The organism is Sinorhizobium terangae, assembly GCF_009601505.1.
In the GTDB taxonomy this organism is placed as follows: Bacteria; Pseudomonadota; Alphaproteobacteria; order Rhizobiales; family Rhizobiaceae; genus Sinorhizobium; species Sinorhizobium terangae.
On sequence record NZ_WITC01000028.1, the window covers coordinates 1 to 85,678 of the forward strand.

Annotated in this window: 80 protein-coding genes; 35 read left to right on the forward strand and 45 right to left on the reverse strand. The window is 62.5% G+C overall.

All coding sequences use genetic code 11. The features are described from left to right. Positions 1–503: formyltetrahydrofolate deformylase (locus GHK62_RS05895; protein ID WP_153437393.1), on the forward strand; the 503-nt coding region annotated here is incomplete at its 5' end. A gap of 266 nt (positions 504–769) precedes the next feature. Further along, positions 770–958 carry a hypothetical protein gene (locus GHK62_RS34095; protein WP_167528163.1) on the forward strand — a complete coding sequence of 63 codons (189 nt, stop codon included), beginning with the start codon at positions 770–772 and terminating at the stop codon, positions 956–958. 259 nt (positions 959–1,217) lie between these two features. On the opposite strand, the gene GHK62_RS05900 is transcribed toward GHK62_RS34095, so the two are convergent. Both GHK62_RS05900 and GHK62_RS05905 read right to left on the reverse strand, forming a co-directional pair. Then, complete coding sequence (locus GHK62_RS05900; protein WP_153437394.1) at positions 1,218–2,693, reverse strand: M81 family metallopeptidase; 1,476 nt, start codon at positions 2,691–2,693, stop codon at positions 1,218–1,220. Positions 2,694–2,712: 19 nt separating this feature from the next. After that, a complete protein-coding gene (locus tag GHK62_RS05905) occupies positions 2,713–3,204 on the reverse strand; it encodes a hypothetical protein (protein ID WP_153437464.1) in 492 nt (163 codons plus the stop codon). A 113-nt stretch (positions 3,205–3,317) separates the two neighbouring features. Here GHK62_RS05905 and GHK62_RS05910 point away from each other — a divergent pair, with 113 nt between their 5' ends. From GHK62_RS05910 to GHK62_RS05935, 6 genes are all read left to right on the forward strand, one after another. Further along, positions 3,318–3,707 carry a RidA family protein gene (locus GHK62_RS05910; protein ID WP_153437395.1) on the forward strand — a complete coding sequence of 130 codons (390 nt, stop codon included), beginning with the start codon at positions 3,318–3,320 and terminating at the stop codon, positions 3,705–3,707. 22 nt (positions 3,708–3,729) lie between these two features. Beyond that, the gene (locus GHK62_RS05915) at positions 3,730–4,593 is read left to right on the forward strand and encodes a MurR/RpiR family transcriptional regulator (RefSeq protein ID WP_153437396.1); all 864 of its coding nucleotides are present in this window, start codon (positions 3,730–3,732) and stop codon (positions 4,591–4,593) included. A 19-nt stretch (positions 4,594–4,612) separates the two neighbouring features. Then, the gene (locus GHK62_RS05920; RefSeq protein WP_153437397.1) at positions 4,613–5,389 is read left to right on the forward strand and encodes an SDR family oxidoreductase; all 777 of its coding nucleotides are present in this window, start codon (positions 4,613–4,615) and stop codon (positions 5,387–5,389) included. Positions 5,390–5,412: 23 nt separating this feature from the next. Further along, positions 5,413–7,332 carry a beta-N-acetylhexosaminidase gene (locus tag GHK62_RS05925; protein WP_153437398.1) on the forward strand — a complete coding sequence of 640 codons (1,920 nt, stop codon included), beginning with the start codon at positions 5,413–5,415 and terminating at the stop codon, positions 7,330–7,332. Between the two features lie 10 nt (positions 7,333–7,342). Then, on the forward strand, positions 7,343–8,776 hold the full coding sequence (locus tag GHK62_RS05930) for a M81 family metallopeptidase (protein ID WP_153437399.1): 1,434 nt from the start codon (positions 7,343–7,345) through the stop codon (positions 8,774–8,776). An 81-nt stretch (positions 8,777–8,857) separates the two neighbouring features. After that, the gene (locus tag GHK62_RS05935) at positions 8,858–10,072 is read left to right on the forward strand and encodes an MFS transporter (protein ID WP_153437400.1); all 1,215 of its coding nucleotides are present in this window, start codon (positions 8,858–8,860) and stop codon (positions 10,070–10,072) included. Between the two features lie 52 nt (positions 10,073–10,124). Here GHK62_RS05935 and hutU read toward each other — a convergent pair whose 3' ends face one another. From hutU to GHK62_RS05960, 5 genes are all read right to left on the reverse strand, one after another. Beyond that, on the reverse strand, positions 10,125–11,798 hold the full coding sequence (gene hutU / locus GHK62_RS05940) for a urocanate hydratase (RefSeq protein ID WP_184108720.1): 1,674 nt from the start codon (positions 11,796–11,798) through the stop codon (positions 10,125–10,127). Positions 11,799–11,800: 2 nt separating this feature from the next. Beyond that, positions 11,801–12,616 carry an N-formylglutamate deformylase gene (gene hutG / locus GHK62_RS05945; RefSeq protein WP_153437402.1) on the reverse strand — a complete coding sequence of 272 codons (816 nt, stop codon included), beginning with the start codon at positions 12,614–12,616 and terminating at the stop codon, positions 11,801–11,803. A gap of 1 nt (position 12,617) precedes the next feature. After that, a complete protein-coding gene (hutH, locus tag GHK62_RS05950) occupies positions 12,618–14,153 on the reverse strand; it encodes a histidine ammonia-lyase (RefSeq protein ID WP_153437403.1) in 1,536 nt (511 codons plus the stop codon). Next, positions 14,150–15,397: an imidazolonepropionase gene (hutI, locus tag GHK62_RS05955; RefSeq protein ID WP_153437404.1), complete on the reverse strand. Its 1,248-nt coding sequence runs from the start codon at positions 15,395–15,397 to the stop codon at positions 14,150–14,152. Before hutI ends, hutH begins: the two co-directional genes overlap by 4 nt. A 672-nt stretch (positions 15,398–16,069) precedes the next feature. Next, positions 16,070–17,254: an MFS transporter gene (locus GHK62_RS05960; RefSeq protein ID WP_153437405.1), complete on the reverse strand. Its 1,185-nt coding sequence runs from the start codon at positions 17,252–17,254 to the stop codon at positions 16,070–16,072. A 135-nt stretch (positions 17,255–17,389) separates the two neighbouring features. On the opposite strand from GHK62_RS05960, the gene GHK62_RS05965 reads away from it, so the two are divergent. Continuing rightward, entirely contained in the window at positions 17,390–17,758 is a 369-nt protein-coding gene (locus tag GHK62_RS05965; protein ID WP_153437406.1) for an ArsR/SmtB family transcription factor, read from the forward strand. A gap of 150 nt (positions 17,759–17,908) precedes the next feature. Here the strand turns inward: GHK62_RS05965 and phnN are convergent, their stop codons facing one another. From phnN to phnC, 7 genes are all read right to left on the reverse strand, one after another. Continuing rightward, positions 17,909–18,496, reverse strand: a complete 588-nt coding sequence (gene phnN, locus GHK62_RS05970) for a phosphonate metabolism protein/1,5-bisphosphokinase (PRPP-forming) PhnN (protein WP_153437407.1) — start codon at positions 18,494–18,496, stop codon at positions 17,909–17,911. Further along, positions 18,493–19,632 carry an alpha-D-ribose 1-methylphosphonate 5-triphosphate diphosphatase gene (locus GHK62_RS05975; protein WP_153437408.1) on the reverse strand — a complete coding sequence of 380 codons (1,140 nt, stop codon included), beginning with the start codon at positions 19,630–19,632 and terminating at the stop codon, positions 18,493–18,495. The genes phnN and GHK62_RS05975 overlap by 4 nt, the downstream gene beginning before the upstream one ends. A 1-nt stretch (position 19,633) precedes the next feature. Continuing rightward, a complete protein-coding gene (locus tag GHK62_RS05980; RefSeq protein ID WP_184108672.1) occupies positions 19,634–20,341 on the reverse strand; it encodes a DUF1045 domain-containing protein in 708 nt (235 codons plus the stop codon). Between the two features lie 175 nt (positions 20,342–20,516). Then, positions 20,517–22,031 (reverse strand): phosphonate ABC transporter, permease protein PhnE, encoded by a 1,515-nt coding sequence (gene phnE / locus GHK62_RS05985; protein ID WP_153437410.1) that lies wholly within the window; start codon positions 22,029–22,031, stop codon positions 20,517–20,519. A gap of 9 nt (positions 22,032–22,040) precedes the next feature. Next, positions 22,041–23,003 carry a phosphonate ABC transporter, permease protein PhnE gene (gene phnE / locus GHK62_RS05990; RefSeq protein WP_153437411.1) on the reverse strand — a complete coding sequence of 321 codons (963 nt, stop codon included), beginning with the start codon at positions 23,001–23,003 and terminating at the stop codon, positions 22,041–22,043. Positions 23,004–23,109: 106 nt separating this feature from the next. Continuing rightward, positions 23,110–24,015, reverse strand: a complete 906-nt coding sequence (gene phnD / locus GHK62_RS05995; RefSeq protein WP_153437412.1) for a phosphonate ABC transporter substrate-binding protein — start codon at positions 24,013–24,015, stop codon at positions 23,110–23,112. Positions 24,016–24,104: 89 nt separating this feature from the next. Beyond that, positions 24,105–24,947: a phosphonate ABC transporter ATP-binding protein gene (gene phnC, locus GHK62_RS06000; RefSeq protein ID WP_153437413.1), complete on the reverse strand. Its 843-nt coding sequence runs from the start codon at positions 24,945–24,947 to the stop codon at positions 24,105–24,107. 472 nt (positions 24,948–25,419) lie between these two features. Here phnC and GHK62_RS06005 point away from each other — a divergent pair, with 472 nt between their 5' ends. The 9 genes from GHK62_RS06005 to GHK62_RS06045 all read left to right on the forward strand — a co-directional run bounded on the left by GHK62_RS06005 (position 25,420) and on the right by GHK62_RS06045 (position 32,925). After that, complete coding sequence (locus GHK62_RS06005; RefSeq protein ID WP_167528164.1) at positions 25,420–25,917, forward strand: DUF305 domain-containing protein; 498 nt, start codon at positions 25,420–25,422, stop codon at positions 25,915–25,917. Positions 25,918–26,126: 209 nt separating this feature from the next. Next, entirely contained in the window at positions 26,127–26,510 is a 384-nt protein-coding gene (locus GHK62_RS06010; RefSeq protein WP_153437414.1) for a hypothetical protein, read from the forward strand. 95 nt (positions 26,511–26,605) lie between these two features. Next, complete coding sequence (locus GHK62_RS06015; RefSeq protein WP_153437415.1) at positions 26,606–26,833, forward strand: hypothetical protein; 228 nt, start codon at positions 26,606–26,608, stop codon at positions 26,831–26,833. Next, a complete protein-coding gene (locus tag GHK62_RS06020; RefSeq protein WP_153437416.1) occupies positions 26,830–28,293 on the forward strand; it encodes a TolC family protein in 1,464 nt (487 codons plus the stop codon). The genes GHK62_RS06015 and GHK62_RS06020 overlap by 4 nt, the downstream gene beginning before the upstream one ends. Positions 28,294–28,307: 14 nt before the next feature. Next, positions 28,308–29,657 carry a multicopper oxidase family protein gene (locus tag GHK62_RS06025; protein WP_153437417.1) on the forward strand — a complete coding sequence of 450 codons (1,350 nt, stop codon included), beginning with the start codon at positions 28,308–28,310 and terminating at the stop codon, positions 29,655–29,657. A 39-nt stretch (positions 29,658–29,696) separates the two neighbouring features. After that, positions 29,697–30,176 (forward strand): cupredoxin domain-containing protein, encoded by a 480-nt coding sequence (locus GHK62_RS06030; protein WP_153437418.1) that lies wholly within the window; start codon positions 29,697–29,699, stop codon positions 30,174–30,176. 20 nt (positions 30,177–30,196) lie between these two features. Beyond that, the gene (locus GHK62_RS06035; RefSeq protein WP_153437419.1) at positions 30,197–30,481 is read left to right on the forward strand and encodes a copper-binding protein; all 285 of its coding nucleotides are present in this window, start codon (positions 30,197–30,199) and stop codon (positions 30,479–30,481) included. 82 nt (positions 30,482–30,563) lie between these two features. After that, positions 30,564–31,868, forward strand: coding sequence for an adenylate/guanylate cyclase domain-containing protein (locus GHK62_RS06040; protein ID WP_153437420.1), 1,305 nt, complete (start codon positions 30,564–30,566; stop codon positions 31,866–31,868). A gap of 127 nt (positions 31,869–31,995) precedes the next feature. Then, entirely contained in the window at positions 31,996–32,925 is a 930-nt protein-coding gene (locus tag GHK62_RS06045; RefSeq protein WP_380787039.1) for a c-type cytochrome, read from the forward strand. A 2-nt stretch (positions 32,926–32,927) separates the two neighbouring features. Here GHK62_RS06045 and GHK62_RS06050 read toward each other — a convergent pair whose 3' ends face one another. From GHK62_RS06050 to GHK62_RS06085, 8 genes are all read right to left on the reverse strand, one after another. Continuing rightward, complete coding sequence (locus GHK62_RS06050; protein ID WP_153437421.1) at positions 32,928–33,341, reverse strand: c-type cytochrome; 414 nt, start codon at positions 33,339–33,341, stop codon at positions 32,928–32,930. Further along, positions 33,316–34,209, reverse strand: coding sequence for a cytochrome c oxidase assembly protein (locus GHK62_RS06055; RefSeq protein WP_153437422.1), 894 nt, complete (start codon positions 34,207–34,209; stop codon positions 33,316–33,318). Before GHK62_RS06055 ends, GHK62_RS06050 begins: the two co-directional genes overlap by 26 nt. Next, on the reverse strand, positions 34,197–34,508 hold the full coding sequence (locus tag GHK62_RS06060; RefSeq protein ID WP_153437423.1) for a hypothetical protein: 312 nt from the start codon (positions 34,506–34,508) through the stop codon (positions 34,197–34,199). Before GHK62_RS06060 ends, GHK62_RS06055 begins: the two co-directional genes overlap by 13 nt. Continuing rightward, positions 34,505–35,107, reverse strand: coding sequence for a cytochrome c oxidase subunit 3 (locus tag GHK62_RS06065; RefSeq protein WP_153437424.1), 603 nt, complete (start codon positions 35,105–35,107; stop codon positions 34,505–34,507). Before GHK62_RS06065 ends, GHK62_RS06060 begins: the two co-directional genes overlap by 4 nt. Beyond that, positions 35,104–36,987: a cytochrome c oxidase subunit I gene (ctaD, locus tag GHK62_RS06070; protein ID WP_234886789.1), complete on the reverse strand. Its 1,884-nt coding sequence runs from the start codon at positions 36,985–36,987 to the stop codon at positions 35,104–35,106. Before ctaD ends, GHK62_RS06065 begins: the two co-directional genes overlap by 4 nt. A 26-nt stretch (positions 36,988–37,013) precedes the next feature. Further along, positions 37,014–38,000, reverse strand: coding sequence for a cytochrome c oxidase subunit II (gene coxB / locus GHK62_RS06075; RefSeq protein ID WP_153437426.1), 987 nt, complete (start codon positions 37,998–38,000; stop codon positions 37,014–37,016). Continuing rightward, on the reverse strand, positions 37,997–38,608 hold the full coding sequence (locus GHK62_RS06080) for a c-type cytochrome (RefSeq protein WP_153437427.1): 612 nt from the start codon (positions 38,606–38,608) through the stop codon (positions 37,997–37,999). The genes coxB and GHK62_RS06080 overlap by 4 nt, the downstream gene beginning before the upstream one ends. A 192-nt stretch (positions 38,609–38,800) precedes the next feature. Beyond that, positions 38,801–38,974 carry a DUF1328 domain-containing protein gene (locus tag GHK62_RS06085; RefSeq protein ID WP_153437428.1) on the reverse strand — a complete coding sequence of 58 codons (174 nt, stop codon included), beginning with the start codon at positions 38,972–38,974 and terminating at the stop codon, positions 38,801–38,803. A 598-nt stretch (positions 38,975–39,572) separates the two neighbouring features. Between GHK62_RS06085 and GHK62_RS06095 the strand changes: the two genes are divergently transcribed. Further along, complete coding sequence (locus GHK62_RS06095) at positions 39,573–41,858, forward strand: acyl-CoA dehydrogenase (protein ID WP_153437430.1); 2,286 nt, start codon at positions 39,573–39,575, stop codon at positions 41,856–41,858. Positions 41,859–41,894: 36 nt separating this feature from the next. Here the strand turns inward: GHK62_RS06095 and GHK62_RS34970 are convergent, their stop codons facing one another. Genes GHK62_RS34970 through GHK62_RS06110 form a run of 3 tightly spaced genes read right to left on the reverse strand, consistent with a single transcriptional unit; the run spans position 41,895 to position 47,268 of the window. Then, positions 41,895–43,769 (reverse strand): acetyl-CoA hydrolase/transferase C-terminal domain-containing protein, encoded by a 1,875-nt coding sequence (locus tag GHK62_RS34970; RefSeq protein WP_184108670.1) that lies wholly within the window; start codon positions 43,767–43,769, stop codon positions 41,895–41,897. Beyond that, positions 43,766–45,886: a 3-hydroxyacyl-CoA dehydrogenase NAD-binding domain-containing protein gene (locus GHK62_RS06105; protein WP_153437431.1), complete on the reverse strand. Its 2,121-nt coding sequence runs from the start codon at positions 45,884–45,886 to the stop codon at positions 43,766–43,768. Before GHK62_RS06105 ends, GHK62_RS34970 begins: the two co-directional genes overlap by 4 nt. Next, positions 45,886–47,268 (reverse strand): acetyl-CoA C-acetyltransferase, encoded by a 1,383-nt coding sequence (locus GHK62_RS06110; RefSeq protein WP_153437432.1) that lies wholly within the window; start codon positions 47,266–47,268, stop codon positions 45,886–45,888. The genes GHK62_RS06105 and GHK62_RS06110 overlap by 1 nt, the downstream gene beginning before the upstream one ends. A gap of 466 nt (positions 47,269–47,734) precedes the next feature. Here GHK62_RS06110 and minC point away from each other — a divergent pair, with 466 nt between their 5' ends. The 3 genes from minC to minE are packed head-to-tail and all read left to right on the forward strand — an operon-like array spanning position 47,735 to position 49,595. Then, the gene (minC, locus tag GHK62_RS06115; protein ID WP_153437433.1) at positions 47,735–48,487 is read left to right on the forward strand and encodes a septum site-determining protein MinC; all 753 of its coding nucleotides are present in this window, start codon (positions 47,735–47,737) and stop codon (positions 48,485–48,487) included. A 32-nt stretch (positions 48,488–48,519) separates the two neighbouring features. Then, complete coding sequence (gene minD, locus GHK62_RS06120) at positions 48,520–49,335, forward strand: septum site-determining protein MinD (protein WP_153437434.1); 816 nt, start codon at positions 48,520–48,522, stop codon at positions 49,333–49,335. Then, entirely contained in the window at positions 49,332–49,595 is a 264-nt protein-coding gene (gene minE, locus GHK62_RS06125; protein WP_136505140.1) for a cell division topological specificity factor MinE, read from the forward strand. The genes minD and minE overlap by 4 nt, the downstream gene beginning before the upstream one ends. 114 nt (positions 49,596–49,709) lie before the next feature. On the opposite strand, the gene GHK62_RS06130 is transcribed toward minE, so the two are convergent. From GHK62_RS06130 to GHK62_RS06150, 5 genes are all read right to left on the reverse strand, one after another. Further along, positions 49,710–50,120, reverse strand: coding sequence for a DUF1622 domain-containing protein (locus GHK62_RS06130; protein ID WP_153437435.1), 411 nt, complete (start codon positions 50,118–50,120; stop codon positions 49,710–49,712). Then, positions 50,117–50,827 (reverse strand): YoaK family protein, encoded by a 711-nt coding sequence (locus tag GHK62_RS06135; protein ID WP_153437436.1) that lies wholly within the window; start codon positions 50,825–50,827, stop codon positions 50,117–50,119. The genes GHK62_RS06130 and GHK62_RS06135 overlap by 4 nt, the downstream gene beginning before the upstream one ends. 137 nt (positions 50,828–50,964) lie before the next feature. Beyond that, entirely contained in the window at positions 50,965–51,465 is a 501-nt protein-coding gene (locus GHK62_RS06140; RefSeq protein WP_184108668.1) for a DUF4405 domain-containing protein, read from the reverse strand. Between the two features lie 170 nt (positions 51,466–51,635). After that, positions 51,636–52,055 (reverse strand): DUF3775 domain-containing protein, encoded by a 420-nt coding sequence (locus tag GHK62_RS06145; protein ID WP_153437438.1) that lies wholly within the window; start codon positions 52,053–52,055, stop codon positions 51,636–51,638. 182 nt (positions 52,056–52,237) lie between these two features. Beyond that, positions 52,238–53,071 (reverse strand): universal stress protein, encoded by an 834-nt coding sequence (locus GHK62_RS06150; RefSeq protein WP_153437439.1) that lies wholly within the window; start codon positions 53,069–53,071, stop codon positions 52,238–52,240. A 249-nt stretch (positions 53,072–53,320) separates the two neighbouring features. On the opposite strand from GHK62_RS06150, the gene GHK62_RS06155 reads away from it, so the two are divergent. Continuing rightward, positions 53,321–54,874 carry a bifunctional aminoglycoside phosphotransferase/ATP-binding protein gene (locus GHK62_RS06155; protein WP_283065195.1) on the forward strand — a complete coding sequence of 518 codons (1,554 nt, stop codon included), beginning with the start codon at positions 53,321–53,323 and terminating at the stop codon, positions 54,872–54,874. A 63-nt stretch (positions 54,875–54,937) separates the two neighbouring features. Here the strand turns inward: GHK62_RS06155 and GHK62_RS06160 are convergent, their stop codons facing one another. The 4 genes from GHK62_RS06160 to gntR form a co-directional block, all read right to left on the reverse strand. After that, complete coding sequence (locus tag GHK62_RS06160; protein ID WP_153437440.1) at positions 54,938–55,435, reverse strand: SRPBCC family protein; 498 nt, start codon at positions 55,433–55,435, stop codon at positions 54,938–54,940. After that, on the reverse strand, positions 55,432–55,641 hold the full coding sequence (locus GHK62_RS06165; RefSeq protein WP_153437441.1) for a DUF2933 domain-containing protein: 210 nt from the start codon (positions 55,639–55,641) through the stop codon (positions 55,432–55,434). Before GHK62_RS06165 ends, GHK62_RS06160 begins: the two co-directional genes overlap by 4 nt. Then, positions 55,638–57,791 (reverse strand): copper-transporting P-type ATPase, encoded by a 2,154-nt coding sequence (locus GHK62_RS06170; RefSeq protein WP_234886792.1) that lies wholly within the window; start codon positions 57,789–57,791, stop codon positions 55,638–55,640. Before GHK62_RS06170 ends, GHK62_RS06165 begins: the two co-directional genes overlap by 4 nt. Positions 57,792–58,114: 323 nt before the next feature. After that, complete coding sequence (gene gntR, locus GHK62_RS06175) at positions 58,115–59,128, reverse strand: HTH-type transcriptional regulator GntR (RefSeq protein ID WP_153437443.1); 1,014 nt, start codon at positions 59,126–59,128, stop codon at positions 58,115–58,117. Positions 59,129–59,318: 190 nt separating this feature from the next. On the opposite strand from gntR, the gene GHK62_RS06180 reads away from it, so the two are divergent. From GHK62_RS06180 to GHK62_RS06200, 5 genes are all read left to right on the forward strand, one after another. Further along, positions 59,319–59,849, forward strand: coding sequence for a gluconokinase (locus GHK62_RS06180; RefSeq protein WP_234886785.1), 531 nt, complete (start codon positions 59,319–59,321; stop codon positions 59,847–59,849). A gap of 353 nt (positions 59,850–60,202) precedes the next feature. Further along, positions 60,203–62,866: an ATP-binding protein gene (locus tag GHK62_RS06185; RefSeq protein WP_153437444.1), complete on the forward strand. Its 2,664-nt coding sequence runs from the start codon at positions 60,203–60,205 to the stop codon at positions 62,864–62,866. A 243-nt stretch (positions 62,867–63,109) separates the two neighbouring features. Further along, on the forward strand, positions 63,110–63,472 hold the full coding sequence (locus GHK62_RS06190; RefSeq protein WP_153437445.1) for a hypothetical protein: 363 nt from the start codon (positions 63,110–63,112) through the stop codon (positions 63,470–63,472). A gap of 93 nt (positions 63,473–63,565) precedes the next feature. Further along, the gene (locus GHK62_RS06195; protein WP_153437446.1) at positions 63,566–63,766 is read left to right on the forward strand and encodes a hypothetical protein; all 201 of its coding nucleotides are present in this window, start codon (positions 63,566–63,568) and stop codon (positions 63,764–63,766) included. A 70-nt stretch (positions 63,767–63,836) separates the two neighbouring features. Continuing rightward, positions 63,837–64,247: a c-type cytochrome gene (locus GHK62_RS06200; protein ID WP_153437447.1), complete on the forward strand. Its 411-nt coding sequence runs from the start codon at positions 63,837–63,839 to the stop codon at positions 64,245–64,247. A 129-nt stretch (positions 64,248–64,376) separates the two neighbouring features. On the opposite strand, the gene GHK62_RS06205 is transcribed toward GHK62_RS06200, so the two are convergent. The 7 genes from GHK62_RS06205 to GHK62_RS06235 form a co-directional block, all read right to left on the reverse strand. Continuing rightward, positions 64,377–65,984, reverse strand: coding sequence for an MFS transporter (locus GHK62_RS06205; RefSeq protein ID WP_153437448.1), 1,608 nt, complete (start codon positions 65,982–65,984; stop codon positions 64,377–64,379). Beyond that, positions 65,981–66,430, reverse strand: a complete 450-nt coding sequence (locus GHK62_RS06210) for a DoxX family protein (protein WP_153437449.1) — start codon at positions 66,428–66,430, stop codon at positions 65,981–65,983. The genes GHK62_RS06205 and GHK62_RS06210 overlap by 4 nt, the downstream gene beginning before the upstream one ends. Before the next feature lie 14 nt (positions 66,431–66,444). Further along, positions 66,445–68,430, reverse strand: a complete 1,986-nt coding sequence (locus GHK62_RS06215; RefSeq protein WP_153437450.1) for an amidohydrolase — start codon at positions 68,428–68,430, stop codon at positions 66,445–66,447. Further along, positions 68,430–68,714 (reverse strand): XapX domain-containing protein, encoded by a 285-nt coding sequence (locus GHK62_RS06220; RefSeq protein ID WP_153437451.1) that lies wholly within the window; start codon positions 68,712–68,714, stop codon positions 68,430–68,432. The genes GHK62_RS06215 and GHK62_RS06220 overlap by 1 nt, the downstream gene beginning before the upstream one ends. Before the next feature lie 72 nt (positions 68,715–68,786). After that, the gene (locus tag GHK62_RS06225) at positions 68,787–69,440 is read right to left on the reverse strand and encodes a hydrolase (protein ID WP_153437452.1); all 654 of its coding nucleotides are present in this window, start codon (positions 69,438–69,440) and stop codon (positions 68,787–68,789) included. Between the two features lie 210 nt (positions 69,441–69,650). Further along, on the reverse strand, positions 69,651–70,049 hold the full coding sequence (locus GHK62_RS06230) for a DoxX family protein (protein ID WP_153437453.1): 399 nt from the start codon (positions 70,047–70,049) through the stop codon (positions 69,651–69,653). 113 nt (positions 70,050–70,162) lie between these two features. Further along, positions 70,163–71,086 (reverse strand): AraC family transcriptional regulator, encoded by a 924-nt coding sequence (locus tag GHK62_RS06235; RefSeq protein WP_153437454.1) that lies wholly within the window; start codon positions 71,084–71,086, stop codon positions 70,163–70,165. A gap of 291 nt (positions 71,087–71,377) precedes the next feature. On the opposite strand from GHK62_RS06235, the gene GHK62_RS06240 reads away from it, so the two are divergent. Beyond that, positions 71,378–72,307, forward strand: coding sequence for a LysR family transcriptional regulator (locus GHK62_RS06240; RefSeq protein WP_153437455.1), 930 nt, complete (start codon positions 71,378–71,380; stop codon positions 72,305–72,307). Positions 72,308–72,319: 12 nt separating this feature from the next. Here GHK62_RS06240 and GHK62_RS06245 read toward each other — a convergent pair whose 3' ends face one another. Further along, on the reverse strand, positions 72,320–73,447 hold the full coding sequence (locus tag GHK62_RS06245) for an NAD(P)/FAD-dependent oxidoreductase (protein ID WP_153437456.1): 1,128 nt from the start codon (positions 73,445–73,447) through the stop codon (positions 72,320–72,322). A gap of 79 nt (positions 73,448–73,526) precedes the next feature. Next, the gene (locus GHK62_RS06250; RefSeq protein WP_153437470.1) at positions 73,527–74,483 is read right to left on the reverse strand and encodes a LysR family transcriptional regulator; all 957 of its coding nucleotides are present in this window, start codon (positions 74,481–74,483) and stop codon (positions 73,527–73,529) included. Between the two features lie 166 nt (positions 74,484–74,649). Between GHK62_RS06250 and GHK62_RS06255 the strand changes: the two genes are divergently transcribed. Then, the gene (locus GHK62_RS06255) at positions 74,650–75,837 is read left to right on the forward strand and encodes an acyl-CoA dehydrogenase (protein ID WP_153437457.1); all 1,188 of its coding nucleotides are present in this window, start codon (positions 74,650–74,652) and stop codon (positions 75,835–75,837) included. 8 nt (positions 75,838–75,845) lie between these two features. Continuing rightward, positions 75,846–77,030 (forward strand): CaiB/BaiF CoA transferase family protein, encoded by a 1,185-nt coding sequence (locus GHK62_RS06260; RefSeq protein WP_153437458.1) that lies wholly within the window; start codon positions 75,846–75,848, stop codon positions 77,028–77,030. Between the two features lie 192 nt (positions 77,031–77,222). On the opposite strand, the gene htpG is transcribed toward GHK62_RS06260, so the two are convergent. Then, on the reverse strand, positions 77,223–79,112 hold the full coding sequence (gene htpG / locus GHK62_RS06265; RefSeq protein WP_153437459.1) for a molecular chaperone HtpG: 1,890 nt from the start codon (positions 79,110–79,112) through the stop codon (positions 77,223–77,225). 373 nt (positions 79,113–79,485) lie between these two features. Between htpG and GHK62_RS06270 the strand changes: the two genes are divergently transcribed. Genes GHK62_RS06270 through fabI form a run of 4 tightly spaced genes read left to right on the forward strand, consistent with a single transcriptional unit; the run spans position 79,486 to position 84,660 of the window. Next, positions 79,486–81,702, forward strand: a complete 2,217-nt coding sequence (locus GHK62_RS06270; RefSeq protein ID WP_153437460.1) for a DUF3141 domain-containing protein — start codon at positions 79,486–79,488, stop codon at positions 81,700–81,702. An 18-nt stretch (positions 81,703–81,720) separates the two neighbouring features. Further along, positions 81,721–82,677: a phosphate acetyltransferase gene (locus GHK62_RS06275; RefSeq protein WP_184108666.1), complete on the forward strand. Its 957-nt coding sequence runs from the start codon at positions 81,721–81,723 to the stop codon at positions 82,675–82,677. A gap of 4 nt (positions 82,678–82,681) precedes the next feature. Continuing rightward, positions 82,682–83,860, forward strand: a complete 1,179-nt coding sequence (locus tag GHK62_RS06280) for an acetate/propionate family kinase (protein WP_153437462.1) — start codon at positions 82,682–82,684, stop codon at positions 83,858–83,860. A 14-nt stretch (positions 83,861–83,874) separates the two neighbouring features. Continuing rightward, complete coding sequence (gene fabI / locus GHK62_RS06285; RefSeq protein ID WP_153437463.1) at positions 83,875–84,660, forward strand: enoyl-ACP reductase FabI; 786 nt, start codon at positions 83,875–83,877, stop codon at positions 84,658–84,660. A 12-nt stretch (positions 84,661–84,672) separates the two neighbouring features. Here fabI and GHK62_RS06290 read toward each other — a convergent pair. Then, positions 84,673–85,618, reverse strand: a protein-coding gene (locus GHK62_RS06290; RefSeq protein WP_167528167.1) for an IS630 family transposase whose coding sequence is annotated in 2 segments (ribosomal slippage) — positions 84,673–85,278 and positions 85,280–85,618 — 945 coding nt in all. Because the reading frame shifts where the segments join, the coding sequence is not laid out codon by codon here. Positions 85,619–85,678: the final 60 nt, after the last annotated feature.

The following is an 85,678-nucleotide window of genomic DNA, read 5'->3' on the forward strand; positions in this document are numbered from 1 at the left end:
TGGTCGTCAACCACGACATCCCCTTCCACTGCATCAAGGTGACGAAGGAGAACAAGCCGAAGGCCGAAGCCCAGCTGCTGGAACTCGTCGAGCAGACCGGGGCGGAACTGATCGTGCTCGCCCGCTACATGCAGGTCTTGTCCGATGCGCTCTGCAAGAAGATGTCGGGGCGGATCATCAACATCCACCACTCGTTCCTGCCGAGCTTCAAGGGCGCCAACCCCTACAAGCAGGCCTATGAGCGCGGCGTCAAGCTGATTGGCGCGACGGCGCATTATGTCACCGCCGATCTCGACGAGGGTCCGATCATTGAGCAGGACATTGCCCGCATCACCCACGCGCAGTCGTCCGAGGACTATGTCTCGATCGGCCGCGACGTCGAAAGCCAGGTGCTGGCCCGCGCCGTCCACGCCCACATCCACCACCGCTGCTTCATCAACGGCAACCGCGTCGTCGTCTTCCCGCCGAGCCCGGGGAGCTATGCGTCGGAGCGGATGGGGTAATCAGCAGGCGAAAATGGTGGCTGAGAAAGGCGTCGGATGCGGGCAGAGAGCACTGCGGCGACACGGGCAAAGACACGGCAACGGGCGCCGCCAAAGGATGTCGGAACAAGAAGCGGCGAGCTCATCCGCCGAGGGGAGCCGGCCCCGCATGATCGCCCCATCGCCAGCGGAGGGGTGCCAGGCAAATGCCGTATGTCATAGTTTATCGCTTGCTTCATTAGACTTTAGTAGCATACCCTGGTGTTCAACGCTTTGGGAGGAGCAAGATGACGGAACGAGTAGAAGCCGAGAAGCTTTCGAACCACACCGCCACCAAGGTTTGGTCTGTCCACGAGTTTTGCCGACGGCATCGCCTATGCGATGAAGAAGAACGGCGGCTAACCCTCCTCTTTGGCGCGTTCGCCACATCCCGGGAACTGCTGCATAATGCCAAGCGGGCGCCCAAGTGGCGGTGACGGTGCGGAACGCCCGCCGGAATGGATCCCGCACCCGTCCCTGACGCAGGCTTGGTTGCAAATGACGCTGCGCCCTGAAAGGAAAACCCGGCTCTACGGCCGGGTCGGATTTCAGAGCTTGAATACAAATATAGCCCGGATCGAAGTGGCCAGAGGACCGAGGTGCGGAAGATACCCGAACCTGCGCACACTGTGGTGCCGCAAGGCGAAATCGGGCTTCGTGATATCGAACTGACGCCGAAAAACACTCCGGCGATGCTCAGGCGGCACCTCTTTCCGCCGCAAACGGGTCGGTGACCATCGGCCAGATGTCGCGCCGCACGCGCCTGTAGGGCGTCTTCGCCGGATTGTTGGGGTAGGGCGTTCCGGCCGAGCAATAGAGGATCTTCGACGCAATCTTCGAGAAGGACGCGAAGAAATGGTTCGTCGATTTGACGACCAGGATCTTCTTCGACCGCGGGTCAATTCCCATCACGGAGAACAGGCTCGGGTCGAAGCTCTGTGCGCGGGTGGAATTCAGGATGATGTCGATGCCGCGATGCCAGATGTGCGCGGCGTCGCCAAAGGGCGCGAAGCTTTCTCCGAACCGCATTTCGGCGTTTCGCACCAGACTTATGACCGTGACCGTTCCGTCGATCGGATTGCCGGTACCTGGCGCGGATTTCGCGCCGAAACGCAACGGGATCTCGGCGCCTTCGCCTGCGGCCATGCAGATCTGCACGGCCATAGGGTCCCAGATGGTGCCGACGGCAGCATCGGTGACGCCATTGGCGAGCAGTTCTTCGAGCACCACGGTCGCATCACCCGCCGTACCGCCGCCGGGATTGTCCCACATGTCCGCGATCACCACCGGACCGGCGGTCGCAGCGATCGCCTCGGCGACCGCTTGGCGTTCGTCGAGTTCCGGCATCCGGAACGTGCCGCGTTTGGCGAAGAGTTCAAGCCCAAGGTCGCGGGCAAGCGCCTGGCCTTTCTCCCGGTTGCCATCGGTCACTGCTATCATCTTCGTGCCCATTTCCGGCACGTCGCCAGCCATGAAGCCATGCACGACCGAGAGCGAGAGCACGTCGGTGTCGTCTCTCTCGATCTCCATGAGCTTGTCGACGAAGCTGCGCATGGGTTCGCGCGACGTCGGAAACACGTCGATCATCCGGCAGTCGAAGACCGACATGACCGGCTTGACGCGGCCTTCGAGCGTATCGACGGCGATCCGCCACAGATCCTTGGCGCGATCGACGAAATCCGTATGCGGAAACTCCTTGAAGAAAACAAAGAAATCGGCCGCCGCGATCCGTTTCCCGGTCAGATGGCTGTGCGGGTCGAGTTCAGCGCAGAGGAGCACTTCGGGCCCGATGAGTTCGCGAATGCGCGTCAGCAGATCACCTTCAGTGTCCTCGTAGCCGTCGGCGACCATGGCGCCATGCAAACCGAGAACGACAGCATTGACGGGAAGGGCGGCCCGCAACTGATCGAGGATCTCGTCGCGCAGGCTTTCATAGGTGTGGCGGTTCACGAGACCGGCGGGGTCCGCCCAGGCAGCGGTCCCCTCGATCAGTTCCCAGCCCTTTTCGGCCGTGACCTGCCGGCCGACGGTGATCGGTGCGGTGCAAAGCGTCGGTGTCTCCGGATGGCTGCCTGGCGGCGCATAGAGCGAAGCCTCGAAGGCTCGCTTGTCGATGCAGATCGGCGAGAAGGTGTTGGTTTCGGTCGCCAAGGCCGCCGTAAAAATTCGCAATGCTGTCGCCTTTTTTCGCCTAGTTCGATCCCATCGGGTTGGGCAGGTAGCCGGTAAAGCCGCAGATCTTCCAGCGGCCTTGATGCAGCCGGCAATAATAGACCGTCTGCCACTTCATGACATCAAAGCTGCCATCGGACTTCTTCAGGCCGCCGTCGAACTTCTTGCGCGCCAGCGCCAGCTCGCCGTTGATCTCTATGTATTCCAAAGTGGTTGTCGCGAAGATCGCCGCGCGCGGGTCCTCGGCGAAGGATTGGCTGGCGAAGTCCTTCGCCTGGCGCAGCCATTCGTCGCGATAGGCTGCTAGCGAGGGAAAGGAGAGACGCCAATTGTCGGGGTTTTCGTCCCGCCTTCCGTCGATCCCGATGAAGCCGTCCTCGACGAAATCCTGCGCGACCAACGACCAGTCTGCAGCAAGGAAAGCGTCTATATCTCGCGTCACCAACATGTCCCAGATCGCATGTCGGGCAACATCGGAGGTGGGGAACGGATTCTGGAAGGGATCCCGCATCACTTCGCCTTGGATTGAAATTCTTTTCATAAACCAGGATTTTCTCTGGTCAAATTCCGTATTCTGTGGTGACTTGTCAACGGATAAAGAAAATAATTTGCACGAAGGTCACTATGTCCATCAAACGTTATGGCGCGGAGCAGGCCGGAGCGGGTGGCAAGTCGCTGCCGTTTGCGCGGGCCGTCGAGGCAGACGGCTGGCTGCACGTTTCCGGTCAGGTCGCCATGGAAAACGGTGAGATCATCGACGGCAATATCGTCGCGCAGACACACAAGGCGATCGGCAATCTCCTGGCCATTTTGAAAGAGGCCGGTTACGGTGTCGAACACGTGGTGAGGATCGGCGTGTGGCTGGATGACCCGCGTGATTTCTGGAGCTTCAATAAGATCTATCAGGAATATTTCGGCGCTCATCCTCCTGCGCGCGCCTGCGTCCAGTCTTCGATGATGGTCGACTGCAAGGTTGAAATCGACTGCGTCGCCTACAAGCCGAAGGACGCCTGATTGTAAGGGGGGTGGGCGTTCGATGGATATTTTCGCGACACTGCAGGAGGAAAAGGGGCGGCTATCCCAGTCGGAGAACCGCATTGCCGATATCCTGCTCAATGATTTCGAATTTGCCGTGAACGCCTCGATCATCGAGCTTGCGGGCAAGGCCGATGTGTCGCCGCCGACGGTGACCCGTTTTTGCCGGCGTCTCGGCTGCGAAAGTTTTTCCGACTTCAAGGTGCAACTCGCCCGCACCGCCTATATAGGCATGCGCTACCTGAAGCCCGAGCCGAAGAGCCAGGAACCGGCCGACGTCGCGCAGGACATCATTACCAAGGCGCAGAATGCACTCTTCCTGCTGCACCGCTCGCTTGATCTCGCCGCGATCGAAGAGACTGCGGAGCGGCTGGCCAAAGCGGAAATGATTTACGCCTTCGGTTCGGGCGGCAATTCCTCGATGATTGCCAGCGAATTGCAGAACCGCCTCTTCCGGCTCGGACTGCGCATTACTTCGAGCTCCGATCACAGCATGCAACTGATGATGGCGGCCGCGGCCAAGCCGAAGGACGTGCTGATAGGTTCTTCCCTGTCGGGGCGCAACGCGGAACTCGTGCGTGCCTTCACGCTCGCTCGCGAAGCCAGAGTTCCGACGATCGCGCTGACCCAGAGCGGCAGCCCCGTCGCGCTTGCCGCCGACATCACCGTTCCGGTCGATCTGCCGGAAGGCAACAACATCTATCGTCCGACATCCACGCGCATCGCCTATGTGGCCTTGCTTGATATCATCGCCAGCCTCGTCGCCTACCGTGTCCAGCCGCAGGCGACGGCGACGCTGAGGCGCATCAAGCAGCAACTGGTGGTGCACAGGGATGGCGACGATCGCCAGCTTCTCGGAGACTGATGTGCCACAGGAGTGCCGCATGAAGAAATCCGTAGCGATCGTCACCGGAGCGGCCGGTGATATCGGTCGCGCAATCGCCGGTCGCCTGGCCGATGATCATGAGGTGGTCGTGCTTGCGGACATCGACGGCGATGCGGCGGAAAAGGTCGCACGCGACCTCGGCACGCAAGAGCGCTTCGCAGCCATTACCTGCGATGTCACGGATGCCGCGAGCGTCGCGTCGATGGCGGCGGCGGCCGGGTCGCTCGGAGCGGTGCGCACGCTCGTCAACAATGCAGGTGCGGCACGCGCCGTCAGCCTGCATGATACGACGCCGGAAATCTGGCGCATGGACAATGCACTCAATCTCGAAGCGGCATTCCTTTGTTTCCGGGCCGTTGAGGACATGCTGAAGGAAAGCCGGGGATCGGTCGTCAACATCGCATCCGTCAACGGCATGAATGTTTTCGGGCATCCGGCCTATAGCGCCGCCAAGGCCGGCCTGCTTCACCTGACCCGGCTGATCGCGGTGGAATACGGTAAATTCGGCATCCGCGCCAATGCGGTGGCGCCCGGCACCGTGCGCACCCAGGCCTGGGAAGCGCGCGCGGCCGCCAACCCGCAGGTCTTCGAGGAGGCGAAGCGCTGGTATCCGCTGCAGCGCATCGTCAATCCGGAAGACGTCGCCAATGCCGTCCAGTTCCTGGCAGGCCCTCAGGCCAGCGCCATATCCGGCGTTTGCCTGCCGGTCGATTGCGGGCTTACCGCAGGCCAGGCGGAACTCGCACGCACCTTTTCGCAATCCATCCATTACTGACAAGCCATATCGGGAGGACGCTCATGCAGCCGGTTTGTTATCGCCTCGAATCTGCCTGGCAACCGGATGGCGGCCCGTTCGGACGCTTCACCTTCACCCTCGTCAATCTCTCTGATTCTCCACTCCGCGATTTTCGCCTCGTCTACACATCGCTGACCCGCATCATCGATGGGGCCGCCTGCGAGAACGCCGTCTTTCTGCGCCGCAATGCCAATTTCCACGAATTCGCACCGCCAAAGGGATTTATCCTTGGCGCGGGCGAGAGCTGGACCTTTACGGTCAGCGGGCTGCACCGGCAGGCAAAACACTGCACGGACGGCGCAAAGTCCGCCTATCTGACGCTCTCAGACGAGCGGCATGTGCCAGTAGCGGTTTCCGATCTGCTGCTGGAAGGGGCTACGAGCGAGCCTCCACCGCAGCGCTTGCCGCAAGGCAAGATCGACCTGCCCTACGCCTTGCAGCCCTGGCCGGCGAAGATCGACGTGGTCCCGGGTGATGGATTCCCGGTCGTTCTTTATCCGGAATCCGGGAGCAGCAAGGACGAGATCAGCGCGGCCGATACGGTGCTCGCGCTCTTTCATCGTCTCTTCCCGGGCGGCCACGCTCCGTTCACGCTCGCTTCGTCCCCACAGGGTCGCCCGATCGTCTTCGCGGAGAAGCCCGAACTTGGTCCTGAGGCCTATGCGCTGGCCTTTTCCGAGCGCGAGATCCGGCTCGAATATGGCGCCGCTGCCGGCCGGCAGTACGGGTTGACGACGCTCGCGCAGCTCCTTGACGGGGCGCGCAGGGAGGGGGGCAAGTTCCGCTTTCCCGTCTCGGGCACGATTTCGGACCAGCCCCGTTATGGCTGGCGCGGCTGCCATCTCGACGTTTCCCGTCAGTTCTATCCGACCGCCGATGTCATGCGGCTCATCGATATTCTCGCCTGGTTCAAGCTCAACATCTTCCACTGGCATCTGACCGATGACGAAGCCTGGCGGCTGGAGATCAAGGCCTATCCCACGCTGACGACGCTCGGTGTGCTTCGCGGGCCGGACGAGCCGATGCTGCCGCAGCTTGGCAACGGCGCCGAACCGGTGGGCGGCTTCTACAGCCAGGACGAGGTGAGGGCGATCGTCGCCCATGCCGGCGCGCTCAGTATCGAGGTCGTTCCGGAGATCGACATTCCGGGCCATAGTACGGCCGCGCTCGTCGCCCTGCCGGAGCTCGCCGATGGGCAGGAGGCTCCCGAAAGCTATCATTCGGTCCAGGGTTACCCCAACAATGCGCTGAACCCGGCCATTCCGCTGACATACGAATTCCTCGAAAAGGTCTTCGACGAAATGGTCGAGCTCTTCCCCAGCCAATACATTCATGTCGGCGGCGACGAGGTGGCCAATGGTTCGTGGCTGGCCTCGCCATTGGCGCGCAAGCTCATGGAACAGGAGGGCATATCCGGGACCTTTGCGCTGCAGTCCTACTTCCTCAAAAAAGTGAAGCAGATGCTGACGGCGCGCGGCCGCAAGCTCGTTGGCTGGAACGAGGTCGCCCATGGCGGCGGCGTCGGCACCGAGGGCACGCTGTTGATGGCCTGGGAGAACCCGAAGGTCGGGATCGAGCTGGCGCGCGAAGGCTACGATGTCGTGATGACGCCGGGGCAGGCCTACTACCTCGACATGGCGCAGGCCGAAGCCTTCCAGGAGCCGGGCGCAAGCTGGGCCGGAACGGCAACGCCTGCGCACACCTATGCCTATGAAGCGGAAGGCGAATTTCCGGAAGAGCTGAAGCATCGCATGAAGGGCGTGCAGGCCTGCATCTGGTCGGAGCATTTCCTCTCGCGCGGTTATTTCAATCGTCTCGTCTTCCCGCGTCTCCCCGCCATCGCTGAGGCGGCCTGGACGCCAAAGGCGCAAAAGGACTGGCTGCGTTTCGCTGCGATCGCCCCTCTGAGCCCGATTTTGTGAGTCTGAAGCCATGCGGATCGCCGTCGGTGGAATCCATACGGAGTGCAGCACCTATTCGCCGGTTTTGATGACGGGCGAGGACTTCCGGGTGCTGAGGGGAGCGGAGCTCCTGAAAGCGGACTATTTCAGCTTTCTCGAGGCTGACGGCTTTGAGCATGTCCCGCTCCTTCATGCACGGGCCGTGCCCGGCGGTCCCGTTTCGCGCGCGGCTTACGACGCCTTCAAGACGGAATTCCTCGAGCGGCTGGGTGCTGCTTTGCCGCTCGACGGGCTCTATCTCGCGATGCACGGGGCGATCAAGGTCGACGGTATGGACGACGCCGAAGGTGACTGGATTTCCGCCGCGCGCGCCGTTGTCGGGCCGGATTGCCCGATCGCAACCAGCTATGATCTCCACGGCAATGTCAGCCAGAAGATCATCGATGAGATCGACATCTTTGCCGGCTACCGCACCGCGCCGCACATCGATACGCGCGAGACAATGGTCCGGGCCTGGTCAATGCTGGTGGAGGCCCTGCGCACGGGGACGCGGCCAGGCGTCGCCTGGGCGCCCGTGCCGCTGCTGCTGCCCGGAGAATGCACGTCGACGGAGGATGAACCTGCGAGCAGCCTTTACCGGCGGCTGCCGGACTTCGATCAGCGTCCCGGTATTCTCGACGCCAACCTGATGGTCGGCTATGTCTGGGCGGACGAGCCGCGGGCGACCGCTTGCGCGGTGGTGACGGGATCGGACAAGGCGGCCGCCTCGAAGGCAACGGAAGAAATCGCTGCAAGCTATTGGAACGAACGGGAGAATTTCCGTTTCGGTCCGGTCACCGGTCCGCTCGAAGCGATGCTCGACATCGCCGAGGAGGCAGTGACGAGGCCCGTCATCCTCGCCGATTCCGGGGACAATCCCACCGGAGGCGGCGTCGGCGACCGGGCGGACGTGCTGAAGGCGCTTCTTGCACGAGGCTGGCAGGACGCGCTGGTCGCCGGCATTGCCGACTGGCCGGCCGTCGTAGCCTGTTTCGAGGCCGGCGAAGGCGCGACGCTGGCTTTGAGGCTCGGCGGCAGCCTCGACCCGTCGAGCCCTGTGGCGGACGTGACGGCCACTGTCGTGCGGTTGGACGATCCGGGTCCGATTGCCGAGCGCCAGGCGGTCGTGAAAATCGGCGGGATCCAGGTGGTGCTGTCAGCGCGCCGGCGTCCCTACCACAACATAGAGGACTTCCGTCGCCTTGGCCTCGATCCGAGCACCGTAGACCTGCTCGTCGTCAAATCCGGTTATCTTTCGCCGGAGCTTGCGCCGATTGCCAATCCCAATCTGATGGCGCTCACCGACGGTGTCGTCAATCAGGACATCAAAAATCTCGCGAGCGAACGCCGCCAGCGGCCGGTGTTCCCGTTCGACCGCGATTTCGATTTCGAGCCAAAGGCGCGCTTCTCGGCTCGCTGGACCTGAGACAAACCCAAGCCTTCCTGCAACGACCGCCCCATCTTGGGGCGGTCTCCTCATAAGACTTCGCACTTCGCGGATCCACCCATGTCTTCCTCGCTTCTCTTCGCCATGCGCGACCCGGTTATCCGGGCGAGTGTGCTTGCCATCTTTCTCTTCGGCTTCTCGGGCGCTGCGACCTCGCCCTATCAGTCGGTGGTCGGGATTGCCGAGCTTGGCTTGAGCGACGGGTTCTATTCCGCGCTGATCTTCATTGCGGCGCTAGTCAATGTCACCGTCAGCGTCACCGTCGGCATCGTTGCCGACCGCGTCGGCAATTACCGGACGCTGATGTTGGCGGTCATCCTCTCTGGCGCTGTCGGCTACGGCCTGGTCTACGCGCTGCCGACAAAAACGAGCTTCGTCATTGCCATGTTGTTGCTGCTGCCCGTCCACGGCGCACTCAACTCGCTCCTGTTCGCCAATGTCCGCACCGCGGCGAACGGCATGGTTGGCAAGGATGCGGCAGCGGTCAATTCCGGCGTGAGGGCGGCTATATCGCTCTCGTGGGTTCTTGTTCCGGGGTTGGTCGGCTTCGTGCTGTCGGCGCGCGGCAGCATGCTGCCTGCCTACCTGCTGGCGAGTCTCGGCTGTATTGGTAATCTGTTGCTGATCTTTTTCCTGCTGCCCGCTCGCAGCGGGGTCGATCCGATCCTGAGCAAGCGGCTTTCCTATCTCGCATCCTTGGCGGAGATTCTCTCGCCGCGTGTTCTTGCCCGGCTTGTCGCTGTGGCGCTCATCTGCTCGACGCTGCATGTCAATGCGGCCGTGTTGCCGTTGATCGTCACCGGTGCTGCGGGAGGTTCGGCCACGGATATCGGCATCGTCGTCGGTGTCGTGGCGCTGCTGGAGGTGGTCTTCATTCTGGTCTGGGGACGGATCCAGTATCGCCTTAGCCATATCGACGCGCTTGCGCTCGGAACGGCTATCTACGTGGTCTATATGGCGCTGCTCGGCTTTTCGTCCCGCCCCTGGCACATTTATGCGCTGACACTCATCAGCGGCTTCGGTGCGGCAGCGCTGATCAGCATCCCGATCACCTATCTGCAAGACCTGATTGCCGACCGGCCGGGGCTTGGGAGCTCGTTGATCGCAGTGAACATCTTTTTGGGCGGTGCACTCAGCGCGGCGCTTTTCGCGCTCGGTACGCGCATCAGCGATTATTCCGGAACAGCGCTGCTTGGTGCGGCTGCGGGGATTGTAGGCTGTGCCTTGCTGCTTTTCCTAGACGGAGCCCGTCGCCGGGCAGTTTCCATGCCGTAACCGTCGCCTGTAAAGGCGAGCGGGAGGCCGCGGCGACCTCCCGCGTTCTTCGTCAGTTCCCGAGAATGCCGGGCAGGCGCAGGCCCTTTTCCTTGGCGCAGTCGAGCGCGATGTCGTAGCCGGCGTCGGCATGGCGCATGACGCCGGTCGCCGGATCGTTCCACAGTACACGTTCGATCCGCCGGTCGGCGTCCTCGCTGCCGTCGCAGCAGATGACGACGCCCGAATGCTGCGAGAAGCCCATGCCGACGCCGCCACCGTGGTGGAGCGAGACCCAGGTCGCGCCGGACGCCGTGTTCAAGAGTGCATTGAGGAGCGGCCAGTCGGAAACGGCATCGGAACCATCCTTCATCGCTTCCGTCTCGCGGTTCGGCGAAGCGACGGAGCCGGAATCGAGGTGGTCGCGACCGATGACGATTGGAGCGCTGAGTTCGCCTTTGCGAACCATTTCGTTGAAGGCAAGGCCGAGGCGGTGACGGTCTCCGAGACCGACCCAGCAGATGCGCGCCGGCAAGCCCTGGTAGGCAATGCGCTCCTTGGCCATGTCCAGCCAGTTGTGCAGGTGCTTGTTGTCCGGCAGCAATTCCTTCACCTTCGCGTCGGTCTTGCGGATGTCCTCCGGGTCGCCCGACAGTGCTGCCCAGCGGAACGGGCCAATGCCGCGGCAGAAGAGCGGGCGGATATAGGCCGGCACGAAGCCCGGAAAGGCAAAGGCGTTTTCAAGACCCTCGTCCTTGGCCATCTGGCGGATGTTGTTGCCGTAGTCGAAGGTGGGGACGCCCATGTTCTGGAAAGCGATCATCGCCTCGACGTGCTCGCGCATCGATGCGCGTGCGGCCCTTTCCACGGCCTTCGGGTCGCTGACGCGCTTGTCCTTCCACTGGCCCATCGTCCAGCCCTTCGGCAGATAGCCGTTGACCGGATCGTGGGCGGAGGTCTGGTCGGTGACCATGTCGGGCCGAATGCCGCGGCGAACCATTTCGGGGAGGATTTCCGCGGTGTTGCCGAGCAGGCCGACGGATTTTGCTTCGCCCGCCCTGGTCCAGCGATCGATCATCTCCATCGCCTCGTCCAGCGTCTCGGCCTTGGCGTCGAGGTAGCGGGTGCGCAGGCGGAAATCGATCGAGTCCGGATTGCATTCGACGGCAAGGCAGCAGGCGCCGGCCATGACCGCGGCGAGCGGCTGTGCGCCGCCCATGCCGCCGAGGCCGCCGGTCAGCACCCACTTGCCCTTGAGGTTGCCGCCGTAGTGCTGGCGGCCGGCCTCGACGAAGGTCTCGTAGGTTCCCTGGACGATGCCCTGCGAGCCGATATAGATCCACGAGCCGGCGGTCATCTGGCCGTACATGGCGAGACCCTTCTTATCCAGCTCGTTGAAATGGTCCCAGGTCGCCCAGTGCGGCACGAGGTTGGAGTTGGCGATCAGCACGCGCGGTGCGTCCTTGTGGGTGCGGAAGACGCCAACCGGCTTGCCGGACTGGACGAGCAGCGTTTCGTCCTCGTTGAGATCCTTGAGCGTCGCGACGATCCGGTCGAAATCCGCCCACGTACGGGCGGCGCGACCGATGCCGCCATAGACGACGAGTTCGTGCGGGTTCTCGGCAACATCCGGGTCGAGATTGTTCATCAGCATGCGCATTGGTGCCTCGGTCAGCCAGCTCTTGGCGCTGAGCTCGGTGCCACGCGGGCTGCGCACCTCGCGGATATTGTGGCGCGGGTTATTCACGTTCATGCCTCACTCCCTGTCAGTTTGAGGGCGAATGCCATTGTTTCGATGCGTTTCAGGATGGCCTTGAGATGGGTGCGAAGGCGTTCGGCCTTGGCGGGATCCAGCGCGAAGGGCGGCGCTTCCGTTGCCAAATGCGTGGACTGGGCAAGCTCCATCTGGATCGCGTGGACACCCGTTTCGGGTCGGCCATAGTGGCGGGTGGTCCAGCCGCCCTTGAAGCGCCCGTTCAGGATGCTGGTGTAACCCTCTGCCGAAGCGGCGATTTTTGCCGTTGCCTTCTCTATTTCGGCGGCACAGGTCTTACCCATGTCCGTGCCGATATTGAAGTCGGGAAGCTTGCCTTCGAAGAGGAACGGAATATGCGAGCGGATTGAGTGGCAGTCGTAGAGAACCGCCACGCCATGGATCGCCTTGACGCGCTCGATCTCGGCGGCGAGCGCCGCGTGATAGGGAGCATGGAAATCGCGAAGGCGCGTCGCAATATCAGCCCCCGTCGGTGCCTCACCATCCTTCCAGATAGACACACCGTCGAAGTCGGTTTCCGGCACGAGACCGGTGGTGTTCTGACCGGGATAGAGGCTCACGCCTTCCGGGTCGCGGTTGGCGTCGATGACGTATCGGTGGAAGGTCGCGCGCACGGTCGTGGCTCCCGGCAGAAGCCCTTCGTAGAGCTCGTGGATGTGCCAGTCCGTGTCGGCGAGGATGCGGCCGTTGTCGTTGAGCCGTTCCCAGATCGGCGCGGGCACGTCGGTGCCCGTGTGGGGAAAGCCAAGGATGACGGGGGAGGTGCCCCGATGGACTTCGAAAACGGCCATGTCAGAGATCCAGCTTCGGAAGAATGCCAGCGGAGACGGCGGCGTTGAGCGCGCCAGATGCGACCAGTTCGCCGGCCGCCTTGAGATCGTCGGCCATGTAGCGGTCCTCTTCGATCGTCAGCGACACGCTGCGTACGGCAGCCACTGCCTTCGACAGTTCCGCGCTCGTCGTCAGCGGCGCCCGGAACTCGACCCCCTGGACGGCCGTCAGGGCCTCGATGCCGATGATAGAGAACAGGTTGTCGGTCATCTGCAGCAGGCGGCGCGCACCGTGGCAGGCCATCGACACGTGGTCTTCCTGGTTGGCGGATGTCGGCGTCGAGTCGACCGAAGCCGGATGCGCGAGTTGCTTGTTTTCCGACATCAGCGCGGCGGAGGTGACCTCCGCGATCATCAGGCCCGAATTGAGCCCGGGCTTTTTGGCCAGGAACGCCGGCAGGCCGTAGCTCAGCGCCGGATCGACGAGAAGCGCGATGCGGCGCTGCGCGATCGCGCCGATTTCGCAAACCGCAAGCGCGATCTGGTCGGCGGCGAAGGCCACCGGTTCGGCGTGGAAATTGCCGCCCGAGACGACAGAGTTGTCCGAAAGCACCAGCGGATTGTCGGTGACGGCGTTGGCCTCGATCGTGAGCGATGCGGCGACAGAGCGCAAGAGGTCGAGGCAGGCGCCGTCGACCTGTGGCTGGCAGCGGATGCAGTAGGGATCCTGCACCCGTTCGTCGCCCTCGATGTGGCTCTGCCGGATCACGGATCCTTCGAGCAACTGGCGAAGGGCGGCGGCCGTGTCGATCTGGCCCCGATGGCCGCGCAGCGTATGGATATCGGGATGGAAGGGCGCGGACGACCCCATTGCGGCATCGGTCGAAAGCGCACCGGTAATGAGCGCCGCCTGCGCGGCGCGATGGGCACGGAAGAGACCGGCGAGCGCCAGAGCGGTGGACGCCTGCGTGCCATTGATCAGGGCGAGGCCTTCCTTGGCGGCGAGCCTCACGGGCGTAAGACCGGCCTTTTCAAGCGCGGCTGCGCCCGGCATGCGCTCACCATCGAAGAACGCTTCTCCGTGGCCCATCATCACGGCCGCCATGTGCGCAAGCGGCGCAAGGTCGCCGGAGGCGCCGACCGACCCCTTTTCCGGGATCAGCGGGATTACGCTCCGTTCCTGCATCGCCTCGATCAGGCGGACGAGCTCGAGCCGGACGCCCGAAGCGCCGCGGCCGAGCGAGACCAGCTTCAGCGCCATGATCAGCCGGACGATGTTTTCCGGCAGCGGCGCCCCGACGCCGCAGCAATGCGACAGGATGAGGTTGCGCTGCAGCGTCGTGACGTCGGCGCTGTCGATCTTGATCGAGGCAAGCTTACCGAAGCCGGTGTTGATGCCGTAAACCGGCGCATTGCCGGCCGCGATTTCGGCGATGCGGGCAGCGCCCTTGGCAATGGCGGCGTCGAAGGCGGGATCGAGGCGGGCCGGTTCCCGGGTCCAGTAGATCGTCTCCAGATCCTTGAGCGGAACGGAGCCTGGCTTAAGTACGATGGTCATTGGCCGATTCTTTCGCCTCCAAAGATGCGCTGATGCAGCGGATTGAAGCCTATCCGATAGATAAGTTCGGCAGGCTCATCGATGTTCCAGATCGCAAGGTCCGCGGATTTGCCGACCTCGATCGTGCCGGTCTTGTCGAGAATTGCGAGCGCGCGTGCGGCTTCGCGCGTGACACCCGCGAGGCATTCGTCGACAGTCAGCCGGAAGAGCGTCGCCGACATGTTCATGGTCAGAAGCACCGAAGTCAGCGGCGAAGTGCCCGGATTGCAGTCCGTCGCAATGGCGATGCGCGCGCCTGCATCACGCAGGGCTTGAACCGGCGGCAGTTGCCTTTCCCGAAGCGTATAGAATGCACCGGGCAAAAGCACGGCGACGGTTCCGGCCTTTGCCATGGCCGCAGCGTCTTCCGCATCGAGATATTCAAGATGGTCGGCCGAAAGCGCGCCGTATGAAGCCGCGAGCTTGGCGCCGCCGAGATCCGAAAGCTGCTCGGCGTGGAGCTTGACCGGCAGGCCTAGCGCCTTCGCGGCGTCGAAGACTCGGGCGATCTCGTCGGGTGAGAAGGCGATGCCTTCGCAGAAGCCGTCAACGGCGTCGACGAGGCCCTCGGCATGGGCGCTCTTGAGACCCGGCAGCACGACATCGGCGATATAGTCGCCGTTGCGCCCTTTATATTCGGGAGGCGTCGCATGCGCGGCGAGATAGCTCGTGACGATGCGCACGGGGCGCAATTCTTGCAGGCGGCGCGCGGCCCGCAGCATCTTCAGTTCGGCCTCGATGTTCAGGCCATAGCCCGACTTCACCTCGACCGTCGCGACCCCCTCGCCAAGCAGCGTGTCGAGCCTCGGAAGTGCTGCTTCCACCAGTTCCTCGACCGAGAGGGCATTGGTCGCCTTCACCGTCGAGGCGATGCCACCGCCGGCGCGCGCGATTTCCTCGTAGGTGGCACCTTCGAGCCGCAGCTGGAATTCACGTGCGCGGTTGCCGCCGTGGACGATATGGGTGTGGCAATCGATGAGGGCCGGCGTGATCCAGCGGCGTTCACAATCGATTACCTGGTCGGCTCGGGCAATGTCCAGGGGCAGGTCTTGTTCTGTGCCGACGTAGACGATCCGGTCGCCGCGGGTGGCGATGGCACCTCTCTCGATGACGCCGAGCGGCCCCATATCCTCGCGAAGCGTTGCAATGCGCGCATTGCGCCAGAGGCTTGTATTGCCTGAGCTTGGGTTGCTGTTTTCGTCCATGGATTACCGCCCTTCTTCTGCGATAATGTATAGACATATTATTGCCAATGACAAGCGAAAATTCACCGCGTTATGGCAAGAGGCGTCCGGGTCGGCGTGATACGAGAGAACATAGGGTGATCTTGCGACATGGAAGGGCCGGGCTGCAGGCGCCGGAGATCCGAGGCTTCAGTCGGGCATTGTTGTCAGCGGCGCAGTGTGCTGCTGTCGCTAGGTGGAGTTGTGCCGTTCAGGGCGCGGCGACCTTGGCGATCGCCTCATTGTCCGCACCGTCTATCCGGAACACGTCCACAGTGTAGGGAGGACAGGTCGCTCGACGGTGCAGCACTGTCGCGATCAGCCGGCACGCCTTCCGGATCCAGATCGCGCATGCCGTAAGCCTGTTTGCATCCCTTGGAGGCGGAGGGCGTCGAAGAACTCGGCCGGAGCGTATTTGGAACGGTTAATCGGCTGGGTTTGCGATTGGCGAAATTGGACCAGCCTCAGTGGTCCCACCGGGCGTCGCCGCCTGTGATGAGTCGGCCGGCGCGGACCGGCTCTCGTGCTACGCGCCGGCTTCACTACAGCGCCGCACGTCCAATCGGACGCGCAAAGGTCGCTGTAGCACTTTGATTTGCTGCATGATTTTATCCTTAAATCGATTCCGATTTAAGGAATCATGCAGTAAGGGACCTATTCCGCCAGGCTCGCCGCGAAGCGCCGCCGGTAGGAGCGCAGGCCCGCGTAGAGCGTGGCGAGGGCGGCCACCGGAAACAGTGCCGCGAAGAAGCCGAGATTGGCTGCGGCCGTGTTTTCCAGCACCCGCCCGCCGAGCGCGGTGCCGCTGGCGATGCCGAGATAGATCGCCGAGGCGTTGAGCGACAGCGTCAGATGTGCCACCTCCGGCGCGAAGGCGACGATGCGACTGGCCTGTGCCGGCGGAAACGCCCAGCCGATGATGCCCCAGGGCACCATGATGCCGACCAGCAGCAGGCCGGCGAGGCCGCGTGGCAGGAGGTGCAGCCCAAAGGCAATCGCCAGCGACACCACCAGTGCCGACATCAGCGAAAGCACCACCATGCGCGTCGCGCCGACCCGGTCGGCCAAATAGCCGCTGGAAAGATTGCCGATCACCGCGCCCACGCCGAAAGCAAGCAACAGGCCCGGCAGCGCCATTTTCGAAAGTCCGGCCCCGTCGATCGCCAGCGGCGCGAGGTAGGAGATGATCATGAATCCGCCCGCGAGATAGAGATAGGTCACCGTCAGCGACGAGGCTACGCCGGGGAGACCGATGGCGCTGAAGCGCTCGGCAAGCGTCAGCTTCATTCCGCTGAGACCCCGCGGCAGGCGCAGCCACAGCACGGTGGCGCAAGCGAGCCCGAGCAGGGCGACCGCCTCGAATGTACCACGCCAGCCCCAGAACGCCGCGATCAGCGCGCCGAGGGGCGCGCCCAGCGCCACTGCGAATGTGGTGCCGCCCACCACGATCGAGATTGCGAGCGCGCGGTGCTCCGAGCCGGCCAGCGAAACCGCCGTCGCCTGGGCTGTGGCAGCAAACAGTCCGCTCGCCATTCCCATCACGATCTGGGCGAGCAGCAGCGTGGTGAACGAGACGCTCGTCGCAGCGATCCCGTTGCCGACCACGAAGGCAAGCATCGCAGCCACAAGCAGCCGCCGACGGTCAGCCGTCCCGGCCAGCGCCGAAAGCAGCGGCGCGCCGACGGCGTAGGAAAGCGAGAACACAGTGATGAGGTGCCCCGCATGAGGGATCGTCGTGTGGGTGTCGGCTGCAATCGATGGCAGGAGGCTCGAAAAAACGAAGCCGACCGTGCTCATCGTGAAAGAGCCGACAGCGAGCCAGATGAGGCGCTTGTCCATTGGGGATCCTTTGTTCAAAAGATGTTGAACTATTGAACATGACCGGTCGCCGTGTCAATATGCCTTTCTATCGATCCTTTGTGAGCGACAGCCCGCCGCGTTGAACTGCCGTGCTGGCGCAGCTATCTTCGAACCATGACATTACCCCATCCCACCGCCGAACAGATCACCCTTTCCAACGTGCTCGGCGCGCTCGGTGACCCGACGCGCCTGGCGATCGTGGGCTATCTCGCGCGCCGCGAGGGGCGGCCGACCATGTGCCTGAGCTTCACCGATTTCGGCTCCAAGACCAATATCAGCTACCACCTGGCCAAGCTGCGCGAGGCGGGCATCACCCGCATGGAAGTCTCCGGCACGAGCCGGCTGGTGACGCTTCGGCGCGACGACCTTGACAGCCGCTTTCCAGGTCTTCTCGATTCCATCATCGCCGCTGCGGTCGACATGCCCATGGTGAAGAAGATCGAGGACGCCACCGAGGAAGCGCTGGCGCAAGGCGAGCCGTGATAGCAATGTCCGCCGGGGCATCGGACCTGTTGGCCCCGACAAAGCTGTAGGTGGGCGACGTCTGTTGCCTGTCAATGGGTGCAGCGCAAAAAGGACCCCGGACTGTTTGGTCCGGGGTCCCTCGTAAACGTTCCGATCCTTCGTTCTTGCTCAGGCTGGATGATGCAATGCCGCGCAATGCCGCTCGACGAGCGCGACGAAGCGCTGCCCGGCGACGTCGAGCCGGCCGCTATTGTCGATCACCGTGACGTCGGGTCCGGCGATAATGTCGGGCGCCTGCCGCGTGAGCCGGCGCAACACGTCTTCCTCGCTCTCGCGGCCGCGCTCGGCCAGGCGCTTCGCCAGCACCGCCGGGTCTGCAGTCACCAGCGCGACGGCGATGGTGCCGAAGGCCTCGCGAATGGCGGGGAGGGCGGCGCGGCTGCCGTTGACGATCGCCGTCATGCCGCTTGCGACCCTGTCGGCGATCTCGACCGGAACGCCGTAGCTCAAGCCATGGGCCTGCCACGAAACGGCAAAGGCGCCGCTTCGGCTCATGTCCTCGAATTCCGCGGTTGAGACGCTTTCATGCACTTCACTGCCGGCATCCGATGGACGCGTGATCACGCGCCGCACGAAGAGGATATCCGGGCGATACGCGAAATGGCGCGCGGCGAAGCCCATGACGCTGTCCTTGCCTGCCCCGCTCGGGCCGACGACGACGATGAGCCCTCCGCGCCCCTGTCCGACCGCCGTCATGCGACACGCCGTCCTTCGCGCCAGACGGAGCGAACAACTGGAATGCCTTGAGGACGGTGGACGCGGGCGATATCGGCGCGCAGCCCGACGGCGATCCGGCCGCGATCGTCGAGACCGACGGTGCGCGCCGGCGTCGCTGTTACCATGGCGATCGCCCGCGGCAGGTCGATTGCCTCGACGTCGTCGGCCAGAATGAAAGGCGCATGGATGAGGCTGAAGGGGACATAGTCGGACGAAAGCACATCGAGAACGCCGCGCTCGGCGAGATCGCGGGCGGCGATGTTGCCAGAATGCGACTTGCCGCGCACGATATTGGGCGCGCCCATCAGCACGCTCAATCCGGCGCGATGCGAGGCTTCCGCCGCCTCGAAGCTCGTCGGGAATTCCGCCAGACGGATGCCGTAGCCGATCGATTCCTCGACATGCGCGACCGTCGCATCGTCATGGCTGGCAATGGTTATGCCCCGTTCGGCGCACGCCTTTGCCAGCGCCGTGCGATGAGGCGCGGCGTAACGCGCGGAAAGCGCCTGCTGACGCTCGACGAACTCGGCGAAAGCCTCGTCCGAAAGGCCGCGCTTCGTCTTGTAGTAGAGCGTGTACTGATCCATCGTCTGGAACTGACGCTGCCCTGGAGCATGATCCATCAGCGAGACGAGGCGGACCTGCGGGTCGTTCTGAAAATCCTCGTAGTGATCGAGGACGTCGGAAGTCGAAACTTCGCAACGCAGGTGGATGAGGTGGTCGGCGCGCAGGCGTCCTTCCTCCTTGGCCTGCGCCAAGGCATCCGCCATGCTGCGCATCTCGCCCTTCTGGAAGCCGCCGTCCTCGTCCGAACCCAGGCGCAGGCAGTCAAAGACGGTGGTGATTCCGGAGGTGACGACCTGGGCGTCATGGGCCTGGATCGCCGCGATCTTCAGCCAACGCACGCCCGGGCGCGGAGAGTAATGCGCCTCCAGATGGTCGGTGTGAAGTTCGATCAGGCCGGGCAGCAGGTAGTCGCCTTCGAAATCTTCGCCCGTGCTGCTGGCCCCTTCGGAAATATCGGCGATACGGCCGTCGCGGATGAGGACGGAACCGTTGACGATCCTGTCCTCGAGAACGATGCGGGCGTTGCTCAATACCTGTTCTTTGCTCATCTCATGCGATCTTTCGTTCGGATGCGCCGCCAAGCGGCAGTAGGGAATAGACGGTAAACGGCGCGCCGCGATGGGGCTCGACGAAAAGTGCAATGGTCGCAACGTCGAGCGGCTTGCCAGTGAATTCCTCGAAGGCGGCGGTAAGCGTCTCGCGCATCACTGGTTGCGTCTCCTTCGGCACCGGTCCCGTCAGCGTCATGTGGAACTGAAATTCCTCGAACACGTAAGGGTAACCCCATGTCGTAAGATATTCGCGCTGACGCCGCGTGAGCCTCTCCGGATTGCGGCGCGCGATATCGGCGTCCGACAGCGGCGCCCGGAACGGCTCGAAACGGCGAACGGCCTGTTCCGCCAGGCTTCGAAGCGGCGGGCAGTCTTCGGCCGGGACGAGCGCGAAAAACGGCCCGATCTGATGCAACACGATCCGTGGCACCTCGAACGCCTCGATCTCCGCCGCAAACTCATCGAAGGCGGCGAGCAGATCCGCTTCACTCTTTCCCTCAGCGAGTTCGAACGGCGCCTTCAGCGTTCCGTGAAAACCGTATCGTCGCGGGTCCGCCGTCAATGCCATCTGGTTTTCGCGCCCGAGCGCCGGCACCTCCGGCCAGCTCAGTGCTCCGTCGATAAAGGCGTCGCGGCCAAGCCAATGGGCTGCGGTCTGCGTCAGCCGGTCATCGGCCGGCAGCGCGAAGTAGATTGCATAACGCACGAGTCTCACTTTCTGTGTCGCTCGGCCCGCCTCCGGCGGGTCGATGTTCGCGGGGTGCGATGCGCAGCTAGCCGATTTGCATGACAAGATCATGATGACTTCGGTGCGAAACGCAAATCGGATCAGAGCGGGATGAGGAAGTGCGTGCGGTTTTCCGCCCGCATCCCGCTCCAATTTAATGTGCCTTTCGTCCCATCAGCCGCGAGCGGCACGCGTTCGAGATGCTGTCGAAAATGAAGACAACCATCAAGATCAGAAGCACCATATAGGCGACATTTTCCCAATCGGAATTGGTGCGCATCGCCTCCCACAATTTCAGCCCGATGCCTCCGGCGCCGACGGCGCCGATGATCGTCGCCGAGCGGGTGTTCGATTCGCAGAAGTAGAGCGCCTGGCTGGCAAAGACCGGGAGCACCTGCGGCAGCACCCCGAACCGCTGCACCGCGATCGGCGTCGCGCCGACGGATTTCACGCCTTCGCGCTGCTTGTCGTCGATGTTTTCAAGCGCCTCGGAATAGAGTTTGCCGAGCGTGCCGGTATCGGTGAAGAAGATCGCCGAGATGCCGGCGAGCGGACCGGGGCCGAAGGCGCGCGTGAAGAACAGCGCCCAGATGAACATGTCCACCGACCGCAGGAAATCGAAGAACCGCTTGGCGAGCTGGTTGGCGAAAAGGTTCGGCGTGATGTTGCGCGCGGCGAGGAAGCAGAGCGGAAAGGCGATCATCGATGCGAAGAGGGTGCCGACGAAAGCCATGACGACCGTCTGAAGCAGCTTGGTCCAGACGTCGAGATGCTGCCACTCCGCGTTGTAGAGAATGTTGTTCCAGGCAAGCGAAAGGTTGGAGCGTGCCGGATCGATCCGCTCTCCGGAGACAATCAGCGATGCCACTTCGCCATAGGGCTTTCCGAAGAACGGCGAGTTGGTATCGAAGAGGAAGTTCGCCCAGCCGAAGAACCGGTTGCGGATCGAGACTTCGTCACCCTCGACCTCGGCCCAGCCCGTCAAGCCGAAGGAGAGCGTGATCTTTTCTCCCGGCCGCTTTTGCGTGGCCCAACGGGGCAGGGGGCCTTGCGGCGTTACCGTATCCGCGCCGTCGACGGTCATCGTCAGCGTCTCGCTGCCGTGCGTCGCCTTAACCAAGCCGTCGCCGATCTCGATGTTTGTCGAACGGTCATAGGCAAAGAGTGCGCGAACCACGACTTCTTCGGTGCGGGTCTCGACGCGGTTTTCTGCTTGAGCGGTCTGGGCGCCGCCGAGCGCGGCATTCGGCGCCATGAAATTGAAGAATGAACTTGCCTTCGGTTTCGACGGCTGAGCAGCGGCCGGCGCCTCGATCGTACGGGTCACTGTCTTCTTCTCAAGCGTGACCCAATCGGGCGTGGGATTGGCGCCGAGCGGCGAATTTCGCGCGTAGGAGACGGCCATAGTGCCATCGGCCGCGATCGCAATTTCCGGCCGGACCTCAAAGGACACCCAGTCGGCGAGATAGGTCCCCGCGATGCCCCAATTGGCATTGGCAAGCACGTGGCCGATCGAAAAGAACCACCAGCTGAAAACCAGGTAGAGCAGCACGCCGATGCCGATCAGCGCGGATTTCAGTCTCTTTCTGGAGGAGGACTGCAGCAGGTGCGGATGGCGGGCAGCGATTGCTTCCATTTCAAGGAGGCTCGGCTTGGTCGAGGCGGTCATGGTGCGCTCCTACTGGGCGAGCTGAAAGGCCTGATCGCCGACAAGGCGGCGGCGGAGCCATGCTGAAAACTGGTCGACGGCGAAGATCGTCGTGAACAAGAGAATCACGATCGCGATCGTCTTCGCCTCATGATCCTGGCCGATCGCCAGGCGCAGCAACTCGCCGATACCGCCGCCGCCGACGGCGCCGATGATCGTCGAGGCGCGCACATTGATCTCGAGGCGAAGCAGGAAATAGCTGGTGAAATTCGGGAGAACCTGCGGAACGATGCCGAACCAGACCCGCTCGATCCAGTTGGCGCCAACGGCGCGCAAGCCTTCCTCCGGTTTCATGTCGGCGTTTTCGACGACCTCGAAGAACAACTTGCCAAGCGCGCCGATCGTGTGGATTGACACCGCCGCAATCGCGGGTATGGGGCCCAGCGACAGGATCGCCAGGAAGAAGCCGGCAATGACCACTTCGGGGAAGGCGCGCAGGATCTCCATCAGCCGGCGCACCGGGCCCCTGATCCAGCGATTGGGCATGAGATTTCGCGCGGCAAGGAACGAGAGAAAGAAGCCGAAGAAGACTCCGATCACTGTCGAAAAGATGGCAATGTTCAGCGTCTCCAGCATCTTGTGAAAATATTCCGGGATGTAGAGGCTGTCGGTGAGGTAAAGCCGGCCGTCCGGATAGTTGTACCTGAAGCTGCCGTCGTCATAGGGCGACGGCAAGTCGAACATGGCGCGCACGATTTCCATGGCGTCGCGCGGGACCAGATCGCCGACAAAATCGAAGAAATGCGGCAGGCGATCAAAGAACTTGCCGGCGTTCGAATCGTTTGCGAACCAGAGCGAGGCGGAGAGCGTCAGAGCGAGGAGCGCCAGGCCCAGGAAGGTGTAAAGCCGGCGGCGGGCATTGAGCTCCTGCCAGTGGCGCTCCACCAAGGCGCCGCTCTCGCTCAGTTGTCGGGAAAGCACGGAAGTGGCCATGGGGTTTCCGGCGGAGCCGGCCTCTTGAGGTGGGTGCCTGTGGCAGTCCCGGACAATCAAATGCCGGCCGCTTGCGCGGCCGGCTGAATTATGAAGGGTTTGGCGATCAGCCGCCGATCGTTGCCTTGCGAGCGTCGATGATCGGCTTGTAGAAGTCGGCATTGACTTCGGTGTAGCCGATGAAATCACCGCCCTGGATAGCCGAGAAGCAGGCGGCATCGGTCTTCGGCAGGTCCATCATGAACTGCTTGAACTTCGCCTTCATGTCGTCGTTCATCGTGGTGCGCACGACGATCGGGCCGTTCGGGATCAACGGCGACTTCCAGAGTTCGACGAGGTCGTTCATGTCGACGATACCCTTGTCGGCCATCTTGCGCAGGTTGCCGGAGGTGTAGCCGTCCTTGAACTCGCCGATGCCCGAACCGAAGGTCGTGCCGGCATCGAAGGTGCCCTTGACGACTTCGAGAACGAGGTTCTCGTGACCGCCGCCGAAGCCGGTTTCACCGAAGAATTCCTTGACCGGCGCGCCGATCGCTTCCGGAAGTGTTACGAGCGGGATGAGGTAGCCGGAGGTCGAGTCCGGATCAGCGAAGCCGAGCTTCTTGCCCTTGAGGTCTTCGAGCTTGGTGATGCCGGAATCCTTGCGGGCAACCATGATCGAGTGGTAGCCGGTGGAGCCATCGGTCTGGACCGTCGTCAGGATCGGCTCGACGGCATCCGCCTTGGCGAGGTAGATCTTGGCATAGCCGGAAGCGCCGAGTTCTGCGTAATCGAGCGTACCGCCGAGCAGGCCCTGGATGACGCCGTCATAGTCGGCGGCCGGGAACAGCGAGACCTTTTCGACGCCGATTGCGGCCGGGAGCTTGTCGACCAGGCACTGGAAGTTGCGCAGGCGGTCGGCTTCGTTCTCGCCGCCAAGAATGCCGATGCGGAATTCCTTCAGATCTTCGGCCTCAGCGTGGCCGACGAGGGCGAGGAGCGCAACAGCGCCCAACAGAGCTTTCTTCAACATAAGGTTTGTCTCCCGTTTTCCGGCATTGCCGGATCGATATCGGTTGCAAAGAGGTGCCCTTCACGCGGGCTTTCGATCGTGGCGGGTCGTCACAGACCGGCCAATGCCAGCGGCTTGAGGCCAGCCGATGCGGTTTTTTCCTGCGGCAGTGCCGCGGGAATGTTGATGCTTGTCGAGGTCATCGATTCTTCGATCGTGGTGTCTGCACCGTAGATCTCGGCGACGGCTGCGGCGGTCAGGTCCTTCGGTTGTCCGTCGAAGACGACGCGCCCATGCGCCATGCCGATGATCCGCTCGCAACAGCTCCGCGCCGTGTCGAGCGTGTGCAGGTTGGTGATGACGGTGATACCGTCGCGCTCGTTGATGTCGCGCAGCGCGTCCATGACGATCTTGGCGTTGAGCGGGTCGAGCGAGGCGATCGGCTCATCGGCCAGGAGCACCCTCGGCTGCTGCATCAGGGCGCGGGCGATCGCGACGCGCTGCTGCTGGCCGCCGGAAAGCGTGCCGGCCGGCTGCAATGCCGTCTGCTCGATGCCGAGGCGTTCGAGCGCACCGATCGCCATGATCCGCTCTTCGCGCGTGAACATGTTGAGGACGCTGAGCGCGGTCGAGCGGTGGTTGAGGCGGCCGAGCAGGACGTTGGTCAAGACGTCGAGACGCGGCACGAGGTTGAACTGCTGGAAGATCATGGCGCAGTCGCGCTGCCAGTTGCGCAGCGCCGCGCCGCGGAGCGCGGAGACTTCCGTGCCTGCGAATTCGATCGAGCCGGACGAGAGGTCAACCAGACGGTTGATCATGCGCAGCAGCGTCGATTTGCCGGCACCGGAGCGGCCGATGATACCGACCATCTGGCCCTGGGGGATGTCGAAGGTAACCGAGCTGACGGCTGTTTTCGTGCCGAACCGGCGGGTTACATTCTTCAACTGAAACATTGGCAGCAGTTCCTTTTTAGGGGGACCGGTCATCGGTATGACACCTGCCATAGCGGCGCTTGATGAACGCCAAATGTCAGTTTCTTGTCGTTTCTGTAACAGTTCACAGTCGGAAGCAGGCGTGGCTCTTCAATGCAGTCTGAACCGATCCACAAGCCACCGCCGCCGGTCCGAGGCCGCGCCCCTCGTTCCAGATCACGAATGTTGGTTGGTGACGTTCAATGGGTGCCCCCGATCTGGACATGCTCGCCGCGCCAACGCCAAAGACTGTTCCCTGGCCGCACATATGGGATAGGCACCGGCAAGCAGCCGTATGGGGAGAGAGCCGTGCTCGAGATGCCCTGAGGCACGGTGGAAAGGCTCGCGTGGATACCGGCTTGCAAGCTCGGAAACTTGGTACCCTTTGATGGAACGAACGAGCGTTCCCCCGGTTGCTATCGTTGTCGAGGATGGCAGCAGGCGGAGGATCGCCATGAAAGATCAAGGCAAGCAGCCGATGCAGCACCATGACACGGCAGCCCACCATTACCTGATGTTCGCCGTCAACATGGTGGTCAGTCTGGTCGTCATGTACTTCGTGATGTTCTCCATGGTCGACGGGTGGACGGATTTCCGCAATAACCTCAACACGTTCTACATGGCGCTGACGATGGTCGCTCCGATGGGCATCATCATGCTGGCGACCATGGGCGGGATGCACAGGAACAGGGGCCTGAACGTCGGCCTTTATCTCGGCCTTATTGCCCTCTTCGTTGTGGCATTTGCGGGAACGCGCACGCAGGCTCTGATCGACGACCGTCAGTTCATCGCCTCCATGATCCCGCATCATTCGGGAGCGATCCTGATGTGTCGCGAAGCAAACCTCACGGACGAGGAACTGGTCGACCTGTGCAATCAAATCTCCCAAGGGCAGCGCAAGGAAATCGAGCAAATGAACGCGATCAGAGCGAGACTGGGCAAATCTGGCTGATCGACGCGCGGCGCCGGCACGACCAGCCAATCAACTCCGATCCGCTCGTTGGCCATTTTCCCGCTTGACCTTGCCATCGTTGGAACCCTTACACCGATAGTCAGCATCGCACCGATGGCTCGGCGGGCTCGCTGTGATGCCGTGTGACAGGCGCGAGCCATACGAACCGACAATTGACAACTTAGGGACCAATGTTAGTCCTGCTAGGCATGGGTATGTTTCGAATCACATTGCACAAGATGCTGGTTCTGATCCGCTTGGTGATTGTCGTGTCACTGGCGGGATACTCCGTGCCGACCGCCTCCGCCGCCATGCATGGGGCGTGGTCCGATCTCGAAATCTCCCAGTCCGACCACCAGCACCACGAAGTCGCGAGCGGCGACCGCGTGCACGGCGATCACGACCAGTCCTCCCCTGACGACGCCCATAAACTGGCGAAGACCGACTGCTGCCAAGGCTTCTGTATCAGCATGGCCATCGTGACCGACGCTGACGCGGTCGGCGGCCCGCGTGTCGCTACCATCCGCAAGTTCATCGACGATGCCCGGGCCATAGGCGAACTCCCGCAGCTGCACCGCCCTCCGAATATCTGAGTACGGCACACCCGTTCTCGCGGGTCGAATCCGTGCGTCTGTGAGCGCGTGATTTGCGCTTCAAGCGCCGTTGCAATTCCCATTCGGATATAACCATGAAACCCTTGCTTTTCGTGGTCGCACTGCCGCTGTTTGCCGGCGGATGCGCTGCCACATTGCCTCCCGACGTCATTGCTTCGGGCGATCTTGCCGCCTCCCAGGCCGAAGTCCGCCCCCTCGGATATACGAGCCCGGTCTCGGGCTACACCCACCGCGTGCCGGTCGATCCCAAACCGTGGCGCAACCAGAATGACGCGCAATCTCCGGAAGGAGACGCTTCATGATCAGAAACAACCTGAAACTTGCGGCAGTGCTCGGCCTTCCGCTGGTGCTCGGCGGCTGTGTGTCGGCCACCGAGTACGCAGCGAAGAATGCCGGATTCTCCTCCGTCGAGGGAAAGACGGTGGCGGCCACCGGTAAGCAGACCGTCTGGGTGCAAAACCAGGAGCAGGCCCGCGCCGTCTCCAACCGGGTGAAGACGCTGATGGCCAAGAAGACGATCGACGTCGAGACGGCGGTGCAGGTCGCGCTTCTGAACAACAAGGGGCTGCAGGCCGCCTATGCCGACCTCGGCGACTCCGCCGCAGACGCCTGGCAGTCGACCATGTTCGTCAACCCGACGGTCGCAATCGGCTTCAACGGCATAGGAGCGCCGGGGATCGAGGCGTTCAGGTCCGTAGAAGGCGTGATTGCCAACAACCTCCTGGCGCTCGCGACACGCGAACGCGACATTGCCATCGCCGACACCCGCTTCCGGCAGGCGCAGTTGAACGCGGCGTTGCGCACGCTGCAACTCGCCGGTGATACCCGTCGCGCCTGGATCAAAGCCGTCGCCGCCTGGGAAACGGTCGGCCAGCTCAACCAGGCGCAGGCAGCGGCCGACGCTGCCTCCGAGCTTGCCCAGAAGCTCGGCGAGACCGGGGCGATGACCAAGGGCTCACAGGCCCGCGAGCATGTCTTCTATGCCGAGCTCGCGGGGCAATCCGCCAAGGCGCGCCTGGAGGCCCGGCTTGCCAAGGAGGAACTGACGCGGCTGATGGGGCTCTGGGGTTCGGACATCGACTATCAGGTGCCAAACCGATTGCCGTCCCTGCCGAAGGGTCTCGTCAAGCGCGACCTGATCGAGGCGGAAGCGCTGCAGCGCCGCGTCGATCTCCAGATGGCGAAGCTCGATCTCGAAGCGACGGCCAAGTCCTACAAGCTGACCGAAGCGACCCGCTACGTCACCGACCTCGAACTCCTGACCGGCTTCGAGACCGAACGGGAGAAGGAGGACGGGGACGTTGAGACAGAGACGGCCGGCCAGGCCGAACTCGAGTTCGTCATCCCGATCTTCGACAGCGGCAAGGCCCGGATGCGCAAGGCGGAGCTCGCCTATATGCGGTCGGCGAACCTGCTTGCGGAAAAGGCCGTCAACGTCCGCTCGGAGGCGCGCTCCGCCTACCAGGCGTACCGCGCCAACTACGACATCGCCCGGCACTACCGCAACAGCGTCGTGCCGCTGCGCACCAAGATCGAGGAGGAATCCCTCCTCACCTACAACGCGATGATCACCAACACCTTCGAACTGCTCGCCGACAGCCGCGACAAGGTCAATTCGATCCTGCTCGCGGTCAATGCCAAGCGCGACTTCTGGCTGGCCGAGGCCAATCTTGCGCCGGCGATCTATGGCGGCGGCACAAGAGCGGCCTTCGGTGAAATGGAAGTCGCGGCGGCCGCTGAGAGCGGCGGTGGCGGTCACTGAGAAAGGAACAGACAATGTTCAACAGAAGACAATTGCTCGGCGCGGGCGCCGCGCTCGTTTCGACCGCCGCCTGGGCGAAGACCTCCAATATGGGGCTGCCCGAGGCGGCGGTGATGGAGACGGCGGAGACGCAAGTCCCGGTCAAGCCGACGTCCGGCCCCGACTACAACCCCGTCGTCACGCTCAACGGCTGGACGCTGCCGTATCGGATGAACAACGGCGTCAAGGAGTTCCATCTCGTCGCCGAACCGGTCGAGCGTGAAATGGCGGAAGGCATGACCGCCTATCTCTGGGGCTATAACGGCCAGTCGCCGGGTCCGACGATAGAGGCGGTCGAAGGCGACCAGGTTCGTATCTTCGTCACCAACAAGTTGCCGGAACATACGACGGTCCACTGGCACGGCATGATCCTGCCCTCCGGCATGGATGGCGTCGGCGGCCTCACGCAGCCGCATATCCCGGTCGGCAAGACCTTCGTCTACGAGTTCGACCTCGTGAAGTCCGGCACCTTCATGTACCACCCGCATTCCGATGAGATGGTGCAGATGGCGATGGGGATGATGGGCTTCTTCGTCGTGCATCCCAAGGACCCGAAGTTCATGCCAGTCGACCGCGACTTCGTCTTCCTTCTCAACGCCTACGACATCGATCCCGGCTCCTACGTGCCCCGCGTCATGGAGATGACCGACTTCAACATGTGGTGCTGGAACAGCCGCGTATTCCCGGACATCAGCCCGCTCGTCGTTTCCAAGAACGACCGGGTGCGCGTCAGGGTCGGCAATCTCACCATGACCAACCATCCGATCCACATGCACGGCTACGACTTCGAGGTCACTTGCACCGACGGCGGCTGGGTGCGGCCGGAGGCGCGCTGGCCGGAAGTCAGCATCGACATTCCAGTGGGCGCGATGCGCGCCTACGAGTTCGATGCCAGATACGTCGGCGATTGGGCGATCCATTGCCACAAGTCGCACCACGCGATGAACGCCATGGGGCACGACATCCCGACCTTCATCGGCGTCGACAAGAAGAAGGTCGCCGAGAAGATCAAGAAGCTCCAGCCGGAATACATGCCGATGGGCACCAAGGGCATGGCCGACATGGGCGAGATGGAAATGGAAATCCCCGAGAACACCGTGCCGATGATGACCGGCTGGGGGCCGCACGGACCCATCGAAATGGGCGGCATGTTCTCTGTCGTCAAGGTGCGCGATGGCATCTCGGCGGGCGATTACTCCGACCCCGGCTGGTACGAAAACCCACCCGGAACCCAGGCCTGGGAATGGACGGGCGAACTTCCCGACGCGACCAGGCCCACAGACGCAAAGACCCGGATCACGCCGAAGCATACGAATCATGGCTGATCCCGCATGCCGATCTTAAACCAACCCAAGGACCACACGATGAAAGCTGCAATCTTCGGACTTCTCGCCGTCGCGCTCACCACCCCGGCGCTCGCCTCCGGCGATCACGCCGGTGGCCACGGCGAAGCGATGGCCGTCGGCGAGCCGGGCAAGAAGGCCAACGCCACTCAGACGATCCGGGTGACGATGAAGGAGACCGACGACGGCGAGATGATCTTCACGCCCTCGACCTTCAAGGTCTACAGGGGCCAGACCATCGTCTTCGCGATCCAGAACCTTGGCGAACTCGACCACGAGTTCGTGCTCGACCAGGAGGACAGGATCATGGAGCACAGGGCCGCGATGGAGAAGTTCCCGGAGATGGAACATGACGATCCGAATGCGATCCGCCTCGCCGCCGGAGAGTCCGGCGAGGTCATCTGGAAATTCACCAACGGCGGCACGTTCAAGATCGCCTGCCTGGTCCCCGGTCACTACGACGCGGGCATGCATGGCGACGTCATTGTCGCCGGAAAATAATCATTCGAAAGGAGCCTGACATGAAAACGCTGATCAAACTCGCCCTCGCCTCCGCCCTCGCGCTCGGTACTGCCTCCGGCGCTCTCGCCGCCGAGTTCACCAAAGGTACCGTCAAGAAGGTCGACGCAAAGGCCAGGAAGGTCACCCTCATCCATGAGGAACTGAAGTCCCTCGACATGCCCGCGATGACGATGGTCTTTCGCGTTCAGGACGATGCCCTCCTGGAGAAGCTGAAGGAAGGCGCGAACATCGAGTTCGTCGCCGAGCGCGTAGACGGAAAGCTTACCGTTACGGAAGTCAAGTAAAAGCGAAAGGACGCGGCTGTAACTTGGTCGCGTCCTTTCATCCTCCGGGCGGACCGGGAAAACCCAGCCTACGCGTGTCGATATGACGTCTTCGCTTCATCCTGCATGGGACTTCGCAAGAGAAATCCGCTTGATCCTCCTGCGGTTCGTTGCCTTCGCTATCCTGCTCGCCAACCTCCTGCTTGCCGGCAACGAGGAGGGCGAAGGCGCGCGCCTTGTCGTAGTCGTCAGCTATTTCATCATCAGTGTCGCCGCGATCACGACCGCGCGATATATCCCCGGTCGCTCCCGGCTCAAGACGCTGTTTGTCGTTCTCGACGCCCTGCTGGTCGCACTGATCCTCTACGGGCACATCCTGACCGAACCGGTCGCCCGGAACCACAACCTGACGACGACGAGCCTGGTCGTCGCCTTCATCCTGCTCGTCCACGTCGGCCTGAAGCTCGACCGCCGTCTGGTGCTCGTGTTCTCGACCATCGTCCTTATCGCCTGGGTGTCCATGCTGGTGATCACGGCCGTCAGGCATCACAACACGGCCGATGCCGTGTCGCGGCTTGCATCGCTTCTCAATCAGGATCTTGGCCTGACCGTGAGCTTTGGATTCACCTCCTTTGCGATATACCTGTTTGCCCGGGATCACGACCGGACGCGCAAGGAGGCGCTGAAGGCGGATCAGCGGCGCCTCAATCTCTCGCGCTTCTTCTCGCCGCTCATCGTTTCGGAACTACAGGAGCGCGGCGAGGCTCTTGGCCTGGAGCGCCGGAACGCCGCCATCATGTTCGTCGATTTGCGCGACTTTACCAGCTTCGCCGAAACCGTGCCCGCCCGCGAGCTGGCGTCCGTGCTCGCGGAATATCGCCAGCTCGTTTCGCACACAATCTTCGGCTATGGCGGAACGGTCGACAAGTTCATCGGCGACGGCGTCATGGCGGTGTTCGGACAGCCGCGGCCCACGGAAGACGACGCGGACCGCGCGCTCGCATGTGCGCTCGAGTTGGTCGAGGCATTGAACGAGTGGAGGGACCACGGCGTCCGCAACGGCTATCGCGCACTCGATGCTGCGATTGGGCTGCATTTCGGCGCTGTCGTCGGCGGCGTCCTCGACAGCGGATGCCACAGCGAGTTCACAGTGATCGGCGACGCGGTGAACGTCGCGCAACGCCTTGAAACCCTGGCCAAATCGCTCGACTCCCCTCTTGTGGTCTCGTCGGAACTGCTGGCGCGGCTGCGAAAAACGGTTCCCTGCGCCATATGGTTTCCGAAGAACGGTGTTTCGCTGCCTGGGAGGCGGCTTCCTATCGATATCTGGTATCTGCGCCGGGAATCCGGTGTCGCGGGCACAAGTGATCCAGATTACGACACGGGACGCGTGCACACTGCCTTCTAGAGATCGTCTTTCCAGTCGGTCCCGGAAAGACCTCTGCATGCGCGCTGCAAAGCGGCGGAAACAGACGCCGGTGATGGGAACATAGCTGCCGTTCAGGGATTGGGTGGAAGCTCTCGGAGACTTGACGATGCGCGATACAATGTCGCTCGCGCAGGACTGGCCGTTGACTTTGGCGGCCGCAGCGACGCTGTTCATGGTCTGCGCATGCTGGTTCTTGACAATGCCGGTAGCCAGCTTCGAATCCACCGGATCGACCTTGACGGAGGGGAGTGCATCGCGTGGCGAGATCATCTTTGCTGCGGGAGGATGTGCCTCCTGTCACGCGACGCCGGGACAGCCGGACCCGCTGAAACTCGGCGGCGGCCTTGCCCTCGCATCGCCCTTCGGGACGTTCAGGGTGCCCAACATTTCGCCCGATCCCGTTGACGGCATAGGATCGTGGTCCGTCGCTGATCTGGCAAACGCGTTGATCAGTGGCGTCTCACCGGAGGGCAGGCACTACTACCCGGCGTTTCCCTACCCAAGTTACACCGGCATGCGGCCTGATGATGTCAGGGACCTCTATGCATACCTCCAGACGCTACCGCGCGTTTCGGGTCGGGCACCGCCGCACGACCTCTTCCTCTTTTTCCGCATCCGCCGCTTCGTCGGCTTCTGGAAGCTCCTGTTCTTTCGAGAAGGTAAGTCAGAGGCGATGCTAAACGAGGATCCCGTTCACGACAGGGGTGCCTATCTGGTCGAAGCGCTTGCTCATTGCGCCGACTGTCACTCGACGCGCAACATCTTCGGCGCGATAAGGCCGACCACTCGCTTTGCCGGCGGGCCGGATCTGGAGGGGACCGGTTTCGTGCCCAACATAACGCCAGCGCGGATCGGCGGCTGGTCCGAGGGGGAGCTCGCCGAAATGTTGAAGAGCGGCAGGACGCCCAATCATGGGAGAGTGGGATCGTCGATGCGCGATGTCGTCGCCAACACATCGCAACTGCCCGAAAGCGATCGTATAGCTATCGCCAGGTACATCAAATCACTGCCAGCTCGCCCAACGCCGCATCCTTGAGGTCACTGCGCGTATAGATAGGCCGCGAGATGCCTCGCCTCCGGCTCGGTGATCCCCGTAGCGGGCATGGCGGAATGCTGTGAAAAACGCTGCGGCGAGACGATCCAGTTTACGAGATTTTCCGACGTGTTTTCGACAACGCCGGCAAGATAGACGCGCTCGCGCAGATCGACGAGGGGGCCGCCAACCTTACCATCGGCGCCGGCAACGCCTGGAATGACGTGGCATCCACCGCAGCCATATTTTCGAAAGATGGGAGGTGCTTGCGATGGATCGCCCTGGGTCATAGCCATCGCCACGGAACGCCGCTGCTGCCTCTCCTTCAAGACATTGGCGCCAACCATGACCAGAGACATCGCAACGACAATACTTGTCAGTAGGAGCGAAGCTTTACGGCGAGTGGAAGCGGCCTGCATGGAGCTCTCCTCTACTCGACTTTGCGATCCATAGGGCCAACAGCGCCAGCGCCGCGCCGCCATAAATGATGCCTCCCGGCACCCACATCAACATGCCGGCGAGCTGCTGATCCTCAAGCTGCGTCAGACCCCAATCCGGCGCCGTCTGTGTTTGGACCGGATAGACCACACGTGGCGCAAGCGCGACAAGGGCGCCCAGCGCGCTGGTGTGAAGCATGGTGAGGAAAAGATGCCAGGCAGCAGCGCCTCGGTCGCTCCGCCACAGCATCGACCACCAGAACAGCAGCGCCGTCATGAAGAAACTGAGATGTTGCATCCGGTGAACGGTGATATCGGTCAGTGTTGCATCGAACAGCAGGGGCGCATGCCAAACCCAGATTGCGGCCCCATGCAGCAGGGTGGCGACCGTTGCGCGGGTGAGCCAACCCCATGCGATCTGGACAAATTTCTCCTTCATCCCTCGCCGGATCAGGCGCCGGATTTTTCTTGGCAGCCCCCAAAGCAGCACGCCCACCGGCCGCGAGAGAACGAGGAGAGGTGCAGACACCGCCATGACGAGTTCATGTTCGATCATGTGCACGGCGAAAAGGTGCTCCCCAAGGAAATGCAGAGGCGATACCAACGCCGCCGCAAGCACCAGCCATCCAGCCCACCAGATCAAGGCGGACCTTCCAGTTACGCCGTGGCTGGTGCGTGAGCGCATCCACAGCCGAAAGGAACCAATTGCATAGAGCAGTCCCACGATGGCGATCGGCGTTACAACCCATGGATCGAAGCTCCAGACGAGCACGGAGGCATGCGGCTCAGCTTCGTGGGCGGCAGCTGGCCCCGCCAGTAGGGACAACACCAGTGCTGCTACCGTAGGCATGGGTCGAGCAGCATGGCGGCGGCTGCCTGCAAGAGAAGGGCAAAGGCGAAGGCGAGACCGGCAAGGACATTCAGCTTGGCGATGAACAGAATTGCTCGAGGTTCGCTTGGCCCAAAACGGGCATGCGAGACGAGGGTTCCGGCGAGTGCCACGGCCACAGCAACGAACGAGGCGACAGTCGACCAGGAGACGCCGGCGCCACAATCGGCGTAAGGCAGGATTTGACCGAGCTGGGTATTGATTGCCCACGCGCCACACGCGAGGAGCAATCCGGCGTATTTGGCGATCCCAGTGCTCATAGCCGAGGCACCCAATAGAGACAGACGTAGAGGGGAAGCCACGTGACGATCACGAAGTTCCAATAGAGGCAATTATCCTCGACGTCGCCGTAGCGGCGCGTGTTGTCGCCGTATCGGGTGAACATCAGGCAGGTGAGAACAAGCGTATCGATGAGGTCTGTGATGACGTGTGCGGTATGCAGTCCCAGCAATGTCCACACGATCGAGCCATAGGCATTTTCATCCCAGCTGACATGCATGGCAGGAAATTCGAAGATGCGGGGTGCGAGCGGCGCCGCCTCGAGGAGCGTCATCACGATCAGCCCGATACGGACCTTCGCCAGTGCCCTCGCCGTCGCCCAGCGGGAAACGAGGATATTCGGGACGATGCTTGCCAGGAGGAGGAGCGTGAGCATGGTTCCGGGGAAAAGATCGGGCGGCGGCGCATCGATCGGCCAGTTCGGGGCGAGGCTCAGCAAGTAGAAGTAGATTGCGATCGCCAGGGCGAAACCGCTGCCCTCGATGAGCATGAAGGCACAGGTTCCCCACCAGGTGGGACTGGCGGTGCTCAGCCCATGCAGGGGCAGTTTCGATACGTCCAGCACCGCCCTCTCTTTCATGATATGTCCTCCGCTGTGCCCTTTGGCCAGAACCAGCCGATCAGGCACACCGCAATCGGGATCGACCCCCAGACGACCGCCCACGGCGTGAAAATCGAGCCGATCAGCATGATCGAAGTGGCGATCGCCGCCCAGAACGGCCAGATGGAGTCGCGCGGCGACGATTCCCGCGCTTCCGGCAAGGCTTCAACCACGCTGCTCACAATGAGTTCCCGGCGATCGACCCGTAGCCCTGCCGTCACAGCGAGTTCCTCGGGATGCATCCAAAGAGGATCAGAGGCATCGACAACGGGGATCCTGCGAAAATTATAGGCCGGAGGCGGTGACGAGGTCGCCCACTCCAGCGTCGCTGCCTTCCAGGGATTTGGTCCGGCCTGTGGGCCTGATCGCCAGGCGCGCACAACATCGATGACGAAGACGAGAAAGCCGGAAACCAGGAGCAGCGCGCTCAGGCTGATGAAAAGGTTCAATCCTCCCCAGGGTAGGTCCGGCTGGTAGGTGTAGACCCGACGCGGCATACCAAGAAGACCGAGAATGTGCATCGGGAAGAATGTCAGGTTGAAACCCACGAAAATCAGGCCGAACGCCCATCGTCCGAGCCGCTCGCTCATCATTCGACCGGTCATTTTTGGAAACCAGTAATAGATCGCCCCGAGCAACGGAAAGACCGCGCCACCGACGAGCACATAGTGGAAGTGCGCAACCACGAAATATGTATCATGAACCTGTGTGTCGAATGGCACGGATGCGACCATGACTCCGGTCAGGCCACCGATCACGAAGGTGACGATGAAGCCGATCACGAACAGCAGCGGTGTCGCAAATACTGGCCGACCGAGCCACAGCGTCGCCAACCAGCAGAAAATCTGGATTCCCGCCGGCACTGCGATCGCCATGCTCGACGCCGTGAAGAAACTCTCGCCTAGTCGCGGCAGGCCAACGACGAACATGTGATGTACCCAAAGACCGAAGGCCAGGATACCTGTGGCGATGAAAGCCATCACGAGAGGCAGATAGCCGAATATGGCCCGACGGGAAAAAGTGGCGACGATCGTCGAAACCATACCCGCGGCCGGAAGAAATATGATGTAGACCTCGGGATGGCCGAAAAACCAGAACACGTGCTGCCAGAGCAAGGCGTCGCCGCCGGCGGCCGGATTGTAGAACTGCGTTTCCACCAGGCGATCGAGGATGAGTGTTGAACTAGCAAACATGATCGCCGGCATCGCCATGATGACGATGAACGCCATGACGAGCATGGACCAGACCAGCAGGGGTATGCGGTCGAGCGACATGCCGGGCGCGCGCTGCTTGAACACCGTGACGACGATTTCCACAGCAACCGCAAGCGCCGACAGCTCGGTGAAAGTGATCATCTGCGCCCAAATGTCGGCGCGCTTTCCGGAACCATATTCCGGGCCGGAAAGCGGCACATAGGCGAACCAGCCGACGTCTGGCGCGGCATCGAGAGCGAAGGAAATCCAAAGGAGCAGACCGCCAGCCAATATGATCCAGTAGGAAAAGGCATTCAGCCGAGGAAAAGCGATGTTGCGGGTGCCGACCATGAGCGGCACGAGGTAGATGGCCATCGCCTCCATCACCGGGACTGCGAACAGGAACATCATGGTGCTCCCGTGCATGGTGAAGATCTGGTTGTATCGGTCAGGGTCGAGAATACGCGCTTCCGGCCGTGCCAGCTGAATGCGCATCGCGACCGCCAGCAGCCCTCCCAGGATGAGGAAGATGAATGCGGTGACTATGTAACGCCGAGCGATGATCTTGTGGTCCACCGTCGCAAGGGCATTCCAAATCCCGCGCGGTGTTTCCCAGCTCTGCCGCAGATGCCGCTCGAGCTCGGCGTCGTCCAATCCGTCGTCCATCAACGGAGATTGCTTCCGGTCCTCACTCATTCGAGGCCCTCCATATAAGCGGCAAGCTGTCGTAGCTCGTCGCTTGAAAGGGGAACCAGCGGCATATTGTTTCCGGGCTTCAACGTCTGGGGATCGGCGATCCAGGCGGCAAGCGAACCGCGGGTGTTTTCGAGCAGTCCTGCTGCAATGGTGCGGCGGCTGCCGACATGGCTAAGGTCAGGCCCGGTCGTGCCCGAAGCCCTCGTGCCGCGTATCGTATGGCATGCGGCGCATTGCTTGGCCATGAATACGGCTTTGCCTGCAACGGCCTCCGTCTCCCTTGGTTCCGCACCGGGTCCGCGTTGTCTCTCGGCCCAGCGCTCGTAATCCGCCTGCGCTTCCGCGATTACGAAGAGTGCCATGTGGCTATGCTGCAGACCGCAAAACTCCGCGCACTGGCCGCGATAGATGCCTGGTCTTTCTGCCCGCAGCGTCAGCGTGTTTTCGCGACCGGGGATAAGGTCCTGCTTGCCGGCAAGGCTCGGCACCCAAAAGGAATGAATGACGTCGCTGCTCTTGAGCCGCAGCCGCACGGCTTTCCCGACCGGGACGTGGATCTCGTTGGCCGTCACGAAGCCGCCCGCGGAGTCTGAACCGACATAAGTGAATTGCCACCACCATTGCTGGGCCGTGACGTCGATCGTCAGCTCCGGGGTCGTAGCCTCGGAGAGCGCGCGGGTCGTATAGAAGCTCGCGATCGTCAAACCGGCTATGACGAGCACTGTTGCGCCGACCGCGCCGGAAACGGCGACGGCTGCTTTGCGCTCGGAAATTGCGCCACTGTCTCGATCGCGCCGACGCGCAAGCGCTAAGACCAAAGCGATCATGACCAGCAACCACACGGCAGCGCAGACGAAGATTACCCCAACTATCAAGGCCTTGAGCTCAATCGCCGCGTGGCCTTCAGCATTCAGGGCCGACTGGGCGCCGCTACATCCCGAAGCCAGTGACGCGAGCAGGAGGAGAGTCGAGGTCCTTTTCAAGATGGCGGCCCTTGCTCGGAACGGGGCAGCACCGGGCGGTCTTCATTGAAGAGAATGGCGGCCGGCGCCCGGTTTTCCGCCGGTCGGGTGTGCTTGTCGTCGTTCCGGCTCGGTGCGGTCAGCGAAGCCGAATAGGCGCCGATCGTCTTGACATAGCCGGCAAGCTGCCAGATCTGGTCTGTCGTCATCCTGCTGCGGAAGGCCGGCATTCCCCGCGGACGTCCGTCTCGAATGGAGGACGCTATCGCGACCAGCGAGGGTCCGTATAACCACCATCCATCGAGCAAAGACGGCCCCGCCCCACCTCGACCGTCGCCGTGGCAGGAAGGGCATCCGAACCAGGAATACAGCCGCTTGCCCTGGCTTAGGTCATAGGCACTCGTTTCATAGGGCTTGTCGAGCGCGAAATAGATTTCGGGAGGCGCACCACCGATGCCAGCAGGCATCAGGCGCAACTGGTTGAGAGCGGCTGCGACCGGAGGGTCTGTCCGATATTGCCGCGGCTGACGTTCCAAGCCGATAAGAGCAGCGAGACCAACAAGCGACAAAATGCACAAGATAGTGGCCAACCGCTGCGCGACGCTACCATTAAGAACCTTCCCTGGCATCATTGAAGCTCCAGAGCACTGCCCCTGATCAACGGTACCTCAATGGGCCGGCCGAAGTATGCCGGCAAGCTGTGAGAAGGGCGTTCTCGCTCCGGCATCGATGGCCCGGCCTATAACGCGTCGGCTTCCGGATGTACGCGGCGCGGTCCCCATCGGGGGCCGGTTGCGGCCGAACGGGATGCGGCTTGCGGCCTAGGTGACTGCGCCCCCAACCATCAGCGCCAGAATAAGGAACACCAGGAAAATCAGCACGGCGATGTAAAACAGTATCTTGGCGATGCCTGCGGTCGCTGACGAAATGCCGGAGAACCCGAGGAGGCCAGTTACCAACGAGATGACGAAGAAAATAAAAGCCCATTTTAGCATCGCAACACCTTCTCTTCTTCAAAAATACCAGCTCGAAGCTGGGGCGCGGCAATCACCGACGCGTATCAGCGGTTACTTACCTCGCTTCGGATCCTTGCCCGCGGCCTGGCTACTTCTCTTGGCGTCGCCTTTCTTGCCCTGTTCGCCTCCGCGATTTCCGCCATGCGTGCCCTTTGAAGTCTTTGCGGTCTTTGCGTCCTTGAGGTTAGTCGCCATCTCGCACTCCTCGAAAGAATAAGGTTTTGCGCACAACGCAACCGCGAAATGGGAATAAAGTTCCGCCATCCCCTGCAGTGAACGTGACGCTCATGCCCCCGGGCCCGAGACTTGATGGCGGGCCGACGAAGCTCCCGTTTGATTTAAGGAAGGAAAGCGCCTCCGAACGCAGGCATGCAGCCATGGGCTCATGCTCAGAGCTTCATGTAGGCCTACCAGGCTATCGCGCCGGTGATGCGCGCGAATTTTCCCTCAACTCCGTCCGGAACATTCGCGCTCCTGGAACGCAATCGTGCGTCCATGCTTCGCACGAGGAGGCTGGAACTGATCGCGATGCGCGGCATTCCAGCTAGAATGGCATAAGGAACGGAGGCGGTTTCCCATGAGGCTGCGCACTTTCCGACGCGACACCATTACCAGGCCAGTCTTCAAATGGGCCTCGCGCATCATGCCGCCGATCTCTGAGACCGAACGGGACGCAATTGAGGCGGGCACGGTGTGGTGGGATGGCGAGCTTTTCACCGGCGATCCCGACTGGCGAAAGCTTCTCGCCATGCCGCCAGCGAAACTGTCCGCAGAAGAGCAGGACTTCATGCGTGGGCCGGTGCGCGAACTTTGTGCGATGGTGGATGACTGGAAAATAAACTGGGAGCAACGTGACCTGCCGCGTGAGGTCTGGGATTTCCTGCGCGGGAAGAAGTTCTTCGGCATGATCATCCCGAAAAAATATGGCGGCCTCGGCTTTTCAAACACCGCGCATTCGGAGGTCGTCCGTACCGTCTCCTCCTGCAGCGTCGTGGCCGGTGTGACGGTGATGGTGCCGAACTCGCTTGGCCCCAGCGAATTGCTGATGCATTTCGGCACCGACGAGCAGCGCGATTACTGGCTGCCCAGGCTCGCCGACGGGCGCGAGATTCCCTGTTTTGCCCTGACCTCGCCAGACGCCGGCTCGGACGCGGCAGCGATGACCGACACCGGCGTCGTCGAGTATGGCGAATGGGAGGGCGAAAAGGTCCTGGGCGTCAGGCTTAACTTCCACAAGCGTTACATCACGCTCGGCCCGATCGCCACCGTGGCGGGTATCGCCTTCAAGATGTACGACCCTGAAAATCACCTCGGCCGCGGCAAGAAACTCGGCATCACGGTCGCGTTGTTGCCGACGTCGATGCCAGGCGTCACGCATGGCGAACGGCACATTCCGCAATTCACCCATTTCCAGAATGGTCCGCTTTACGGCAAGGACGTGTTCTTGCCGCTTGACCTGATCTTGGGCGGCGAGAAGCAGATAGGACAAGGCTGGAAGATGCTGATGACGGCGCTCGCGGCTGGCCGCGGCATTTCGCTGCCGGCGCAATCGGCGGCGGCGGCGGCCATATGCGCACGCTCCGCCGGCGCCTATGCGCGGGTCAGGACCCAGTTCGACGTGCCGATCGGCATGTTCGAGGGCATCCGGAAGCCGCTTGCCGATATTGCCGCAAACATTTACCAGATCGATGCCGCACGACGGCTCACCATCGCCGCTCTCGACGAGGGACACAGGCCGTCGGTGATCTCGGCCATCATGAAGTTCCATGCCACCGAGCGGATGCGCGATTCCGTCGGGAAGGCGATGGACATCCACGGCGGCAAGGCGATCATCGACGGTCCGAGGAATTATCTCGCCAGCCAATACAGGTCGGTGCCGATCGGAATCACGGTCGAAGGCGCCAATATTCTCACGCGCAACCTGATGATCTTCGGCCAGGGCGCGGTGCGCTCCCATCCCTACATGCTGAAGGAAATTCTGGCGCTATCCGAACAGGACGGGGAGAAGGGCCTGGACACCTTCGACAAGATGCTCTGGCGCCATGTCGGCCATGCTTTCGCTACGCTTTGGCGCGCCTTCATCCGCGGCTGGTCGGGCGGGCGCATCGGTCCGGCCCCGGATGGGGCGGCGATGCCCGGCTACTGGAAACAGCTCTCGCGGCATGCCGCAGCCTTCGCGCTGCTTGCGGATCTCTCGCTGCTGACGTTGGGCGGCGCGCTCAAGCGCAAGGAAATGATCTCAGCCAGGCTCGGTGACATACTTTCTGAACTCTACCTGCTCGGCGCGGTTCTGAAGCGATTCGAGGCAGAGGGTCGGCATGAGGAAGACCGACCTATCGTCGACTATTTGATGCGCCAGGGGCAGGGCCGCATCGCGGCCGCCTTTGCCGGCATACTCGACAATCTGCCGTCGCGCTGGGCGGCATTCCTTGCGAGACTTGTCGCTTTCCCTGCTGGCGTATCCGCTCCGACGCCGTCCGATGAACTGACGAGCGCGGTGGCCGAAACACTGATGAAGGATTCGCCGCAGCGCGACCGGCTGACGCCAGACATCTACCTCGGTGAAGGACACGCGGAGCATCCGCTGAAGGATCTCGAGCGGGCTCTCAGGCACGTGATCGCGGTGGCACCCCTCGAAAAGAAGATGCGCGATATGGATGTCCGTGACTTCGAAGCGGCCCGCGACAAGGGTCTCATCAGCGAAGCTGAATTCGCGCAACTCACCGAAGCCAAGGCGGCGGTGGACCGTGTGATTGCAGTCGACGCATTTCCCATGGAAGAGATATCGCCGATTGCAACGCAGCATCGACGAAAGAAGACGACCCGTGACGAGCGCTCGGCGCGCTCCGATGCCACGCAGTGAGACGCGGCATATTGGACCTGCGCCTGCGCCAGGCCATCAACGATCTTGACTGCGCCTGAGCGCCCAGAGAAGGAGCTTTGCATAGAACCTTTCGCGCAGGGTCGTCGGGGCCGCGAGCTGCATTCTTTCGAGTGCCGCGCGCTCCTCGTGGTTGGGCCGGTCTTCGGCCAAAGACGCGAGGACCGCGCGCGCGAGCAATCGTCTGGAGGCACTTATATGCTTAAGATGCCGCAGCGCCGGAACCAGGCGCTGCTCCTCCTCGGTGTACTCCGTGCCGAACGGAAATGGGGCGCACCAGCCTTGCATGCGCAGCGGGAGAAGCGCTTCGGCTATGCGCGCCGGCGTATTGCGGCTGCAGTCCGACGGGATGGTAAAATCCTTTTCGATCTTGCCGGCGGATTTCGCCTTGTCGAGCAGTTCGTTCTGAAAGGCCGAATCGGCGATTGCCAGCATGGCGGCGATGCAGTCGCGGTCGGATTTGCCGCAGAGATCGGCAACGCCGTATTCGGTGACGACCATGTCGCGCAGGTGCCGCGGCAAGGTCACGTGGCCGTAGGACCAGACAAGGCGCGATTCAAGGCGGCCGTGCGCCTGGCGCGCAGCATTGAGCGTGATGATGGAGCGCCCGCCTTCGACCGCGAAGGCCTGGGCGGCGAAATTGTACTGCCCGCCGACGCCCGAGACGACGCGGCCGTCCGCGAGCGCATCCGAAACGGTTGCTCCCATGAGCGTCACCATCATCGCATTGTTGACGAAACGCGCGTTCACCCGATCGGCGCGTTTTTGATCCTCCTCACCGTAGAGTTCATTGACGAAGGAAATGCCCCGCATCCGGAAAAGCGCCCGTTCCTCCTCCGGCAGGCCGCGCAGAAACCGGTGGAACGCGTCGCTGCCGACAAAGAAGCCGGAATGCAGGATTGCCCCGTCCGAGGCACGACGCCTGAGGATGCCTTCCCGGTAGAGGTCCATGAAGCCGTCGACGAACATTTCGCTGGCGGCGTAGAGGCCCGTCTCGAAGGCTCCGGTCTCCCGCTTTGCAACCGCGCTCTCCGGAGAGAGGCGATGCAGCGCGTCGGCGAAGAGCTCGGGCCGCCGCTGCCGCATGATCAGACCCGACGTCAGCGCGTCGCCGAGCGAGCCGATGCCGATCTGCAGCGTTCCGCCATCCTTCACCAGGCTTGCCGCATGGATGCCGATGGCGTGGTCGGCCATCGATACCGGCGCCCTCGGCACGACGAAGAGCGGCCGATCGCAATCGGGTCCGTCGAGAATGAAATCGAATTCGCCGGCCGGCAGCGCCGCCTCGCCCGGCATGAAGGGCAATTGCGAGCTGACTTCGCCTACCAGCAGAAAAGATTCCCGCCGCGCCCTTATCTTCGGCAGGACATCGAGCGTGATGTCGGTATTGCAGGACAGGCTGTACTCGGCGTCCACGCCGTTGCCGCGCTTTGCCACAAGTTGCGCGAGCACGTTGATGCCGCGGTCGATGAGGTAGCGGCCGACATGGGTGTAGTTGGCCGAGATGTAGTTCTGCTGGGCGATCTCGACCGCGAGCCAGCGACCGGCGACGAAAAAGAACTCGCTGACACGGATGTTTTCCGGCAATTCGCCTTCGCGCAGCGCCTTGGCGTATGCGATGTCCGGGCAGCCCGAATATAGCCGTTCAACCAGTGGCTCGACGAAGCGGCGTTCCATGTCGCTCGACCAGGAAGGTTTTTCCAGCGTCAGCGCCGTGAGTATCTCAAGATCGATCGCCCTGTCCTTGACGGCCCGGTCGAACAAAGCGTTGGCGACGAGATTGGCTTTGCCAAGTCCGAGTGGAAGCCCGAGAACGATGCGCCCGTCAAGGCGCTCGATGATGCGGTCGGCGATGCTTTCGGCCTGTTGATGCTGGTCTGGCTTGCCCGTCACGTTTGTCCGCTCAATGCCTCCCAGCCCAATGCCTCCCAACCCTTGTCGGGCGCAAACCGGGAGCCGTGCCGCTCTTCGAGCCGCTTCAGCGTCTCGACGATGTCCGCCGCGCCGCGGCTGCGGGCATAGTGCATCGGCCCGCCGCGGAACGGCGCGAAACCGGTCGCGAAGATCATCGCGCCGTCGAGCGTCTCTTCATCCTCGACGATGCCCTCGCGCAGGCAGCGCACACAGGCGTTGAGCATGGGCAGAAGGAGGCGATCCGTCATCTCCGGACCGGGTGGCGATGCTCCGGAAGCCCTTTTCGGCTTGCCCTTGTCGTCGTAAGCATAGAGTCCCTTGCCCGCTTTTCGGCCGGTCTCGCCGGTTTCAACCTTCTTTTCCAGCCAGGCCGGAATCTCGGGAATGGGATCGTCGAGATTGTTCTTGAGCATCCGGACGACGTCGAGGCCGATGTCGAGCCCGACGCGGTCGGCGAGCTCTATCGGCCCCATCGGCATTCCGAAATCCTCCGCCGCCCTGTCGATGGTCTCCTTTGGTGTTCCCTCGTCGATCATGACGAAAGCCTCGGTGAGATACGGCGTCAGAGCACGGTTGACGAGGAAGCCGGGCGCGCTCTTCACGGCGGCGGGCAGCCGGTCGATCGCGCCGCAGAAGCCGTGCACCCTATCGAGCGTCGCCTGGCTCGCCTGGTCGTGAGCAACAACCTCGACGAGCTCCATCTTGGCGACCGGGTTGAAGAAATGCAGGCCGACAAGTCGGTCCGGAAAGGCCAGCCCCTCGCGCAGCACCTCGAGCGGAATGCTCGACGTGTTGGTGGCGAGGATGGCGTCCTCCTTCATTTTTGGCGCGATCCCGTCAAACACCTTGCGTTTGACGTCCGCCTTCTCGACGACTGCCTCGATGACCAGATCCGCCTTGGCGACGCCCGCCCCCTCGAAATCGGGGATCAGACGGTCGAGGGCGTCGCGGCGTTCGATGCTCGAATGAAGCTTCTTGTCGTAGAACTCAGCGGCGCGGCCGATCGCCTTGGCGATGATCTCGTGGTCGAGGTCGGCGAGCGTGACACGCAACCCTCGCGCCGCACACCAGGCAGCGATGTCGCCACCCATCGTGCCCGCCCCGATGACGTGGACGTGCCGAATGCCGCTTTCGCGCTTGGCGGAGTCCTTCAGCTTTTCGCGCAGGAAGAAGACACGCATGAGGTTCTGTGCCGTCTCGCTGACAAGCAGTTCCGAGAATGAGGTGATCTCGGCCGTTTGCATTGCCTTGGCATCGCCGCCATGCTCCTCCCAGAGATCGATGAGACGGTAGGGCGCCGGATAGTGCTGCCTCGGCGCTCGTTTCTCGGCTTCGGCACGAAACTGGCGAGCGGCGAGCTGGCGCGCCGGCGCGAGGCCGAGCAGACCCGATTTCCAGCTGCCGCGATCCGTCCTCATCTCGCCCGCGACGGCGGCGCGCACGGCATTTTCGACATGGCGTTCCTCGATGACCTCGTCGACGAGACCGAGCGCCTTCGCTTTTTTCGCGTGCACGGTCTTTCCCGTCAGCATTATCGTCATCGCCTCGACGGGATCGATCAGCGCCGTCAGCCGGAACGTCCCGCCGAGTCCGGGATGCAGGCCGAGCCTTATCTCCGGAAAGCCCAGTTTCGCGTCACTCAAAGCAATGCGGTATTTGCAGGCGAGTGCGATTTCCAGACCGCCGCCGAGGCAATAGCCATGGATCACCGCCACGGTCGGTATCGCGAGCGCCGCCAGCCGGTCGATGAGCCCGTGCGCCCACCGCATACGCTTCTCCACGTCGCGCCCTTCGGTCGCGCCTTTGAAGTCGCGGATGTCAGCGCCGGCGATGAAGCCGCCCTTCTTGGCCGAGCGGATGACGAGACCCTTGGCTCCCATGCCCTCAACCTCGGCAAGCGCCGTGTCGAGTTCGGCGATGACTGCTTCCGACAGCGTGTTCGCGCTTTCGTTGGCCCTGTCGAGCGCGAGCCAGGCGATTTCGTCCGGTCCCTTGCTCAGCCGCCAATGGGTGAAAGCCTTCAGGACGGTTCCTGGCCCGAACTCCCTGTTTCGTGGGGCGAGCGTTTCCCAGACGGAGGTTTTCCCGGTTGGCATTACACAACCTCCAGAAGCATGGCGCCGCCTTGCCCACCGCCGATGCACTCGGTGGCGATGCCGCGCTTCACCCCGAGCCGGCGCATCGCGTTGGCGAGATGAAGCACGAGGCGGTTTCCGCTCGTGCCGACCGGATGCCCGAGGCTGATCGCCCCTCCGTCGACATTGAGCCGGACCCGTTCGATGCGCCCGAAGATGCCGTCGAGACCGAGCACGTCGCGGCAATATTCCTCGTTCTCCCATGCGGCGAGGCAGGCAAGAACCTGCGCTGCGAAGGCTTCATTGAGTTCCCAAAGATCGATGTCGTCGCGAGAAAGCTTTCTGCGTTTCATGATTTCAGTCGAACACAATGTCGGGGCGAGCCCCATGATCGAGGGATCGAGGGCCGACCATTCACTGTCGACGATGCGGGCGAGCGGCGCGAGCTTGTGCCTGTTCATCGCGTCTTCCGATGCGAGGACAACCCAGCAGGCGCCATCGGTGACTTGGGATGAATTGCCGGCGGTGACGTTGCCGTAGGGCTTTTCGAAAACCGCCTGCAACTTCGCGAGCTTGTCCATCGACGTGTCCGGCCGCACGCCGTCATCGTGATCGTAGAGCATGCCGTTTCGGGAGATCGCCGGGATGACCTCTCCCGCGAGGAAGCCTTCATTCTGCGCGCGCTCCAGCCGTTGATGGCTTTCCAGGGCGTAGGTGTCAGCAGCTTCGCGCGTGATACCGAACAGATGGCCGATTACTTCTGCCGTCTGGCCCATATTGAGATCGGTGATCGGATCGGTAAGTCCGCGTTCGAGGCCGACCACAGGCCTCGCCATCTCCGGTCTCAAACCCGCCAAGGCAGTGGCTTTTTCCCAGGGTGTCTTCGCCGTTGTAAAGCCGCCGAACCATTCGACGGCGTGCTGGCGGAGCACCAGTGGTGCATGGGACAGCGCCTCCGTTCCGCCGGCGAGAATGAGATCGGCGCTGCCAGCTTCGATCGCGCGGAAGGCTATGTCGATCGACTGCATGCCCGAGCCGCAATTGATCTGGACGGTAAAGGCGGTCATCGCCGCCCCCATGCCGAGCCTGAGGGCGGCCACGCGCGCCGGGTTCATCTCGTCGGCGATCACATTGACGCAGCCGAGAATGACGACGTCGAATTCATTCCGAGAGAAAGGCTGACGGAGGAGAAGCGGCCGTCCGCATTGCACGGCAAGATCAACAGGCGTGAACGGTCCCGGCTTGTGGCGCGCCCGGAGAAAAGGCGTACGCGCTCCATCCACCAGGTAGACGGGACGACCAGAACTCGCCGCGGTCCGATTGGGGGACCGCGATTCGTCGGCGACCGGTACCCCGGCAGTAGGCGCCTTCGTCGCTGCAGCGGAGTTCGGCGGCTGAGCCATCGCTTAGCTCCCAACAGGCGGCGGGACGTCGAACCGGATGTTCTCCTCGAAAGCATAAGAAGATCACGCGTCAGCCGCATGGATTCGCGTGAAGATCAAACGTTCAACGCCAGTAATCGGTTCCGCAGGCACGGGTTCAGACTGGAAAGGCAGCATGGTGGCGGCGCCAAATGCGACCAGGAGCTTCCGTCCGCGTGTTCGTTGACGATGCCCAGGCGAATCGAACGGTGTCCAATTTCGGGATGAAAGAGTGCCCGGTGATCGCCGGCATGACTTGATCAGGTGCTCCACGCCGGAATTGCTGCAACACCGGCAAAGATCACCGTTCGCTTCAGGTGGGCGGTGGCGTCTTCAGAAGCGCTTTTTCTGTCGTCAAATCCGGCTCTCCAGCTTCATGCAGGGTGCCCGGGTTAACCATTTGTTAACCGCGATTCACGTAAATCTTGGCAACCAAAAATTAACGTAGATGACCAAAGTGCTAACAGATACTCGCTCGATCCGTATCAAGGGGCGCTCCTTCCTGGCGCTCGTGCTTTCTCCGGAACTGCCACTCGACGGATGGCTTACCCGGCTCGACGACTTGGCCTCGCGCTCGGCGGGGTTTTTCCTGGGCAGGCCGGTCGTCCTCGACGTGGAAGACATCGAGATCGATCGGGCGCAGTTGAAAGCACTGATCGCCGAGCTTGCGAAACGCAACGTGCGCATCATGGGCATCGAAGGCGGGCGCCCGTCACTGTTCGAGCCGGGCATGCCCCCGGCCATGAAGGGCGGCCGGCCCGCTCCGGATTTCGAGGTTCCGTCGGCCGAGCAGGCCGCCGAATCGGCGAAGTCCGGTCAGGGCAAGCCGGCAGAACCCGTCGTTCGCGCCGAGCCGCAGGTGGTCAGGGCGATGCCTTCGATCATCATCAGGGAACCCGTCCGTTCCGGGCAATCGGTGATCTTTCCCGAAGGCGATGTCACCGTCGTCGGGTCGGTTGCCTCGGGCGCGGAAATCATCGCGGGCGGTTCGGTCCACATCTACGGAACGCTGCGGGGACGGGCGCTGGCGGGATCCGTGGGTAATGCCTCGGCGCGCATCTTCTGCCGTAAGCTCGAAGCAGAATTGCTGGCAATCGACGGTGTCTACAAGACCGCCGACGACATGGCGCCACACCTTCGCGGGCAGGCAGTGCAGCTCTGGCTCGAGGGCGATTCAATCATGGCAGAGAGACTTAATTGAGCCGGCTGCCGGCCGGGAAACAGGAGTGCAAGATGGCGAAAGTAATCGTGGTTACATCGGGTAAGGGCGGCGTCGGCAAGACGACGTCTACCGCCGCACTCGGTGCGGCATTGGCGCAGAGAAACGAGAAGACGGTAGTCGTCGATTTTGACGTCGGCTTGCGCAATCTCGATCTGGTCATGGGCGCCGAGCGGCGAGTCGTCTACGACCTGGTCAATGTCATACAGGGCGACGCCAAGCTGCCGCAGGCGCTGATCCGCGACAAGCGGCTCGAAACGCTCTTTCTGCTGCCGGCATCGCAGACCCGCGACAAGGACAGCCTGACCGCCGAGGGCGTCGAAAAGGTGATGGCCGAGCTGAAGAAGCACTTCGACTGGATCATCTGCGACAGCCCGGCGGGGATCGAACGCGGTGCCACGCTCGCCATGCGCCATGCGGACGTTGCCGTCATCGTCACCAACCCGGAAGTCTCGTCGGTCCGCGACTCGGATCGCATCATCGGCCTTCTCGACTCAAAGACGGAAAGGGCCGAGCGCGGCGAGCGGGTGGAGAAGCATCTCCTGCTCACCCGCTACGATCCCGCGCGCGCCGAACGCGGCGACATGCTGAAGGTCGACGACGTGCTCGAGATCCTCTCGATCCCGCTGCTCGGCATCGTTCCGGAGAGCACGGATGTTCTGCGCGCCTCGAACCTCGGCGCGCCGGTCACACTCGCCGACAGCCGCAGCGCACCGGCGCTCGCCTATCTCGACGCCGCCCGCCGCCTCGCTGGCGAAACGGTATCGATGACCATTCCCGGCGAAAAGCGCGGCCTGTTCGGCAAGATATTCGGACGGAGGGCAGCATGAGTATTTTCAGCTTCTTCACCAAGCAGACGTCCGCGCCGACAGCGCGCGAACGCCTCCAGGTCCTGCTCGCACACGAGCGAGCCTCGGTCGGTCACTCGGATCTCGTCGCGCAACTGCGGGAGGAAATCCTCGCGGTCATTGCCAAACACGTTCAGGTCGACCGCGACAAGGTAAACGTGAAGATGGACCGCGGCGAACAGGTCTCGACACTGGAGGTCGATATCGAGATCCCGCTCGACGCCAGTGTGCGAGCAGCCTGATAGAGAAAGGCTGCTCGCCCCGATAGTCTCGGCCGGCCATAACGGAGCGGCCGAGATGCCCGTCCCGTCGCGGCGGTTTTGCCCGCCGTGTCAAGAACTGTTGAGCGCACCGGCTCAACCGGTCTGGTCGTTCGGACCCGCTGCCCTGTTGCGCCGCTGCCTTTGCCAAGGCCATTCGCCTTCGATCTCCGCCTCGAGCGAAAAACTCAAGAAGGTTCGTATCAGCACGATCAGCCCCAGCAAGCCGACACTCTCCCAGGTGAGGGGCGACGTGATGGTCGCGATGATATCTGCGCCGATGAGAAGTTCGAGACCAAGCAGGATCCCGCGCCCCAGGTTGGCGCGGTAGCGATCATAAGCGGCATCGCCGAGACCCGCGGCCAGGTCTCGCACATAACGGACGGTGGCGAAGAGCACGCCAATGATGATGACGGCGACGCCGAAGGCCTCCAGCACGGTTGCCAATGGCTCCATCAGCGGTGCCACCAAACCCGCCAACTCGCCTCGTTCGATCGCGGTGTTCATGCAGCGTCACCCGCGGTCTGGCGGGATGCAGGATGGAAGGCGTAAGCGATCGTTACCCCGAGCACGATGGCGCCGGTCAGCAGCAGTGTCGATGTCAAGCCGCTCCAGCGTAGCAGGGCCGCGCCCAGGACTGCGCCGATCAGCAGGGCAAGCACGGCCGCAACGCGGCGCTGCCAGTTCCTGTTGCTGCCGCCGGCAAGCGATGAATCCGCGGCAAGGCCAGTGATGGTGAGTGTAAGAACCGTCGTGGTGAGATCCGGCACCTTGAGCGCGCGGACTGTCGCATTTCGCAGCCCCATGGCAATGGCGGTAAGGAGGATAAGCAGGTAAAGAGTTCGGGTGGGCGCCAACGCGTCGGTGTCAAATCCGATCGCGAGGAAGGCGGAGATCCAGAAGAGCAGCGCCTCACCCGTTGCAACGGTCAGAAGGCAGCGACGGCGACTCGCCGTTGCATGGCGTACGGCAATGAGCCCGCCGGCCCATGCGCCGACAAAAAAGGCGATCAACGCCGTCAGGTTACGCGCGACATCGAAGCCGGGGGCCCCGCCGATAGCAAAGCCCAGGAAGACCGTGTTGCCGGTCATGTTGGCAACAAAAACCTGGCCGAGCCCGAGCACACTGACCGCATCGACAAGACCGGTTACGGCCGAAAGGACAATAAGGACGAGCGGCAGCGGGTCATATTGGCCCGGAGGCGATGGTTCCATTTTGTGCTCTCCCCTTGCCTGACGAACGAAGCGCGCAGCAACTATCAATCGGCGCTATGGGGAACGCTACCATGTGTCTGTGTTGCAGGCTTGTAGAATAAAGTTGTGCTCTCTTGCATGTGTGGCTGGCCTGTGTGTCATGGTTGGCTTGGCAAAAGGGCCCGCACCAGCTGGGATTCGTTCTTGCCCGATTTGGTGGCAATCTCGATCAAAGCCATGTCGGGTGCCGGTGCTGCGAACCCGCGCGCCTTGAGTGTTGCGATCAGGCTTTCGCTCGTCTGACCCAGAAGCGGTGCGATCTCGCTCGCGGTATGGGCGATGATCTGCCTGCTGAAGGCGATCTGCGGGGGCCCGCCGCTGCGACTCTCGCCGTTCGGCCATGCCATGGCAATGGCCGCTCCTGCCGAGACCAGCAGCGCGAGCGTCATCGGAAGGCGCCCGAGGTAATGCGTCATCGACCGCCAGTTCTTCCAGACATGGAGCGCGAAAGGAAGGACCAGCACGAGGCTCAGCCACTCATGCATCTCGTTGAGGACGCCGTTGCCGACATGGAAGAACAGCGCGATCCCGGAAATGAGCGAAACGAGAAATAGACCTGTGATGAACGGCGTCGCATATCGCTGCAGGATGACTTTCACGGTGCACCTCTGATTTCTGTTGCCCTGCGACAGTAGCCCGGTCATGCTGCGGCGACCAGTTAAATGTTTGTAATTATTGACGTAAATCAACCGCTTTCCCGATTTTGGGCGCGGGGTGTCGGCCCGCCGCAGGCAGACGCATTCGCAATTCGTCTGTGCGCACAGGGACGTCAGAGGCGCCCTGTTTCGTAGTCCTGGCAGGACTCGCCGAATTGCGCCATTGCCTCTTCCAGGTAGTCCGCCAGCAATGGTATGCCGAGCAGATAGGCGGCAGTTCGGGTGTTGTGGGACTCGGCAGCCTGAGCACGAATATCGTTCCAGTCTTCCAACCTGCCGTCGCCGCGGCCGAGCCAGGTCAATGCGACGAGATCGATCTGCTCGTCTTCGTTGAGTGCCCAAATCGCGCTGGCAAGCTCAGCCTCGACGGGATCGTCCGGTTGATCCTCGAGCACCGAGGCCATGTTGTCGTCGGATGCGTTGGATGCCGGGTCGGGTTCCGTCACGGCATCCTTGACGTCGAATTCGCGGGCCTTGACTATGAGATAGCAGACTTTTTCGGGTGAAATCGATAGGTCCCAAGCTTCGCTCATTGGTGTAACCTCCAACTGGCGTCGTCTGTAGCGATCTCCGTCCGGAGGGGCCGATGCTCCATCCGAGAAGTATCGTTTGGTGTTCGATATCGGCAACTTTAACAGATCCTTTCCGATCGTGGCGCGTGTTGCCGTTTTCCGTTCGGCCTCGATCCGCAGCAATGCGCCCGGCGATGGTCGGCTCAACGCGCCATCAAGATGGGGATGGCGGCCTCGTCGAGCATCGTTTTCGTGACCCCGCCGAAGATCAGCTCGCGCACCCGCGAATGCCCGTACGCCCCCATGACGATCATGTCGGCGGAAATATCGACGGCACGCTGCTGCAGCACGCTTGCGACAGAACGGCCTGCGCTCGGCAGCTGGTCAACCGTTACGTTGATGCCGTGACGAGCAAGATAGGCGGCGACATCGGCGCCGGGTTCCTCGCCGTTCTTTCCGGAAACAGCCTGGGGATCGACCAGCGTGACGTGGACGACCGTCGCCGCCGCCATGAGGTCGAGAGCCTCGCGCGCCGCATGTGCAGCTTCCGTGCGCGAATCCCAGGCAAGCAGGACCGTCTTCGGCCGAAGATTGGGCTTGTTGCCTGCCGGGACGAGCAGGATCGGTCGCATCGCCTCAAAGAGACTGCCGTTGATTACCTGCCGCTTCAGGTCCGGTTGGTCCAGAACGCTTGGTCCGATCAGGACCAGATCGGCGTAGAGCGCGCGTTCGCCGATGTCCCGATCTGCCGTCCCGGCTTCTGCGTAGACGCCGCTGATATCGAAAGACACCTTGGTGCGAGAAATTATTTCGCGAGCATGGCTTACAGTTGCTTCGAGCTCCTCACGATCGCGGTCGCGTTGTTCCAGCCATATGGTGGAAACGGTCGCATACTCGCCGATCGGCGGTGGCGGAGCCATGGCGACGACCAGGACGGAAAGATGAGCGCCCACTTGGCCGCAGAGACTGGCGGCCGCTTGCAGATCGCTATCTGAACTGCCTTCCCCGGTGACAGTGAGAATGGTCTTGAAGGGCATCAGCGTTCTCCCTTGACGAGTTGGTTGCGCTTACCGGTTGTCAGCCTGGGCGAGTGACCACATCCTGCATTGAGCTACATCAAGCCTCATCCGCAGACGCTCTGGCGGTGCGGCCCCAGCCTCTTTGTGAAACGCTCCTGGCGGCTGTGAGTTTCCTCCAATAGTCGGCTGCCGTGGTTGATCGGTGTCAATGAGCGCGATCCCCAAACGGCGTTCCATGGGACAGCCGGAGAGAAACAGGAGGCATGCGTGATAGCGGAAGACCAGATCGCGGCGGTCGCTTTTCTCAGCGCCCCCGCTTCTCATGGCACCACCGAGCCGATCGAAACGATGGAGACGCATATTTCCCGCATCTTCCTCGTCGGCAAGCGCGCTTTCAAAATGAAGCGCGCGGTCAAGCTGCCCTATGTCGATTTCTCGACGGCAAGCCTCCGGCTTGAGGCCTGCCGGAAGGAGATGGAGCTCAACTCCGCGACGGCGCCGGGACTCTATCTCGGTATTCGGCGCATTACCCGCGAGAAGGAGGGCGCTCTGGCGTTTGACGGCGATGGGGAATTGGTCGACGCGGTTGTTGAAATGGCGCGCTTCGATCAGCAATCGCTCTTCGACCGAATGGCCGTCGACGGCAGGTTGACCCGCGAGCTCATCACCGTGGCTGCGGAGATGATCGCACGCTTTCACCGCGCGGCGCCGGTCGTTCATGATGGGGGAGGCGCTGCAAATATCGCCGGAGTTCTCCGTATCAATGCCGCGGGATTTGCAACGAGCCGGGTCTTTCAACAGGACGAACTCGCGACCTTCGCGCTCGCATTCGAGAAAGGCCTCGCGCGCCATGCGGCACTGCTCGACCGGCGCGAGGCGGCAGGAAAGGTCAGGCGCTGCCATGGCGATCTGCACCTGCGTAACATCTGCCTGTTCGAGGGTGTGCCGCGCCTGTTCGATTGCATCGAGTTTAACGATCAGATCGCCACGGTCGACACGCTTTATGACCTTGCCTTTCTCCTGATGGATCTTTGGCGCCGGGGTTTTCCGGATCTCGCAAACCTGGTCGTGAATCGTTACCTGGACCACTCGGACGACGAGGATGGTTTCGTGCTTCTGCCGTATCTGATGGCAATTCGCGCGGCCGTCAGGGCGCACGTTACGGCGACGCAGGTCGAAGAAAGCGGGGAAGCTTCGGCGAAACTCGTTGCCGAAGCGCGATCCTATTTCGACCTGGCGGGCTCGCTTATCGAACCCGTGCCGGCGCAACTGATCGCCATCGGTGGATTCAGCGGGTCCGGGAAGACGACGGTAGCCGAGACATTGGCCCCGCAGGTGGGTGCCGCCCCGGGTGCAAGGATTGTCGAAAGCGATCGCATCAGAAAGGGCATGTATGGCGTTTCGGCCGAAACAAGACTGCCGCCCTCGGCCTACCGTCCGGAGATTTCGGAAAAGGTCTATCGCGAAATGGCAGAGCGGGCCCGCTCGCTCCTGGCCGCGGGAGGCAGCGTGATCGTCGATGCGGTGTTTGACAAGGCGGACAATCGCAACCTGATTGAAAAGCTTGCGGGTGAGCTCAGTGTCCCGTTTACTGCTGTGTGGCTGGACGCCGAACCGGCGCTTTTGCGTGACCGCGTTGCCGCCCGGAGGGGCGGGCCTTCGGATGCGAACCTCGATGTTCTGTCCGGCCAACTGGCTCGCGACTGCGGCGAGAGGGGCTGGAGGCGGACCGATGCCGCGCGCAGCGCCGAGCAAATTGCCTCGGAGATCAGGAACCTTCAACAAGAAGTCGCACGAGCGCCGGCGCAACCTACGTCTTAGAAGTGACGCAATTCCGAACGGAAAACCGTTAAACACTCTTTCTGGAACTGCTCTGGAAGTTGCTCAGCCTGGCTCGTTCGAAAACTTTGCAAGCGCGTCTTTCGCCATCCGGTTGACGCACCAGTGAGCGTAGATCGGGCCGAATATTGCGCCAACGATCCTGCCGGCGACCGAGTCGGGGTTGTCATAGTCGATAAATACGCGCAGGCGCGAGGACTGGCCGGAGGCATCGATCTCGAAGCCCATCCGGAAGGCCCCGATGACGAGCAGGTTCGGCTGTCCTAGCGTCTCCCACGTTTTCCGGAGCGGAGGATGACGTTCGACGATCACCTCTTCCACGGACAGCCTCAGCCCGAGGACGTTTCCCTCCATCCTGACAAGCGAACCAACGGCGCGGCCCCGAGCCTCGTCGAATCCGTACGACATCCGTCCGCCAAGCATCATCATCGAGGACTCCTGCATATGCGAGTTGAGCCGGGCCGGGTCATCCAGGTAGCCGAACAGCGTCTCGGCCGACGCTGTGACCGCAACGACCGCTTGTGCAGAATGTGCGTGGGTCAACTCAAGTCGTCCTTTGTCGTGTGACCTTGGTGTCGGTCATGGTGATGGCCGCCATGGCCGTGAAAAAGATGCATGAGGGGACACGCCAGGAGCAGCAGGTAGGGAGCGAGACCCAAGGCGTGCGCCCAGTGCTCGCGAAGCACGAAGAACGCCGCGATGACTCCGAGCGATGCGGCAAGAAAAGTCCATTTGCGCTCCCATCTCATATCTGCGCGCTCCTTAGTCTGAGAGCGTTGCCGATGACGCTGACGGAAGACAGAGCCATGGCCGCGGCAGCGATGATCGGTGACAGAAGGAGCCCGAAAGCCGGATAAAGGATGCCGGCGGCAACCGGCACGCCCGCGGCGTTGTAGATGAAGGCAAAGAACAGATTTTGCCGGATGTTCTTCATCGTGGCGTGGCTGAGCTGCCGTGCTCGTGCGATGCCTTGAAGATCGCCCTTGAGCAACGTCACGCTGGCGCTCTCGATTGCAACGTCCGTTCCGGTCCCCATGGCAATGCCGACATCGGCCGCGGCAAGGGCAGGGGCGTCATTCACCCCGTCCCCGGCCATGGCAACGATCCGGCGCTCCCGGCGTAATCGGGCGACGATCTCGCTCTTATGCTCCGGCAGAATTTCGGCCTCGACTTCCTTGATGCCGAGCCTCCTGGCGACCGCATGCGCCGTGGTCTTGTTGTCTCCGGTCAGCATGACCACCCGGACACCTTCCTTGACCAGCGCCTCAACGGCGGCCGGTGTGGTCGACTTGATCGGATCGGAGATGGCAAAAAGCCCGCCGACGCGGCCATCGATCGCGGCAAAGATTACGGTCGCCCCTTCACTTCGCAAGGCTTCCGCCTTTTCGCTGAGTAATGAAACGTCCACCTTTTCCCCGGCCATGATGCGGTGGCTGCCGATGACGAGCTTGCGACCGTCGACGGAACCGGTCACGCCTTTGCCGACCGGACTGTCGAAATCCTCCGCTGTGCCGAGATCCACGCCGCGGTCATTGGCGGCCTCGACGATCGCCGCCGCAAGCGGATGCTCGCTCGCGCGCTCCAGGGTGGCGGCGAAACGGAGCAATTCGGCCTCGGAAAAGCCGTTCGCGACCTCAATCGACGTCACTCTGGGTTTGCCCTCCGTCAGAGTCCCGGTTTTGTCGACCACGAGCGTGTCGACCTTTTCGAAACGCTCCAACGCCTCGGCATTCTTGATCAGCACGCCGAGCCGCGCGCCCCGTCCGACGCCAACCATGATCGACATGGGCGTGGCGAGGCCGAGAGCGCAGGGGCAGGCGATGATGAGCACGGCGACTGCGGCGACAAGCCCGTGCGCAAAGCGGGGCTCGGGTCCCACTGCCATCCATGTGGCAAATGCAATCACGGCAATTGCCATCACGACCGGCACGAACCAACCGGAGACCTCGTCGGCCAGGCGCTGAATCGGAGCGCGCGAGCGCTGGGCATCCGCAACCATTTGCACGATCTGCGACAGCATGGTATCGCGCCCGACCTTCCCCGCTTCCATGACGAAGCCGCCTGTGCGGTTCATCGTGCCGCCAATAAGGCTGGCGCCGAGCTCCTTGGTAACCGGCATCGATTCTCCGGTAATCATTGATTCATCGACCGAACTGCGTCCCTCGATAAGGACGCCGTCGACCGGGACCTTCTCACCGGGCCGCACCCGCAACCGATCTCCGACGACAACAGCTTCGAGCGGCACGTCCTCGTCGCCGCCGCCATCGCGGATGCGGCGGGCCGTTTTCGGCGCGAGGTCCAGAAGCGCGCGGATCGCGCCTCCCGTCTGCTCGCGCGCCTGCAATTCCAGCACCTGCCCGAGCAGGACAAGCACCGTGATGACGGCGGCGGCCTCGAAATAGACCTCGATCGCGCCATCCATGGCGCTGAAGGTTGCCGGGAAGAGGCCGGGCGCCGCGGTTGCGACCACGCTGTAGACCCAGGCAACGCCGGTTCCCATCGCGATCAGCGTGAACATGTTGAGGTGCCGATTGACGATGGATCGCCATGCCCGCTCGAAGAACGGTGCACCTGCCCACAGCACCACCGGTGTTGCGAAGATGAACTGCAGCCAGTTCGATGTCTTCGCTCCAAGCAGCATATGCAGATCGATCACATGGCCGCCCATTTCGAGCGCAAGCACCGGTATCGTCAACACCAGTCCGATCCAGAACCGGCGTCTCATGTCTGTGAGTTCGGCGCTGGGGCCGGTCTCTGCCGTCGCCACCTCCGGCTCGAGCGCCATGCCGCAGATCGGGCAATTGCCCGGGCCGATCTGGCGCACCTGCGGATGCATGGGGCAGGTGTAGACGACGTCCGCCTGTTTTGCCTGAAACCCTTCGCCATGGCTTGGCCTCATTGCGCTGTGCTGCCCGTGATGGTGGTGGTGCTCGTGATCGTCCATTGGACACGACTCCGTTGGTAGACGCCCGTTGGGATCCGCGCGGGTGGCGCGGGTCGGCAAACGGGTTTGTCTATTCCGTTGCCGGCGAATACCGAATACCGGCTCTGCCGCATGGTTCCCTGAAGCGAAGCAATCCAGGGAAATTGTGCGCCAATTCAAAGCGTGTCGTACGGTTGCAAGTGGCGCGTTGACCTCGATCAAACGGGATGACGCGCAGGTGCGGAAAAGAGCATCGATCGCTCGAATTCGCTCGAAGGTTTTGGCGCCTGCGCCCGGCATCAGCTGCTCTCGCGAACGACGAGTTCGAACCCCAGATCGATCGTCCGGTCACGGACCTCTGCGCCTGCAAGTAGTGCCAGCATCAGATGTGCTGCATGCTTGCCGACATCTTCTCGCGGGGTGCGGATCGAGGTCAGCCGCGGAACGATGTGGGCCGATATCTGCAGGTCGTTGAAGCCGACGAAGGCAACACGGCCAGGAACGGATATACCCTGCCGTTGAGCCTCGAAAATCGCGCCGTGCGCCAGGTCGTCGTTGCAAAAGAAAATGCCGTCGACATCCGGATGCTGGCGCAACAACTTGTCGAAGAGCTCGCCGCCGAGCCCGACGGACGAGGGGCCGGGCACCGCCAGCTCCAGTGCATCGACGCCCGCTTCGGCGAGTGCGCGCTTGAAGCCTTCGCCGCGCCGTATCACGCGGGCGTCGAGCTGGGCCGCGACGTAAGCCAGCCGGCGCCTTCCTCTCGCCAGAAAATGCCGCGCTATTGCAGCTCCCGCGTCCTCCTGAGAGAAGCCAACTGAATAGACGTCCTCGGCTTTCGTCAGTTCCATCATATGGACACAGGGAATCTTGTTTGCTTCGAGCAGGCGCAGGGATGCGTCCGTGCCATCGAAGCCGGTGAGCAGGATGCCGCAGGGCTGGATGGCAAGATAATTGCGAATGACCTCTTCTTCCTCTTCTCGGGAATAGTGGAAGTTTCCGATCAACACGTCATAGCCACGCGGGCGAAGAACAGTGTGAATGGCTTCGAGCGTCTCGACGAACAACTGATTGGAGAGGGCGGGGACGAGTACGACGACCGATTGGCTTCGCGCCGATGCGAGCGTGCGGGCCGCCGGGTTTGGCACATAGCCCAATGCCTTCGAGGCTTCGCGCACCTTCGACGCCAGCACAGGATCGACCGTAGGGACGTCGCGCAATGCGCGCGATGCGGTGATCTGGGAGACGCCGGCAAGGTGTGCGACCTCGGCGAGGGTCGGGCGGCCGGTGGCGCGGGAGGCTTCCTTACGCATGATGGTTTGTCACTTGCCAATATGGGTTCGCGTCGATTAAGACAGGGCTACCTTACGAGGAATGTGATCTCGCCGCTAGGATCGGTCCACGGCGATTTCGGGGACGCTCATTTCCAGCCACCTTGGGTCTATCGGCATGAAGGCAATTCATTAGCCTGGATCAGACAGCGCTATCTTGAGGAGGATAAGCATGGCCGAGCAAATACGCGGTATCGTCGTCATGGGTGTTTCTGGCTGCGGAAAGAGCAGCGTCGGCGCCGCCATCGCAGCTCTCTATCAAGGCCGCTTGATCGAGGGCGATGCTTTCCATCCTGCCGCCAATATCGCCAAGATGAGTGCCGGGGTCCCGCTTACCGACAAGGATCGGCACGGATGGCTCTGCCGCCTCAGCGAAGAGATCGCCGCCGCAATTGCTGCCGGGGAGCGCCCTGTTCTCACCTGCTCGGCGCTCAGGAAAAGCTATCGCGACATGCTTCGGCAGGGGGAACCGGGACTGGGGTTCGTCTTTCTCGATCTCGCACGAGATCTGGCCGCGGAACGCGTTGCCATGCGTCCGGGGCACTTCATGCCGGCAAGCCTGGTCGAAAGCCAATACCGGACGCTCGAGCCGCCATATCAGGAGCCGTTGACGCTTGCCGTGGACGCAAGTCTGCCCTTGGAGGCGATAGCGGGGCAGGCCGTTCAATGGTGGCAAGAAGCCAATCGAATGAATCCCTCCTGAAAGTTGCAAGCAACGAGACGTCGCTCAAGACCTGGACCCTGTCGGTGAATGTGCGGCCGGTCGCGTCACGAAGAAATCCGAGACTTGCAGGCCGTCCTCAACCCGGAGTTCGGTTCGATACTGTGTTTATTGCAACCTTTTGGTTTGCGAGCGGTAATAAATGCGCCCTTTTCAACGCTGCGCGCGCGCCGGTTACAGCGTTGATCGCAAGCAACCACAAGGGGATTACTCGATTTTTTCCGGAGAGAAAATCGAGAAATCATCCTTAATGTTGTCTAAATGCGGCATTCAACTGGTAAAAGCCTCATCGTGTAAAGCTGATATTCTTGTTATACTCTCAAGGGGGATTCGCGATGCTGCTCGACCGAGAGGGTCCACTCGAGGCTTTGCTGGGTGCGGCGCGGAGCGCTGCGGCCGGACGCGGGAGCACCGTGCTGCTCGAAGGCGAAGCGGGAATTGGCAAGACCGCCCTCCTGCGTGCGTTTGCGCAGCGTGCCGACAAGGGCTGGCGGGTACTGTGGGGTTGGTGCGAGGCGCTCTTTACGCCTTGCCCGCTCGGACCCTTGCAGGACATGAGGCAACTTCTTGACAGCGGTGTGGCAGCACTGCTCGATCAGGCAGCTCCGCCCGCGCGTCTATTTCCAGCACTCTTGAATGTGCTCCAGCACGCCGGCGAAGCGTTCGTACTCATCTTCGAAGATGTGCACTGGGCCGACAACGCCACTCTCGACCTCGTGAAGTACCTCGGTCGCCGCATCTCCTCGCTCTCCGCCGTGCTCGTGCTCAGCCTGCGCAGCGATGAGATCGGCGCCGATCATCCGCTGACGCATGTACTCGGCGACCTGCCGCCGGCGTCGGTCACCCGTATTTCGTTGGAACCGCTGTCTCCCGAAGCCGTGGCGGTATTGGCTGAACAGGCGGGGCGCTGCGGGGCTGATCTTTATCAGGTTACGGAGGGCAATCCCTTCTTCATCACCGAACTTTTGGCAAGCGGAGAAACCGAGCCGGGGCGCGTGCCGGATTCCATACGCGATGCCGTCTGGGCGCGTCTCTCGCGGCTGGCGGCCGGTGAACGGGAAGTGCTGGAGGTGATCAGCATCGTGCCGGGCAGTGTGGAGCGGTGGCTGATCCGGGCTCTATTGGGTGCCGACGCCGAACCTCTGGTGGACCAGTGCGTAGCGCGCGGATTGTTGCAGCGAGACTGTCAGGGCGACCTGATGTTTCGGCATGAACTTGCCCGGCAGGCGACGCTCGACCGGCTGTCACCGAGTCTTCAGAGGTCGCTCCATGCAAAAGCGGAAGCGGCGATATCGCAATTCCCGACGGCGCATGCGTCTGCACTGCTCTGGCGCCGGGTCCATCACGCCGCCGGAGCCGACGACGGGGCACGCGTCCTCGAGCTTGCGCCACAGGCTGCGGCCCATGCTGCCCGCCTGGGCGCCCATCGGGAGGCCGCATCGCATTTGGCGACGGCCCTGAAGTATGTTGCGCAAGCCACACCCGAGCAGGCCGCCCAGCTTTACGAGGATTGGGCTTACGAGGCGGGACTCTCGCTGCTTGTCTACGAACCGGTGATCGCGGCGCACCATCACGCTATTGAGATCTGGCGCGAACTGGGGCGTTCCGACAAGATCGGTCCCAATCTGTGCAGGCTGTCGCGGCTCCACTGGCGCCGCGGTGAAGGCAAGCCAGCGGAGGATTACGCGGACCAGGCGGTACGTGAAATGGAGAAGCTGTCGCCCCGGTCGGAATTGGCAATGGCTTACAGCACCCGCTCTCAGCTCCATATGCTGCACTACCGTTTTGACGAAGCGATAGACTGGGGTTTGCGGGCGATCGCTCTCGCCGATCAACTGGGCGAGGTCGAAACGCGCGTCCACGCCTTGAACAATGTCGGCACAGCGCTTCTCTTCGCCGATCGTCCGGGCGGCCGTGAGCGGCTGGAGGAAAGCTTGGCGTTGGCACTTGAGCACGGATTTCACGACCATGCCGTGCGGGCCTACACCAACTTTGCAGAGTGCGCCGTTGCCTCCAAGGATTTTGCCCTGGCTGAACGCTTGCTGGCCGAGGGCATCGCGCTTGCGACCAAACACGATCTCGATTCGGCGGCACAATACCTGCTCGGTCGGCAGGCGCAGCTTCGGATGGAGCAGGGGCGTTTCAGGGAAGCCGAGACGATTGCGCAGGGCGTCATGAATCTGGAACGGCTGGCGATGGTCATGCATCTGCCGGCCCTCACCGTGCTCGGAAGGGTGCACGTGCGGCTAGGTGAGCCCGGTAGCTTGACCCTTCTTCGCCAAGCACTCGAGGAGGGACTGGCGACTGGCGAGCTCCAGCGCGTCGTGCCAGTCCGCCTCGCCTTAACTGAAGCCGCCTGGCTCGCCGAAGACCCGAGTGCCAGCCACGAACAGCTCACCGCCCTCGCGGCAATGGATCTCGACAATTTCCGTGCCTGGGATTTGGGCGAACTGGCCGTCTGGTGGCAGCGATGCGGTATGGCGAGGCCGCTGCCGACGTCGACCGCGCGGATTCCTTCGCGGCGGGCTGCGGAACTCAGCGGCGATCCGCTCGCGGCGGCGAAGGAATGGGAACGCCTGGGGCTTCCCTATGAAGCGGCGCTTGCCCTGATGCAGGTTCGCGGAGCCGAGGCGGGCCCGTCGCTGGCGCGTGCCGTAACCATATTCGAGTCGTTGGAGGCGCGTCCCGCCGCGGCGCTGGCGCGAAAGCAGGCGCGGCGCCTGGGCGTTGCCGGCCAGTTACCGAAAACCCGCAGAGGGCCTTACGCGGCGGCTCGTCGTCACCCTCTCGGCCTGACGCGGCATGAACAACAGGTGCTCGCCCTGATGGCTGAAGGCATGAGCAACAAGGAAGCGGCCCGGCGGTTGTCGCGCTCGCCTCGCACGATCGAGCATCAGGTCTCCGCCGTGCTCGGCAAATTCAACGCCGCCAACCGGATGGAAGTCCTGCTGCGTCTGCGCGGCGAGCCGTGGCTGCTTTCGCCCATCGACCTGCAGTAGGCCACCGGCAACCACGTCAGCGCGCCTTTTTAGAACATGCAGCAAGCAAGCTGCCGAAAATTAGGGGATCGGTCGCTGGAAATTGGGGGACTGCACCGATTTTGCCTGAGCTCGTCCGCGCATAGGCTGATGGTGTCACCATTGGAACAGACAATCTGCCGCGCTGCGCGTCTTATATCATCTCCAAAGGACTATGTAGCCCTTTGAATTGGGCAGTTGATGGCTCACGGAGGAGGGACAGCGATGACCAAACGTTCTATCGCATTGGCAATGGGCTTGCTCGCCATGACAGGCGCGGCGGCGGCCTCGGACCTCAAGCCGGGGAACGGCCACAGCATGCATCTCGGCCGCTTTAATGGCGCTGTGTATTACACGGTCGAAAAGGACGGCTACCGTGTGGTTGCGACCTTGGCCTCGGGCACAGACGAGCAGCCGATCCGCTTCGTATCCACGCTAGAGCCGGGGCAGCGGCTGATGATCTCCGTGCCTCAAGAGATCGGCCAACCTTCGGTCGACTTCGAGATCGTACGCGACGGCAAGGCCCTGTTCGTGCACGAGCCCGGCATCGCCCCATTGGGCAATGTATCGGCCGAACTCAGGGAGTGAAGTTTTCATTTCGACCGGTTCCAAACCGGACTGGTCACCGACAATTCGGGGTGTGAACACCGCCGGCACGAGAGCTTCGGAAGGGAGGGGACGATGCTCTACACGCTCACTATGTTGGTTTGCCTGTCGAGTGCGCCCGAGGCTTGCGAGGTCCGCGAAGAGATCGTTTGGGACTTGGCCGCGAATCCAGGCGTCGCGTTTATGCAAGCGCAGGCATTCGTCGCGCATTGGATCGAGGAGCATCCCGGTCGTTTCGTGCAGCGGTGGAGGCTTTTGCCGGACCTGAAGGTCTGAGATCTTTACGCAGGTCCAAGAGCCAATCGCATCGCGGTCACATCGCGAAGCGCCGTCAAGGCAACGGGACATGCGTCGATTGCAGTATCTGGTTCTGTTGGCTGTCGTTTCCTTTGGCTTTGCGGGCGGGGGAATGTTCGCAGAGGGTGCAGCCGCCGACGGATTCTACCGGGTCGTCGGCGGCAAGGCCGATGTGCGGACCTATAACGGCTACCGCCGCTACAATGCCGGCTGCAACCATTGCCATGGTCCCGATGGAATAGGCTCGAGCTTTGCTTCCTCCCTCATCGACCGGCCGCTCGGTGTAGAGGAGTTCAGGCGCGTCGTTCGCAACGGCCGCAGCAGCGGCGGCACTTCGGTCATGAAGGGCTTCGGCAACGATCCCAATGTCGCTCCCTATATCGACGACATCTACGCTTATCTCAAGGCCCGTGCCGAAGGCGCGCTCGGCCGCGGGCGCCCTGAGAGATTGGAGCCATAGTGCATGTCGCCCAAAAGTGTGCAGCGGCTTTTGGACAACGACTTGCATAAAAGCAGAGCCAAGAGCGCGTCGCATGCGTCCGATTGGACACGACGCGCGCGCTAGAACCGTTTCAATGCCGGCGCGCATCTAACTACGACGATTGGCGCGTGAGCGGTTTACGGCGAGGAAGTGGCGCACGACCGGCGCCTCCGGTCCCTGCTGGAAGCGCAGAACCTCCTGCTGGACATCGGCGTCCGCCTTTGACACCCGCCGATGCTGTCTGAGGTGCTCGGCCCAGGACTCGACCATGAACCATTCGACGATCCGTTCCGGTTCGGCCGCATCTTCCGTCACACCCCAGCTATAGGCGCCGTCGCGCCGCCGCTCCTGCGACAGGCGATGGAGGGCGTTGAGAAATCCATCCCTGTCGGCTCTTGCGACCCGGTACTCGATGAGGATCATCACCGGGCCCCGGTCATTCTCGACGGGCTCGGCCGTCAGCGGCTCGGGCCAATGGTTCGACGCGACGAGATCGGCCTCGCCCCTCGGAAGCTTGAGCGGATGAAAGAGGAGGCCGACGGCGAACAGGCCGGCAGCGCCGATCAACAAAGTGAGCGGAACACCGGCCGCCTCGGCGACAACACCCCAAATGAGGCTGCCGGCGGTCATCGCGCCGTTGAACACGGTCAGGTAGACAGCGAGCGAACGGCCGCGCACCCAGTTCGGCAGGATCGATTGCGCGGCGCCGTTGAGTGTCGTCAGGGCAGTAATCCAGGCGGCACCGAGGGCGAGAAGCACCACGGGCGCCAGCCATTGCGGGGGCGCGAACGAGAGGCCTGTCATGACTGTAGCCGTCACGCCTGCGGCGCCAAGAAGAAGGGTGTCCGCATTAAAGCGGGCGCGTAACGTCGGCATCAGAACGGCACCACCGATCGCACCGGCGCCGACCGCGCCGAGCAGAATGCCGTAATAGCCGGCATCGCCGCCAAGGAGATTGCGGGCGACCAGAGGCAGGAGCGCCCATACCGCGCTCGAGAATGCGAAGAATGCGGCCGCCCGTAGCAACACAACGTGAAGCTCGTGGCTTGCCTTGGCGTAGCGCAGGCCGGCCCGGAAGGCCCCGGCGAATTTCTCCGACAGTGCGTCTTCGGCCTCCGATGGGCGTTTCCACCAGACGAGCGCACTGATGACAAAGAGATAGCTGATGACGTCGACGCCGTAGGTCACGGCTGCGCCGAACCAGGCGAGCAGCACCCCGCCGACCGCGGGTCCGATCGACCGCGCGATGTTGATCCCTAGCGAATTCAGTGCGACGGCGCTCTTGACGTCCTTCTTCTCGACGAGTTCGGGCACGATCGCCTGCCAGGTCGGCGCCATCAGCGCAGCCCCGACGCCGCCCGCGAAGGTTAGCGCAATCAGGGAACTCACCGACTGCAAGCCGGTCGCCGAGAGGAGCAGGAGACAGACGCTGACGCAGGCGAGCATCAGCTGGATGACGATCAGAAATTTGCGGCGGTCGAGGATGTCCGACAGCACACCCGCCGGGATCGCCAGGAGGAAGATCGGCAGCGTGCCGGCCGCCTGGATCGTGGCGACGGCGGCGGGCGCGGGCGAAAGGTCGGTCACCAGCCACGCGCTTGCGACATCGCGGATGAAGCTGCCTGTATTGCCGATAACGGTCGCAACCCAGAGCGTCGCGAAGACCTTCTGACGAAGCGGAGCGAAGCCGCTGGAATGGGCGGCCGCATCCGTCATGGCTGACCGGACCTCCGGTCATGAAGGTCCTGCCATGCGACGATCAGGAATGCGCCGACGAGGCCCAGATGCTCGAAGAACGCATTCGTCGCCATGAGACGTTCCTGTCCTGGGGCGAGCTCCCAGAAGCGCAGGGCGACGAAAGTCGCCGCCAATGTGAAGGCGGCAAGTGCAAGTGCTGCGAGCCAGCGGAAGAAGCCGCTCAGTATCATGGCTGAGGCGGCGAGTTCGAAGACGATCACCGCCACGGCGAAGAAGGGCGCGGGATGCAGGCCGAAATGGTTCATCTCGGCAATCGCCCCGCCGAAGTCGAAGATCTTCGTCACGGGCCCCTGGATATAGGCGGAACAAAGGGCGAGCAGCGCCACCCACCGCAAAGCCGGCGCGGCGAAGAGCGGCCTCGCGCGAGCCGCGAGCCGCCTTTCGAATGTTGAAGTCGCGTTCATCATGCCTCCCGTGGTCAGACGGCCCAGCAGGAACAGCCGAGTGCGCCCCAGAAACCCTTGAGATCGGCGACCGGCAGCTTGGACGTCCAGGCGCCGGCATGATCATGGCCGTGGACACCGCAATTGTTGGCGCAGCCGCAAGTGGCGATCGCCGTCCGGCGCAGCGAGCGCTTGCCGGCGCCCTCCGGTTCGCCCCAGGCGGCGTAGCCCGCGTAGGTTCTGACCGGAGACCAGTCGGGCATGGCCGGTGGCACGTTGCTTTCGTCATAGTCGGCAAAGGTGCCCGCCGCATAGACGACCTTGCCGCCGACGACCGTCAGGTCGGAGGTCAGGAACGAAATCTCGTCCTCGGCACAGGCGAAGAAGTCCTTGTCCGGGACGATGAAGTCTGCGAACTGGCCTTTCTCGATGCGACCCTTCTTGCCCTCCTCGTTGGAGAACCAGGTGACGTTTTCGGTCCACATCCTGAGCGCCGTTTCGCGGTCGAGACAATTGCGCTGCGGATAGATGCGCATTCCCCCGACGGTGCGGCCGGTGATCATCCAGGAAAGCGAGACCCAGGGATTGTAGGAGGCGACGCGCGTGGCGTCGGTACCCGCCGACGTCTTGACGCCCTTTTCCAGCATACGCGCGACCGGCGGCGTAGCCTCGGCCGCGCCGAGACCGTAGCGCTCGACGAAATACTCGCCCTGATAGGCCATACGGTGCTGGACGGCGATGCCGCCGCCGAGAGCGGCGATGCGGTCGATCGAGCGCTCGGAGATCGTTTCGGCGTGATCGAAGAACCAGTTGAGGCCATCGAGAGGGATGTCCTGATTGACCTTTTCGAAGACATCGAGTGCGCGCGAGATCGTCTCGTCATAGGTCGCATGCAGGCGCCAGGGCCAGCGGTTCTCGGCAAGGATGCGCACGACGGCCTCGAGTTCCCCCTCCATCTCCGGCGGCATGTCGGGCCGCGGCTCGCGGAAGTCCTCGAAGTCGGCGGCCGAAAAGACAAGCATCTCGCCGGCGCCGTTGTGGCGGAAATAGTCGTCGCCCTGCTTGTATTTGACCGACTTCGTCCAGTTGAGGAAATCGTCCTTTTCCTGCTTCGGCTTCTGGGTGAAGAGATTGTAGGCAAGCCGCACGGTCATCTGGCCGTCGTCGGCGAGCTTCTGGATCACCGCATAGTCATCCGGATAGTTCTGGAAACCGCCGCCCGCATCGATCACGCCAGTGACGCCCAGACGGTTGAGTTCGCGCATGAAGTGGCGGGTGGAGTTGACCTGGTATTCGAAGGGCAGCTTGGGGCCTTTGGCAAGGGTCGCATAGAGAATGCCGGCGTTCGGCCTGGCAATGAGCATACCGGTCGGGTTGCCGTTGGCATCGCGGGCGATCTCGCCACCCGGCGGGTTCGGCGTTTCCCTGGTATAACCGACGGCACGCAGTGCGGCGGCGTTCAGAAGCGCGCGATCGTAAAGATGCAGCAGGAAGACCGGCGTGTCGGGCGCGACCGCGTTGATCTCTTCGAGCGTCGGCAGGCGCTTTTCCTCGAACTGGTGCTCGGTGAAGCCGCCGACGACGCGCACCCATTGCGGCGCCGGCGTAATCGCCACTTGCCGGTTCAGCATATCCATCGCATCGGCAAGTGAGCGGACGCCGTCCCAGCGCAGCTCCATATTGTAGTTCAGGCCACCGCGGACGACATGGGTGTGGTTGTCGATTAGGCCGGGCAATACGCGCCGGCCCTTGAGGTCGATAATCTTCGTGTCGGGCCCGGCGAGCGCCATGATCTCGCTGTCTTCGCCGACGGCAAGAAACTTGCCGTCCTTCACGGCGACGGCGGTTGCGTTCGGGTTCGTCCGGTCGAGCGTGGTCACAAGGCCATGATGGAGGATAAGATCGGCGCTCATTGGCTTGTCTCCAGAAATCGATGCGGGATCGGCGGCGTGCGCCGGCGAAAATAGGCCTGGAAGCGCCAGCACGGACGCTGCTCCCAGAAAGCCGCGACGGGTCGGCATCAGCCGATCTCCCGCGTCGATGGTTGGTCGGGCATATCCTTACTGTCGACTCCGGTCGGCAGTTCCCCGAAAACATGCGGGACGCAGCGGCTGTTGAGCCAGGAAACGTTCACCGGATTGCCCGACATCAGGCGTTTGGCGACCGGCACTGCCTGCTCGCCGATGAGCATGCCCAGGAGCCCAATCAGTGCGATCACCGGTGGAGCTGGCGAACGAACGTTGAGCAGGCTGTAAATGACGCCCACGAGCAGCCCGGTGCCGAGCGATATCAGGTACATTTTCATCGGCATGGTCCTTTCGGCGAGATGAGCCGTTCCGCCCGATGCGGACGGAACGGTTGAAGCAGCCGGAAGCGTTCAGTGTCCTTCGGACGCACCGAACATGGTCTTGGCGTAGATGATACCGAGGCCATAGGCGCCGCCAAACCTTTTGGCGATACCGGTCGTCATGTCGTAGGTCTCGGTGCGCGCCCAATCGCGCTGCAGCTCCAGCATATATTGCAGCGAGGTCATCGGCCTGACGCCGGCCTGGACCATGCGTTCCATGGCGCGTTCATGGGCCTCTTCCGAGACATCGCCACAGGCGTCGGCGATCACATAGACTTCAAACCCTTGGTCGAGCGCCGAGAGCGTCGGCCCGACGATGCAGACGGAGGTCCACAGTCCACAGAAGACCAGCCGTGGCTTGCCGATGCGGTTGACCTCCTCGATCACCGCTGCGTCCTCCCAGGTGTTCATCGAGGTGCGGTCGAGCAGCGCCTGGCCTTCGAAGGCCTCGGTGATCTCGCCGAACATCGGGCCCGAGAAGCTTTTTTCGGCGACGGTCGTGAGGATCGTCGGCACCTTGAAGCCCGCAGCGGCGTGTGCCACCAGTGCGGCGTTGTTGCGTAGTTGCACCGCATCGATAGACTTGGTCGCAAAGGCCATTTGCGACTGGAAATCGATCATGATCAGCGCATGGTCCTTCGGCGATACCAGAAGAGAACCGGGGGTCGGCGTGGCGTTCGGCATTGAGCCCTCCATTAATTTACCGCACGGACATCAAGCTAGTACGTGCGCGTGAATGCTGATTGTAGATAACTGCGTTCATTGTCGAAAAATGCTCGGACGGTGATGTTTCTTCATCGACTTCGCAATCGTCGTTCGAACAGCTGCCTGTGAACAGCCGATGACGCCTGAGAAGAGCGATGTGTCCGTCATCGGTCGGAAACTCCTATGGGGTTATGGGGTTTTGGTTTGTTGGTGATGTGCGTCGACGCTCAAAGGTCCGGCGCCGGCCGCAGTCAGGTAAAGAAATATGAAGCAGAAGAGGATCGCGGCTACGCCGCCGTTCTGGGCAGGATAGAAGCCTTGCGGAGCGTGCCTGAGGAAATAGGCGAAGGCCATGACACCGGAAAGCACGAATGCAGCGATGCGGGTCTTGAGCCCGATGAGCACAAGGAAGCCGAGCACCAACTCAAAGAGCCCGGCGATCCAGGGCAGGGAGCCGGGCGGCGGGCCGCCGTCGGACATCGGAAATTTGAGGATCTTCTGTGTGCCATAACTGAAAAGGACCAGCGCCGAGACGATGCGCAGGAGGCTCAGGAGGTATGGTTCGTAAGATCTTATGCTTGATTTCATTGTATTCTCTGCGGCTTGTTGATCGGTAAGAAGACACGCGAGTGCCACTCTATCCGCCGGTTTCGTGAGTGATCATCCTTCCTGCGGACAGCTGCTCACGACCCACCCTTAAATTATGGCTTGGTCTGGTTACGACGCGAAGGCTTGTCACCGGGAACGCACTGTCCATCAGCAATTGACGACCGGTGGACGCCATTGCGCTGCACACGCCGCCAAGCGGCTGGCGAGACATCACAAATGGACGAGAAGACGTGCGTCAGATGGCTTTGATCGGTGAAGCCGCAACTGACCGCGATCTCGGCAATGGGCGCCTCACCCAGGAGCAAGGTTTGCGCTTTTTGTATACGGTATTCGGTCAGCCACCGGTGCGGCGTGCGCCCCGTCGATTTCTTGAATGCCCGGATGAAGTGGCTTGTGGACAGATCGCATATCGACGCGACCTCGTTCATTGATATTTTGCGCGACGCGTGTTCCGCAAGATATGCCGTTGCGGCTGCCAATTGACGTCTGGAAAGGCCGTATTGCCGGGTCGGTGCGAGATCAACGCCACCGTAACGACTTACAAGATGAGCCTGAAAAGCGAGCAGTATGTGGTCCACATATAGCTTGTCGGCGTTCCCCGGATTTGCAAGGGCAGGCAGGAGTGCTTGGCCAAGGTGATACATCACCGGATCGATCTGCCCGGACTCGCACTTTAAGGGAGGGAGATCGGCCCTTCCATTGTCCAGCAAGAAGTCTCGCAAGACGTGTCGGTCGATCGTAAATCGTATGTTGTCGAACGGGGAGCGGTGTTCGCAACGCCAATCCTCGGCAAGATGCGTGATCGACAATGCTCCTTGCGCGTGGCTTCCGTTATGCACCAGCCGTCCATTTCGCCACAAACGATGGTCCTTGAAGGGGCGAAGTTGAACGATCGTGCTGAACGCGTCCGAATTCGGGATTGCGATGCTCTCCTTCTTGACAACATGTTGGCTGCGAACATGAGCAACCGATACAGAATCTGATCGAAGAACGGTCACTTGCGGTCCGATTGACATGAGCTTCCTCCCTTCATTCGTCCAATGCTGAGGCCGGCCGGCCTTCGGAAATGGCTTGCCCAGAGCAGCGTCTCCTTCTGCGATCCCTTTTTGTGTCGGCGGATATGACTTGCACGCAGTCTCGCATTGTACTCCTTGCTAGCCCGATAGCACCGGGCGAGCAGTCCGACTCTCTTACTCTCCGGCTCGGTAATTCCTTGGCGGCCTTGTCGTTTCGATCGTGTATACAGGCTTGCAGGCTTTCTTAGAAAGTGGGATAATTGTGACATATTTGTTCGAGAAAGTTGAAATATGTCCAATCCCGGCACGCCAACTTTCGAGCAACTTCGCGTGTTTCTGGCCGTGGTCGATGCTGGGAGTTTTGCAGCCGCGGCGCGCAACCTCAATCGCGCCGTCTCCGTCGTCAGTTACGGCATCGCCAATCTGGAAGCGCAGCTCGGGCTCGAATTGTTCGAACGCGACGGCACGCGCAAGCCCAAGCTGACGGCTGCAGGACGTACGGTGCTCGCCGAGGCGCGGGCCCTGGCGCAAGGCGTCGACGGCCTGCGCGCCAAGGTGAAGGGGCTGCTCGACGGGTTGGAGGCGGAAGTGAACCTCGCCGTCGACGTGATGCTGCCGGCGGAGAGGATTGGAAAGGCGCTGCACGCCTTCGCCGAGGCGTTTCCGACGGTTTCGCTGTGCCTGCATGTCGAGGCCCTGGGCGCGGTTACTGCGGCGGTGCTCGAACGGAAGGCGATCATCGGCATTTCCGGCCCACTGGCAACGGCCGTTGAAGGGGTGAGTTGTGTTGCGGCAGGGGCGGTGGCGACGGTGCCGGTGGCTGCGCCCGACCACCCGCTCGGGCGCATGCAGAGAATCGAGCCTGGGGAGGCGCGCAACCATGTCCAGCTCGTCTTGACGGACCGCTCTCCTTTGACCGAGGGGCAGGACTTCGCGGTGCTCAGTCCCCGCACGTGGAGGCTCGCCGATCTCGGCGCGAAACACGCGCTGCTGCGCCAAGGGCTTGGCTGGGGCAACATGCCGCTGCCTTTGGTCCAGCCCGATCTCGACGACGGCACGCTTATGCGACTGGCCATTCCTGACCACAATGGCGGGATCTATCGTTTCGCCGGCGTCTGGCGGCGAGACACGCCGCCGGGGCCGGCCGCTTCGTGGCTCTTGGACCAGTTCGTAGCGCTGGGCGCCGGCGACATCGACGAAGAAGGATTTGCCGGGATCTAATTGATGCCGTCGCTACTTTTGGAAGCGGGCCGGGGAGAAGGATCGGGGATCGAGCGCCTCACGTCGAAACGCCTCGGGCAAGGGCGTGTCGATCAGCAGGTTTGCCGCAAGCTGGCCCAGCGACGGTGATGTAAGGATGCCGTAGCCGCCCTGGCCCGCAAGCCAGAAGAAATCCGATCGCCCTGGCGCAAAGCCGACGACGGGCAGCTTGTCGGCGGAAAAGCTGCGAAGGCCCGCCCAGCTCTTTGCGATCCGCCGCACGGAGATGGTGGTGGCTTCCTCAACGTAGTGTGCAGCCCAGGCGACATCGATCTCCTCAGGCTGGACATCGGACGGCTCGCAAGGTGTGGCGTCCGCTGGAGAGGCGAGCAGCCGCCCGCCTTCCGGCTTCATGTAAAAATCCTCGTCTATCTCGTTGATTTCCGGCAAGGTTGTCGCGTCCACGCCGTCCGGGAGATCGACGGTAATGGCGGTGCGGCGATGCGGTACGATGCCGATCGGGTCGACGCCGAAGAGCGCCGCGACCGGATCCGCCCAGGCACCGGCGGCATTGACGACGACCTTCGCGCTGATTTCACCGCCGGCCGTCGTCAGGATCCAGGCGCCTCCATCGCGTTCGGCCGACAGGATTTCATGGCGTTCCAGGACGTCACTTCCATTCCGCCGCGCGCCCCTGAGGTAGCCCTGAAGCAGGTTTTCCACCTCGATGTCCCAGAAATTCGGGTCATAGTATGCGGCTGCAACGTATTCGGGCTTGAGGATCGGAATGCGGGACACGGCCTCTTCCGGTGTCAGACGTTCTATTTCCGGCGCCAACGCCCGTTCCTCGGCCAGAACCGTTTCGAACCGCCCGATCTTGTTGGCGCTGGCGATCATGACTCCGCCGCGCTGCTTCAAGAGGGGCACATCGGTGAAGCCTTGCGGCGGTCGATCAAAGAAGTCTTTGGCGATCCTCGCCAGCGCGCACACTTCCGGCGCGTTGTACCTCAGGACGAACTCGGCGGCGGAGCGGCCGGTGCTGTGGTAGCCAAGCGCGTTCTCGCGTTCGATGACGGCAACCGACCGGTGCTGGCTCAGGAAATGGGCGAGCGACAAGCCGGCGATTCCACCGCCAATGATGACCACATCGTATTTACGCATGTTTTCGGCTCCTCAGGTCGTTGGCGGACAATAAGGAGACCGTCGGGGTCGTTCAAATTTATAGTCGGAAATGTCGTTATCAATCTTGATGATGATTTAGGCAGTGATCCAGCGGTTCCGTGTCCGCGACATGCGCGAGGAAGGCTGCTTCCGCCGGATTGAGGATCGAGTTGGGGTTCGAGATTCGAAAGACGTCCGTCGTCGGAAGATCGCTGTAGGGCGGCAACTGCCATAGCTGCCCGGCCTTGACTGCAGGGCCTGCGAGATGATCCGGCAGCATGCCGATTCCGACATTGGCGGAAATCAGCCGCATGACCTCCTCGACGTTGCAGGAAACGCCCCGGACCTTTTGGCCGAAGGAGCCGATCGCGCGAACGGCGGTCACCGAATTCATGTGCTGCCCGCCAAGGACATCGGCGATGAAGGCGATGTAAGGGTTGCCCCGGAGGTCGTTGAAATCGACGCCGTCGACACCGAACAGCGGATGGCCGCGCCCGCAATAAAGTGCGTACCGCTCGCGGATATGGAAGCTCTTGTTCAGTCCTCCAGGAATGTTGCCGTCGCAAAGGCCCATCGTGGCGATGTTGCGCTCGACGGCGCTGAGCACATCGACGGTCGTCGCGATCGTCACCGACAGTGTCACTTTCGGATGCATTCGGAAGAAAGTGTCGAGCTTGCGATCCCAGGCCGGATTGTGGGCATGGCTGACCGAATGGATATTGAGATGGCCGGTCACCTCTTCGCCCGCGGTCTCCAGCACATTGGGCAGACGGACCACCGCCGCGAAGATGTCCCGGCACTGGCCGTGCAATTTCTCACCCGCTTCCGTCAGATTGAAGCGGCCCGGCCTCCGGTCGATCAGCTTCTGGCCGACGGTCTGCTCCAGCCGCTTCAACGCCATGCTGACGGCGGGCTGCTGCAGAAGCAGCCGGTTGGCCGCGGCCGTGATGCTGCCCTCCTCGACGACAACGACGAAGGTGCGCAGCAGATTCCAGTCGAGATTGTGGGCAAAACGTTCGAGGCGATTGTTGGTCATGGCGGCGGGTGTGTCGATCTCTGTATCGCGTTTGCGAATAATCAGCAGAACCGCCTCGGGCGCAAGGTCCATTCCCCAGACGCATGAGGCAGTGCCTCAATTTCGTTTGAAACACTTGCACCCGCTTGCCATAACCACAGGCGGAAAAATACGACGGGAGAGAGAGATGGCCGAAAAGTTTGAGTTCCAATGGGACGATCCGTTTCTGCTCGAGGATCAACTGAGCGAAGACGAGCGGATGATCCGCGATACGGCGCGCGCCTACGCCCAGGAGAAGCTGCAGCCGCGCGTGATCGAAGCTTATCGCGAGGAAAAGACCGACCCGGCGATCTTCCGCGAAATGGGCGACCTCGGCTTGCTCGGTGTCACCGTGCCGGACACCTACGGCGGCGTCGGCGCGTCCTATGTCGCCTACGGCCTCGTCGCCCGTGAAGTCGAACGGGTCGATTCGGGCTATCGCTCGATGATGAGCGTGCAGTCGTCGCTCGTGATTTATCCGATCTTCGCCTACGGTTCGGAGGATCAGAAGCGGAAGTATCTTCCGAAGCTTATCAGCGGCGAATGGATCGGCTGCTTTGGCCTGACCGAGCCGGACGCCGGATCCGATCCCGCCGGAATGAAGACGCGGGCGATGAGGACCGATGGCGGCTATCGTCTGATCGGCTCGAAAATGTGGATTTCCAACGCACCGCTTGCCGATGTGTTCGTCGTCTGGGCGAAGTCGGAGGCCCATGGAAACGCGATCCGCGGCTTTGTGCTGGAAAAGGGCATGAAAGGGCTTTCGGCGCCGAAGATCGCCGGCAAGCTGTCGCTCCGCGCGTCGATCACCGGCGAGATCGTTCTCGACAATGTTGAGGTCGGCGAGGATGCACTGCTGCCGAATGTGGAGGGGCTCAAAGGTCCCTTCGGCTGCCTTAATCGCGCCCGCTACGGCATCTCGTGGGGCGCGCTCGGTGCGGCCGAATTCTGCTGGCACGCGGCCCGTCAATACGGGCTCGATCGCAAGCAGTTCAATCGTCCGCTTGCCCAGACCCAGCTTTTCCAGAAGAAGCTGGCGGACATGCAGACCGAGATCACACTGGGGCTGCAGGGATCGCTCCGCGTCGGCAGGCTGATGGACGACGGCCGGATGGCCCCGGAAATGATCTCGATCGTCAAGCGCAACAATTGCGGCAAGGCGCTCGATATCGCCCGGATGGCCCGCGACATGCACGGCGGCAATGGCATTTCCGAGGAATACCAGGTCATGCGTCATATGCTGAACCTGGAGACCGTCAACACCTACGAGGGAACGCATGACGTGCATGCGCTGATCCTCGGCCGCGCCCAGACCGGGCTGCAGGCGTTCTTCTGAGTGTCGTCATGGAAACGCCGCTGAAGGGTATTCGCGTTCTCGAACTCGCCCGCATTCTGGCTGGCCCCTGGATTGGCCAGACACTCGCCGATCTTGGCGCCGACGTCATCAAGGTCGAAAGCCCGGCAGGCGACGATACCCGAACCTGGGGACCGCCCTTCGTCGAAGGCGAAGGTGGCGAGAAGCTCGACGCAGCCTATTTCCATGCCTGCAACCGGGGCAAGCGCTCGGTCGTGCTCGACTTCACGACGGAAGAGGGGCAGGAGGCGGTACGGCGGCTGGCGGCGCAATCGGACGTGCTCCTCGAAAACTTCAAGGTCGGTGGTCTCGCCAAATATGGGCTCGACTATGAGAACCTGAGGAAGGTCAACCCTCGGCTCATCTATTGTTCCGTGACCGGCTTCGGCCAGGACGGCCCCTATGCCCATCGCGCCGGCTACGACTACATCGTCCAGGGCATGAGCGGGATCATGGATCTCACCGGTGAGCCGGATCGCGAGCCGCAGAAGATCGGAGTGGCCTTCGCCGACATTTTTACCGGGCTTTACGGTGTGATTGCCGTCCAGGCGGCGCTTGCGCAGCGCGAACGCACGGGCGAGGGGCAGCAGATCGACATGGCGCTGCTCGATTGCATGACCGGTGTACTCGCCAATCAGGCGCTGAATTTTCTCGTCTCGGGCAAGGCGCCGCGGCGTCTTGGCAATGCGCATCCGAACATTGCGCCGTACCAGGTCTTTCCGACCGCCGACGGGCATCTCATCGTCGCCGTCGGAAACGACCGGCAGTTCGTCAAATTCTGCGACGTGCTCGGCCGAGCGGACCTGGCGTCAGACGAGCGATACCTGACCAATGCCGGTCGCGTGCAGCATCGCGATACGCTCACGCCGGAGCTCGCGGCAGAGACGGCGAAGTTTGCGCGGGATGCGCTCCTGGCAAAACTCGAAGCCGCAGGCGTGCCGGGCGGTCCGATCAACACCGTCGCGGACGTTTTTGCCGATCCGCAGATCCTTCACCGACAGATGCGGGTGGATACGCCGCACACCGGCGCGGCGGCCGGTACGTCGCCGGGCGTCAGGACTCCGCTTCGCTTCTCCGGAGCTTCGCTCGCACTCGAGCGCGGCGTACCCCGGCTTGGGGAGCATACGGAAGAGGTGCTGTCCGAGATCGGCCTGAGGCCGAAAGCGAAAGGGTGAGACCCGGCTAGGCTCGCGTCGCAAGATCGCAGTTTTGCCCCTCTCCTCGGGTTTAACCCGAGGACTAACCCTCTCCCCGCGCGCGGGGAGAGGGGATTTTAGACTAGCGCGGGCGCTGCCGCTTGTCCCTTCGCCCCGCTTGCGGGGAGAAGGTGGCCGGCAAGCCGGATGAGGGCATGTCCGCTAAGTTTCTTAACTCTTCAAAGCCCGGCTGAACACCCTCGACAGCCGCTCGGCAAAGGCGCGCGGATCTTCCGGCTTGTCGCCGTCGAGAACGCGCGCCTGGTCGAGCAGGAGCTTTACGGCGTCCTCGCGGAATGCTGCATCCTCGGCGGGGCAGGCAGCGATGGCGGCGATCAGGCTGTGGCCGGGATTGATCTCCAGGATCGGCTTTGCCGCGCCGTCGATGCGGCCGGCTCCCTGCAGCATCTTCTCGAGCTGGCGATCCGGTCCGTGCTCCGGCGCAACGAGGCAGACCGCGCTTTCCGTCAGTCGCTCCGAGGTCCTCACGTCAGAGACCGCGTCGCCGAGCGCCGCCTTGGCAAAGGTCACGAATTCGGCGACGGTCTGGCTCGTCTCCGCGGAGGTCGTACCGTCGGCGTCCTGCTTCGCGATACCGGCGAGATCGGCGGCCCCTTGCGTGATCGACTTGAACGGCTTGCCTTCGAAATCCGGCGCCGAGGTCACCCAGAAGCTGTCAACCGGGTCGGTAAGCAGCAACACTTCGATGCCGCGGGCGCGGAATCCTTCGAGCTGCGGCGAGGCTTTCAATTGGGCAAGGTTGTCGCCGGTCAGGTAGTAGATCGCCGTCTGCCCGTCCTTCATGTCCTTGACATAGTCGCTCAGGGCGCGCGGCTTGTCGTCCGACGCGGTGGTGCGGAAACGCGAAAGCGCGATGAGCTGCCCCCGCCGCTCGAAATCCTCGTAGATGCCTTCCTTGATGACGCTGCCGAAGTTTTCCCAGAGCTTGGCGAAGGTTTCCGGCTCGCTTTCCGCGAGTTTCTCGATGCTGGTCAGCACCCGGTTTGTCAGCCCCTTGCGGATGCTGGCGAGCAGCGGGCTCTCCTGGATCATCTCGCGCGAGACATTGAGGGGCAGATCGGCCGTGTCGATGAGGCCGCGCACGAACCGCAGGTAGCGCGGCAGCAATTCCGCCTCGTCCGTGATGAAGACGCGCTTGACGTAGAGTTTCATCCGTCCCTTGCGATCGGGGTCGAAGAGATCGAACGGCTTGGACCCCGGCACGAAGGCGAGCGCCGTATATTCGTGCCGGCCTTCTGCCCGGAAGTGAACGGTCGCGGCCGGTTCGTCATACTGGCCGGCGACGCTGCGGTAGAAATCCGCGTAATCTTCCTTGGAAATCTCACTCTTCTGTTTGGTCCAGAGCGCCGTGCCGTCCGCGACTTGGGCGGGCTCTTCGCCGGGCTTCTCCACGATCGAGATCGGTACGGGCACATGGCCGGACTGTTCCTTGACGATCCGCTCGACGGTCCAGCGCGACGTGTAAGTCTTGGCATCGTCCATGAGGTGCAGCGTGATCCGCGTACCGCGCGCCGGAGCATCGGAAAGTTCGACTGCGGAAACTGTGTAGCTGCCCTTTCCGTCGGACGCCCAATGCCAGGCCTTGTCCGAGCCGGCACGGCGGGAGACGACGTCGACATTGTCGGCCACCATGAAGGCAGAATAGAAACCGACGCCGAACTGGCCGATGAGCTGTGCGCCTTCCTTGCCCTGTGCTGCCTCGATCCGCTCCATGAATGCGCGCGTGCCGGAACGTGCGATGGTGCCGAGGGATTCGACCAGTTCGTCACGGCTCATGCCAATGCCGTTGTCCTCAACGACGAGGCGCGCCTTTTCCTCATCCAGCGTCAAAGTAATGCGTGGTGCAGGATCGTTGGCGAGCAGCTCAGGTGCGACGATCGCTTCGTAGCGCAGCTTCTCGCAGGCATCCGCCGCATTCGAAATCAGTTCGCGAAGGAAGATGTTCTTGTCCGAGTAGACCGAGTGCACCATCAAATGGAGCAGCCGCGCCACATCGGCTTCGAAGACATGTTTTTCGACGGACATTTCGACTTCACTCATCGCGTTGCAAACCTCCTTGATTTGTTTGCCCCAATTGGCAAGCAACGCGCCGATTTTCAAGGGCTGTCTTGCTGATGTTGTCTTTCAGTGCAATGTTATCGCCTAAGCATTTGGGACTGTCCGAAAAGTTCGGGCGGATATGAAGTGGCGCAGCAGACTACCCGTTCGCGCGACATGTCAAATCGCGGTAACAAGGCGTCCCCGCGCTCTTCGGACTCGTGAGACAATGACAGCCGCAGGGTCCACAACAACGGATAATGTGCGGCCCTGCCACTTGCCTTCTTTGATGCGGATCAACACTCGACAAGAACGTTGCTGTTAATCTGCAAGCGGGAATGAAACCGACCTTCGATCGCGCCGAGGAGTGGAGATTATGCCTGAGCAATCCACCGTCCCGACCCTGCCGACCTTTGCCGATGCCTACGCTTATGCGCTCGATGCCTGGCAACGCTCCATCCTGTTTCTGGACGTCATGCGTCAGCGCGGCATCCAATACGAAGAGCAAGCCGCGCGTACCGCACCTCATGTGCTTGATTACGAAGCAGAACTCGTCTGCGATGGCCGCAAGCTCGATCGTCCCGTCAATTATGCGCTCGTCCGGATCGTGCCGCCCGCCGACGCGATGATCGATCCATTGAAAAGGCCGTTTGTCGTTGTCGATCCGCGCGCCGGCCACGGACCCGGCATTGGCGGCTTCAAGGCAGACAGCGAGATCGGCGTCGCGATGAAGGCGGGGCACGCCTGTTATTTCATCGGCTTCCTTCCCGAGCCGGTGCCGGGCCAGACCATCGAGGATATCACCCGCGCTGAGGCGGGTTTCCTCGAAACAGTGATTGCCCGCCACCCCGATGCCGATGGCAAGCCCTGCGTCATCGGCAACTGCCAGGCTGGTTGGGCCGTGATGATCCTTGCCTCTTTGCGCCCGGAACTGTTCGGGCCGATCATCATCGCGGGCGCGCCGCTTTCCTATTGGGCGGGTGTCCGGGGCCAGTATCCGATGCGCTATTCGGGAGGCCTGCTCGGCGGCAGCTGGCTGACCGCGCTCACCGGCGATCTTGGCGCCGGCATATTCGATGGCGCCTGGCTGGTGCAGAACTTCGAGAACCAGAACCCCGCCAACACGCTCTGGACCAAGCAATACAACCTCTATTCCAAGATAGACACCGAGGCCGGACGCTATCTCGGCTTCGAGCGCTGGTGGGGCGGGCATGTGAGGCTGAACGCTGAGGAGATGCAGTTCATCGTCGATGAGCTCTTCGTCGGCAACAAGCTTGCCGCGGGCGAGATCCAGACCTCCGACGGCACGACGATCGATATGCGCAACATCCGTTCGCCGATCGTCGTCTTCTGCTCGAAGGGAGACAACATCACCCCGCCGGCGCAGGCGCTCGACTGGATCCTGGATCTGTACGACAACGTCGACGAGATCCGCGCACACGGCCAGACCATCGTCTACACGGTGCACGAGAAGATCGGCCATCTCGGCATCTTCGTTTCCGCGGGTGTCGCCCGCAAGGAACACGACGAGTTCGCGTCGAATATCGACCTGATCGACGTGCTGCCGCCCGGCCTTTACGAGGCAGTGCTGCAGCCGGTGGGACCGGCTGTAGAGAATCCGGATCTGGTCACCGGCGAGTGGGTCATGCGCTGCGAGGCGCGCACGCTCGACGATATCCGCGCCTTCGGCGGCAACGACATCGACGACGACCGCCGCTTCGCCGCGGCCGCCCGGGTGTCCGAGGTCAATCTCGCGCTTTACCGTACTTACCTGCAGCCCTGGATCAAGGCGATGGTGACGCCGCAGATGGCGGAGGCGATGCGCAGCATGCACCCGCTGCGCCTGCAATACGAAGTCTTCGGTCCAAGCAATCCGGTCATGGCCTGGATCGAGGCGGCCGCCGGGGCCGTTCGCGATGCGCGCCAACCAGCGGCACCCGACAACCCGCTCCTGGCTCTGCAAGAGAACATGTCCCGGCAGGTCGTCGACGGGTTGGAAGCTTGGCGTCAGATGGTCGAGCACCTTTCGGAGCAGACGTTTCACGCGGTCTATGGCGCGCCCGCCTTGCAAGCGGCGCTCGGTATCGACACGGAGTCCGACCGCCCTCCGCGCAAGGCGGCAAAGAACCTCCTGCACCACGCGCTCCTGGAGAACAGGATCGTGGCGCTCAAAGCTGACATGGCCAAGGGCGGGCTTCGAGAGGCACTCGCGCGGGCGCTGCTTTTTGTCGGCATGGCGCGCGGCAGGGTCGATGAGCGTGGTTTCGAGGCGGTTCGCCGGCTTCGGCGCGCTCATCCCTCCGCCAAGCAATTGACGCTTGCCGAGTTCAAGGCACTTATGCGCACGCAGTATTTCATGTTGCTCGTAGACGAGGAGGCGGCGCTTGCGGCCATTCCAAAATTGCTGCCGGAGAAAATCGAGGAACGCCGCGCTGCCTTTGCCGCCCTTCGAGAGGTCCTGGAGGCTCCCGGACCGCTGACTGGCATTGCCGCCGAGCGGCTGCATAGCGTGACAGCGCTTTTCGACCTGAGCGATCATGCGCCAGTACCTCTGGTGGTGCACAAGACCGCACATGATCGCAACGCATCCTGATTGGGGAAGGAGTTCCGAGTGTCCGAGGTGACCACGCTGGCGACCCAGCCGTCCAAATATGACCGCCTGATCGCGGCCGCACGAGCCGAGGCTCCCGCGGTCACCATCGTGGCGCATCCTTGCGATGAAACCTCGCTGAGCGGCGCCATCGAAGCCGCCGAGACGGGGCTGATCACACCCATACTGGTCGGACCGGAAGCAAAGATCCGCAACGTGGCGGCGGAACACCGGCTCGATCTCGGGCGGTGGGAAATCATCGATGTGCCGCACAGCCACGCAGCGGCCGCCAAGGCGGTCGCATTGATCCGCGAGGGCAGGGGCGAGCTCCTGATGAAGGGTAGCCTGCATACCGACGAGCTGATGCACGAGGTCGCCGCCTCTGCCACGGGCCTGCGAACCGAGCGGCGGATCAGCCACGTCTTCGTCATGGACGTGCCCGGCCACGCCGAGACGCTCTTCATCACGGATGCCGCGATCAACATCTTCCCCAATCTCGAGGCCAAGCGCGACATCGTGCAGAACGCAATCGATCTCTGGGTCACGATCGGGCTCGGCGAGCCCCGCGTTGCCATTCTTTCGGCGGTCGAGACGGTGACCGCAAAGATCCCCTCGACGATCGAGGCCGCGGCGCTGTGCAAGATGGCCGAACGCGGCCAGATCACCGGCGGCCTGCTTGAAGGACCACTCGCCTTCGACAACGCGATTGATCCGGAAGCGGCGCGCATCAAGGGTATAAATTCGCCGGTTGCCGGCCACGCCCAGATCCTCGTGGTGCCGGATCTCGAAGCCGGGAACATGCTCGCCAAGAACCTGACTTTCCTCACCCATGCCGACGCCGCCGGCATCGTCCTTGGCGCCCGTGTGCCGATCGTGCTCACCTCGCGGGCGGATTCGGTGCGCACGCGCCTCGCATCCTGCGCTGTCGCGGCGCTCTACGCGGCGCGGCGCCGGGCCGCGCAAGTGGAAGCGGTGTAGCGCCATGGACGCGCTCCTTGTCGTCAACGCCGGTTCATCGAGCCTGAAGTTCCAGGTTTTCGGCATCTCCGGCATGGACTTGACGCGTCAGATTCGCGGGAAGATCGACGGTATCGGCACACGGCCGCGTCTGCAGGCGACGGCGGCCGACGGCACCGGGCTCATCGACCGGACCTATGACGCGAGGGCCATTCACGATCTTCCGGCCGCCATTGACGAGGCTAGACGCTGGCTCCTGACGCTGGAGGGCTTCGAGTTGCGGGCGGTCGGGCACCGGGTTGTGCACGGCGGTCCCGACTACGCGCGGCCCGTTCTGATCGATGCGGCGGTCCTCGACCGCCTTGCCAGCTACCAGGACCTCGCACCTTTGCATCAGCCGAACAACCTGGCGCCGATCCGTCTTGCGATGGAGATCAATCCGGATGTGCCGCAGGTCGCCTGTTTCGACACTGCCTTTCACCGCAGCCACGCCAAGCACACCGATTGTTACGCCTTGCCAAGGGCCTTCTACGATCAGGGCATTCGGCGCTACGGCTTTCACGGACTTTCATACGAATATATTGCCGAGCGGCTACGCGAGGTGGCGCCGCAGGCGGCCCGCGTCATCGTCGCCCACCTCGGCAGCGGCGCTTCAATGTGCGCGTTGCGGGACGGCCGTAGTATCGAAAACACGATGGGCTTTACCGCGCTCGATGGCCTGCCGATGGGAACTCGGCCGGGCCAGCTTGATCCGGGTGTCGTCCTCTATCTGATCATGGAGAAGGGGATGACTGCTCAGGCGGTCTCGGATCTCCTTTATCACGACGCCGGGCTCAAAGGTCTGTCCGGCTTTTCCAGCGACATGCGAGACCTTCTGGCGAGCACCGATCCTAATGCCGCGCTCGCCATCGCGCATTTCGTTTATCGATGCGTGCTCAATGCCGGGATGCTCGCGGCGGCGCTGGGAGGGGTCGATGCCTTCGTCTTCACAGCGGGCGTCGGCGAGAACTCGCCCCCGATCCGCGCGCGTATCGTCGAAGGCCTCGCCTGGCTCGGGGCAGAGCTTGATCCGGTGGCGAACGAGGCCGGCGCCGCGTTGATCTCTACGGCCAAGAGCCGGGTGGCCATTCATGTCCTTCCAACCGATGAAGAGCTGATGATCGCGCGGCACACCCTGGCGCTCATCAGCGCTCCCAACGCCTGACTGGAGACCGCCCCATGTCCATCCCGACTGTCAAGGCCAAGCTTCTCGAAGGCCGAAAGGGCCTGATCGTCGGAATTGCCAACGATCGCTCTATCGCCTGGGGTTGCGCCCGCGCATTTCGTGCCTTGGGCGCGGAACTCGCAGTGACGTATCTCAACGAAAAGGCAAAGCCACATGTCGAGCCGCTGGCACGCGAGCTCGACGTCCCGATCTTCCTGCCGCTGGACATTGCGGTACCCGGCCAGATCGAGGCAGTCTTCGAGCGGATCGCCGATACCTGGGGAGAGCTCGACTTCCTCGTCCACTCGATCGCCTACTCCCCGAGAGACACGCTCGGCGGGCGCGTGACCGATGCGCCGCGCGAGGGGTTTCTGACGACGATGGAGATATCCTGCTGGTCCTTCATCCGCATGGCCCAACTCGCGGAGCCGCTTATGAAGAACGGTGGGACACTTTTCACGATGACCTATTACGGGTCACAGGTGGTGGTGGAGAACTACAACATAATGGGCGTCGCCAAGGCGGCGCTGGAAAGCGCGGTGCGCTATATGGCGGCCGAGCTTGGCCCCAAGGGCATTCGCGTCCACGCCATCTCGCCGGGCGCGCTTGCCACCCGAGCCGCTTCCGGTATCCCGGAATTCGACGCGCTGCTCGAAAAGACGAAGCTGAAGGCACCGGCCCACGAACTCGTCGACGTCGACGACGTCGGCATGGCGACCGCGTTTCTCGCCCACGACGCGGCGCGACTGATAACCGGCCAGGTGCTTTACGTCGACGGCGGCTACCACATCGTCGACTAGAGTCTGTCAGACCTACGTTGAAACGTATCCTGCATGCCTGAGATAGGCGGCGCATTCGTGCGGGCTGAACGCCTTGAGAGCTTCGCCGACGCGCCGCCATGTCGCCTCGACGCTACGCTCGTCGGCCTTGCGCAGCAGGGTCTTGAGTTTGGCGAACATCATCTCGATCGGATTGAGGTCGGGGCTGTAGGGCGGCAGGAAGAACAGATGGGCGCCGGCGTCGCGGATGGCGCTGCGCGCCGGCTTGCCCTTGTGGCTGCCGAGATTGTCGAGGATGACGATATCCCCGGGGTTGAGGGTTGGCGCCAGGCATTGCTCGACCCAGGCGGTGAAGGCAATGCCGTTGATCGGGCCGTCGAGCACGAAGGGTGCGACGATGCGGTCGTGACGCAGCCCGGCGAGGAAGGTCAGCGTCTTCCAATGGCCATGCGGTATTCTGGCGATCAGCGGCTGGCCGCGCTGACACCAGCCGCGGCTGCGCGTCATGTTGGTTTTGACCCAGGTTTCGTCAACGAACACCAGGCGGCGCGGATCAAGTCGATGTTGATGGGTCTTCCAGCGGCTTCGGAAGCGCGCCACCTTCGGCCTGTCCTGCTCGCTGGCGATCAGCGTTTTTTTTAAATGTCTTGCCTTCGCGGCGCAGAAACCGCCAAACGGTGTCATGCGAGACATCGATCCCGGCCGCCTTCAGATCGGCGGCAAGCGCCCGCACCGTCCAATCGGTTTTGGCCGCCAGTCGGCGGTGAACCTCATCGGCCGCCGCGCCCCGCAGCATGGGTTTGACATGGCCCCCCATCTTGGCCGGCGCCAAACCGCGGCCGGACCGGTCGAGCTGGCCGATCCGCACCGCCGTCGCCGCCGATATCCCAAAGCGCAAGGCGGCCGCCCGCACCGTCATGCCTCCGGCCAAAGCGGCGGCGACGCGCTGGCGTAAATCAAGAGAAAGAGGTCGCGCCATCATTGCTGGCCTCCTCACCAGCAATGATCTTGAATCACAATCCCAACAAAAAGGGAATCC

Excerpts from the sequence above, each read along its gene's own strand:
- GHK62_RS05910 (WP_153437395.1), top strand. The coding sequence starts at position 3,318 with ATGTCCATCAAACGTTATGGCGCGGAGCAGGCCGGAGCGGGTGGCAAG.
- GHK62_RS06190 (WP_153437445.1), top strand. The coding sequence starts at position 63,110 with ATGACCAAACGTTCTATCGCATTGGCAATGGGCTTGCTCGCCATGACA.
- phnE (WP_153437410.1), bottom strand. The coding sequence starts at position 22,031 with ATGACCGCCTCGACCAAGCCGAGCCTCCTTGAAATGGAAGCAATCGCT.
- GHK62_RS06020 (WP_153437416.1), top strand. The coding sequence starts at position 26,830 with ATGATCAGAAACAACCTGAAACTTGCGGCAGTGCTCGGCCTTCCGCTG.
- GHK62_RS06130 (WP_153437435.1), bottom strand. The coding sequence starts at position 50,120 with ATGAACACCGCGATCGAACGAGGCGAGTTGGCGGGTTTGGTGGCACCG.
- GHK62_RS05965 (WP_153437406.1), top strand. The coding sequence starts at position 17,390 with ATGACATTACCCCATCCCACCGCCGAACAGATCACCCTTTCCAACGTG.
- GHK62_RS06010 (WP_153437414.1), top strand. The coding sequence starts at position 26,127 with ATGGGTATGTTTCGAATCACATTGCACAAGATGCTGGTTCTGATCCGC.
- GHK62_RS05960 (WP_153437405.1), bottom strand. The coding sequence starts at position 17,254 with ATGGACAAGCGCCTCATCTGGCTCGCTGTCGGCTCTTTCACGATGAGC.
- GHK62_RS06055 (WP_153437422.1), bottom strand. The coding sequence starts at position 34,209 with ATGCCTACGGTAGCAGCACTGGTGTTGTCCCTACTGGCGGGGCCAGCT.
- GHK62_RS06040 (WP_153437420.1), top strand. The coding sequence starts at position 30,564 with ATGACGTCTTCGCTTCATCCTGCATGGGACTTCGCAAGAGAAATCCGC.
- ctaD (WP_234886789.1), bottom strand. The coding sequence starts at position 36,987 with ATGGACGACGGATTGGACGACGCCGAGCTCGAGCGGCATCTGCGGCAG.
- GHK62_RS06180 (WP_234886785.1), top strand. The coding sequence starts at position 59,319 with ATGGCCGAGCAAATACGCGGTATCGTCGTCATGGGTGTTTCTGGCTGC.
- GHK62_RS05975 (WP_153437408.1), bottom strand. The coding sequence starts at position 19,632 with ATGAGCAAAGAACAGGTATTGAGCAACGCCCGCATCGTTCTCGAGGAC.
- GHK62_RS06215 (WP_153437450.1), bottom strand. The coding sequence starts at position 68,430 with ATGCCGACCCGTCGCGGCTTTCTGGGAGCAGCGTCCGTGCTGGCGCTT.
- phnC (WP_153437413.1), bottom strand. The coding sequence starts at position 24,947 with ATGTTTCAGTTGAAGAATGTAACCCGCCGGTTCGGCACGAAAACAGCC.
- GHK62_RS05925 (WP_153437398.1), top strand. The coding sequence starts at position 5,413 with ATGCAGCCGGTTTGTTATCGCCTCGAATCTGCCTGGCAACCGGATGGC.
- phnN (WP_153437407.1), bottom strand. The coding sequence starts at position 18,496 with ATGACGGCGGTCGGACAGGGGCGCGGAGGGCTCATCGTCGTCGTCGGC.
- GHK62_RS05915 (WP_153437396.1), top strand. The coding sequence starts at position 3,730 with ATGGATATTTTCGCGACACTGCAGGAGGAAAAGGGGCGGCTATCCCAG.
- GHK62_RS06145 (WP_153437438.1), bottom strand. The coding sequence starts at position 52,055 with ATGAGCGAAGCTTGGGACCTATCGATTTCACCCGAAAAAGTCTGCTAT.
- GHK62_RS06025 (WP_153437417.1), top strand. The coding sequence starts at position 28,308 with ATGTTCAACAGAAGACAATTGCTCGGCGCGGGCGCCGCGCTCGTTTCG.
- GHK62_RS05930 (WP_153437399.1), top strand. The coding sequence starts at position 7,343 with ATGCGGATCGCCGTCGGTGGAATCCATACGGAGTGCAGCACCTATTCG.
- GHK62_RS06205 (WP_153437448.1), bottom strand. The coding sequence starts at position 65,984 with ATGACGGATGCGGCCGCCCATTCCAGCGGCTTCGCTCCGCTTCGTCAG.
- GHK62_RS06095 (WP_153437430.1), top strand. The coding sequence starts at position 39,573 with ATGAGGCTGCGCACTTTCCGACGCGACACCATTACCAGGCCAGTCTTC.
- GHK62_RS06230 (WP_153437453.1), bottom strand. The coding sequence starts at position 70,049 with ATGAAATCAAGCATAAGATCTTACGAACCATACCTCCTGAGCCTCCTG.
- GHK62_RS06085 (WP_153437428.1), bottom strand. The coding sequence starts at position 38,974 with ATGCTAAAATGGGCTTTTATTTTCTTCGTCATCTCGTTGGTAACTGGC.
- phnD (WP_153437412.1), bottom strand. The coding sequence starts at position 24,015 with ATGTTGAAGAAAGCTCTGTTGGGCGCTGTTGCGCTCCTCGCCCTCGTC.
- GHK62_RS05920 (WP_153437397.1), top strand. The coding sequence starts at position 4,613 with ATGAAGAAATCCGTAGCGATCGTCACCGGAGCGGCCGGTGATATCGGT.
- hutH (WP_153437403.1), bottom strand. The coding sequence starts at position 14,153 with ATGACCATCGTACTTAAGCCAGGCTCCGTTCCGCTCAAGGATCTGGAG.
- phnE (WP_153437411.1), bottom strand. The coding sequence starts at position 23,003 with ATGGCCACTTCCGTGCTTTCCCGACAACTGAGCGAGAGCGGCGCCTTG.
- GHK62_RS06200 (WP_153437447.1), top strand. The coding sequence starts at position 63,837 with ATGCGTCGATTGCAGTATCTGGTTCTGTTGGCTGTCGTTTCCTTTGGC.
- GHK62_RS34095 (WP_167528163.1), top strand. The coding sequence starts at position 770 with ATGACGGAACGAGTAGAAGCCGAGAAGCTTTCGAACCACACCGCCACC.
- GHK62_RS06260 (WP_153437458.1), top strand. The coding sequence starts at position 75,846 with ATGGAAACGCCGCTGAAGGGTATTCGCGTTCTCGAACTCGCCCGCATT.
- GHK62_RS06015 (WP_153437415.1), top strand. The coding sequence starts at position 26,606 with ATGAAACCCTTGCTTTTCGTGGTCGCACTGCCGCTGTTTGCCGGCGGA.
- GHK62_RS06245 (WP_153437456.1), bottom strand. The coding sequence starts at position 73,447 with ATGCGTAAATACGATGTGGTCATCATTGGCGGTGGAATCGCCGGCTTG.
- hutI (WP_153437404.1), bottom strand. The coding sequence starts at position 15,397 with ATGGACGAAAACAGCAACCCAAGCTCAGGCAATACAAGCCTCTGGCGC.
- minD (WP_153437434.1), top strand. The coding sequence starts at position 48,520 with ATGGCGAAAGTAATCGTGGTTACATCGGGTAAGGGCGGCGTCGGCAAG.
- GHK62_RS06185 (WP_153437444.1), top strand. The coding sequence starts at position 60,203 with ATGCTGCTCGACCGAGAGGGTCCACTCGAGGCTTTGCTGGGTGCGGCG.
- GHK62_RS06240 (WP_153437455.1), top strand. The coding sequence starts at position 71,378 with ATGTCCAATCCCGGCACGCCAACTTTCGAGCAACTTCGCGTGTTTCTG.
- GHK62_RS06065 (WP_153437424.1), bottom strand. The coding sequence starts at position 35,107 with ATGAAAGAGAGGGCGGTGCTGGACGTATCGAAACTGCCCCTGCATGGG.
- GHK62_RS06035 (WP_153437419.1), top strand. The coding sequence starts at position 30,197 with ATGAAAACGCTGATCAAACTCGCCCTCGCCTCCGCCCTCGCGCTCGGT.
- GHK62_RS06165 (WP_153437441.1), bottom strand. The coding sequence starts at position 55,641 with ATGAGATGGGAGCGCAAATGGACTTTTCTTGCCGCATCGCTCGGAGTC.
- fabI (WP_153437463.1), top strand. The coding sequence starts at position 83,875 with ATGTCCATCCCGACTGTCAAGGCCAAGCTTCTCGAAGGCCGAAAGGGC.
- GHK62_RS06195 (WP_153437446.1), top strand. The coding sequence starts at position 63,566 with ATGCTCTACACGCTCACTATGTTGGTTTGCCTGTCGAGTGCGCCCGAG.
- GHK62_RS06135 (WP_153437436.1), bottom strand. The coding sequence starts at position 50,827 with ATGGAACCATCGCCTCCGGGCCAATATGACCCGCTGCCGCTCGTCCTT.
- GHK62_RS06250 (WP_153437470.1), bottom strand. The coding sequence starts at position 74,483 with ATGACCAACAATCGCCTCGAACGTTTTGCCCACAATCTCGACTGGAAT.
- GHK62_RS05905 (WP_153437464.1), bottom strand. The coding sequence starts at position 3,204 with ATGCGGGATCCCTTCCAGAATCCGTTCCCCACCTCCGATGTTGCCCGA.
- GHK62_RS06210 (WP_153437449.1), bottom strand. The coding sequence starts at position 66,430 with ATGAACGCGACTTCAACATTCGAAAGGCGGCTCGCGGCTCGCGCGAGG.
- GHK62_RS06235 (WP_153437454.1), bottom strand. The coding sequence starts at position 71,086 with ATGTCAATCGGACCGCAAGTGACCGTTCTTCGATCAGATTCTGTATCG.
- GHK62_RS06255 (WP_153437457.1), top strand. The coding sequence starts at position 74,650 with ATGGCCGAAAAGTTTGAGTTCCAATGGGACGATCCGTTTCTGCTCGAG.
- GHK62_RS06280 (WP_153437462.1), top strand. The coding sequence starts at position 82,682 with ATGGACGCGCTCCTTGTCGTCAACGCCGGTTCATCGAGCCTGAAGTTC.
- minC (WP_153437433.1), top strand. The coding sequence starts at position 47,735 with ATGACCAAAGTGCTAACAGATACTCGCTCGATCCGTATCAAGGGGCGC.
- GHK62_RS06050 (WP_153437421.1), bottom strand. The coding sequence starts at position 33,341 with ATGCAGGCCGCTTCCACTCGCCGTAAAGCTTCGCTCCTACTGACAAGT.
- GHK62_RS05935 (WP_153437400.1), top strand. The coding sequence starts at position 8,858 with ATGTCTTCCTCGCTTCTCTTCGCCATGCGCGACCCGGTTATCCGGGCG.
- GHK62_RS06270 (WP_153437460.1), top strand. The coding sequence starts at position 79,486 with ATGCCTGAGCAATCCACCGTCCCGACCCTGCCGACCTTTGCCGATGCC.
- GHK62_RS06030 (WP_153437418.1), top strand. The coding sequence starts at position 29,697 with ATGAAAGCTGCAATCTTCGGACTTCTCGCCGTCGCGCTCACCACCCCG.
- GHK62_RS06060 (WP_153437423.1), bottom strand. The coding sequence starts at position 34,508 with ATGAGCACTGGGATCGCCAAATACGCCGGATTGCTCCTCGCGTGTGGC.
- GHK62_RS06045 (WP_380787039.1), top strand. The coding sequence starts at position 31,996 with ATGCGCGATACAATGTCGCTCGCGCAGGACTGGCCGTTGACTTTGGCG.
- hutG (WP_153437402.1), bottom strand. The coding sequence starts at position 12,616 with ATGGCCGTTTTCGAAGTCCATCGGGGCACCTCCCCCGTCATCCTTGGC.
- GHK62_RS06150 (WP_153437439.1), bottom strand. The coding sequence starts at position 53,071 with ATGCCCTTCAAGACCATTCTCACTGTCACCGGGGAAGGCAGTTCAGAT.
- minE (WP_136505140.1), top strand. The coding sequence starts at position 49,332 with ATGAGTATTTTCAGCTTCTTCACCAAGCAGACGTCCGCGCCGACAGCG.
- gntR (WP_153437443.1), bottom strand. The coding sequence starts at position 59,128 with ATGCGTAAGGAAGCCTCCCGCGCCACCGGCCGCCCGACCCTCGCCGAG.
- GHK62_RS06220 (WP_153437451.1), bottom strand. The coding sequence starts at position 68,714 with ATGAAAATGTACCTGATATCGCTCGGCACCGGGCTGCTCGTGGGCGTC.
- GHK62_RS06080 (WP_153437427.1), bottom strand. The coding sequence starts at position 38,608 with ATGCCAGGGAAGGTTCTTAATGGTAGCGTCGCGCAGCGGTTGGCCACT.
- GHK62_RS06170 (WP_234886792.1), bottom strand. The coding sequence starts at position 57,791 with ATGAGGCCAAGCCATGGCGAAGGGTTTCAGGCAAAACAGGCGGACGTC.
- GHK62_RS06105 (WP_153437431.1), bottom strand. The coding sequence starts at position 45,886 with ATGCCAACCGGGAAAACCTCCGTCTGGGAAACGCTCGCCCCACGAAAC.
- htpG (WP_153437459.1), bottom strand. The coding sequence starts at position 79,112 with ATGAGTGAAGTCGAAATGTCCGTCGAAAAACATGTCTTCGAAGCCGAT.
- GHK62_RS06005 (WP_167528164.1), top strand. The coding sequence starts at position 25,420 with ATGAAAGATCAAGGCAAGCAGCCGATGCAGCACCATGACACGGCAGCC.
- GHK62_RS06225 (WP_153437452.1), bottom strand. The coding sequence starts at position 69,440 with ATGCCGAACGCCACGCCGACCCCCGGTTCTCTTCTGGTATCGCCGAAG.
- GHK62_RS06110 (WP_153437432.1), bottom strand. The coding sequence starts at position 47,268 with ATGGCTCAGCCGCCGAACTCCGCTGCAGCGACGAAGGCGCCTACTGCC.